Source organism: Chryseobacterium herbae, from assembly GCF_025154075.1.
In the GTDB taxonomy this organism is placed as follows: Bacteria; Bacteroidota; Bacteroidia; order Flavobacteriales; family Weeksellaceae; genus Chryseobacterium; species Chryseobacterium herbae.
On record NZ_JAOAMU010000001.1, the window covers coordinates 964,958 to 1,080,300 of the forward strand.

General features: G+C 38.0%; 99 protein-coding genes (1 of these 99 cut by a window edge). 42 read left to right on the forward strand and 57 right to left on the reverse strand.

Annotated elements, in window-relative coordinates; genetic code table 11:
• Nucleotides 1-93: 93 nt before the first annotated feature.
• The 4 genes from N0B48_RS04140 to N0B48_RS04155 all read right to left on the reverse strand — a co-directional run bounded on the left by N0B48_RS04140 (nt 94) and on the right by N0B48_RS04155 (nt 8,762).
• Nucleotides 94-1,542: a SusD/RagB family nutrient-binding outer membrane lipoprotein gene (locus N0B48_RS04140; RefSeq protein WP_259836952.1), complete on the reverse strand. Its 1,449-nt coding sequence runs from the start codon at nt 1,540-1,542 to the stop codon at nt 94-96.
• Nucleotides 1,543-1,553: 11 nt separating this feature from the next.
• The gene (locus N0B48_RS04145; protein WP_259836954.1) at nt 1,554-4,514 is read right to left on the reverse strand and encodes a SusC/RagA family TonB-linked outer membrane protein; all 2,961 of its coding nucleotides are present in this window, start codon (nt 4,512-4,514) and stop codon (nt 1,554-1,556) included.
• A gap of 340 nt (nt 4,515-4,854) precedes the next feature.
• The gene (locus N0B48_RS04150; protein ID WP_259836956.1) at nt 4,855-5,601 is read right to left on the reverse strand and encodes a glycerophosphodiester phosphodiesterase; all 747 of its coding nucleotides are present in this window, start codon (nt 5,599-5,601) and stop codon (nt 4,855-4,857) included.
• Between the two features lie 62 nt (nt 5,602-5,663).
• The gene (locus tag N0B48_RS04155) at nt 5,664-8,762 is read right to left on the reverse strand and encodes a TonB-dependent receptor (protein ID WP_259836958.1); all 3,099 of its coding nucleotides are present in this window, start codon (nt 8,760-8,762) and stop codon (nt 5,664-5,666) included.
• Between the two features lie 238 nt (nt 8,763-9,000).
• Between N0B48_RS04155 and ligA the strand changes: the two genes are divergently transcribed.
• The 3 genes from ligA (at nt 9,001) to N0B48_RS04170 (ending at nt 16,124) form a co-directional block, all read left to right on the forward strand.
• Nucleotides 9,001-11,007: an NAD-dependent DNA ligase LigA gene (ligA, locus tag N0B48_RS04160; protein WP_259836959.1), complete on the forward strand. Its 2,007-nt coding sequence runs from the start codon at nt 9,001-9,003 to the stop codon at nt 11,005-11,007.
• Nucleotides 11,008-11,111: 104 nt separating this feature from the next.
• The gene (locus N0B48_RS04165; protein ID WP_259836961.1) at nt 11,112-13,412 is read left to right on the forward strand and encodes a DUF7619 domain-containing protein; all 2,301 of its coding nucleotides are present in this window, start codon (nt 11,112-11,114) and stop codon (nt 13,410-13,412) included.
• 240 nt (nt 13,413-13,652) lie between these two features.
• Nucleotides 13,653-16,124, forward strand: coding sequence for a DUF7619 domain-containing protein (locus N0B48_RS04170; protein WP_259836962.1), 2,472 nt, complete (start codon nt 13,653-13,655; stop codon nt 16,122-16,124).
• 80 nt (nt 16,125-16,204) lie between these two features.
• Here N0B48_RS04170 and N0B48_RS04175 read toward each other — a convergent pair whose 3' ends face one another.
• The 11 genes from N0B48_RS04175 to N0B48_RS04225 all read right to left on the reverse strand — a co-directional run bounded on the left by N0B48_RS04175 (nt 16,205) and on the right by N0B48_RS04225 (nt 31,281).
• A complete protein-coding gene (locus N0B48_RS04175) occupies nt 16,205-16,666 on the reverse strand; it encodes a hypothetical protein (RefSeq protein WP_259836963.1) in 462 nt (153 codons plus the stop codon).
• 7 nt (nt 16,667-16,673) lie between these two features.
• Nucleotides 16,674-18,113, reverse strand: a complete 1,440-nt coding sequence (locus N0B48_RS04180; protein ID WP_259836964.1) for a hypothetical protein — start codon at nt 18,111-18,113, stop codon at nt 16,674-16,676.
• 545 nt (nt 18,114-18,658) lie between these two features.
• Nucleotides 18,659-19,306: a hypothetical protein gene (locus N0B48_RS04185; RefSeq protein ID WP_259836965.1), complete on the reverse strand. Its 648-nt coding sequence runs from the start codon at nt 19,304-19,306 to the stop codon at nt 18,659-18,661.
• 37 nt (nt 19,307-19,343) lie between these two features.
• Nucleotides 19,344-19,577 carry a hypothetical protein gene (locus N0B48_RS04190; protein WP_259836966.1) on the reverse strand — a complete coding sequence of 78 codons (234 nt, stop codon included), beginning with the start codon at nt 19,575-19,577 and terminating at the stop codon, nt 19,344-19,346.
• A gap of 46 nt (nt 19,578-19,623) precedes the next feature.
• On the reverse strand, nt 19,624-21,339 hold the full coding sequence (locus N0B48_RS04195) for an ATP-binding protein (protein WP_259836967.1): 1,716 nt from the start codon (nt 21,337-21,339) through the stop codon (nt 19,624-19,626).
• A 5-nt stretch (nt 21,340-21,344) separates the two neighbouring features.
• The gene (locus N0B48_RS04200; protein WP_072923139.1) at nt 21,345-22,454 is read right to left on the reverse strand and encodes a histidine kinase; all 1,110 of its coding nucleotides are present in this window, start codon (nt 22,452-22,454) and stop codon (nt 21,345-21,347) included.
• A 790-nt stretch (nt 22,455-23,244) separates the two neighbouring features.
• Nucleotides 23,245-24,330: a porin gene (locus tag N0B48_RS04205; RefSeq protein ID WP_259836968.1), complete on the reverse strand. Its 1,086-nt coding sequence runs from the start codon at nt 24,328-24,330 to the stop codon at nt 23,245-23,247.
• 237 nt (nt 24,331-24,567) lie between these two features.
• Nucleotides 24,568-25,125, reverse strand: a complete 558-nt coding sequence (locus N0B48_RS04210) for a K(+)-transporting ATPase subunit C (RefSeq protein ID WP_259836969.1) — start codon at nt 25,123-25,125, stop codon at nt 24,568-24,570.
• Nucleotides 25,126-25,135: 10 nt separating this feature from the next.
• Entirely contained in the window at nt 25,136-27,175 is a 2,040-nt protein-coding gene (kdpB, locus tag N0B48_RS04215; RefSeq protein ID WP_259836971.1) for a potassium-transporting ATPase subunit KdpB, read from the reverse strand.
• Nucleotides 27,176-27,496: 321 nt separating this feature from the next.
• Entirely contained in the window at nt 27,497-29,191 is a 1,695-nt protein-coding gene (gene kdpA / locus N0B48_RS04220; protein WP_259836972.1) for a potassium-transporting ATPase subunit KdpA, read from the reverse strand.
• A 764-nt stretch (nt 29,192-29,955) separates the two neighbouring features.
• On the reverse strand, nt 29,956-31,281 hold the full coding sequence (locus N0B48_RS04225) for a sigma-54-dependent transcriptional regulator (protein WP_259836973.1): 1,326 nt from the start codon (nt 31,279-31,281) through the stop codon (nt 29,956-29,958).
• A 294-nt stretch (nt 31,282-31,575) separates the two neighbouring features.
• Between N0B48_RS04225 and N0B48_RS04230 the strand changes: the two genes are divergently transcribed.
• The gene (locus N0B48_RS04230) at nt 31,576-34,443 is read left to right on the forward strand and encodes a M16 family metallopeptidase (protein ID WP_259836974.1); all 2,868 of its coding nucleotides are present in this window, start codon (nt 31,576-31,578) and stop codon (nt 34,441-34,443) included.
• Between the two features lie 276 nt (nt 34,444-34,719).
• Here N0B48_RS04230 and N0B48_RS04235 read toward each other — a convergent pair whose 3' ends face one another.
• The 3 genes from N0B48_RS04235 to N0B48_RS04245 form a co-directional block, all read right to left on the reverse strand.
• Nucleotides 34,720-35,796 (reverse strand): GNAT family N-acetyltransferase, encoded by a 1,077-nt coding sequence (locus tag N0B48_RS04235; protein ID WP_259836976.1) that lies wholly within the window; start codon nt 35,794-35,796, stop codon nt 34,720-34,722.
• Nucleotides 35,793-36,794 (reverse strand): polysaccharide deacetylase family protein, encoded by a 1,002-nt coding sequence (locus N0B48_RS04240; RefSeq protein ID WP_259836979.1) that lies wholly within the window; start codon nt 36,792-36,794, stop codon nt 35,793-35,795. Before N0B48_RS04240 ends, N0B48_RS04235 begins: the two co-directional genes overlap by 4 nt.
• Before the next feature lie 69 nt (nt 36,795-36,863).
• Complete coding sequence (locus N0B48_RS04245) at nt 36,864-39,002, reverse strand: S46 family peptidase (RefSeq protein WP_259836980.1); 2,139 nt, start codon at nt 39,000-39,002, stop codon at nt 36,864-36,866.
• 291 nt (nt 39,003-39,293) lie between these two features.
• On the opposite strand from N0B48_RS04245, the gene N0B48_RS04250 reads away from it, so the two are divergent.
• Complete coding sequence (locus N0B48_RS04250) at nt 39,294-39,782, forward strand: copper resistance protein NlpE (RefSeq protein ID WP_259836982.1); 489 nt, start codon at nt 39,294-39,296, stop codon at nt 39,780-39,782.
• Between the two features lie 30 nt (nt 39,783-39,812).
• Here the strand turns inward: N0B48_RS04250 and N0B48_RS04255 are convergent, their stop codons facing one another.
• Nucleotides 39,813-40,460: an MgtC/SapB family protein gene (locus N0B48_RS04255; protein ID WP_259836984.1), complete on the reverse strand. Its 648-nt coding sequence runs from the start codon at nt 40,458-40,460 to the stop codon at nt 39,813-39,815.
• A 144-nt stretch (nt 40,461-40,604) separates the two neighbouring features.
• Between N0B48_RS04255 and N0B48_RS04260 the strand changes: the two genes are divergently transcribed.
• The 8 genes from N0B48_RS04260 to N0B48_RS04295 all read left to right on the forward strand — a co-directional run bounded on the left by N0B48_RS04260 (nt 40,605) and on the right by N0B48_RS04295 (nt 45,954).
• On the forward strand, nt 40,605-41,159 hold the full coding sequence (locus tag N0B48_RS04260) for a YdeI/OmpD-associated family protein (RefSeq protein WP_259836985.1): 555 nt from the start codon (nt 40,605-40,607) through the stop codon (nt 41,157-41,159).
• A gap of 27 nt (nt 41,160-41,186) precedes the next feature.
• Nucleotides 41,187-41,585 (forward strand): immunity 22 family protein, encoded by a 399-nt coding sequence (locus N0B48_RS04265; RefSeq protein WP_259836986.1) that lies wholly within the window; start codon nt 41,187-41,189, stop codon nt 41,583-41,585.
• A 334-nt stretch (nt 41,586-41,919) separates the two neighbouring features.
• Nucleotides 41,920-42,483 carry a hypothetical protein gene (locus tag N0B48_RS04270; protein WP_259836987.1) on the forward strand — a complete coding sequence of 188 codons (564 nt, stop codon included), beginning with the start codon at nt 41,920-41,922 and terminating at the stop codon, nt 42,481-42,483.
• 44 nt (nt 42,484-42,527) lie between these two features.
• Nucleotides 42,528-43,163 (forward strand): FEKKY domain-containing protein, encoded by a 636-nt coding sequence (locus N0B48_RS04275; protein WP_259836988.1) that lies wholly within the window; start codon nt 42,528-42,530, stop codon nt 43,161-43,163.
• A gap of 50 nt (nt 43,164-43,213) precedes the next feature.
• The gene (locus tag N0B48_RS04280; protein WP_259836989.1) at nt 43,214-43,528 is read left to right on the forward strand and encodes a hypothetical protein; all 315 of its coding nucleotides are present in this window, start codon (nt 43,214-43,216) and stop codon (nt 43,526-43,528) included.
• Nucleotides 43,529-43,618: 90 nt separating this feature from the next.
• Entirely contained in the window at nt 43,619-44,479 is an 861-nt protein-coding gene (locus N0B48_RS04285) for a hypothetical protein (RefSeq protein WP_259836991.1), read from the forward strand.
• Nucleotides 44,480-44,505: 26 nt separating this feature from the next.
• A complete protein-coding gene (locus N0B48_RS04290) occupies nt 44,506-45,240 on the forward strand; it encodes a hypothetical protein (protein WP_259836993.1) in 735 nt (244 codons plus the stop codon).
• 135 nt (nt 45,241-45,375) lie between these two features.
• On the forward strand, nt 45,376-45,954 hold the full coding sequence (locus N0B48_RS04295; protein WP_259836995.1) for a hypothetical protein: 579 nt from the start codon (nt 45,376-45,378) through the stop codon (nt 45,952-45,954).
• A gap of 323 nt (nt 45,955-46,277) precedes the next feature.
• On the opposite strand, the gene polA is transcribed toward N0B48_RS04295, so the two are convergent.
• From polA to tssO, 18 genes are all read right to left on the reverse strand, one after another.
• The gene (gene polA, locus N0B48_RS04300) at nt 46,278-49,112 is read right to left on the reverse strand and encodes a DNA polymerase I (protein ID WP_259836997.1); all 2,835 of its coding nucleotides are present in this window, start codon (nt 49,110-49,112) and stop codon (nt 46,278-46,280) included.
• Between the two features lie 405 nt (nt 49,113-49,517).
• The gene (gene tssD / locus N0B48_RS04305; protein ID WP_223607076.1) at nt 49,518-49,925 is read right to left on the reverse strand and encodes a type VI secretion system tube protein TssD; all 408 of its coding nucleotides are present in this window, start codon (nt 49,923-49,925) and stop codon (nt 49,518-49,520) included.
• A gap of 312 nt (nt 49,926-50,237) precedes the next feature.
• Nucleotides 50,238-50,783, reverse strand: coding sequence for a hypothetical protein (locus tag N0B48_RS04310; protein WP_259836999.1), 546 nt, complete (start codon nt 50,781-50,783; stop codon nt 50,238-50,240).
• A 137-nt stretch (nt 50,784-50,920) separates the two neighbouring features.
• Nucleotides 50,921-52,240: a hypothetical protein gene (locus N0B48_RS04315; protein ID WP_259837000.1), complete on the reverse strand. Its 1,320-nt coding sequence runs from the start codon at nt 52,238-52,240 to the stop codon at nt 50,921-50,923.
• Between the two features lie 12 nt (nt 52,241-52,252).
• Entirely contained in the window at nt 52,253-52,753 is a 501-nt protein-coding gene (locus tag N0B48_RS04320) for a hypothetical protein (RefSeq protein WP_259837001.1), read from the reverse strand.
• A gap of 132 nt (nt 52,754-52,885) precedes the next feature.
• Nucleotides 52,886-53,947, reverse strand: a complete 1,062-nt coding sequence (locus N0B48_RS04325) for a LysM peptidoglycan-binding domain-containing protein (protein ID WP_259837003.1) — start codon at nt 53,945-53,947, stop codon at nt 52,886-52,888.
• 2 nt (nt 53,948-53,949) lie between these two features.
• Nucleotides 53,950-56,124, reverse strand: a complete 2,175-nt coding sequence (locus tag N0B48_RS04330) for a type VI secretion system Vgr family protein (protein WP_259837005.1) — start codon at nt 56,122-56,124, stop codon at nt 53,950-53,952.
• Nucleotides 56,125-56,343: 219 nt separating this feature from the next.
• Nucleotides 56,344-56,754 carry a type VI secretion system tube protein TssD gene (tssD, locus tag N0B48_RS04335; RefSeq protein ID WP_259837007.1) on the reverse strand — a complete coding sequence of 137 codons (411 nt, stop codon included), beginning with the start codon at nt 56,752-56,754 and terminating at the stop codon, nt 56,344-56,346.
• A 383-nt stretch (nt 56,755-57,137) separates the two neighbouring features.
• A complete protein-coding gene (locus tag N0B48_RS04340) occupies nt 57,138-58,007 on the reverse strand; it encodes a lytic transglycosylase domain-containing protein (RefSeq protein WP_259837009.1) in 870 nt (289 codons plus the stop codon).
• Between the two features lie 72 nt (nt 58,008-58,079).
• The gene (locus N0B48_RS04345) at nt 58,080-60,578 is read right to left on the reverse strand and encodes an ATP-dependent Clp protease ATP-binding subunit (protein WP_259837010.1); all 2,499 of its coding nucleotides are present in this window, start codon (nt 60,576-60,578) and stop codon (nt 58,080-58,082) included.
• 214 nt (nt 60,579-60,792) lie between these two features.
• Nucleotides 60,793-61,425 (reverse strand): toxin-antitoxin system YwqK family antitoxin, encoded by a 633-nt coding sequence (locus tag N0B48_RS04350; protein ID WP_259837012.1) that lies wholly within the window; start codon nt 61,423-61,425, stop codon nt 60,793-60,795.
• On the reverse strand, nt 61,406-63,475 hold the full coding sequence (locus N0B48_RS04355) for a zinc metalloprotease (protein ID WP_259837015.1): 2,070 nt from the start codon (nt 63,473-63,475) through the stop codon (nt 61,406-61,408). The genes N0B48_RS04350 and N0B48_RS04355 overlap by 20 nt, the downstream gene beginning before the upstream one ends.
• Nucleotides 63,476-63,487: 12 nt before the next feature.
• A complete protein-coding gene (locus N0B48_RS04360; protein ID WP_259837016.1) occupies nt 63,488-65,428 on the reverse strand; it encodes a type VI secretion system Vgr family protein in 1,941 nt (646 codons plus the stop codon).
• Nucleotides 65,429-65,596: 168 nt separating this feature from the next.
• Nucleotides 65,597-66,001, reverse strand: coding sequence for a type VI secretion system tube protein TssD (tssD, locus tag N0B48_RS04365; protein WP_259837018.1), 405 nt, complete (start codon nt 65,999-66,001; stop codon nt 65,597-65,599).
• 803 nt (nt 66,002-66,804) lie between these two features.
• The gene (gene tssR / locus N0B48_RS04370; RefSeq protein ID WP_259837019.1) at nt 66,805-69,204 is read right to left on the reverse strand and encodes a type VI secretion system protein TssR domain-containing protein; all 2,400 of its coding nucleotides are present in this window, start codon (nt 69,202-69,204) and stop codon (nt 66,805-66,807) included.
• A 45-nt stretch (nt 69,205-69,249) separates the two neighbouring features.
• Nucleotides 69,250-70,158, reverse strand: coding sequence for a PKD domain-containing protein (locus N0B48_RS04375; RefSeq protein ID WP_259837021.1), 909 nt, complete (start codon nt 70,156-70,158; stop codon nt 69,250-69,252).
• Between the two features lie 49 nt (nt 70,159-70,207).
• Nucleotides 70,208-70,732, reverse strand: a complete 525-nt coding sequence (locus N0B48_RS04380; protein WP_259837023.1) for a type VI secretion system transmembrane protein TssO — start codon at nt 70,730-70,732, stop codon at nt 70,208-70,210.
• Between the two features lie 20 nt (nt 70,733-70,752).
• Entirely contained in the window at nt 70,753-71,286 is a 534-nt protein-coding gene (gene tssO / locus N0B48_RS04385; RefSeq protein ID WP_259837025.1) for a type VI secretion system TssO, read from the reverse strand.
• A 180-nt stretch (nt 71,287-71,466) separates the two neighbouring features.
• Here tssO and N0B48_RS04390 point away from each other — a divergent pair, with 180 nt between their 5' ends.
• The 6 genes from N0B48_RS04390 (at nt 71,467) to N0B48_RS04415 (ending at nt 76,380) form a co-directional block, all read left to right on the forward strand.
• Entirely contained in the window at nt 71,467-72,138 is a 672-nt protein-coding gene (locus tag N0B48_RS04390) for a LuxR C-terminal-related transcriptional regulator (RefSeq protein WP_259837026.1), read from the forward strand.
• Between the two features lie 138 nt (nt 72,139-72,276).
• A complete protein-coding gene (locus N0B48_RS04395) occupies nt 72,277-72,567 on the forward strand; it encodes an HU family DNA-binding protein (protein WP_002984212.1) in 291 nt (96 codons plus the stop codon).
• 366 nt (nt 72,568-72,933) lie between these two features.
• Nucleotides 72,934-74,493 carry an Rne/Rng family ribonuclease gene (locus tag N0B48_RS04400; RefSeq protein WP_259837027.1) on the forward strand — a complete coding sequence of 520 codons (1,560 nt, stop codon included), beginning with the start codon at nt 72,934-72,936 and terminating at the stop codon, nt 74,491-74,493.
• Nucleotides 74,494-74,559: 66 nt separating this feature from the next.
• Nucleotides 74,560-74,991 (forward strand): hypothetical protein, encoded by a 432-nt coding sequence (locus N0B48_RS04405; RefSeq protein WP_259837028.1) that lies wholly within the window; start codon nt 74,560-74,562, stop codon nt 74,989-74,991.
• Nucleotides 74,992-75,033: 42 nt separating this feature from the next.
• Complete coding sequence (locus N0B48_RS04410; protein ID WP_259837029.1) at nt 75,034-75,504, forward strand: OsmC family protein; 471 nt, start codon at nt 75,034-75,036, stop codon at nt 75,502-75,504.
• A gap of 225 nt (nt 75,505-75,729) precedes the next feature.
• Nucleotides 75,730-76,380, forward strand: coding sequence for a response regulator transcription factor (locus N0B48_RS04415; RefSeq protein WP_223607056.1), 651 nt, complete (start codon nt 75,730-75,732; stop codon nt 76,378-76,380).
• Between the two features lie 333 nt (nt 76,381-76,713).
• Here the strand turns inward: N0B48_RS04415 and N0B48_RS04420 are convergent, their stop codons facing one another.
• From N0B48_RS04420 to N0B48_RS04445, 6 genes are all read right to left on the reverse strand, one after another.
• Nucleotides 76,714-78,225 carry a carboxypeptidase-like regulatory domain-containing protein gene (locus tag N0B48_RS04420; protein ID WP_259837030.1) on the reverse strand — a complete coding sequence of 504 codons (1,512 nt, stop codon included), beginning with the start codon at nt 78,223-78,225 and terminating at the stop codon, nt 76,714-76,716.
• A gap of 11 nt (nt 78,226-78,236) precedes the next feature.
• Nucleotides 78,237-79,601, reverse strand: a complete 1,365-nt coding sequence (locus N0B48_RS04425; protein ID WP_259837031.1) for a CsgG/HfaB family protein — start codon at nt 79,599-79,601, stop codon at nt 78,237-78,239.
• A gap of 25 nt (nt 79,602-79,626) precedes the next feature.
• Nucleotides 79,627-80,037 carry a curli production assembly/transport component CsgF gene (locus N0B48_RS04430; protein ID WP_259837032.1) on the reverse strand — a complete coding sequence of 137 codons (411 nt, stop codon included), beginning with the start codon at nt 80,035-80,037 and terminating at the stop codon, nt 79,627-79,629.
• An 11-nt stretch (nt 80,038-80,048) separates the two neighbouring features.
• Nucleotides 80,049-80,780 carry a CsgE family curli-type amyloid fiber assembly protein gene (locus tag N0B48_RS04435; protein WP_259837033.1) on the reverse strand — a complete coding sequence of 244 codons (732 nt, stop codon included), beginning with the start codon at nt 80,778-80,780 and terminating at the stop codon, nt 80,049-80,051.
• Nucleotides 80,781-80,790: 10 nt separating this feature from the next.
• The gene (locus tag N0B48_RS04440; protein WP_259837034.1) at nt 80,791-81,189 is read right to left on the reverse strand and encodes a hypothetical protein; all 399 of its coding nucleotides are present in this window, start codon (nt 81,187-81,189) and stop codon (nt 80,791-80,793) included.
• 159 nt (nt 81,190-81,348) lie between these two features.
• Entirely contained in the window at nt 81,349-82,167 is an 819-nt protein-coding gene (locus N0B48_RS04445; RefSeq protein WP_259837035.1) for a hypothetical protein, read from the reverse strand.
• Between the two features lie 351 nt (nt 82,168-82,518).
• Between N0B48_RS04445 and N0B48_RS04450 the strand changes: the two genes are divergently transcribed.
• The 4 genes from N0B48_RS04450 to N0B48_RS04465 are packed head-to-tail and all read left to right on the forward strand — an operon-like array spanning nt 82,519 to nt 85,779.
• A complete protein-coding gene (locus tag N0B48_RS04450) occupies nt 82,519-83,148 on the forward strand; it encodes an NUDIX hydrolase (protein WP_259837036.1) in 630 nt (209 codons plus the stop codon).
• A 27-nt stretch (nt 83,149-83,175) separates the two neighbouring features.
• Entirely contained in the window at nt 83,176-83,982 is an 807-nt protein-coding gene (locus tag N0B48_RS04455) for a lysophospholipid acyltransferase family protein (protein WP_259837038.1), read from the forward strand.
• Nucleotides 83,983-83,997: 15 nt separating this feature from the next.
• Nucleotides 83,998-84,435, forward strand: coding sequence for a hypothetical protein (locus N0B48_RS04460; RefSeq protein WP_259837040.1), 438 nt, complete (start codon nt 83,998-84,000; stop codon nt 84,433-84,435).
• A 6-nt stretch (nt 84,436-84,441) separates the two neighbouring features.
• Nucleotides 84,442-85,779 (forward strand): UDP-N-acetylmuramate--L-alanine ligase, encoded by a 1,338-nt coding sequence (locus N0B48_RS04465; protein ID WP_259837041.1) that lies wholly within the window; start codon nt 84,442-84,444, stop codon nt 85,777-85,779.
• Between the two features lie 380 nt (nt 85,780-86,159).
• Here N0B48_RS04465 and N0B48_RS04470 read toward each other — a convergent pair whose 3' ends face one another.
• The 3 genes from N0B48_RS04470 to N0B48_RS04480 form a co-directional block, all read right to left on the reverse strand.
• A complete protein-coding gene (locus tag N0B48_RS04470; protein ID WP_259837042.1) occupies nt 86,160-87,218 on the reverse strand; it encodes an NAD(P)H-dependent flavin oxidoreductase in 1,059 nt (352 codons plus the stop codon).
• A gap of 115 nt (nt 87,219-87,333) precedes the next feature.
• The gene (locus N0B48_RS04475) at nt 87,334-88,041 is read right to left on the reverse strand and encodes a DNA alkylation repair protein (protein ID WP_259837043.1); all 708 of its coding nucleotides are present in this window, start codon (nt 88,039-88,041) and stop codon (nt 87,334-87,336) included.
• Between the two features lie 113 nt (nt 88,042-88,154).
• Nucleotides 88,155-89,030 carry an aldo/keto reductase gene (locus tag N0B48_RS04480; protein WP_259837044.1) on the reverse strand — a complete coding sequence of 292 codons (876 nt, stop codon included), beginning with the start codon at nt 89,028-89,030 and terminating at the stop codon, nt 88,155-88,157.
• Between the two features lie 252 nt (nt 89,031-89,282).
• Between N0B48_RS04480 and N0B48_RS04485 the strand changes: the two genes are divergently transcribed.
• Both N0B48_RS04485 and N0B48_RS04490 read left to right on the forward strand, forming a co-directional pair.
• Entirely contained in the window at nt 89,283-89,717 is a 435-nt protein-coding gene (locus N0B48_RS04485) for a GNAT family N-acetyltransferase (RefSeq protein ID WP_259837045.1), read from the forward strand.
• 1 nt (nt 89,718) lies between these two features.
• Nucleotides 89,719-90,186 (forward strand): GNAT family N-acetyltransferase, encoded by a 468-nt coding sequence (locus N0B48_RS04490; protein WP_259837046.1) that lies wholly within the window; start codon nt 89,719-89,721, stop codon nt 90,184-90,186.
• On the opposite strand, the gene N0B48_RS04495 is transcribed toward N0B48_RS04490, so the two are convergent.
• The 3 genes from N0B48_RS04495 to N0B48_RS04505 form a co-directional block, all read right to left on the reverse strand.
• Nucleotides 90,139-91,059 carry a LysR family transcriptional regulator gene (locus tag N0B48_RS04495; RefSeq protein WP_259837047.1) on the reverse strand — a complete coding sequence of 307 codons (921 nt, stop codon included), beginning with the start codon at nt 91,057-91,059 and terminating at the stop codon, nt 90,139-90,141. The genes N0B48_RS04490 and N0B48_RS04495 overlap by 48 nt on opposite strands.
• A 226-nt stretch (nt 91,060-91,285) precedes the next feature.
• Nucleotides 91,286-92,215, reverse strand: a complete 930-nt coding sequence (locus tag N0B48_RS04500; RefSeq protein WP_259837048.1) for an alpha/beta fold hydrolase — start codon at nt 92,213-92,215, stop codon at nt 91,286-91,288.
• 178 nt (nt 92,216-92,393) lie between these two features.
• Nucleotides 92,394-93,140, reverse strand: a complete 747-nt coding sequence (locus N0B48_RS04505; RefSeq protein WP_259837049.1) for a metallophosphoesterase family protein — start codon at nt 93,138-93,140, stop codon at nt 92,394-92,396.
• 191 nt (nt 93,141-93,331) lie between these two features.
• Between N0B48_RS04505 and N0B48_RS04510 the strand changes: the two genes are divergently transcribed.
• From N0B48_RS04510 to N0B48_RS04530, 5 genes are all read left to right on the forward strand, one after another.
• The gene (locus N0B48_RS04510) at nt 93,332-93,946 is read left to right on the forward strand and encodes an NAD(P)H-dependent oxidoreductase (protein WP_259837051.1); all 615 of its coding nucleotides are present in this window, start codon (nt 93,332-93,334) and stop codon (nt 93,944-93,946) included.
• Nucleotides 93,946-94,233 (forward strand): putative quinol monooxygenase, encoded by a 288-nt coding sequence (locus N0B48_RS04515; protein ID WP_259837053.1) that lies wholly within the window; start codon nt 93,946-93,948, stop codon nt 94,231-94,233. The genes N0B48_RS04510 and N0B48_RS04515 overlap by 1 nt, the downstream gene beginning before the upstream one ends.
• Nucleotides 94,234-94,312: 79 nt before the next feature.
• A complete protein-coding gene (locus N0B48_RS04520; protein WP_259837054.1) occupies nt 94,313-94,987 on the forward strand; it encodes a type 1 glutamine amidotransferase domain-containing protein in 675 nt (224 codons plus the stop codon).
• 691 nt (nt 94,988-95,678) lie between these two features.
• Nucleotides 95,679-96,662: an aldo/keto reductase gene (locus N0B48_RS04525; RefSeq protein ID WP_259837056.1), complete on the forward strand. Its 984-nt coding sequence runs from the start codon at nt 95,679-95,681 to the stop codon at nt 96,660-96,662.
• A 79-nt stretch (nt 96,663-96,741) separates the two neighbouring features.
• Nucleotides 96,742-97,713 (forward strand): cyclase family protein, encoded by a 972-nt coding sequence (locus N0B48_RS04530; protein ID WP_259837058.1) that lies wholly within the window; start codon nt 96,742-96,744, stop codon nt 97,711-97,713.
• An 84-nt stretch (nt 97,714-97,797) separates the two neighbouring features.
• Here N0B48_RS04530 and N0B48_RS04535 read toward each other — a convergent pair whose 3' ends face one another.
• The 3 genes from N0B48_RS04535 to N0B48_RS04545 form a co-directional block, all read right to left on the reverse strand.
• On the reverse strand, nt 97,798-98,241 hold the full coding sequence (locus N0B48_RS04535) for a carboxymuconolactone decarboxylase family protein (RefSeq protein ID WP_259837060.1): 444 nt from the start codon (nt 98,239-98,241) through the stop codon (nt 97,798-97,800).
• A 4-nt stretch (nt 98,242-98,245) separates the two neighbouring features.
• The gene (locus tag N0B48_RS04540) at nt 98,246-98,680 is read right to left on the reverse strand and encodes a DoxX family membrane protein (RefSeq protein ID WP_259837062.1); all 435 of its coding nucleotides are present in this window, start codon (nt 98,678-98,680) and stop codon (nt 98,246-98,248) included.
• A gap of 63 nt (nt 98,681-98,743) precedes the next feature.
• Complete coding sequence (locus N0B48_RS04545) at nt 98,744-99,316, reverse strand: Crp/Fnr family transcriptional regulator (RefSeq protein WP_259837064.1); 573 nt, start codon at nt 99,314-99,316, stop codon at nt 98,744-98,746.
• A gap of 65 nt (nt 99,317-99,381) precedes the next feature.
• Between N0B48_RS04545 and N0B48_RS04550 the strand changes: the two genes are divergently transcribed.
• The gene (locus N0B48_RS04550) at nt 99,382-99,771 is read left to right on the forward strand and encodes a DUF1304 domain-containing protein (protein WP_259837065.1); all 390 of its coding nucleotides are present in this window, start codon (nt 99,382-99,384) and stop codon (nt 99,769-99,771) included.
• Between the two features lie 216 nt (nt 99,772-99,987).
• On the opposite strand, the gene N0B48_RS04555 is transcribed toward N0B48_RS04550, so the two are convergent.
• Nucleotides 99,988-100,365 (reverse strand): winged helix-turn-helix transcriptional regulator, encoded by a 378-nt coding sequence (locus tag N0B48_RS04555; protein WP_259837067.1) that lies wholly within the window; start codon nt 100,363-100,365, stop codon nt 99,988-99,990.
• Between the two features lie 91 nt (nt 100,366-100,456).
• On the opposite strand from N0B48_RS04555, the gene N0B48_RS04560 reads away from it, so the two are divergent.
• The gene (locus tag N0B48_RS04560) at nt 100,457-101,446 is read left to right on the forward strand and encodes an NADP-dependent oxidoreductase (protein WP_259837069.1); all 990 of its coding nucleotides are present in this window, start codon (nt 100,457-100,459) and stop codon (nt 101,444-101,446) included.
• Nucleotides 101,447-101,449: 3 nt separating this feature from the next.
• On the forward strand, nt 101,450-101,920 hold the full coding sequence (locus tag N0B48_RS04565) for a cupin domain-containing protein (RefSeq protein ID WP_259837072.1): 471 nt from the start codon (nt 101,450-101,452) through the stop codon (nt 101,918-101,920).
• Between the two features lie 201 nt (nt 101,921-102,121).
• Here N0B48_RS04565 and N0B48_RS04570 read toward each other — a convergent pair whose 3' ends face one another.
• Nucleotides 102,122-102,583 carry a thioredoxin family protein gene (locus N0B48_RS04570; RefSeq protein ID WP_259837074.1) on the reverse strand — a complete coding sequence of 154 codons (462 nt, stop codon included), beginning with the start codon at nt 102,581-102,583 and terminating at the stop codon, nt 102,122-102,124.
• Nucleotides 102,580-104,649: a TonB-dependent receptor plug domain-containing protein gene (locus N0B48_RS04575; protein WP_259837076.1), complete on the reverse strand. Its 2,070-nt coding sequence runs from the start codon at nt 104,647-104,649 to the stop codon at nt 102,580-102,582. The genes N0B48_RS04570 and N0B48_RS04575 overlap by 4 nt, the downstream gene beginning before the upstream one ends.
• A gap of 121 nt (nt 104,650-104,770) precedes the next feature.
• On the opposite strand from N0B48_RS04575, the gene N0B48_RS04580 reads away from it, so the two are divergent.
• The 7 genes from N0B48_RS04580 to N0B48_RS04610 all read left to right on the forward strand — a co-directional run bounded on the left by N0B48_RS04580 (nt 104,771) and on the right by N0B48_RS04610 (nt 112,377).
• Nucleotides 104,771-105,958: a homogentisate 1,2-dioxygenase gene (locus tag N0B48_RS04580; RefSeq protein WP_034728577.1), complete on the forward strand. Its 1,188-nt coding sequence runs from the start codon at nt 104,771-104,773 to the stop codon at nt 105,956-105,958.
• Between the two features lie 26 nt (nt 105,959-105,984).
• Nucleotides 105,985-107,259 (forward strand): acetyl-CoA hydrolase/transferase family protein, encoded by a 1,275-nt coding sequence (locus N0B48_RS04585; RefSeq protein WP_259837079.1) that lies wholly within the window; start codon nt 105,985-105,987, stop codon nt 107,257-107,259.
• Nucleotides 107,260-107,397: 138 nt separating this feature from the next.
• Nucleotides 107,398-108,192, forward strand: coding sequence for a hypothetical protein (locus N0B48_RS04590; protein WP_259837081.1), 795 nt, complete (start codon nt 107,398-107,400; stop codon nt 108,190-108,192).
• Between the two features lie 236 nt (nt 108,193-108,428).
• Complete coding sequence (gene hppD / locus N0B48_RS04595) at nt 108,429-109,559, forward strand: 4-hydroxyphenylpyruvate dioxygenase (RefSeq protein ID WP_259837082.1); 1,131 nt, start codon at nt 108,429-108,431, stop codon at nt 109,557-109,559.
• A 71-nt stretch (nt 109,560-109,630) separates the two neighbouring features.
• A complete protein-coding gene (locus N0B48_RS04600; protein WP_223607016.1) occupies nt 109,631-110,089 on the forward strand; it encodes a hypothetical protein in 459 nt (152 codons plus the stop codon).
• A 67-nt stretch (nt 110,090-110,156) separates the two neighbouring features.
• A complete protein-coding gene (fahA, locus tag N0B48_RS04605) occupies nt 110,157-111,404 on the forward strand; it encodes a fumarylacetoacetase (RefSeq protein WP_259837083.1) in 1,248 nt (415 codons plus the stop codon).
• A 148-nt stretch (nt 111,405-111,552) separates the two neighbouring features.
• A complete protein-coding gene (locus N0B48_RS04610) occupies nt 111,553-112,377 on the forward strand; it encodes a flavin reductase family protein (protein ID WP_259837084.1) in 825 nt (274 codons plus the stop codon).
• Between the two features lie 376 nt (nt 112,378-112,753).
• Here the strand turns inward: N0B48_RS04610 and N0B48_RS04615 are convergent, their stop codons facing one another.
• Both N0B48_RS04615 and N0B48_RS04620 read right to left on the reverse strand, forming a co-directional pair.
• Nucleotides 112,754-113,266 (reverse strand): Ivy family c-type lysozyme inhibitor, encoded by a 513-nt coding sequence (locus N0B48_RS04615; RefSeq protein WP_259837085.1) that lies wholly within the window; start codon nt 113,264-113,266, stop codon nt 112,754-112,756.
• Between the two features lie 64 nt (nt 113,267-113,330).
• Nucleotides 113,331-114,173 (reverse strand): alpha/beta hydrolase family protein, encoded by an 843-nt coding sequence (locus tag N0B48_RS04620; RefSeq protein WP_259837086.1) that lies wholly within the window; start codon nt 114,171-114,173, stop codon nt 113,331-113,333.
• Between the two features lie 144 nt (nt 114,174-114,317).
• Here N0B48_RS04620 and N0B48_RS04625 point away from each other — a divergent pair, with 144 nt between their 5' ends.
• Both N0B48_RS04625 and N0B48_RS04630 read left to right on the forward strand, forming a co-directional pair.
• Entirely contained in the window at nt 114,318-115,091 is a 774-nt protein-coding gene (locus tag N0B48_RS04625) for a HipA family kinase (RefSeq protein WP_259837088.1), read from the forward strand.
• A protein-coding gene (locus N0B48_RS04630; protein ID WP_259837089.1) for a DUF3037 domain-containing protein crosses the window boundary here: on the forward strand, nt 115,078-115,343 show its 5' portion. 118 nt of this gene lie beyond the right edge of the window; the window shows 266 of its 384 coding nt (coding positions 1-266); it begins with the start codon at nt 115,078-115,080; the stop codon falls past the right edge of the window. The genes N0B48_RS04625 and N0B48_RS04630 overlap by 14 nt, the downstream gene beginning before the upstream one ends.

The window sequence follows — 115,343 nt, forward strand, 5'->3', positions numbered from 1 at the left end:
CTTTATTCTTTATTCTTTATTCTTTATTCTTTATTCTTTATTCTTTATTCTTTATTCTTTATTCTTTATTCTTTATTCTTTATTAAATCTTATTTACTTATTCCACCACATCTTGACATTGATATGGTCTCCGCCCATCACCTGTACGGCCGCATTGTAATTTTCAGCATTCATGACCTTTGTCGTGGTTGGATACATAAATCTTACCGGCATTATCCCGCCGTTTTGAAGTCCTCCGTTATTAGGAAGTACAGGAAGTTTAGTCCGTCGGAATTCATACCACTGTTGATGGTCTACAAAAAACAGGGAAATATATTTCTGCAGCATGATCTTCTGCAATGAACCGTCATAGGCCAGCTGAGCATTATTGAAATAATTGGCCGGAACGACAGCGCCCCACTGTTCTATGATGGATTTAACTCCGGTTTCATAAAAAGTCTGTTGACTTCCGGCGATAATTCCTCTATTAACAAGCTCTGCCATAATAAACTGTACTTCAGAATAGGTCATTATCAGGACCTTTAACGGTGCTTTTGCCAGATTCTGGTTCAGGTTGGAAGGCTGATAATCGAATACGGTTCCTAACGCATATCCGGAAGGAGCTCCTTTATATCCTATATCAACACCTGCGGTATTTTTTGCTTTGGTAAAGAACATGCTCAACCTTGGGTCATTGTTGTTTTTCAATGCTTCTACGAAAAATTCACCTGCTGCTCTGGAGGTTGTAAAATCCTGCGGACGGGCGATTGGTGGCAGGTAAGGTGATATCCCCGAAAGAGAAAGAACAGCACTGTCATTGTTATTTTGAAAAACTGGATATTGTGTTGGATTATTGACAATTTCCTGGATTCTTTCATACACATTCACTTCTCCGTTTCTGCTTAGAATTCTTGTCAGAAGTCTTAATGAAAGTGAATTACAGAACTTTTTCCAACCTAAGATTCCGGTTTGACTGTTGGTATTGGCATTGTAAAACAAATCTGTTTCTGAAAGTGCTTTTGTAGCATCAAATAGAGAATTGGCTGTTTTCAGATCATTTAAAAGCTGTACGTAGATGTCTTTCTGTTGATCATACTTAGGTTTTAAAATTCCTTCTTCACCTCTTCCGGCTTCAGAAAACGGAATATCTCCGAAAGCATCCGTAAGATTGGCTGTGATCCATGCGTTCAGAACCATTGATACGGCGAGATAATTGTTGTTTTCTTCTTTAGCCGCGTATTTTTTGAGTTCATTGACCTGCTTCAGCCATCTGTAGGAATTATCCCAATATCCGGCTCCACTTTTCTCATTAAAATAATATCTGCTGAATGTATTGCCTTCATTAGGAAAATCAAGGGCATTCTGCATAATATCAAACGTAAAATCATCTGCCCTGTTGTAGCCGTAACTTCCCATTTCGTACTGGATAGGAGCCAGAAGACTTCCTACGGACGGATCTTTGATTCTGCTGGTATCGGTATTGATTTCTTCAAAAGTTCTGTCGCATGAATGAAGTACGAAAACAGAAACAGCCAGTGCCAGATGTATGATTATTTTTTTCATTTTTTTAAGATTTAGAATTTAAGATTTAACTGAAAACCAACTGTTCTTGCAGTAGGAAGCTGCCCCATTTCAACACCGGGAGTAATCGTGGCATTATCTAAAGTGGCCACTTCAGGATCGAACATGGGGAACTTGGTCCACATCCACAGATTCTTCCCGAAAACAGCCAGCGTCAGATCTTCAAGTCCCAGAGATTGTATCGTTTCTTTTGAAAAGGAATAGGATATCCTGGCATCTCTGAGTTTAATAAAATCGGTGCTGAAGCTGTTGGTTTCCACGTTGGCTCTTCGGTAATAATCTGCGTAATAGGATGAAACGGTCACCGCTTTTGTATTTGTACTGTAGCTTCCGTCAGGATTCTGAACAACACCGTCTCCGATGATCATCCCACCCGGATTATCTCTTCCCGGAAGCGTAGATTTAAGTTTTCCCTGCTCAGACATTTTGTGGTGCGACTGAGAATAAGCAATACCGCCGTACTGCCCATCAAATGAAAAACTGATGGTGAAATTTTTAATTTTAAAATCATTCTGAAGACCTGCTCTCCATTTCGGGAATGCATTTCCTACTTTCTCTATTCCTGCAGGAATTTCCGTTAATCCGTCTCTGTAAACAACCTTTCCATCCGGCGAACGCAGCAGTTTGTATCCGTACATATCTCCAAGGGAACCTCCGACTTCCATTTTATAGAAAACAACTCCTCCTACATTGGAAACTATTCCGTCAAATCCATCAGGCACGCTCATGACCCGGTTTTCGTTGGTAGACCAGTTTCCTCCGATCTTCCATGAGAAATTTTTAGATTTTACAGGATAAGCATCTACTGAAAGTTCAAGACCTCTGTTCCGGATTTTTCCGGCATTGATCACTCTTTTAGAGAATCCACTCTCAAAAGGCAACGATACGGGAATGATCTGATTTTCGCTGACGTTCTGATAAGCGGTGAAATTAAAGTTTAACCTACTTTTGAAAAGACTGAAATCCATACCGGCTTCGATGTTTGTATTTTTTTCAGGTTTAAGAGTAGGATTGTTAAAAGTAGTTGGTGATATTACACTTCCGGTAATATTGCTTGCCGTATAATAGTTGTCCAGCAGATAAGGATCACTGTCTATACCTACTTTTGCCCACGAACCTCTCAGTTTCCAGAAATTCAGCTGATCGCTTTTCAGATTAAAAATATCAGACAGAATAAAACTTGTACTTACCGACGGATAAAAGAAAGAACGGTTCGCTTTCGGAAGGGTGGAACTCCAGTCATTTCTTCCTGTTATGTCTACAAAAACCTTATTGTCATAGCCTGCTGTAAATAACCCGTAAACACTTTCAACCTGCTTATCACGGGGAACCGGATATTTCACAGGAATGGAAAGCGCGTTGGTAAGGCTGTACTCTCCGGCCGTTTTTAATCCGATCGCCTGATAGTCGTTCATTACGTACTCATTATACCGCATACTTCCTCCGGCAGAGGCAGAAAAGCTGAATTTGTTCAGATCTATTTTATAGGAGAATAAAAGGTCATTGTTGTATTCATGATTTTTAATAAACTGCTCTCTGTAATATCCTTTTAAGTAATTGGCAGAGCTCCACGGCCTTCTTGTAGTTCTTGTTTCATTTAAAATTTCAACACCGGACCTCAGCATTAAACTGAAATTATTGTTAAACTGATAATCCGCTGTAATATTTCCTGTAATCGTCTTTTTCTTAACCCCATTCAGCATTTCATACGCGATCAAATAAGGATTGTCTATATACGAACTGAACGGGTGAATCTGATCTACCTGCTCCTGTCCGTATTTCCAGACGGGTTTATACCACTCCAGGTCTACATTGGGATTCTGGAAAATCATGAAATAAGAAATCGACTGGTTGTTGTATCCCGTAGCAGGAAGGTTGTCACTGGTCGTTGTATTGTATGAAAACTTCGTTGAGATTTTTAATTTTTTCGTTAGCTGATGCGCGAAAGACAGGGCAAAATTGAATCTGTCAAAACCTGTATTAGGCATCATCCACTCATTGTTAAGGTATGTAAGAGACGTTCTGAAACTGGTCTTTTCATTGGAACTTTCCACAGAAATACTGTTGGAATAGGTAGAACCGGTTCTCCAAAACCCTTTGATATTGTCTTCGTAAGGTCTCCACAGTTGCCTTGCTAAGCTTTGTCCCTGTTGGGTAGGATCATATTGAAAATAATACTGTCCGGCGAATTTAGGCCCGAATGCACTGCTCGTTCCGCCTGTACTCACCCCATCCGCAGACAGTCCGTAAGAATAGTAAAATTCACCGGCTTTATTTTTAGCCAATGTTCCCTGACCGTATTCATACTGCCAGTCCGGCCATTTCAATACCGTATCAAAACTTGAGTAGGAATTAAAAATTACATTCAGCTTTCCGTTCTTACTTTTTCCGGATTTTGTAGTGATCATCAAAGCTCCGTTGGCGGCACGGGAACCATATAAAGCTGCCGCAGAAGCTCCTTTCAAAACGGTTACCGATTCGATATCATCCGGGTTAATGCTGTTTAGGCCATTTCCCATATCGATAGGAACATCACCTCCGGAACCTGCACCATAAGCCGGTGTATCGGTACCCGTTGTGGAATTTCCCATCGGAACACCGTCTACAACGATTAGAGCGTAATTATGATCCATCATAATGGATTTTTCTCCTCTGAGGGTAATTCTTGCTGTTCCCAGTGGTCCGGCTCCTGCTGTCTGAACTTTCAGCCCGGCTACTTTTCCTTCCATCGATTGAGCCCAGTTGTTGTTCTGGGTTTCCTCAAATGTTGCGGAACCTACCTTTTCAGCCACATACCCCAAAGCTTTGTCATGCCTCTTGATTCCCAAAGCAGTTACCACTACCTCATCAATGCCTTTTACAGTATCTTTTTTTACTTTCTGCTGAGCTGCCAGATTGACGCTGACCAATCCTAACAGCGACAAAACCAGTAGTTTTTGTTTCTCTTTACGCATATCCTTTTTGTTTGCGCAAAATTAGAACGACATTACGGGCATGGCTTTAACATCGTTTTAACATTTATTAAAATAATATTAAACAAAATATGAACGTATCCTTAACAACATTGAATAGACACCTGATAAACAGCTGTTTAAAAAATTAATGATGTTTAATGCTATTTTACATTTTCATTGGTGTACCTTTATTGTCTTGCTCTGAGAAAATAAAACAAAATACAATTAAAACACTGATATACAATCAATTAAAATTAAACACAAAAAAGCCTGTCCCTAAAATGAGACAGGCTGTGATTTTCAATATCAGACTTTTGAAATCTTTACAGAATCAAAGCGATTATTTATTTTTGAGCTGATCAGGAATATTGGTGGTCACAAAACCTATTCCCTGATTTTTCAACTGTTCGTATACTGCCGGATCATTGACCGTCCAGGAATTCGTGATAAGACTTAAAGCTTTTGCTTCAGAGATCCATGTTGGGTTCTTCTGGAAAACGCTGTAATGATAGTCTATTCCGTCAAGACCTTCTTTTTTGATCTGCTCTGGAGACAGTTCTCCATTCAGATACTGTACTTTGAATTTCGGTTCGAGTTTTTTGATCTCTTTACAGATGTTTAAGCTGAAAGAAATATATTCACTCTGACTTTCCAGCTTCATCTCCTTAATCATTTTAAGAGTCTTCTGAGTGATCTCGTTTTCTAATTCCTGAGTTTTGGCTGGCTTGATCTCAACAATCAGTTTTAAAGAGCCATCTTTTTTACCTTGTTTCAGATAATCTTTCAGTGTAGGAAACTTTTCACCATTGAAAAGTTTCAATGCTTCCAGTTCTTTGAAAGATGTTTCGGAGATCTCCATTTCTCCATGGTGTTCGTCGTGGTTGATCACAAGAATGCCGTCTTTGGTCATTCTCACATCAAATTCCGATCCGTATATTTTTAATTTCTGGGCATTCTCTAAAGATTGAATAGAATTTTCCGTGGTTGGCGGCTGTGCCTGGAAATAGCCTCTGTGTGCGATAATCTGGGTTTGTGCCTTCATTAGGACTGTACTTAAAACTGCTAACCCTAAGATAAAATTTTTCATAATACAATTTAGATAATTAAATAAAAATCTTAAAAACGTTTGATAAAGGTAGTGTTTACCTATTAAAAGCTGTATTTGGCACCGATCTGAATCTGGTAAGGATTCCCGGAAAGAGGCGCTAAACCACTGGTATTTTTAGTGTATTCAAACTGTTTGGTAGCCTGGTTGAATTTTGGAGCTCTGTAAAGTGCCATATTTCCATAGGATTTATTGACACCCCATTCTTTGTTAAGAAGGTTCGCCAGGTTGAAAATATCAACAGAAAGTTCAAAGGCTCCGATTTTGTCAAACTTAATTTTTTTAGCAACACGAACATCCCATACACCGAAGAATCCGTTTTTACCGCCGTTACGTTCTGCTATGGCATTGTTGTATTTCTCTACATAATCTTTCAGGGCCTGTCCTACTTCAGGATCATTGAGAAGCGGCTGGGTAATGATTTCCGGGAAGATGTAAGCAAGATCATTCGTATCTACGAAATCTCCGTTAACATTTCCTCCTGCTGTTACCGAGAAACGTGTTCCTCCGATTCCGGAATACCTTACTCCCAGCGTAAACCCTGCAATAGTAGGTGAGTTTCCGTACAACACTACTTTATTTCGGAACTGGTTATCGGAATAGCTCATTCTTAAATCTCTCGGATCGCTCTGAATCGGAGTGGACAATGTCGCGGAATTTGCTACGTTTCCGTTGTATGAGGTATTGTCTTTGATATCAGACCAGGTATAACTTGCCGTGATCTCCCCATCTTTCCAGTAACGGTAGCTGGTATCCACCACGAATGAATACTGGTTCACTTTTCCATCGCTTACAAGCTCAAGTACTCTTCCAAAATTATTATTGATTCTTCCTTTTTTCCAGTCTATTTTAGTCCCATTGATCGATGCAGCCGGAACATACACTCCTCTTCCACCTTCATTAGCCAGCGTGAAATAAGGATCAGGCATCATATTTCGGTCATAATAGAAATAATTGTTTCTTCCCAAAGCCATATATCCTGCAATTCCAGCTCTGAATCTTTCGTTAAAGAAATGGGTATAGGAAATATTTGCTTTATACACAATAGGAATTTTTGCATCTTCCCCGGTGTAGTTGATTGTAGGAATCTGATCCTGCGCCAGTGAAGGAACAGAACTGTAATCTGTTCTGTATCTGTAGAAATCCGGTGTAAGACCTACTGTAGCAGGATCTACGTCTACTGTTGCAAGATGTTTTCCGTCAAACACCAGATTGTTGATTATCATATAATTATTGATATCGGAAGAGAAGATTCCCGCTCCGAATTTCAGGAAGTCTTTATTCTGCTCATTGAAGTTCCATTCAAACTGGAATCTTGGCTGAATCACAAAAGATTTGATTTTATTATCTGTTCTGATACCCATCTGATCGTACAGCTTTTGGTTAAACTCAGCTTTCGGATATCCTCCGTAGTCAAACCTTAAGCCTCCCATTAAATCAAGACCTTCCCCTATCTTCGTCTGAAACTGCCCGTAAAGACCTATGTTCCAGATATTGGATCTTACGGACGGATCTTCCATTAAAGGTACTTCTCTGTAAAATCTGTATGCGATAAGGTTATCAAAATTATACAGATTACCCAATCCCGATGTTGGATCTTCCCTGAACTGGAATCTTCCGTTCACCTCACTTCCATATATTGATTTTGCACTGGTATACATCAGATCTGCACCGAAAGTATATTTTACCTTATCCGTATTGTAGTATAAGTTATCTACAATCTGGATCACATTATTCCTAAAACTTTCCTGCCCGAAGCGGTGTCCCCCGATCTGAATATTGGTAGCTCCCACTCCAGGGGTTACAATATTTTCTACAATCGCTCTTGGAACAGGCATTCCTAATTCATCATTCTGATAACTATTCTGGAAAGTATAGAGATACTGTGCCTTTAACTCGTTTGTCAGGTTAGGTTTTAAGTTTGACCTTAGGGTTAAGAGTAAGCTGTTGTCAATATTTTTATCATTTCCATAAGATTCAAAGAAATTGATCGCGGTATTATCTGTCAATCCATTTTTATTCAGATCGTAAGTAAAGTTGTTTCTTAATGTCAATAAATGCTTAGGACTGATCTGCCAGTCCAAACGTAAAAATCCGGCATCTGAATTTCTTACTTTATCAAAACTTCCAAACTGTGGTGTATTCCCTACCCCGTATTTTTTTCTGGCAATATCAAGAAACTGATTCAGTGTCTGTGTGTTTGTATTAAGCCTTTTCTCATCATCCGCAGATTTGATATCAGCTATCTGCAACGGCCTTGAATCTAATTGGTGATCCCATGCCACGAAGAAGTGTAATTTATTTTTAATGATCGGTCCTCCCAATGAAAACCCGAACTGGGATGTAGAGAAATCGTTTTCTCTTTTGTTTCCTCTGATATCATATGGGCTGGAAAGCCAGTTTGTCCTTAAATATTCCCATGCACTTCCTGAGAATTTATTCGTCCCGGATTTGGTAACGGCACTTACCGTTCCACCACCGCTTCTTCCCAGAGTTACATCATATTGGTTGGTGGTGATTTTAAATTCACGTACAGCTTCTATCGAGATAGAAAACGGTGCACCACTACGGCTGGTTGTAGATCCTGCAGAAGTCGGGTTTTTGGCCGTCATCCCGTCAATCGTAAAGTTGGTAGAAGATCCCAGCTGTCCGGATAGATTTCCGCCTTTTCCGCTTAATGGAGACAATTCAGTAAGATTGGTGAAATTCCTTCCGTTTACCGGGAGCATGCTAATGTTCTTCGCTGAAATAGCGGTAGCGGCTCCAAGGTTTCCGATCTTGTTTTTAAGGTTTCCGGTGACTACGACTTCTTCAATCTGCTTTTCATCGCCACCTAAGCTCATGTTAACCGTCACCTGGTCTCCAAAGTTGACATTATATCCTTCTTTCTTTTCCTCGTTCACGATCACCGTATAAGGCCCGCCCAGAGGAATTTCTTTAAAAATATATTCACCTTTCGAATTGGTTTCCGTCTCCGTCCTGAACCCTGTAGACTCGTTCACGATGGTTACTTTCACTTTTTCCTGAGCCGTACTGCCCAGTCCGGTAATTCTTCCCACGATAGAAGCCTGCGTAGTCTGCGCATAAGCCAGTGTTCCAAATCCCAAAAACAATAATCCTAGTACAATCTTTACTTTTCTCATCTTTACAAATTAGATGTGCAAAGGTATTTTGACTTTATGTACCATGTGTTTAAGAGAGCTTTAACAAATCCTCAACTAAATCATAACATTGTGTTAAATTAATTTAAACAGATGTTTTAAAACACAATCAATCAACACGTTAATCCACATTACGGTTTTTTAATGTTTCTATAATATTTTATTGCGGTATTTTTTAATGAGATTAGTTTAGCTATTTTTGCTCAAAAGATAGAACGGAATGTCTGAAAATATACAGCAAAAAATAGAGCAGCTCCGAAAAGAGCTTCATCAGCATAATGAAAATTACTACCATCTGGATGCCGCTACAGTCTCTGATTATGAGTTTGATATGCTCCTGGAAGAGCTTCAGGATCTGGAAGCAAAACATCCTGAATTTTACGACGAGAATTCACCTACGGTACGTGTAGGCGGAGGAATTACCAAAGTATTTCCTACCATTCAGCATAAGTTCAGAATGTATTCTCTGGATAATTCCTATGATTTCGATGATCTGGAAGACTGGGAGAAAAGAATTATCAAAACCATCAATGATCCGGTGGAATTTGTTGCTGAGCTGAAATATGACGGGGCTTCTATTTCTATTCTTTATGAAAACGGAAAGCTGTCTCAGGCCGTAACGCGTGGTGATGGTTTTCAGGGAGATGAGATTACTTCCAACGTCCGAACCATTTCTGATATTCCTCTGACGCTGAAAGGTGATTTCCCGGCTCATTTTTTTATGAGAGGTGAAATTTATCTGACGAGAAAAAATTTCGATAAGCTAAATAAACTGCGTGAAGAGGAAGGTTTGGATCCTTTTATGAATCCAAGGAATACGGCCAGCGGAAGTTTAAAAATGCAGGACAGTGGAGAGGTAAGAAAGCGAAGTCTGTCTTCTGTACTTTACCAGTTTATTTCTGAAGATGTTCCTGCAGAAACGCATTGGGAACTGCTTCAGAAAGCACAGGGCTGGGGCTTTAAAACCTCACAGCAGGCGAAACTCTGCAAAACAATGGATGAAGTGAAGGAATTTATCAGTTTCTGGGATACGGAACGTCACAATCTTCCTTTTGAAATTGATGGAATTGTTTTAAAAGTGAATTCTTTACAGCAGCAAAGACAGCTGGGCTACACGGCAAAATCACCGAGATGGGCAATGGCTTATAAATTCAAAGCTGAAAAGGTGGAGACTGAACTTCAGAGTGTTTCTTATCAGGTGGGAAGAACGGGAGCGATCACTCCAGTGGCTAATTTAAAACCTGTTTTACTGGCGGGAACGATCGTTAAAAGAGCATCACTTCACAATGAGGATATCATTAAAAAACTGGATCTTCACGAGCATGACTTTGTGTATGTGGAAAAAGGTGGTGAGATCATTCCTAAAATTGTAGGTGTACACACTGAAAAAAGAACTTCTGAAAGCAGAGAAATCGAATATATTACAAACTGTCCTGAATGTGGAACAGAGCTTGTGAAAATTGTTGATCAGGCCATCCATTTCTGTCCGAATGAACTTCACTGCCCGCCTCAGGTGGTGGGAAGAATGATTCATTATGTTTCCAGAAAGGCTTTGAATATTGATAATCTTGGAAGTGAGACGATAGAGCAGCTTTACAGAGAAAAATTAATTGAAAATCCTGCTGACTTTTATGCTTTAACAAAGGAACAGATTCTTCCTCTGGAAAGAATGGCTGAAAAATCTGCACAGAATATTATTTCGGGTATTGAGAAATCCAAGGAAATTCCTTTTGAAAAGGTTCTTTACGGAATCGGGATCAAGCATGTGGGTGAAACGGTGGCCAAGAAACTAGTGAAAAACTTTGCTACCATCGATGAACTGAAAGAAGCCACAGCAGAAGAACTTTGTCAGGTAGAAGATATTGGAGCCAAAATCGCAGTAAGTATTGTGGAGTTTTTCAAAAATCCAGAAAATATTCTGATGATCGAACGTCTGAAGTCTTACGGAGTACAGCTTGAAAAGGGCGAAAGTACGAATGAGGTTTTATCTAATATTCTGGAAGGAAAAACATTCCTTTTCACAGGAAAATTATCATTATTCACGAGAGAATCTGCAGAAGAAATGGTAGAAAAACATGGTGGGAAAAATATATCTGCCGTTTCAAAGAACCTCAACTTTCTTGTGGTTGGGGAAAAGGCCGGAAGCAAGCTGAAAAAGGCTCAGGACATCGGAACCATTACGATTCTGGATGAACAGGAGTTCCTGAATCTGATAGAGAAACAGTAATATCTTTAACAAATTATAATTAAACCATTGAGATTAGATTTCAATGGTTTAATTTTGTTATTTTTTCACCAAGAAAAGAATAATAAACTAAATAAGATTAATCCATGAAAAAAATTTACTTCGTCATTTGTATGATGATCCTTTCATTATTTCAGGCACAGATTGTGAATATTCCTGATGCCAATTTTAAAAGCTTACTGGTCGCTAATATGCCTTATCTGGCCAAAGACCTTACTGGCAACAATACCATTATTGACACCAACCATGACGGCGAAGTTCAGGTATCTGAAGCTGCCAATATCAGTGCACTAAGATTTGATTTAAGTTTAATGCCCAATTATTCCTCCAATTTTAATAATGTTGTGTCAATAACTGGTATAAAAAGCTTCACCAATCTTAGGGATCTCGACATTGATAATTTCCCTTTATTGCAAACCGTTGACCTTAGTAATAGTGCAGCCCTCTATAAACTTGATCTCAGCAGATGCTATGTTTTATCCTCCGTAAATCTTCAGGGTTGCAGCCAGTTATACGATTTGGATATTTTTTTCAGCAGTATACCGTCTATTGATCTATCGGGACTGACCAATTTATATGATGTGGATATGACGCAGTGCCAACTTGCTAATCTATCCTTAAATAATAATACGAATCTCATCAACCTGACTTTAACGTCCAATAGGCTGCAAACCCTGCCTGTAGGCCAGACACCCAATCTAAAATTTCTGAACATTGCGGGTAATCAATTTACAGCACTCAATTTCGGTGCTTTTCCAAAACTTGAAACACTGAACTGTACCTACAACAAGTTTATAAGTATCGATTTATCTCAGAATACAGATTTGACAATTTTTGCCTGTGACGTGAATCCTAATCTTAAGTCGTTATTTATTAAAAACGGCATCAATAACTTTACACAAAGTGTTAATTCCACTTTTTCAAGCACACCCAATCTTGCTTACATCTGCGCGGACGATTTTGAAATTACCGACGTCAATGCTTTACTGCCTTCTACCACCTCATGTGTTGTGAATTCGTACTGTTCATTTACTCCGGGTGGAGTTTTTTACACGATCTCAGGAAACACAAAATTTGACGGCAACAGCAATGGTTGTGATGTGAATGATCCCAACAAGGCATTCCAAAAATTCAATATTACCAGCGGAAGTATTTCAGGAAGTATAACGGCTAACAGTTCAGGAAATTATTCAATTCCTGTACAAGCCGGAGCCCATACCATCACTCCAATTCTTGAAAACCCTACTTATTTTAATATATCGCCAACAAGCTTAACTGCTAATTTCCCTGCACAACCAAGTCCATTGACACAGAATTTCTGCATGACAGCCAACGGCAATCATCCGGATCTTGAAATTGTAATCATCCCGACAGATATTGCTGTTCCGGGCTTTGATGCAGATTATAAAATTGTTTTCAAAAATAAAGGAACTGCAGCGCAGTCAGGAAATGTAGTATTCAGTTTCAATGATGACCTGATGAATTTTGTAAGTGCAACTACAGTTCCCAATTCTCAATCTACGGGAGTCTTAAGCTGGAATTTCACCAATCTTCTTCCTTTTGAATCGAGGGAAATCAAAGCTAAGTTTACTTTGAATACATCAACGCAGACACCTTCTTTAAATATGGGTGATGTGCTGCACTACACGGCCCAGATCAACGGGGCTTCTGATGAAACTCCTGCAGATAACACGTTTACATTGAATCAGACGGTGGTAAATTCGTTTGATCCTAATGATAAAACCTGCCTGGAAGGTGCTTCCATTGCTCAGACTCAGGTTGGAGATTACGTTCATTATCTGATCAGGTTTGAAAACAACGGTACTGCCAATGCGAGAAATATTGTTGTAAAAGATGATATTGATACATCCAAATTTGACCTTTCAACACTGATTCCCTTAAGTGGAAGTCATAGCTTTGTTACCAAAATTTCCGGAACCAATACAGTGGAATTTATTTTTGAAAACATTCAGCTTCCTTTTGATGATGCCAACAACGATGGTTACATTTCATTCAAAATAAAGACAAAATCTACTTTAGCAGCTGGAAACAGCTTCAGTAATACAGCCAGAATTTATTTTGACTACAATGCTCCTATCGTCACCAATACATATACCACTTCAGTACAAGGTGTATTAGGGACTTCTGAGTTGAATGCCAGCAAAAATGATTTCAGTATTTATCCGAATCCGGCAAAAGATATTCTTTATATCCAATCAAAAGATGAAGTCATTAAAGCTGAAATCTATGATACAGCTGGAAGAATCCTGCATACGACAGGAGTAAAAAACAATTCTGTGAATGTTGATGATCTGGCGAAAGGAAATTATATCATTAAAGTTTCCACTAAAAATAAAACCTTGACGCTTAAATTTATTAAGGCATAGAAAATAATTAACCTTATTATCCTTTAAAAGCTGTGAGAATCTCACAGCTTTTTTTATGCTTTAATGGGCACTTTACTGACAGTAACAAAATAAATGAAATTAACGCCAAACTAACATTTAAATAAAATAATTAAACAATAACCAATAAAATCAATGTTCTATAAATAAATAAAAACTAAAAAGTAATTATTTTTCGTAATGTAATTTTTTATATATTTATACACTAAATATCACCAAACCATGAAAAAACTCTATCTTTTTGTGCTATTCCTTGCACATTTATCTGTCGTTGCGCAGATTGTAAACTTTTCCGATCCTGTTTTTAAAGCTAAACTGCTTTCGGGAAATGCTACCAATGAAATCACCCAAAATCTTGCTGGCCAATGGATCAATATCGACACCAATAATGACGGTGAGATACAGGTTTCCGAAGCTGCCAACATCCGGAATATTAATATATACCACTCAAGCAACAACGCTACATTTCCGATTTCGTCGATAGAAGGTGTAAAATCATTCACCAATCTGGAATATCTGGAAGTATCTGACTGTTCAAATCTTCTTTCTGTAGATGTGAGCGGTATGCCAAAGCTTGCCCTGGTAAGCTTTACTGATAACGTCAATATGTCTGCGGCTAATTTTACAGGTTGTCCCCTACTTCAAAACATTAATGTATCCAATGCTAAAATTGTTAATCTCGATATTTCCAACCTTCCGAAAATGAATATCCTGACGTGCACGGGAGGAAAGGTACAAACCATTAATTATTCAGGAAGTACAACAATGAAGTTTTTGCTCTGTAGTGACAATGACATCTCCAGCATCAATCTAAGCTCGCTGGTTGATCTGTATCGCTTTAATATTTCAGGAAATTCATTGACAAGTCTTGATTTGAGTAACTTAACAAAACTTGAAGATGTCGTATGTTCAGCTAACCAGCTTACCTCCATCAATCTTCAGAATACCCCTAAATTAAAAACACTGGAAGCCAGTTATAATAATCTTTCTACGATTAATTTAAGTCAGAGTCCGATCTTAAATTATCTCAGAATGTTCAACAACCAGCTCACAAGTATTGATCTCTCAGCAGTTCCTTTACTGCAGACACTTTTCCTGAATAACAATCAGCTTACTTCTCTTGACATCAGTCATAATACGATCCTGAACTCATTCAGTGCTCCCAACAACAATTTACAGAGCCTCTTTACAAAAAACGGAAGGTTGACAAGCGTAACTTATCAAAATAATCCCAATTTAAGCTATATCTGTTGTGATGATTCGGAAATGAACAATATCATCAGTCAAAATGCAACGTACGGATACAATAATGTGACGGTAAATTCTTACTGCTCCTTCACGCCGGGTGGCACATTTTATACCGTTAAAGGAAATACAAAATACGATCTTAACGGAAACGGCTGCGATCCGGCAGATTTAAATAAAGCGTTCCAGAAAATCAATATTTCAGGAGGCGGAACTACGGGAAGTATCATTGCAGACTATTCCGGAAACTACTCTATTCCGGTACCGGCTGGATTATATACTCTGACACCGGTTCTTGAAAACCCTACTTATTTCAACATTTCTCCATTGTCTTCTACTGCCAGTTTTCCTTCGCAGACAAGTCCACTGACCAAAGATTTCTGCATGACTGCAAACGGGTCTCATCCTGATCTTGAAATTGTCATTATCCCTCTGGATTCTGCAGTACCGGGATTTGAATCGGATTACAAAATCGTTTTCAAAAATAAAGGAACGACCATGCAGTCCGGAACGATTGGATTCAGTTTTAATGACAACATTATGGATTTTGTCAATTCTACAGTAACCCCTAATTCACAGTCAACCGGAAGCCTGAGCTGGAATTTCACTGGTCTTCTTCCTTTTGAAACAAGAGAAATCAAGACTAAATTTGAAATGAATACACCTACCGATACTCCACCTTTAAATGACGGTGATATTCTGCATTATACCGCGCAAATAAACGGAGCTCCTGATGATACACCGGCTGACAATACCTTTACCCTGAACCAAACGGTGGTAAATTCTCTGGATCCGAATGATAAGACCTGTCTTGAAGGAACTATGATCGCACAAACTCAAGTGGGAGATTTCGTTCATTATCTGATCCGGTTTGAAAATAACGGTACAGCCACTGCAAGAAATATTGTGGTAAAAGATATCATTGATACTTCGAAATTTGATTTATCCACGTTAATGCCATTAAGCGCAAGCCACAGTTTTGTGACAAGAATGTCCGGAGCCAGTACCGCAGAATTTATTTTCCAGAATATCCAGCTTCCGTTTGATGATGCCAATAACGACGGATATATTTCTTTCAAGATCAAAACTAAATCTACTTTGACGTCGGGTGATGTATTCAGCAATACAGCCGATATCTATTTTGATTATAATGCCCCGATTATAACAAATACTTATACAACAGCTATCAGAGGTATATTGGCTACGGCAGAAACTAAAAATGACAAAGGGAATCTAAGTATTTATCCTAATCCGGTACAGGATATCCTTTACATCAAATCCGGTGAAGAGATCATCAAAGCTGAAATTTATGATGCAGCCGGAAGAATTATGAATACGAAAAGCGTAAAAAGTAATGCTGTGAATGTTTCTGAGCTCGCTAAAGGAAATTACATCATTAAACTATTTACCAAAGACAAAACAATGGTTCAGAAATTCATTAAAAATTAAACTAATAATCTTTTTTATATCCGCAAGAGCTGTGAAATTTTTCGCAGCTCTTTTTTGTTCCTGTGATGTGAACAATTATTTTATTTAAAAACAAGAATGGTATAGTTGTCCCGTGAAGTTTTAGGATAAACCATTCTGATCTGTGCTTTATTTTTAAAGTAATCTACATAGATTTCTCCGGTCATAATCTTTCCTTTTTCGGTTTCTTTATAGCCGCTTGCCAGCATTTTTTTTATATAAGCATCATGTTCTTTTTTGTCCTTGAATTGAAACTCTATATTGTCCTGAGTTTTATCCTCTGTGTATTCAAATTTTCCAATTTTGTAGATATAACCCGGACTGTCATACTCAAACAGAATGAATATAGGACTTTCTGTTTTGTCGTAGAACGTATATTGGTGCGTTTTAATTTCTGTTTTAAAAGCAGCCATATTGAGTTGGTTAAATCGCGCCAACTCTTCCAGCTTAAAAGCCTGTCCAGACATCTGTGCATGCAAAAGGGTACAAAACAGACTGATTAAAACTATTTTTATCGTATTCATAGTTTAATTATTCTTTGATGTTATTTTCTTTGATAAAACTTCTGTATTCTTTTTCCCAGACCGGAAACTTTTTAAATTCAGCTTTTCTGCTGACAATAATAGCTGCCCCTTCATTGAAAAGGTTTTCATCTTTGAGCACTTTTATACCATCCATGATAGCGAGAGCACCGTAAGCGTTTTCATTATTTCTAAGTTTGTCCAAAAGGATATCCTTATTTTGCAGTATTGAATCATTATCTTTCAGCTTTGATATGAAACGTTTAAAATCCAGATCACCCAGATGCAGAAGAGAATTTCTTACTGCTTTTTCATAAACTTCCTTAGAGATCTTTTTTGTTTTTTCCAACAGTGTAACCAGTCTGAGATTGTCGTCAAAGGTCATTTCACTCAAGACATGATCCATGACATTGTCCATATCAAACTGATTAACAGCAATAACTTCCGCTTCCCCGGGCAACAAAAACCCATCCAGCAGAAATTTTGCGGTTTCTTTTTGGGTATGTGTTTTTTCATAATCATCCAGAATATCAAAAGATATAATTTTATCTGTTAGCCACAGATCTGCCAGTACAGGATAGTAAAGCTTGCATTTTTCCATATAAATATGTTGATAAATCGTGGAAAGACATCCGTTACCGCAATCATTTTCTTTATTCTGTTTCTTATCCAGTTCAATCGCTTCGATCACAATTTCTTTGGCCTCTTCACTGCAAAATTTGGATAGCGCAAACATCACATGAAAATCCAAAGAATCTGAAATATGTTCTTTTATAAACGGAAGAAACTGTGGATCAGGGAATTGTTCAATGGCAGAATACGCATCCACTCCGAAACTTTTGATCAGTTCAATATCATTTGGATTTTTATATTTTGCAAGGGTAGCAAGCAGTTCTGGTGATTTTGTATCCACCACTATCTTTCTGATTTTGGTGTATACATCATTATTCATCGGTAGGCCATAGGTCAGGGCTTCCAGAAGCTCCATGTTAATAGGGTCTGCATTCAGCGCGAGATATTCCATTTTCCTTTCAAGATTCTCCTTTTCTTTTTCTGAAAAATTATACCCCACAGAAACTGATTCAAAGATATGGACAGACAAAAGATAATCATCTACAAGACAACCCGTTCTATAAGTCAATTTCTCTTTTGAATGAAGATTTTTCTTAAAAATTTCGAGTATTTTATCACCTTCTTTTTTCTTAGCCAGAACATCAATGGCTGCTGCCTTAATATAAACATTTTTGCCTTTCTCTGCCAAGAACACAAGTTCTTCCGTACTCGCTTTTTTCACCAATAATTCTTCAACCTTTTTCATTTCTCCATCACTCCCTGTATAGAATAATTTATTTTTTTCAAGAGGTTTTATAATAGCTGCTGTTTTATCAGAAACCTGAGAATAGGCAGAGAAAAAGAACAGCAATAATAGCAGACTTATGAGTCTTTTCATAGAATGATTTTGATATTCTGTAAATTTAAAAGAATTTTGCTAATGTCGAACAGAAGGTGTTCTATTCTTTAAGGCTTCCTGAAAAAGTTTGATCTGATCAGGTGTAAGATTTTGCAGATAAATTGTACGTTTCCTGTTAACCAAAAAATCGGGATAGGAGACTAAGGTAACAGAATGATTACTGAAACTAAATTCTCTGAGCCCTGTAGGATTTTTCGTGTTTCTCTTATCAGAATTAAAAGCCAGATTGATAAAACGGCTGGGAATAAAATAAAAGTCTGTAGGAAATAAAAAAACCGAGTTTTGATTCAGCAGAATCTGAAAAGTACAAAAGCTAATTTTTTTACGTAGAAAACCACTTTCTACAACAATCTTTCCACTGATATTTTTCAATTCACTGGAGTCCAACTGCCTGTATTTCGTGATTATTTTTTTATTTTGAAGATAACAAAATATCCTAAATATCAACAGCGCCGCTATAAAGACGGGTAATACGTAATCGAAGATATGATCAGGCATTGATAGAAATCAAAATGACTATTGAATTAATATTTTTTGGGTTGCTTTATAAATTCTCCTCCTTTATGGGGAAACTGAACGTATAATTCCGAAGGCTGCTGGATTTTTGCTTTACAAGTTTCTGAGCATACATTCACTAGTAAAGGAAGAACATCTGTGGCGATCGGTAATGAAACCCAATACTGATCCGGTTCATTTTCCGGTATTTCATTTTTACAGATACTGCATTTTACAATTTCGGAATCATAATACCTTAAAGGGCGCTGATATAGATTAGGAAAATGCGTCCGGAATTTATAATTTCCATAGAGCGCTCTTGTACTCACTGTGCTGCTTTTAAGATTTTTACAGTATATGATTTCATAAGGAAACCACATAAGATTATAGGAAGTATACGGAATAAATTCTTCCAGCGATTCCATTTCCCCTATTTCCGGTGGTATCTGCTTTAAATGACTCCCATAAAGCATCATTCTTCTCACTTTTTTCAGTTTGGCAATAGATTTTGGAAGCGTTTCGATCAATTGAAATAATTCTGAACCAATTCCTTTTCTCGGTTCAAATTCCTCATGTCCTTCTTCCGCTACTTTATCAATATAAAGACACAGTTGCTTCCAGGCTTCAGAATTTTGATCCTGCAGCACTTTTTTCACCTTTGGAACTCTGTTCATCATATCAAATTTTATTTTCTTTCCTTCTTATTTACCAAAGTTACTTTTCTCCCAGCCATTCTTCAATATCCTGATTGGCTTTATCCTCTGTAAGATATGCTGAGTTTTGTATTCTGCCTGCTTCAGCAATTCTTTCTTTTTGGGATTCAGTAAGAATATATTCGTTTTCGTTCAATTCAAAATCCAGCAGTTTTTGAATCTCCTCCATAATTGTTTTTTCTTTTAACTGACTGATTCTGTTGATCAAGTCAGCTTTTAAATCTGATGTATTCACCTTGTGCGATTTTCATTTGAATTTAAAAATTTTATTTAAAATCTGTTTAAACCACCGGCAGTCTGAAATAAAAAGTACTTCCCTGATTGGGAGAACTCATCACGCCTATTTCACCATTTTGCTTTTCTATAAAATTTTTGGAGATAGCCAGTCCTAGCCCTGTTCCGTTCTGATGTTCTCCCGGAACCTGAAAATAGCGGTCGAAGATCTGGCGGTGATACTTTTCATCAATTCCGCTTCCGGTATCGGTAATACTGAACTGGATCATTAAATCCTGTTTTTCTACCGTAATACTGATATTCTCGTCCTGGAAAGAATGTTTAACGGCATTGGTAAGGAAATTATTCATCACCCAGACTGTCTTGTCGAAATCAGCAGTAACGAAATCATTATCGTCAATCAGATATTCGGTATTGATCAGAATATTCTTCTGTTCTGCCAGCTTTTCAACATTTTTCACGGCAGCCTGTACCACTTCTTTCGGGGAACATTTTTCAACGGTCACTCGAATGTTTCCTGTTTCTACCTGCGAAAGATTCAGCAGTTCTCCGGTGATATTTAATAGCCTTTGACCATCGTCATTGATGCTTTTCAACAGTTCTTTCTGCTGGTCATTCAGCTCTCCGAATTTTTGGTTTCCCAGTAGCTGTACTCCCATTTTTATGGCAGATATCGGGGTTTTAAGTTCGTGTGAAATAGTGGCTATGAAATTGGTTTTAGCAAAATCAAGTTCTTTGAAAGGAGTAATATTGCGGAGAAGAATTACTTTACCAATATATTTAGTCTCCTTTTCACCCGTTTTTACAATATTGATAGGAATAATATCCTGTTCAAAATAATTTTCTTTATTATCCCGAACAATCTTGATCGGTTCTTTTACCGGATGATCAATATTTTTAAGCAATTCGCGTATCAGATCATTATTAACAGCGACTTCATGAACTGTTTTTCCGATGATTTCTTCTTTATGGAGATTGGTGATCTTCAGCGCTTCATCATTGATCATGTAGATAAAATGGTTTTCATCCAGTCCGATCACTGCATCATGCATATTGTTCACCAGCGTTTCAATTCGTTTTTTATCCATCAGTTGTTTGGAAAGACTGCTGCTTTCATACTCCTGAAGTTTTTCCGCCATGGTATTGAATGAATCCGCAAGGCTGTTAAACTCCTCACTGCCTTTGAAATGAACCCTTTCACTGTAATTTTTAGCCGCAATCTGCCGGATACCGAAAGTAAGCTGATTGATAGGTTCCGCAATGGTTTGTGGCAAATTAAAAAGCAGAGTAAAAGCGATCAGAAAACAAACCGTTCCCAGACTTACAATCCAGAAAGTAGCATTTTCGGCCGTGATGATAGCAATATCACTTTTCCTTTCAATGCCTTTCATATTCAGAGACATGATTTTGGCCAGATCTTCACGGATCAGTTTTTCCTTTTCTGGAGAAGATTGTTTCAGGTAACTGTTGAAATGAAGATTCAGACTTTGAGTCGCTTCCTTTTCACCAAATTCAGTAAGATTTTTCTCCTGCAGCTTATTGTTTTTCTGAAAATCATTAACGGCAATAGCGCTGTCTGTACTTATTTTATCCAGTGCCAGCAACATATTTTTGGAAAACTCCAGACTGTTGTAATTGGCCGTAAGGATCTTTTCCGTATCCGATTTCAGTTTATTGATATAGACGGATCCGATCACTGACATGAGAACGATCAGTAAAAATAAAAGACCTACGCCTAGGGTGAGTTTTGTTTTAAGTTTCATTACTTCTAAGATAAAATAATAATATCTATCTGCCTTTCATTCAGTCTGTTCATCAGCGTATAAATCCAGCTGTAGCCGGAAAGACGCTGCCAGAGCTCTGCGTGGGGTTTTCCGATGCAGACCGTGGTGATATTATGGGCAATCACATAATCCAGAATTCCTTTGTGAACGCTGCTTTCTTTTACCCGGACCACCTTCGCCCCTAATTCCTGTGCTAAATTAAAATTATTAATCAAATACCGCTGTTTATCGAGGGCAATTTTTTCAGGATTCTCTGATGGCTTCTGAACATAGAGAACCGTCCACTGGCTATTATAATAACTCGCCAGACGAGCTGTTTTCCTGATGATATTTTTAGCAATCTTTTCATTACTGCTGATGCACGCCAGAAATTTTATGGGTTTAAAATTCTCCGTTTTAATCTCTGTTTCTACCTTTCTTTCTACATGGGCAGCCACTTCTTTTAAGGCAAGCTCCCGGAGCTGCAGAATATGCCCGCTCTGAAAGAAATTGGTAAGCGCCGTCTGGATTTTCTCTTTTTTGTAGATTTTTCCTTCTTTCAGACGCGTTAGCAGTTCATCGGCGGTAAGGTCTATATTGACTACCTCATCGGCAAGTCCAAGAATTTTGTCAGGAACACGTTCTGCAACTTCTATTCCTGTAATATTTTTCACCTCTTCATTCAGGCTTTCAATATGCTGGATATTCATGGCACTGATAACATTGATTCCGTTATCAAGGATTTCCAGCACATCCTGCCATCTTTTTTTGTTTTTGGAACCTTCTACATTGGTATGGGCCAATTCATCCACGAGAACCACCTCCGGATGTTCATTGATAATGGTCTGAAGATCCATCTCTTCCAGATTTTTACCTTTATAAAAAACCGATCTTCTTGGTATTTCGGGAATTCCGTCGGTAAGGGCTACGGTTTCTTCACGGTCATGGGTTTCTACATAACCGATTTTCACATCAATGCCGTTACGCAGCAGAGACTGTGCCTCCTGAAGCATGCGGAATGTTTTCCCCACGCCTGCGCTCATCCCGATATAGATCTTGAATTTTCCTTTCCGGGATTTCTGGATCAATTCTAAAAAATGTTTTGCTGATGACATTGATTTTTTTTGCTTTATTTTTTTTAATACAAAAGGCACAAAAGGTTTATTTTCCAAAACTTTAGAATGTATAAGTAAGTTACGATTATTCTGTATAAAATGTTTCGCTGACTATCTTGTTGATGTTTTTTATCTCCCACAGATCACACGGATTACACAGATTTTTATAATCATCAGAATAAATCTCTGATTTTTTCTTAAAACTTATGTGATCTTCTTATTCACAAAACATTTAAACTTCAAATAACTTAAGTGTCAAAACTTTTATGTTTTTTTAACCACAGATTTCACAGATTTTCACAGATGTTTGGGCTTTTTTGGTCATCGCAAAGACGCAAGTTTTCTAATTCGAATGTTTTAAGGCGCCAGGATTTTATCTGCGATAAAATTAAATACCGCTGTCATTGCGAGGAGCATAGCGACGAAGCAATCTCATCATCACCCTAGCTGAAAATTTTTAATTTTCTTGCGCCTTTGCGTTTATCCAATTTTACTTCAACATTGTTTACACAAAAAATCTTTGATTTTTGAGAACTTATGTGATCTTATTCGCAAAGCATTTAAACTTCAAATAACTTAAGTGTTAAAAACTTTTGTGTCCTTTGTTGTTGATTTTTCAACCACAGATTACACGGATTTTCACAGATGTTTATGGATATTATTCCGTATAAAAATCTTTGATTTTTTCTTAAAACTTATGTGATCTTCTTATTCACAAAGTATTTAACTTTAAAATAACTTAAGTGTTAAAAAGCTTTTGTGTCTTTTGTGGTTAATTATTTTTCACATTCTAAAACCAGGCCGCCAGACTTGTTGAGATAAAGAAATTCCCCTGCTTCATCTCCCCGTTTTTCACGAAAATAGCATCTTTAGAAGTAAATCCTCTCGCTTCTGTACGGAAAACTACGTTCTTCAGAATGGCATAATCTACATTCAGAGAATATCCGAAGGTTTGGAAACCATTGGGCGTTTTGGTGCTGATGATGACGCCGTTTTTATCGTTGTAATATTCAACTCTTCCTGCCAGAGCCCATTTGTTGTCAAGCTGGTATTTCATTAACACATTTGGAGTGTACCAGATATTATAATTGCTGCTGCCTTTCTCTTTCTGTTCTGCTCCGATATCGAATCCAAGCAACGCTGAAAATTTATCTGTCAGCTGAAAACTTCCGTAAAGATCATGGAAATAGCGCATCCTTTTTTCAGCTTTCGATTTGTCGTTTCCGATGAATGAGCTGCTGTTCAGCGTAATTTTTTCTGTCGGTTTGTAGGTCACCTGATGCCCGAAAGAAATCGTCTGGTTTCCTTCCGGTTTTGCGATACGCTGCCAGCCATTAAGCACCAATCCGCTTAAAAACCATTTCCCATTGTCTGAAGTGTAAGAAACCTTTGCTCCCGTTTCGAAATACGGTGAATTTTCAGCGGCAAAACTTCTGGTCAGATTGACGTTATCTTTTCCTATGGCACTTTCCCAACCGATATGGGAAGGCATAATCCCTGCATCTATCCACAGGTTTTTGGTTTTTGAAATTCTGATTCCGATATTCGCTTCATTGACGTAGCGCAGTGCATTCTGCTCGGCAGCCATATTATCCTGCGCATAGGTTCCGGCCATTAAAGCTACATTGGCGCGGAGATTTTCACTCTGATAATTCGCTTTTACCAATCCTAAATTCAGATTGAGCTCATTATGTCTGTTGTAGGAGTATAAAAAATTCTGACGGAGATGATTGGCAGGTTCATTAAAATCATAGGTGTAGAAAAGTTCTGCATAAGCAGAAAAAGTCACTTTTCCATCTGTTTTTAATGAATCTGATGATTGTGCTTTCGGGAAAAAGATTCCCAATATAATTCCTAGAATAATATATTTTTTCATAAAAGTTCTAAAATTGTATTTTGTTCTGACCTAGGAAATGAAGGCGTTAAAAAAATAATTTATGTGAACGTTAAAAAAATTCTTGTGTTTGAGTGCGGGACAAAATATGAACCAAGTGAGAAATAATCTTTCCGCACGAGTTTAGAATTTTTAGAGAACATAATTTATTTTTAGCCGGAATTTCCAAGTCTTGAATTTTTGTTTCTTTTGTTTCAAGACAAAAGAAAATAGAGTTTATTATTTTAATTGATCCAAAGCGATATTAAGCTTCAGTACATTTACTTTTGATGGACCTAAAAGTCCTAAAAATGGTTTCTCTGTTTGATTTTTCACTAGATCTCTTACTTTTTCTTCGGAAAGATTTCTGACTTCTGCAATTTTCTTTACCTGATACAAAGCTCCTTCTTCAGAAATATCCGGATCCAGGCCGCTTCCACTGGCAGTGACTAATTCTACAGGAACTTTTGTATTTTCCATTCCCGGATGGGTCATCTTTAAGGTATCTATCCTTTTCTGTACGGTTTGAAGGTATTCTTCATTACTCGGTCCTTTATTACTTCCGGCACTTCCCGCTGCGTTATAATCAACAGCTGAAGGACGTCCGTGGAAATATTTTTCCGATTTAAATTCCTGCCCGATATTCGCGTAGAACTTTTGTCCGTTTTGAGTAATGATCTCCGCATTTCCTTTTGTAGGTAATACTTTTGAGCCTCCATAAACGATAAGCAGATAAATTCCTACGACAGCCAGCATTACAATAGTCAGTCTGAATGCTGCAACAATATGATTTTTCATTTTTTAAATTTTAATAGAATAAACTGATGACTAAATCGATGAGTTTGATCCCGATAAACGGAACAATAACGCCACCTAAACCGTAGATTAAAAGGTTTCTTCTCAGGAGCGCACTGGCACCAATCGGTTTGTAAGCAACTCCTTTTAACGCTAATGGAATAAGGAAAGGAATGATCACGGCATTGAAAATAACGGCTGATAATATCGCGGTTTCCGGGCTATGAAGATTCATAATATTCAACTTTTGAAGTGAAGGAATGAAGGTGATAAACAATGCCGGGATAATGGCAAAATATTTAGCAACGTCATTCGCAATACTAAAAGTCGTCAGTGTTCCACGGGTCATCAGCAGCTGTTTTCCAATTTCCACGATTTCGATTAGCTTCGTAGGGTCATTATCAAGGTCTACCATATTACCAGCTTCTTTTGCAGCCTGTGTTCCGCTGTTCATCGCTACACCCACATCGGCCTGAGCCAGTGCCGGCGCGTCATTCGTTCCGTCTCCCATCATGGCGACCAGCTTTCCTTCCTGCTGCTCTTTTTTAATGTAGTTCATTTTGTCTTCAGGCTTGGCTTCAGCAATGAAATCATCTACACCTGCTTTTTCAGCAATGAATTTTGCAGTCAGCGGATTATCTCCGGTTACCATCACCGTTTTTACCCCCATTTTTCTCAGTCTCTGGAAGCGTTCCTGAATTCCTGTTTTAATGATATCCTGAAGTTCGATGACGCCCCAGACTTTTTCATTAACGCTTACGACAAGAGGAGTTCCTCCGTTTTCAGAAATTTTGGTAACGGCGTCCTGGGTTTCTTTCGGGAAGATATTCCCAGCTTTTTCAGTCAGTTTTTTTATGGTGTCGTAAGCTCCTTTTCTGATCCTTGTGTCTTCAAAATCAATTCCTGAGGTTCTTGTTTCCGCTGAGAAATCAATATAGACAGGGTTGGGAACAAGAAGGTCTTCTGATTTCAGCTGGCTTAATTCTATAATGGATTTTCCTTCCGGCGTTTCATCCGCTACTGAACTTAACGCAGAAGCTTTAATAAAGTCCGGCAGTCTGATTCCGTCTGCAGGGTGAAATTCTGTCGCTTTACGGTTTCCAATGGTGATGGTTCCTGTTTTATCAAGAAGCAATACATCGATGTCTCCGGCAGTTTCCACTGCTTTACCACTCTTGGTGATTACGTTAGCTCTCAAAGCTCTGTCCATTCCGGCGATCCCGATTGCAGAAAGCAGACCTCCAATGGTTGTGGGAATCAAACAAACGAAAAGTGATATAAATGCCGCAATGGTAATGGGAGTCTGCGCGTAGTCTGCAAAAGGTTTTAAAGTGAGTGTTACGATAATAAAGGTCAGGGTAAATCCTGCCAAAAGTATAGTTAATGCGATTTCATTAGGTGTTTTCTGTCTTGATGCTCCTTCTACAAGTGCAATCATCTTATCTAAAAAGGACTCTCCCGGTTTGGTGGTCACTTTTACTTTTATTCTGTCTGAAAGAACCTTTGTACCTCCGGTTACAGAACTTTTGTCCCCTCCGGATTCACGGATAACGGGTGCACTTTCTCCGGTGATGGCAGATTCATCAATGGTAGCAAGTCCTTCGATGATTTCTCCGTCCATCGGGATCTGATCCCCGGTTTCGCAAAGGAAAATATCTCCTAATTTCATTTCGGCAGACATTCTCAGAACGGTTTCTATCTGAAATCCCGGTTTGTTCTCCAAAACTACTTTAGCAGGAGTTTCTTCACGTGTTTTTCTAAGCGTATCCGCCTGAGCTTTTCCTCTGGCTTCTGCGATGGCTTCTGCAAAATTGGCGAAGAGAACAGTAAAAAATAAGATAATGAATACGGTAAAGTTATACGCAAAGCTTCCCTGTGATTTGTCCCCTGTAAGGCTGAAAAGACTTACGATGAACATTACAACAGTTCCAACCTCTACCAGGAACATCACGGGATTTTTAAACATAATTTTCGGATTCAGCTTGACGAAGGACTGTTTGATCGCTTCGTTCACCAAATCTTTTTGAAACAATGTCTGTGATTGATTTTTCATTTTTTTGAAAGAGTTATATAATTGTAAATCAACGGTAACCATTAAGACAGATTAAAACAACAAGGAGTGAAAATGGATAATATATTCAGGTGAATGTTTCGATGAGTTTTAGACTGGCTTCCTGATATTTCAATCTTCCTAATGGTTGACTATTGATTTTATTTTTAATTATTGAAACTTAAACCATTAAGAGCTATTTAGAAGTGAAGAAGAATTAAGGTGATATTCAAAAGAATATTTTTAAGCTTGATACATATAGGTGTACGACTTAATATTCTTAACTACTTTTGTCTTCTTAATGGTTCAAAAATTAATTTTCTTTTATTTAGAGAAATACTGGATCTGTTCTGCGATAGGTCCCAATGTAAGGGCCGGGAAGAAAGACAGGGCTGCAATAAGAAGGATCACCGCCAGCGTCATAAAGCCGAAAGTGGCCGTATCCGTTTTCAGAGTTCCTGAACTTTCCGGGATGAATTTTTTCTGTGCCAATAATCCTGCAATCGCTATCGGTCCGATGATCGGAATAAATCTGGATAACAGCAATACAATTCCTGTTGAGATATTCCACCATGGCGTATTGTCACCAAGACCTTCAAATCCGGAACCGTTGTTCGCAGAAGAAGAAGTAAACTCGTACAACATTTCACTGAACCCGTGGAACCCTGGATTATTCAATGTTTTCGCACCAAATTCAGGCAGATAGGCAGTTAATGCTGTTCCTACCAATATTAAGAACGGATGGAACAGAGCCACGATCATAGCGATCTTCATCTCTTTGGCTTCGATCTTCTTACCCATGAATTCCGGCGTCCTTCCTACCATCAGACCACTGATGAATACAGCGAGAATGATAAAGATGAAATAATTCAGAATTCCAACCCCACAACCGCCATAGAAACAGTTGATCATCATCGCCAGCAGTTCATTCATACCCGAAAGTGGCATTGTGCTGTCGTGCATGGCATTAACAGAACCTGTTGAGATTACTGTCGTTGCAATACTCCAATATCCTGAAGAAGCACTTCCGAAACGGATTTCCTTACCTTCCATAGCTCCGAGACTGCTGTCAGTCCCCATTTCTGTGATTAGAGGATTACCGTTGGTTTCATTGACAATATTCGGAACAGCAAGCGCCAGAAAACCGACCGTCATTACGGTAAAGATTACCCATGACAGTTTTCTCTTTTTCAGATAAAATCCTAACGCAAAAACCAATGCAAACGGAATGATCATCTGAGTGACCATTTCGGTCATATTCGTTACATAATTTGGATTTTCAAGCGGGTGTGCTGAGTTCGCTCCGAAGAAGCCTCCCCCATTGGTTCCCAAATGCTTGATCGCTACAAAAGCAGCTACAGGTCCTCTTGAAACATCCACTTTTTGTCCTTCCAGCGTTGTTATATGATCTTTACCTTCAAAAGTCATCGGACTTCCGTTGATAGAAAGGATTAGCGCAACAAGGATACTGATCGGAACGAGTATTCTGACCACAGATTTAGTAAAGAAATCATAGAAATTCCCTAATTCTGTAGTTGTTCTATCTTTAAAAGCTTTAAAAAGAACAGCCATAGCCGCCATTCCGGTAGCTGCGGTTACAAACTGCAGGAACATCAGATAAAGCTGACTTAAATAACTTACCCCCGTTTCTCCTGAATAATGCTGAAGATTACAGTTCACCAGGAAGGAAATCGCTGTATTAAAAGCAAGATCAGGGGACATATTCGGGTTTCCGTCGGGATTCAGAGGAAGCCACGCCTGGGTCAGCAGGATCAGGAATCCTATAATGAACCAGACCAGATTAATCGTCAGCATGGCATACATATTCTGTTTCCAGGTCATCTGACGGGCCGGGTTGATTCCCGATATTTTATAAATTAATTTTTCAACAGGTTCAAAAACAGGATCTAAAAAGGTCTTTTTGTACCCGTACACATTAGCAATGTATTTTCCAAGAAATATTCCAATGACTAATGTGATCACAAACATGGCAATAACGCCTAAAATTTCTGTATTCATGACCGGTTAAAATTTTTCAGGTTTCAGCAAAACGTAGCATATGTACACAAAGGCCAGAATTGAAAGGAAAAATAAACTCCACATAGTTTTATATTTTATCAAAAAATTCAACGGATTTATAGAGAAGCCAGAACATCACTGCAAAAAGCAGGATCAAACTTATCAGCATCATATCGTTATTATTAAGGTTAATAGAGTCATCAGTACGTATGATACCATCAGCAGACTGAAGCCTGCATGCTCACGTTTTTTGAACGTTTTTCTTGAAATTGTCATTTTTAAAATATTTTATTCTTCTCCTATAGGCCAAAAGAAGGCCCACTTTGGAAATAAAACATATAAATAACTAAAAATCAATTAATTAAACTAAATAACTCAACCATACCAAAACACGAAAGCCTATCATTTTGATAGGCTCGTTTATTGAAATGATAGGGGTTAGAAACCAGATGTTAGATTTCAGACGCGAGACGTGAGACTTTTAGATTAAGGCGAAGGTGAATTTTGTTTTGCTAGTGGGGGTGAATGGGAGATTTAAGAAACAAGACTTTAGATGTCAGACATTACTACTGGTGGCTTCGGGAGCCTCAGCCACCAGATATTGGTCTTTTATTCAATATTTCTGGATTCATGCTTTTGTTGGGCACGTATTTCATAGTTTATAGTTCTAGAACACTCAAACTCTCAAACACGCATCCCGAAACACTCAAACCCTAAAACCCTAAAACTCTCCGACGCTCAAACTCTCAAACTCCGCTACTCACTTATCTCCATCCATACTCCTCCAGCTTACGGTACAGTGTCGCAATACCGATTTCCAGCAGTCTGGCGGCTTCAGCTTTATTACCTTTTGTGTATTGAAGAACTTTTTGGATGTGTATTTTTTCAAGAGATCTCATGCTTAATGAGTCGCTTTCAGGAACGATTTTATCTGAATAATGGGGTAAACTTTCTACATCGAGGATGTTGTTTTCCATCAGAATAAGGCTTCTTTCTACGGCGTTTCTAAGCTCGCGGATATTTCCTTTCCAGTCGTTCTTTTCAAGGGTTTTATAGTAATCAGGGTTCACCTGAAGGTTTGAAAGGTGAAGTTTACGGGAGAAAATATCGATGAAGTTTTTGGCCAGTAGTTTCAGATCTTCTTTTCTTTCACGTAATGGTGGAAGATGGATCTCGAAAACATTCAGTCGGAAATAGAGATCTTCGCGGAAATGGCCCTGTCTGATTTCGTCTTCCAGGTCTCTGTTAGTAGCAGCAATCAGTCTGAAATCTGATCTGGACACTTTGGTCTCGCCCATTTTGATGAATTCTCCGGTCTCGAGAACACGCAACAACTTAGCTTGAAGCTCAATGGCCATCTCTCCTATTTCGTCTAAAAATAATGTTCCACCGTTGGCTTCTTCTATCAGACCTTTCTTGTCTTTTACGGCACCGGTAAATGCACCTTGTTTGTGTCCGAAAAGTTCGCTTTCCAATATTTCTTTGCTGAAGGCTGAACAGTTGATGGCTACAAAATTATTTTTCTTTCTTTCACTGCCGTCATGGATCGCATTGGCGAAAACTTCTTTTCCGGTTCCTGTTTCTCCGGTCAGCAGAACGGCAGCATCCGTTAAAGCTACTTTTTCAGCCAGTTTTTTAGACTGAAGGATCAGCGGAGAAGTTCCTATGATTTGTCCGAATCCTTTTGATACAGTCGTTTTCTGACCGATTTTAGAACGGTTGTCTTTCACTTTTTCCAAAGCTTTGTACACCAGAGGGATGATTTTCTCGTTATCATCTCCTTTTACCAGATAGTCGTAAGCCCCGTTTTTCATAGCCTGAACGGCATCGGTAATATTTCCGAAGGCGGTCATCAGAATAATTTCGAGGTGTGGATATTTAGTTTTGATGGATCGTACCAATTCTACCCCGAAAGCATCAGGAAGACGGACATCACATAAAACGACATCAAATTCATGCTGCTCGAGCATGGTCATCGCAGAACGTGCTGTAGAAGCTTCTTTGACGTTAAAATTTTCTTGGGAAAGAATCATCCCCAGTAACTTCAGGAGCTTGATCTCATCATCGATGATCAGAATGTTTCCGGACATAGTGGTTGTTTTTGGAAAACCTGATGCAAACTTATTGAATTTTTTGAGCAAATGAACAGTAGTGGGATGAAATTTAACGTGAAACTGTCAATGGTGAATTTTGCTTCGCAAGTGAATGGTCAATTGTTGGGGGTTAAAAAATTCACTGAATGATGGTGGCAAGAAAAAAGATTTCCTTTTCATCCTTACAAATCGAAGTTATAGATGCAATAGTCACAAAAACACACCGAAATTTTCTTTGATTGCTTACATTTGTAGTGCATTCGGATCTAAAAGAATGAAATGAGTTAGCTTATGATTGACAAAAGATACAAAGAAACGGTTCATACAGATAAAAACAACTACGAATATACTACAATAACGCATGACGAAAATAAGGTAAGAATCTATACGCTGAAGAATGGCTTAAAGGTTTTTCTTGCTCAAAATTTTGATGCCCCAAGGATACAGACTTATATTCCTGTGAGAACGGGAAGTAATAATGATCCTTCTGACAATACAGGTTTGGCGCATTATCTTGAACACATGATGTTTAAAGGAACTTCGAAGATCGGGACGCAAAACTGGGAGAAGGAAAAGGAACTTCTTGACCAAATCTCAGCGTTGTATGAAGAGCACAAAGCGGAACAGGATCCTGAAAAGAAAAAGGAGATTTACAAAAAAATAGATGAAGTGTCTCAGGATGCCAGCCAGTATGCTATCGCCAATGAATATGATAAAGCGATTTCTTCACTGGGCGCGAGCGGAACGAATGCTCATACGTGGTTTGATGAAACGGTTTACAAAAATAATGTTCCGAATAATGAGCTTGAAAAATGGCTTAAAATAGAAAAAGAAAGATTTTCAGAGGTTGTCCTGCGACTTTTCCATACGGAACTGGAATCGGTATATGAGGAATTCAACAGAGCTCAGGATAATGATTCGAGAGTGGTTAATTATGAACTGATGGATGCGCTGTTTCCTACACACCCAAACGGTCAGCAAACAACCATAGGAAGACCGGAACACCTGAAAAATCCTTCTATGAAGGCGATTCATAAATATTTTGACGAATATTACGTGCCGAATAATTATGCTATGGTTTTGGTGGGAGATCTTGATTTTGAGGAAACGATTCAGCTTGTAAATCAATATTTTGGAACAATTCCTTACCGGGAACTTCCGAAAAAAACGCCTGTCGTTGAACAACCATTAACGGAAATTGTAAAAAGAACGGTAAAGAGCCCGACAACTCCAAGAGTTCAGCTGGCCTGGAGAACAGAAAGCTATGGAACCAGAGAAGCGATGTTGGCAGATATTGTGGCCAATATTCTAAGTAACAGAGGAGAAGCGGGATTGCTTGACCTTAATATTAATCAGACGCAAAGAATGCTTTGGGCACAGGCTTTTTCTGTAGGTTTGAAGCAGTACGGATATTTTTCTATCGTAGCGGTTCCTAAAGAAGCACAGACGATGGATGAAGCCAAAGATATGGTTCTGGAGCAGATCGAGCTAATCAAAAAAGGAGATTTCCCGGACTGGATTCTTCCGGCGATCATCAATGATTTTAAACTTCAACGTTTGAAGGGCCTTGAAACAGCGGATGGACTGGCTACAAATCTTTATGACACTTACATCAAAGGAAGATCATGGGAGCAGGAACTGAATGAACTGGACGAATATCAGGATTTCACCAAAGAGGATGTGGTGGATTTTGTCAATGCTTTTTTCAAGGATAATTATGTTATTGTTTATAAGGAAAAAGGGGTTAATGATCAGTTGGTAAGAGTTGAAAACCCTGGAATTACGCCTATTAAAATAAACCGTGAAGCACAGTCAGATTTTTTAAAGGAAATCGTTGCAGAAAAAACGGAAGACATACAGCCGGAATTCATTGATTATGAAAAAGAAATCCTTACAGATACCATCAAGGATAAAAAGCTGAGCTTCGTTCTTAACAAATACAATGATATTGCCCAGGTTCACTTTATTTTCCCTTTCGGAAGTGATCATGACAGAGACCTTGGGATTTCTACACAGCTATTGCAGTATCTTGGGACTGAAGATCTTTCACCCGAAGACTTAAAGAAGGAATTCTTCAAAATCGGTGTGAGTAATGATTTTAAAACAACCAACAACCAGCTTCTGATTTCACTAAGCGGACTGGAGGAAAATATTGAAAAAGGGATTGCCCTTCTGCAACACTGGATGTATGATGTAAAACCTGATCAGGAAATTTACAAACAGTTTGTAGAAACCGTTCTGGAAAATCGTCAGGCTACCAGAAAAGATAAAAACCGCATCATGACTGCGTTGACCAATTACACCAAACTGGGCAGCTTCTCACGATACACGGATATTATTTCGAAGGAGGAACTTGAAAGCAGCAATGCGGAAGTATTTACGGATAGAATGAAAAAACTGTTGAAATATCCTTATCAGGTATTTTATTATGGTAAAAAGCTTGAAAATTTCAAACAGTATATCGGACAATATGTAGAAAACGAAAGTTTCCAGATCCCTGAACCTAAACAATATCCTGAACCTGAAACAAACGGTAACGTCTATTTCACAGATTATGATATGGTGCAGATGGAAATGAGCAAAGTAGGAAGAGGACATGAAGTGAATACGTCAAACTTCGGAAAGATCAATGTTTTCAATGAATATTTCGGAAGAGGACTTTCATCTATCGTTTTCCAGGAAATTCGTGAAAGTAAAAGTTTAGCCTATTCGGCTTATGTTTCTTATGCCGCCAATTCTGAACTGGGACATCCTGACTATATCACGACTTATATCGGAACCCAGCCGGACAAACTTCAAACCGCAGTAAGCACGATGGGTGAACTGATGAATGAACTTCCTGAAGTAACGATCCAGTTTGAAAACGCCAGAAATGCAGCGATGAAACAGATCGCTTCCACAAGAATTACCCGAAACAATATATTTTTCAATACATTACGACTGAAAAAACTTGGTATCTATCACGATTTCAGAAAGGATATCTACGGACAGATCAAAACCCTGAATTTTGAGGACGTAAAAACGTTCTATCAGACAGAAATCAAACCGATTCATTTCAACACCGCCATTATCGGTAAGAAGGAAAACCTTGATATGGACGCCGTCAATGAGATGGGAACATTTCAAGAATTGACGCTGAAAGATATTTTCGGACATTAAATACAGAGACCGCTTCAGTGATTGAGGCGGTTTTTTTTGAGATAGATGGCAGATGGCAGACGTGAGATTTCAGATTTCAGACATTAGTACTGGTGACTTCGAGTGCCTCAGCCACCAGATATTTGTCGTTTATTCAACGGCATTTACACCCGAAACTCGCAACCATAATCATTCTCAAACTCTCAAACCCGCATCTCGTATCTCGTATCTCGAAACTCGAATCCCGTACCAACTCTCAACCCCTAAAACACTCCGACTCTCCCACTCAAAACTCGTCTACGTCATCATACAATCCCCGTCTCCATCCTGATATTTTGGATCAAATGCTTTGGGAAGATCATTCAACAGCTGTTTGTGGAAGAGGTATTCGCGTTTAAAATCACGTTGATAAATCTTTGGAAACGTTTTAGATTCTTCAAGCTTTTTATTCAGTTCATTCTGATAGCTGGTGAGTGCTTTCACTTTATTTTTGATGATAAAATAGTTTAAGAAATCTATAAAACGGTCTAGGCTGAATTCTGAAAACAGGTAGGGAATTTTAAGATATCCGTCTCTTAAAAGCAATAATGAACAGGTTGTTAAAGCATTATTATTGTCGTAGACTTTTATCCAGAAGTATTTAAAAGTATCGGCATAACTTGAAAATAGGTATTTCTCCTCTTTTTTTCCTTCCAAAACCCAAGGATTTTTAATGAACACATTGATTTCATCAGCTTTCCGTCTGCTTCCGAATTTTGATATAAATTCAGAACTTTCGGTGTCAATATGATCCAGAATTTCAAATTTAAAATCAGGCTTCTTTAATGGTCCATTTTTTAAAGCAATTAAGGAATTGGCTGCAATATCTGTTATTTGAAAAAGAGGCGTCAAAACCTTCGTCCCAGGCTTTTTCTCGGGAATCATTTTAGCCGCATCGGTCCGGAAGTAGTAACGTTTACCGTCTTTTAGGAAAACATCTTCAAAAACACCCATAATCGTATAGAGTGCTTCCGCTTCTTTCGTGAATTCTGTTATGGCAATACGCTCATTATATTCTTCAAAAACCTTTTTCAGTAATTTTTTCGGAATCCTTTTCTTTCGAAATTCACTGCTTACAAACAAGGTGCTCAACCATGCGTAGCTGAATTCTTTTCCGTCGATGATAAAATTGTCAGGGAAGCAGCCTACATAACCGGCCAGTTTTCCTTCACAGAAAGCCAGAATGAGAAGCGTTTGTTCATCTGAAGCCTTTGGATTTTTAATATGAGATTCTGCACGGTGTCTGGTAATGGGCATAAAATCATATTTTAGGAAATCTCCCGAAGAAATAAGCTCCTGCAGTTGTTTTCTGTTATATGTTTTCAGCTCTATCATTTCCGTACAATTGTATTTTTATTGATGATCTTTTTCAACTTAAAATAAGCGGTTTCTTTTTTCAGGATCCTTTCTCCGCTCTCGCCCATTTCCATTGGAATTCGCTGAAAGTTTCTTTCCACACTGTCCAGTTTTACACCTGCACATCCAAAACTCAAACTGATGTCTTTATTTTTAAACAGTTCGTCAAAGAACTCTTTTTTCACCCCAAAATCCGTGAAAGGAAATGCAAACGTTTCATGTAAAAAATCATTTTCTTTCAGATAATCGAAAGTCCGGTTTGTGGTTTCCATCTGCTGTTCCAGGGAAAGATCTCCATATTTGGGATGATCCCAGCTGTGAGCGGAAATTCCAAATCCTTTTTCAGTCAGTATTTTTAACTCGTCTGTGCTGAGATAAGGTTTCTGCTCTTTTGAATAGATTTTATAGTCTGTTTCAAGCTTTTCTGCCAGGATATCAAGAATCTCTTTTTCCTGATAACTGATGTTTAAAATCCTGTTAATCAAAGCTTGTTTTTCCACTTTATTTTCCAAATTCAGAATATGGTATACTTCAGGATCTATTGTTTTTCCTTTTCCAATCTCATCGATCAGCAGACTGGCTTTACATCTGAACATCATATCTTTATTATCCACAAAAGCGGGATTGATAAAATTACAGGCATAAATTCCCTTACGTTCCAGAATGGGAGCTGCCACCTCATAAAATTCCCTGAAACCGTCATCAAATGTGAGTAAAGCAATCTTTTTCTTTGGCTTAAAACAGCCATTCACAAAATCTTTGAATTCTGGCCAATTTACAAACTGGAAATGCTTTGAAAAATAGTCCAGATCCTCTTCAAACTGTTTTGTATTTTTATAATTGATGACATGTCTGATATGAGGCAAATTATCATCAGAAACACTGTGATAAAGGGGCAGACAGTAATCCAGCGGAAAAGACTTCCCGATATCGTCTGTTTCGAAGGCAGTAAGGATATTGATGATTTTATCTTTCATCTCTGTTAAATAAAAAGAATCTATTCAAATGGAATTTAAATAGATTCTTAAAGGTATGATTTTTATGTATTATTTGATCACCTTCATTTCGTCGATAAGCCATTTGGAATCGGCAAATTTATCGATAATGAACAGGATGTATTTTGTATCTACCATAATGTTTCGGCTGAAACGTGGGTCATAATTGATATCACTCATCGTTCCTTCCCACTGTCTGTCGAAGTTTAGACCTACAAGATTTCCATTGGCATCGAGCGCCGGGCTTCCTGAGTTTCCTCCAGTGGTATGGTTCGTAGCAGTGAATCCAACAGGAACATCTCCTGTTTTGTCCTTATAGGATCCGTAATCTTTCTTGTTGTAAAGATCGATCAGTTTTTTAGGTACATCAAATTCATAATCTCCCGGAACATATTTTTCAATAACTCCGGCAAGGTGCGTCTGGTAACCATAAGAAACAGCATCTCTAGGGGTAGAACCTTTTACTTTTCCATAAGTTACACGAAGCGTAGAGTTTGCATCCGGGAAGAATTTTCTGTCTTTATCCGTTGCCATCTGTTGCGCCATAAATTTCTTCTGAAGATCATCAATTTTCCCCTGAAGAGCAGTAAACTGAGGATCTGCATTTTTCATGTAGGTTTCCTTCATAGAAACATACAGCTGGTAGATAGGATCTTTTTTCAAAGTCTTAACTAACTTGTCCTGATTTGAAAATGACTTTTCTACATCCGTTGTCAAAGCAGCTCCGTTCACCTGAGCTCTTCCTGTAACGATTGAGTTTTTAGACATCTCCTCGATCATCGGGATATTCTGGTTTTCGTCTTTATATTTATTGAATCCAACCGGTAAGAACTGAGGAGCCGTTTTATTAACATATAAAGCCAATAATTTTGCCGTTACTTTAGCATCAAGCTCTGCACTGTAATCCTTGTAGAATGAAGTAACCTTTGCTTTTAATTTGGCAAGCTCTTTTTCATCCATTCTTCCTGCTTCCACAGAAGCTACATAATCGTAGTAATCTCCTGCAAGCTTCAACGTTTCCGCATTTCTTACCACTTCTGTGTAATAAGCATTGTTCAGTGCGTAAGGAGCCTGGTCGTTGTACAGTTTATTCAGCTGGTCTAAAGTAGTTTTGATCTCAGGATTTTTAGCGACCAAAGATCCTTCATACATTACTTTTTTCTCTACGGCATTAGACTTTTTCAGGCCTTCTACCTCTCCGATCCACTTTTTCCAGTAATTGGCTACGGATGCATATTTCGAAGCATATTTGATACGTGTTTCACTGTCTACACGCATTTTTTCGTCCAATGTCTTTAAAGCAACATCACGTACAGCAATTCTCGCCGGATCAATATCTTTCATGATCTTCTCCACAGCTACTGCAGGAAGATATTCTGTAGTTTTTCCAGGGAATCCGAATACGAATGTAAAGTCGTTTTCAGTCTTATCTTTTATAGAAACCGGCAGATAATGTTTCGGAACGTAAGGAACGTTGTCTTTTGAATATTCAGCAGGTTTGTTATCTTTTCCCGCATAAATTCTGAACATGGAGAAATCTCCGGTATGTCTGGGCCAAACCCAGTTATCTGTATCGCTACCGAATTTCCCAATGCTTTGAGGCGGTGCCCCAACCAAACGGATATCTTTGTAAGTTTCAGTAGTAAAAGCGTAATATTTATTACCGTAATACATTGGTTTTACAATGATCGACTGGTAAGATTCTATTTTCTGAGCGTTTTTATAAACCTCAATATTTTTACTGATCTTTTTAGCCAGTTCAGGCTCCACAAGGTTGTCCGTCCCTTCTAAAATCTGATCGGTAGCTTCTTTGATATCAACAATGAAGTCAACTTTTACACCAGGATTTGGAAGTTCTCCCTCCGGATTCTTAGCCCAGAACCCGTTTGAAAGAAGATCATTCTGAACCGTAGAATGTGCCTGGATCTGCCCGTATCCACAGTGGTGGTTGGTCAGTAACAATCCTTTAGGTGAAATGATTTCCGCAGTACATCCGCCGTTAAACTGTACTACCGCATCCTTGATGCTCGGCTTTTGGGTATTGAAAATGTCTTTGGCAGAGATCTTCATTCCCATATCCTTCATTTCCTTTTCATTCAGTTCTGTCGGAATCCACATTCCTCCATATTGCTGAGCGAATGCCATTGCAGCCGGCAAAAGAAATACGGATAAAAGTATCTTTTTTGTCATAATCAAAATTTTGCCCCAATTTACAAAGAATATTGTACATATGCCTCACGTGGGCGATGATTTTAGATTTTAGACTTCAGACATGTTTCGGGATGCGGGTTCCGGGTTCCGGGTTCCGAGATTCGAACCAGCAACTCTCCTACTCTAAAACCCTAAAACTCTCAAACTCGCATCCCGAAACTAATAACTCTTAATTCATAACCCGTAACCCTCGAACCCCGCACCCCGAAACGGCTCAGTTTTTGTTTCAAACACCGCACTTAATTATTAATATATTTAAATTACTTTATCATGATGAATAGCAAAATGTTCATTCTCGGAATTGCATCGGCAGTTTTTTTAGCATCGTGTAATCAGAAAGAAAAAACTACTGAAACAACTAATGCAGCAACGGACTCTGCTGCCGTACAGACCAATCCAGCGGACAGCATTACGAAAGCAACACCTACTGCGGCTGGCGATACTTCGGAAAACGCTCTTGACTGGCCGGGAACTTATGAAGCAGTGGTTCCATGTGCTGACTGTCCGGGAATCAAGACTTCATTGACCTTAAATAATGATAAAACATTTAGCATTACTGAAGAATATATCGACAGAAATTCTAAAAACCAGGATAAAGGAACTTTTGAATGGGATGCTGCGGGAAGTGTAATTACTTTAAAAGGAAAAACAGCCAGTTACAAATATAAAGTGGGTGAAAATATCCTGATACAGCTTGATATGGACGGACAGGAAATTACCGGACCGAATAAGGATCTGTATGTTTTCAAGAAAAAATAAAGGCTCAGTCCTTTATTTTTTTGCTTTAACTTAAAACTGATAGGCTGTAATTTTAGGATCATTGATGAGACTTCTTACCACTTCATCATGTTTGGTGTGTTTCCCGGTAAGTCTCCATGTTATAGAAAGATTTCCCTGTGAATACTGCATTTTCAGTATAAAATATTTCAGATGGTGATCCTCAAATATTTTTTCACAATGTTTTATATCATCTGATCCCTCTACCGTAATTCTGTATTCCCTGATTTTGTGGCTGCTGTCTATGAAATTCTGCAGATAGATGAGCGCGCTTAGAATTAAAATAACCAGCGCTGTTCCTAAAAGCGAAAGATAGACATACCCTGAACCTACTGCCATTCCTATTGAAGCAGTGGCCCAAATGGTAGTGGCTGTTGTGATTCCATCAATTTTATTATCTCCTTTAAAGATAACGCCCGCTCCCAGAAAACCTATTCCGGTAATGATATTGGCTGCCAGACGGTCCGGATTCTGTACTCCGATTTTAATGGAAAGAATGGTAAACAGGCAGGATCCGAAACATACCAGGATAAAGGTTCTTAAACCTGCAGATTTGTTCCGATATTCACGTTCTGCACCGATCAGCAGTCCCAGAAGGACTGAGATGAGTATGAGGAGCAGCTCGTTTTGGACGACATAATGATCCTGAAGAAATTCCATTGTTTAGCGTTTTACCTGAATAAAATTACAATAAAAAAGCATACTGCCGCATTTTTTGATCGGACGATTTTGTCCCTGTCAAATTCTCATTTAAAAGAAAAGTTTTGTAATATTACATTTTAATACGCACAAAAAACATTCACCATGGCTCCTATATTTTTTGCAACAACGGAAGAATTCAGAAAGTGGCTGGACGAAAATCACACGAAAGAAAAAGAAGTTCTGGTTGGTTTTTATAAAAAAGGCACGGGAAAAGCTTCTATGCACTGGTCTGAATCTGTAGATCAGGCCTTATGTTTTGGCTGGATAGACGGAGTGCGAAGGTCTGTAGACGCGGAAAGCTATTACAACCGGTTTACGCCGAGAAAATCCAGCAGCAACTGGAGTCTCATCAACATTAAAAAAGTGGAAGAACTTACGAAAGCAGGATTGATGAGGCCTGCAGGACAGAAAGCATTTGAAGCAAGAAAAGAGGACAAAACGGGAATTTATTCACACGAAACGGAAAATATTCTTGATCCTGCGTATGAGAAGGAGTTTAAAGCACATAAAAATGCCTGGGAATTTTTCGAAAAGCAGGCTCCGTCTTATAAAAAGTTGACCATCCATTGGCTGATGAGTGCAAAACAGGAAAAAACAAGACTTTCAAGATTGGAAAAAGTAATCAGTGAAAGCGAACAATTAAGAAGATTAAAATAAATATACGGTATACTTAAAAAATAATTTATGGAGAAAGAGATTTCACACTTTTGGTTGGGATATTTTAAAAATGAAGATGAATTCGATGCTTTTGCTGAAGAGAATGAAAGTTATTATATAGAGGAAGAAAACGAAGACCTTTATGTATCTAAATTTGCTGAATCGCAAAATATACAATGGTTTGATTATGATTTTCTGGAATATGGTTTTGAAGATGAGAACTTAGGCATCTACGAAAAATTCACAGATTATTCTTACGCCGATCAATGGCTTCCGGTTATTGAACAAAAAATCAATCAGCTTGGTCTGGAAACTCCGGTGAATGCTATTATTTTCGCGAACAAACATGCGATTCCCAATCCGGTTTCTGTAAACGACGAGGAGTATGCACTGTACTATATCGGTGAAATTGAATATAACATCTAGTCTTTTGTGAAAGGGACCTGAATAAAGGATCACAGGAATCTGTTGAAGGTTTTTGTGATCCTTTTCTATTTTAAGACATTAAAACTTTTTTTTAATTATCTTAGGCTTAATAAATTGCCGATGAAACATATCTTATTTATTTTATTCATATTATACTCGTCCTTTTTCTTTGGATAGTAAAAATGTAGTTTAAAAATTAATCCTCTCTGCTAATCTGCAAAGCAAGGGGAAGATTGCAATATATACGGTCTGAAAGATGATGAAATTACCTACACGAAAGTAAACCATGACTAGATTTTCACTGCCTCTCAACAACTAAAAACAGACGCCGATTTTGAAAAAAATAATACTGATCTTCTTTTTGCTCGTGCTGACTTTAGGATATGCTCAAAAAATCCCCACATTCGCGCTGCGTTCAGAAGTGGGTTCTTATACTCAATTTGGGCTACGGGCTTTAGATAAAAATGATTTATATGTCATTTTAGGCACATCCGATCCTATGACCGGATCACCACCTCAATATCTGGTGTATATTTTTAAGGCTAAAGGAGATGTGTATTTCTATTATAAAAACTCACCTCTTTCTTCTAATAAAGTGGAGCTTTCAGAGGAGGATAAGAAGCGTCTTTTTGAGACTATTCATTCAAAAAAGTTTAAAAAATTTCTGAATTATAATCAGGAGGATTTTGAGTTGAAAAACAAAAAGAAAGACTATCCGCTTTTACTTGATACCACTTACAGTCTGACTGTAATTCAAAACGGCAAACAAAATACCTATTCCTATTTCTCAAAAAAACATCTGGAATCTGATAATCCGCGTATTAATAAGCGTATGTTGAAAAAATATACAGATATTCTGGATAAGTTTGGGGAAGTGAAAACCGATAAAGGGCATTGAGTTTCGCCAGAAAATCTTATTTTAGATAAGTAAAGATTTCTGATATGTACAAAAAACTCTTCATGATCAATATAGCGGTCATCCTGCTGGTGACTGTTGTGTATATTTTCGGATATTATTTCATCAATTATCCTATGAAGTTTGATGTATGGGAGATGCTTAAAGAATGCAAGCTCCAATACCTTCCGGCTGTTTTTATCGTGACGGCATTGGCTTCTTACCTGGTCAGCAGCCTGGATTTTAAGAAATTAAACTTTAAAAGTAAATTTTTAAGCGTATTTCCTTTCTTAAATATGCTGGCTCTGGCATTTTTTATTTACATCGCAGCTGAAGGATTTATAAAAAACAAAAGAGAGCTTACGAAGCAGGAGAATTATTACATCATAGAAGCTCAAAAAGATATTAAAAAAGACCAGATTGTCATGAGGTATGCAGGAGGCTTCTTTCTTCCGATTGCTGACCAGACTACGATCAAAAAGATAGACAGTATCCGTAAGAAATATGGGATTATTTCACAGAATACCGGATGCACCATTGATCCGATAGATCGTAAAGCTCAGGAAAAATACAGCGAACTCACCGATCCTTATCTGGAAAACAGGAATGGAAAAGACTGGAATGAAAGAATGAAAAAAGAGATTGATGGTCTGAAGAAAATTAAGAATCCGGGAATTAAATAGTGATCAGCTTTACGAAAAGAATACAAAGCATCCAATCAATAAAAAACACCATGGCTTTAGCAAAAAAAGGACTCCGGAAAATAGTGGTCGATGATCAAATCTTTTACTGGAAAATAAGAAAGATCGTTTCACACAATGAAAAGCATGACGATGAATATGGAATTCCTGTACAGCATGAAAGTGAAGGACAGCTTCTGTTGATATATACCGGTTTCTGCAGATCTATTGATTATGGCAGAGAATTGATGAATATTACGCCAAAGCTCATCCAATCCAAAATCACAGAAGCTATTGAGCTGGGATGGAACTATAGCCAGCCGGGAAAAGCACTTGATCTTGTCAATGGGGAACTGATCAAAAGATAAATAACTATTCTCTTACAACTCCATATGTATTCAAATAAAATATTTCTAGAACGAATCCGTTAAAAAACAAAAAACTAAATTCCATTGACCATGAAGAAACTCCTTTTAACCTTTTTTATTTTTTCCTATTTTCTTTCTAATGCTCAAAAGGTTCTTGTATCCTGGGGGCAGCAGACTATCGAAGGACTTACCGAAGAAAAATTCAATGATGCTCAAAAATTTACTGCAGAACAGCTTCTGGAAAAAAACAGAAATGATAAAACATGGTGTGATGTATTTTTAACCCTCAATTCATCTGTCAATAATCAATCTAAAAATTCTGATTATTTAAAAGCGCTTACAGAAGAACTTACGAATAAGAAAGTAACACCTCTTGAAGGAACTTCTAAACTGATTATTTGGGACCGGATCATAAATGGTGATATTCTTTTTGAAGGAAAAGGTCTTGTTGTAGAAAATGATTTGTTTACCGTAGCCGGAAGAGCAAACCAATTACTTCAAAATCTCACAAAGAAAAACTTTGGATATGTTACCATTAACTCAACAGATGAAGATCTTAAAACGATTAAAAGCAACTGGATAAAATTTCTTTCAAATCAACCTGTTGAGGAATATCATTCCACAGAATTTAAGAACTCCAAAATCCCTGAAACGAGCAGTTTAAAAGCAATAGAAGCCCTTATTGTATCCATCCAGAATAATCCTAAGAAAGATCAACTCACAAAAAAATGTCTTCAAAAAGTATACAAACTGGATGAAATGCCAAAAGAAAAAGGTCCGGCTTTGTACTGCAGCCCGGATACCCATAGCTATGCTTACCTTTCTATGCTTTTTGGAGATCAAAAGTTGGATGAAACAAAAAATGCCGCCTGGTGGAAAAAATTCTGGAATGAAAATCACGCTAAACTCACCTGGAATTCAGACAAAGGAATTTATGACGTTAAAAAATAGATTAAAATAACACGCAAAATCAAAATTTGAAAAAATTTATCCCCATACTCGCTATACTTCTGCTGCTCTCTTCCTGCAAAAAAGATAAAACATCTGATGCTGATCAGAAAAAAGATATTGCTACAGGAAGCACTGTACAAAAAGATTCGTTAAATAATAAAAGTGTTGAGATACAAGAGAGCCCGATTAAAAGTGGAAAAACACCATCTGATCTGGTTCCTGATGGCTATGAAATTCAGTATGACGCGGAAGGAGATCTTAATCAAGACGGACTGGCTGACATTGCCCTCGTCATCAGGAAAAAAGATGATACGCTGGCGGGCAGAAAAATGATGATCCTTCTGAAAAATTCCGATAAAACTTACCGGGTAGATAAAATCTCCGATACTGTTCTTCCTGATGAATACAACGAAGCCGGTTATAAAATGCATGACCCCGAAGACATTACCATTGAAAATGGAGAACTGAGCATTAATTTATATGACATCGGGCCAAATGGAAATCAATTCAGCAGATTTAAATATCTGAACGGAGATCTTGTTCTAACTTATATCGAAACGTATAATATGGGAGCGGGTTCTCATTCGGCATTATTCTACCAACCGATGAAGGGAAAACTAACCCTTGAAACCGTGAATACGATGGAGGAAGAAATGCCCACAGAATCTAAAAAATTTCAGCTCAAAAGGGAAAGATTTGTATTTGAAAAAACGTCTCCGGATGATGTGGTAAGGAAGGCTTATGATGCTGTAAATGAATAATACCAGATGCACTGGGAATTTGTCTAAAAAATAGCGAAAAAGGGTAATTGATATTAATGTGTAATTATTCGAATTTTGTTGTAAAGGTTAGAGACCTTACACAGAAAACAAATAAAACTAAAAACCACTAATATCATGAAAACTCTACATTTCGGACTTTTAGGAAAGGAAAATACAGGTCCTTTTATTGTTACGGCTATTCTGTACAGTATCATTTTATGTCTTCCCTTTATTTATTTCCTGTATCTGAAGGGGCTGCCTCATTATTCCAATCATGAAAACATAGACGTAGATGGAAAAACCATTGTTGTCAAAGACTGGCGGGATGATGCAGAATCCAGACAGTTTAAATTGCTGACAAGAGCCTCCATTTTTAGTGCTGCTTTATCTTTCGGAGCACTTGGCGCAGCAGTAAGTCTTATCACTCGGGCTAGAAGATTAAGCGTTTTTGATCATAAAATAACGATTAGGGAATTGATCTCTATACAGACCATAGGTGCCGTTTTTGCTTTTATCCTTTCTCTCATTTTTATGGGTGAAATGATCGGGGGTACACTATTTCCCAATGCTGATGAATTTTATTATATTGTTTATATTCCCGCGGCATTGGCAAAACTTCTGGTCTGGTCTTTTCTGGCAGGTTTTGCTGAAAGATTCGTTCCCAATATCCTTGAAAACCTTACGAAACTTAAAGATGAAAATGGGGAATCCTGATACCATAAATATAATACGCTTCATTAAAAACTACCCCTAAAGTAGTATTTCACAGAAAGTTCAGACTTAATATCTTTACCCTGTATTCTTTAGGATAAATAATTACTCTTTTGAAATACAATCCGAAAAACAACAAAGGAAGGTAAGATCAATGCGGTGAAAGATGATTATTAGGGTTTCCTGCAGAAACAGGGAAAACTTCAGAAGACTAAATTTTTAGTCTTCTTTTTTTATGTTCATTCGTTGTAAAATCCAGGGTATCTGAAAAGAATAAGGTGAGTTTAAAAACCCACCTTATTGTATTGACAATATCTTATCTTCTATTAATGCGCTTCCAGCCAGTTATTCCCGACTCCCACTTCTACCAATAACGGCACCTGGGTTTCCAGAGCGCTTTCCATTTCGGTTTTGATGAGTTTTGAAGCTCTTTCAATCTCGTCTATCGGAGCTTCAAACACCAATTCGTCATGCACCTGAAGAAGCATTTTAGTCTGCAGTTCCTGTGCTTTCAATTCTTTATCAATTTTAATCATCGCAAGCTTTACAACATCTGCTGCGCTTCCCTGAACCGGCGCATTTACGGCATTTCTTTCCGCATGACCTCTTACCACAAAATTATTGGAATTGATGTCTTTTAAATGACGTTTTCTTCCCAGAATAGTTTCCACATAGCCTATCTGGCGGGCTTTGCTTACCTGTTCTGCCATGTATTCCTTTAATTTCGGATAGGTTTCAAAATAGGCTTCGATCATTTGTTTGGCCTCACTTCTTGAAAGACCAGTCTGTTCTGCCAAAGCAAATGCTCCCTGACCGTAGATAATTCCGAAGTTAACGGTTTTAGCCTGACTTCTCTGCGTTTTGGAAACTTCTTCCAAAGGTATTTTGAACAGTTTGGCGGCTGTTGATGCGTGAATATCCTCACCATCCTGGAAAGCCTTGATCATATTGTCTTCTCCTGAAATCTCAGCGATCAGACGAAGTTCAATCTGCGAGTAATCGGCAGAGATGATCTTTTTTCCTTCTCCTGAAACGAAAGCTCCTCTGATCTGCTGTCCACGAAGTGTTCTGATCGGAATATTCTGAAGATTCGGGTTTACACTCGCCAGACGGCCTGTAGCAGCTGTTGTCTGGGAGAAATTGGTATGTACCCTGCTGTCCAGCTTATCAATCTGTGAAGGCAGTGCATCTACGTAGGTTGATTTTAATTTCTGATAGGTTCTGTATTCCAGAATATGTTTGATGATTTCATGTTTTGAGGAAAGCTTTTGAAGGACATCTTCGGAAGTTGCGTACTGGCCGGTTTTTGTTTTCTTGGCCTTAGGATCCAGCTGCATTTTTTCAAAGAGAATTTCTCCAAGCTGTTTCGGTGAATTCATGTTAAATTCTTCTCCTGAAAACTCAAAAATGGTCTTTTCCAATTGTCTTAAGTCATTTTCAAGGTCAATACTTTCCTGCGCCAGCCATTTTTCATCCAGTGAAATTCCGGAAAGCTCCATTTTAGCAAGCACCTCCATCAAAGGCATTTCTATGTTAAAGAAAAGATCTTCCAGGTTTTCTTTTTTCAGTTGTGGAGCAAAGAGTTCATACAGCTGGAACGTTACATCAGCATCTTCCGCTGCATAATCGGTCTGTGTTCTCAGGTCTGCATCTCTGAAAGTTCCCTGGTTTTTCCCTTTTTTCCCGATAATGGTCTCAATGGAAACGGGTTTATAGTTCAGATACACTTCGGAAAGATAATCCATTCCGTGTCTTCCGTCCGGATTCAGCAGATAATGGGCGATCATGGTGTCGAACATGGCCCCTTTCACCGTCATATCGTACTGCTTTAATATTTTATAATCGAATTTTAAATTGTGAGCGATTTTCAGCAGATCCTCTTTCTCAAAGAAAGGTCTGAAGATTTCCAGCGTTTGAAGCACTTCTCCTTTGTCCTCAGATAAAGGAATATAATAAGCCAGTCCTTTTTTGTACGAGAAACTCATGCCTACAAGCTCAGCTTCCAGCTCATTCAGTGAAGTGGTTTCCGTATCAAAACAGACTGCTTTCTGCTTTAATAAATTACTGACCAATACTTTCTGTGCTTTTGGGTTATCTACGAATTGATACAGATGGTCATTGTGATCTATGCTGGATTTGGTAGACGTTGCCTGATCAAGTTCTTCAAAATTTGCAAACAGATCAAGCTGCATGGCCTGCCCTTTTACCTGTGTAGCTTCAGCTATTTGCTTAACCTCAATTTCACGTACTACTGCCGTTTCTGCAGGGGCAGACGCAAAAGCGCGGTACAGGTTTTCGTATAATCTACGGAATTCAATTTCCTCAAAAACTTCTTTTACTTTTTCAAAATCCGGAGTTTCAAGATCGTACTGCTCCTGGTGGAATTCTACCGGTGCATCACAGATAATGGTCGCTAATTTTTTAGATAAAATTCCACGTTCTGCGGACGCTTCCACTTTTTCTTTCAACTTTCCTTTCAGCGTATGTGTATTTTGCAACAGAGTTTCTATATTTCCGAATTCTTTAAGGAATTTCATCGCTGTTTTCTCTCCTACTCCATCCAATCCCGGAATATTATCCACAGCATCTCCCATCATTGCAAGGAAATCAATGACCTGCTTAGGATCTTCAATTTCATATTTTGCTTTTACCTCATCTACTCCAAGGATTTCTATATCACCACCTTTTAAGCCCGGCTTATAAATCTTGATCTTATCGGTAACCAGCTGGGCAAAATCTTTATCCGGCGTTACCATGAACGTGGTATACCCTTCTTTTTCTGCTTTACAGGCAATGGTTCCTATCACGTCATCCGCTTCATAACCTTCTACTCCAAGAATGGGAATATGCATGGCCTGCAGGATTCTGTGGATATATGGAATTGCAATTTTAATAGCTTCAGGCGTTTCACTTCTGTTGGCTTTGTAGTCTGAATAATCATTCGTTCTAACGCTCGCCTGTCCTACATCAAAAACAACCGCCAGGTGAGAAGGCTTCTCCCTTCTGATCAATTCAATCAAAGAATTGGTAAAGCCGAAAATAGCAGAAGTATCCAGTCCTGTGCTGGTAAGTCTCGGATTCCTGATCAATGCGTAATATCCTCTAAAAATCATTGCATAAGCATCGATGAGAAAGAGTCTTTTATCTTGTGTTGCGTCCATAATATCTATAATGAACAAATATAAGAAAATAGGAATATTTTTAGGAGTGATGAGTTATAAATTATGAGTGATGAGTTTCGGGGTACGCCGTGCGGGTTTGAGAGTCGGAGAGTTTGAGTGTTTTAGAGTGTATGGGTATGAGAGGAAGTTGCTGGTGGGAATTAATTAAGACAACTACCTGGTGGCTTCGAGTGCCTCAGCCACCAGGACAGATTAAGAATAAAATGGAGACCAAGCTAACATTTACGGCTGGGATCTAAATTAAGATATACTAGAAGTTCTACATATGACAAACTGGTGGCTGAGGCACTCGAAGCCACCAGTAACAATAGCACAAAAAAACAGAACAGCATTTCTGCCGTTCTGTTCTGATGTTATTTTTTTTAAAAGACTTGGGTCTATTAATTATTGACCTCCTGGCCACATTCCGCGGTACTCAGAGTTCCCTAAAGTAATAACCTCTGCACTGATTACAAAGCTGATTAACATACTGTTGCTGTCAATTGCATCGAAGTCTACTTCGTGTTGGATTACATATCCGTTTTCCCAGTTCAGGGTAGTTAATGTACCTTCTTCGTGAGATTTATTGAAAGTCACTTCACCTTTTGTAGGCTTGTATTTTCCGTTCAATAAACTTTCTAAGATATCAGATTTTTCAGTAGCTTCTACTGTTACTTTGATAAGAGCATTAGAAGGGTCTGATGCTACACGTCCTGAAACGTCTGTAGATCTTGATACGCTATAATTAAGCTTTAATAATTTTTGACCTTCTCCTCCGTTGAATTTTAAGATTCCTCTTGAATTTGCTGCCATGATTGGTGAATTTAATTGTTATATATTGTGTGAATAGTGATTGATTACAGAGCAAAGATAGACCCGATAGAGGTAAGTAAAAAGTTTTTGGATACAAATCTCAGATATTGTAGTAATACTACGATTTGATGTAGTAATTCTACTACTTTTGATTTAACATAATGCTTAAAATGCTTATTGCTAATGGATTTAATTATTTTTCCAAGCTTGATAAAAGCTGCAATTTTACACCATTAAGGGAAATATAATTAATAAAATATAGGAGATATCAACAGAAGTTATTTAGTATTTATATTCTAAATCCAGACCTCATCATGTATCCTTCTCCTGATTTGAATACCAGTAACTGCTTTGAAAATTTCTCCTTCTTATTCTTACAAAATTTAATTCTTTTTGGGCTTCCTTTAGAAACCTTTTAAGATTCTCACCTTTCTCCACTTCATATGGGCTTCTGTATTCAACGTCATTAATAAAAATATCCTGATTGTTTTTCAAACAAAATTTAAAATACACCTTTGAATTTTGCAATATGGGTGATTTTGTTTCATAATCATAAGAGAAAAATCCTTTAATATCAGTCTTAGGATATTTTTTCTGCTTCCTGTTTCCTTTTTGTATGAAGAGATATTGATCATTAAACCAAATTTTCACCTGAACAGAAATAGCTTTTAAAATCAGATAACAGGTCCCGAAATAAAACAATGTAAAAATACTCACCAAAGAAAGCCTAAAACCACCTTTGAATAAAAAATAATACAAAGATCCATATAAAAACATACATGGGATGATGACAAAACCGGTCCAGATGGTATGGTAGGGCAGAACATTTTTAAATGTAAAGATTTTATTTTTTTTCATAGAGAAATTTTGAAGGACTACCCTTCAGGCAATATTCTTCAGATCATTTTAATGTTATTATGGAAAATACAAAAAGACCTTTTCAGGTCTATTTTATTGGTGTATCTTCTCCAAATCTACAATTTAGAAACTCTACCTTATCCATAATTAGCTAAAACATTAATACCTTTCCCTGTATCTTCAGCCATTGCATTAGCTAATGCTTTTCTGGAATCTTCCGAAAAACCAGTTGCAATAAAAGGGAAAAAGAACCCAATAAATCCACCTCCTTTTACGCCAAGTTTTCCAATGTTTTTAATGTTTTGCAGTTTTAACGCCGGGAGGTTTCTTGATAAATTAGGGAGGTTTCTAGGACGAACTCTTCCTAATCCATCTTTTGCAGTTTGCACCAGTGATTCGGAATATTTCCCATTTCGGATATTCTCTACGATCGCTTTTCCTTCCGGTGTTTTCCAGACCTCCCGTGAATTAACTCCTTCCAGTGCTGACAAATCCTTAGCTAATGCTGTTCCTTGTTTTATTTCTATAAGATTTTTCTGCCAATCCTGAACATACCATTTTCCATTAAAAAAAATAGGTGTCTTTCCATCCCTACTGGCTAATCCTCCTTTTTCATTAAGCTCTAAAATATCAGGACTGGCAAGATCACCAGGAGTTGCATTTGAAGGATCTTTAATATAGCCTGGTATTCTGCTGTTTTCATCAACTTTTTCATTCATATCCTGATAATGGGTATTGTCTTCCAGAGAATTATTTCTGATCGCTTCTCTTTCCTGATAAGTTAATTCATTCATTGCCAACATAGTTCCTCCCATCCATAATGCAACTTTTCCTAACCCCCCAATTCCAGCTGCCATAAAAGCTTCACCTGCGAAAATTGCAAGGCCTGCACCACCAAAAAAAGAAGCAAAAGCATTAAAACCTATTTCATTACTATTATTACTATCAATTTGTTGTGCATATTTCTTAGCTACAGCATAGCTAAAAATAGGAGTAAGTATTCCTCCTGCATCACATGAAAGCATAGAGTTTTGGGTAATCGCATTCTTTTGGTCAAATCTCACAGTCATATGTTCTATTTTCCAGCTGCCATTTTCCAATGAACCAGTACACATATGATTTATTTTTGTAGATTGATAAACGCCCGCAGCGACGCTTACTGCCGCTACCCCTATTCCTATGGCAATAACCCATCCCACTGGATTTGATAACAAGGCTAGTCCCACCAATATTCCTGCTCCAAAACATAAAAAACTCCACATTGCATTTTTAGGATTTTTACAAGGAAATTCCTTATCTCTTATATTTCTGTCTGCAACAGTAAGCAATGGCCTTTTCTTATCTTGCCCGTAAAATACAGTTGGGCTACTTCTTGTATCAATGAATTGTCTGGGCTCTGCATCTGTTTGAAATGTACAGATAGCATATACGTCTTTAGGTATGTATGAAGCACTCATAATATTGCATTTTTATTTTGTGGAATACCAAAATCTATTATTAAATTTATTCTTCTCAATTATTTCAAAATTAAGTTCACTCTGTAATGTTTTGATTATATTTATCAAAATACTAACATCAATTCCCTCAATACTATCAATAAATATTTTTCTATCATCAGTAAGTTGTAATTCTAATTTTAACGCTGATTTTTTTTGAGAGGTATTATAATTATATGAATAAAAACCCTTAATATCAGATTTGAAATATTTCTCCTCCTTATTTTTGTTTTTTATGATATATAAATAATCTTTATCAAATTTCAATGTTATATCTGCAGATATCAGTTTCATAGCGAAATACATTGTTATAAAACATAATAGGGCAAAAATCATCATGAATGAAAGTTTAAAATTTACACCTAAAAAGAAATAATATACTGCACTCCAAAATAAAACACAAGGAATAGCTAAGAGATAAGCATACAGTGGATTAAAAGGTATTACATTTTTTAAATAAAATTCTTTTTTCATATATGATCATTTAAAACAATTTTAAAATTTTTGAATTCTCCGTTTTTTCAATTGAGTTGATAGACGTTTAGTGATGGCTGAACACCAATAACTGCTATGAAAATTTTCCTTTCCGATGATCAAAATTTGTTTTTAATATTCAATTTGTTTTAAGTCAAACTGAGTAATAAACTGATAATTATTTTTCACTTCCTCTTTCATCAAGGCAGATGCATTGACAATAACTCCTGTTTTTTTATCGACCATTCTTCTGATCCGATAATCATAATTATATTCAGTAAAACCATATTCTATAATAGGTTTATAAAATTTATTGTACTGATCTTCCAACACAGAATGATCAATTTTATCCTTTAATAGAGTTCCCACTGTTCTGTATTCTACAAAATAATCATCTTCCTTTATAATGGAATGCTGTAGTTCGAGTTCAACCGGAATATTAACGAATATCTGGGAGATAAATTTTAAAACATCATTTTTCTTTCTCTTTTTATGGGCATCGTAGTCATTGAATAATACATGGTATAGAAGTGATTTATCATAGGTCTTCCTTAAATTCGCTTCACTCTCAAACTCTAATCCGCCTCCTTTAATGATGTCCTCCGCTGCCTTGGAATTGATTTTTTCCACCTGTCTGTAAAATTCTGAAGATGCTAGTTTTGGTTTAAACTGCTCCCATTTTTCTTTAATCTCAGAAAAGTTGGCAACCTCTTTTATGGTATTGTCTTTATTTAAATCGAGAATAACGTTTTCCTTATCAAACTCAAGCTCCTTTACAGCTTCTATTGCCAGAGACAGGTTTTCAGGATTTATTTTATACAGATATTCCTTAAGCTTTATCTTAGCTCTCCCCTCCAACAGGTTTCTTTCGACAGTATATTCTTTCTTTGTATTACAATGGAACGATATTCTGTCTTCTAATTTGGTTGTATTAAACTGTTCACACCTGTATCTCACCTTTTGCTCATACTCTCTTGCTTCCGCATCTGCCAAAGCCTTCTCTTTTTCCTCGTCACTTTTTTCTTCTAAAAACAGGTATTGTAAATGAATGGGAAGTTTATTTCCAATAATAAAATTGGTTGTTCCACAATGAAGATTATGAAAATCTATTACTTCTCCAACAGTCAATTTATTGCTTTCTGCAATAGATTCCAGTGTATCTCCTCTTCGTATTTCGTATTTTGTAAATCCCATTCTTAATTTATATCTACTGAATCTCCGGTAACCGTTGTAATGCCTTTGAATATTGCTTTCGCCGAACCTGATCCTTTGATCTCCACTTCTGTACTTGTTATCGTAATTTTCGTTTCCGTAATGATAATTTCACTACTTCCTACTTTAAGTTTTACCTGCTTTACCCCAGTCAGATCAATAGTTCCGGTGTTATCCATCGTGAATACACTGTTTTCTCCGCCAACAGCTACTTTATGCTTATTTCCGACATCGGTAATATGCTCACAGCCTACTTCCAGTTTTTTATTGTTTCCAACTTTATCTGTTTTATCGTTCCCGACTGTTTTGGTGCTGTTATTATTTGCATTATGAACCACATTTCCGGCTCCATCAAAAAGCATATTCGCTCCTCCCTGATCCTTAAGGTTCATAGATCCGGCTCCGTTATCATATTTAAGTTCTGCGCCACTTCTTCCGCTAAAACTCATCACATTATTCCCGGTACCTCCGCCTGCACCAATATTTCCATGGAACATTCCTCCCATCACGAAAGGACGGTCAGGATGCTGGTGAACAAAATTGATGATCACCTGATCTTCCACTTCGGGAACAGACATAAAACCACGGTTTTTATTGACTTTGTCACTGCTTCCTGCATCCGGAGACATCACACGGATAAATTCTGTGGAATCCTGTCCGCTCTGCCAGTCAAACTGCACTTTCACTCTTCCCTGATTCAACGGGTCTGTGTTGGAAATGACTTTGGCAAATTGAGCTTCTGCTCTCGGGTTTTCAAATTCCGGGCGCGGAATAAATCCCGTATCAGCCGCAATGGCTTCAAAAGTCCCGTCGTAATAACCTCTTCCATCTACCTCATGGGTAACACCAATGATCATTAATTTTGTAAAATAAGAGGTATCGTTGGTATCTGCTTTACGCATTTCGATATCTGCAGTACATCCCGGATACAGGAATGGAACCGATGTAGATCCTGAGGTGATGAAAACCTCCGAAGCCTTACTTCCCGCTGTTCCTTTCTGTGAAGCATCGATATCCATAAAAGACGTTGCCTTAATGGGAGCCACTCTTAAAGAAGGGGTTTTAAAAGTTTTTTCTGATATTTCATAAGCTCTTTTGGCAATATCAGAAGTATGGCTGATTTTTGAATTTCCAGTGGTCAGCTTTTCATTTTTACTGCTGTTGTAGCCATAAAAACTTGGACTCACATGCTGCGCTTTCATTTTAATGGCAATATCGCTTACACTGCTGCCATAGGTAAGTTTAACAGGTTTTTCCTGTGGTGGAAGTTTTCCGAAATGCAACACTTCACCGTCATAATAAAATTGCTCACCGTAGGCTTCTGCAATTCTTGCCAGATAATTATAATGCGTTTCTTCGTATTGAGAGCTGTAAGGGACGTTTCCATGTTGGGCATCTACCCTGAAATCGAATTTATTCTGCCCAAGACCTTCTCTTATAACATGATCGGCAATGCTGTTTAAGCTTACCTCTTGTCCACCTCCGAAACTCTGAATATGAGGGGCTGCATCCAACAAAACTGTCGGACTGAAGCCTGTAAGAACGATATTTCCCAGGTTTCCTTTTTCCTGGCTGAATCCTACTTCTGTAATGACTCCAACGAAATTTCGCTCAGGTCCCTGTTCAATATCTTTATATTTAAATACAACTGTAATTCTCTTTCCTAAAAAGTTCTGTGCTTCCTGAAGATTATGATTTTCTGCATTTCCTAAAGCATCATGGGCAAGCATCAGGCTGAATTCATGATGTCTGGAAGCACTCTGTACGAGTTTAAAATGTTTGAAATGTTTGATCACCTGCCCTTCTATCACAATATCGAGCTGAACAACCCGGTTGATCCCTGCGATAAAGCTTTCAGGAATAGCCTGAGCATTGTGAATCTTTGAAGTAGGTTGTTTTGACCAGACCTTACTTTCTGTAATGGAAGGATTATTCGGAACCAAAGTCTGGTTCATGAACATTCCGGAGTTCTGTGCTGCCCCGGAGTAGATTTCCTGCGCTTTTTTTGCTGATTTTTTAACGGCCTCATCAGCTTTCTGAAGTTTATCCTCCGCTTTTTGTACGGCAATATTTTCAGCATTTTTCACCTTTCCTGTTACTGTATCTTTTATACTGCTTTTCGGGCCTTGTACTTTAATTGATTGATCATCCTTAAACATAGTGTGTGTGTTTTTGTTTAAATTATGTAATAAATTGAAATAGCTTCCGGAGGCATACAGCGATGGGAGGCAGTTTCTCCATTCTTATCTGGATTGTAAGAACTTCGTTAGAATCAGTGTTTTGGCTATAATTGTCCAAAAACGGCAAAAACAGAATAGTATATTCTTACGAATACACTATCCTGCACCAATTTATTTTTACTAAGATGATTGTTCAAATTAATGACCAGATGAAGGCCACATTCCGCGGAACTCAGAGTTACCAAGCGTAATAACTTCAGCACTGATTACGAAACTGATCAGCATACTGTTTTCGTCTACGGCATCAAAGTCTACTTCGTGCTGGATCACGTATCCATTTTCCCACTTAAGCGTAGTCAGTGTACCTTCTTCATGAGACTTGTTGAAAGTCACTTCACCTGTAGTAGGCTTATACTTTCCGTTTAGTAAGCTTTCTAAGATGTCAGATTTTTCAGTAGCTTCTACTGTTACTTTGATCAGTGCGTTGGAAGGATCTGATGCTACACGTCCTGATACATCTGTAGATCTGGATACGCTGTAGTTAAGCTTTAATAATTTTTGCTCTTCTCCTCCGTTGAATTTTAAGATTCCTCTTGAATTTGCTGCCATGATTTGTAAATTTTAACTGTTAATATTTTGTGATTTAGTGATTGATTACATAGCAAATATATAACGACGTATTTTGAAAAAAAAGCTTTTGGATATAAATTTAAAAATTTGTAGTAATTCTACGATTTGATGTAGTAATTCTACGACAATAGATTTAAGCATATCATTTAAATAATTGAATTTAAAATAGTTAAATCCTCCAAAAGAAACGTATTTTAATTATTTTTTTACACTTAAAGGAGAAATATTAAGGATTTTTAAGATAATTTATGACCTGGTTAACATAGATTAAAAACATTTTTCATACTCTTAAAAACTAGTATTGGGGCATAAAAAAACCGTCATTAAAAGGACGGTTATTATATTTTCAATAGTAATGGAACTTACTGCTGAACCTTTCCCCCTTCTTTTATAGAACGGAAAAGGATTTTATTTTTTTTCAAAAGAAAATCCGGCATAAGATCAGTAGGAAGATAAAGCGGACTTTCGCCTTTTTTCTGCAATTCTTCCACGATTCCCGGGTTCCAGGCAAGGATTTCATTCAATTGTACATTCAGTTCACGGGCAATCACATCCAGACTAAATCCTGCATTGATTTCAGTTTCCTGCAGAGGTGCCTCACTATTTCTATTACCTCCATCTTCTGTAAAGAAAACTTTATTCAATCGTGAAGAGTTGTAGTTGTTTAAAACACTTTCCAGCTCACCGGTTGCATAGCAGGCATTCAGGTATTTTTTAACATGATTGATGGTTTCTCCCGGAAGGTACTGGGAAAAAACATGATACTGTGTAGAACCTGCGGCCTGCATGGCTTTGGCAATATTTCCTTCACCGCAGTTATAAGCGGCTACAACAGTAATCCAGTCTCCGTATTTTTTATAAAGATTCGCCAAAGAAATCGCAGCGGTCTTCGTACTTTTATAAACATCCGTACGTTCCTGTTCTGTAAGACCGTATTGGTTGGCATGCGCGGTCATAAACTGCCACATTCCCACTGCTCCCGCTCCTGAGGTGATATTTCTGTTAAAATTAGACTCTATTAAAGCCAGATTCCTCAAGTGTTTCGGCACACCCTTCTCTACTAATGAATGCTCGATGAATTCAACGATTTCTTTATTGCCATTGATGATGTTATTGTACTTTCTCACGCTGGCTTCCGAAGTATCGGAGGCGGCGAGAAACTGTCCGTTCACCATGACAAAAGTCCCCGCGAGCATCAGTCCTGTAAAGATATTTTTAAATACAGTTTTCATTTTAATTTCTTAATGGTTATCATAAAGAAAGCTGATTTGTTTATTCACTTACCAGCTTTCCTTGTTTTATTCTTAATCTTCTACTTTCCAGCTCAGCTTATCTTCTTCATTATTCCAATCTACATGGATGGTCTGGCCGGATTTCACTTCTTCTCTTACGATCATTTTAGAAATCGGTCTTGCCAGCTGGGCGCGAATCACTCCTGAGATCTGTCTCGCTCCGTATTTGCTGCTGAATCCTCCTAAAGCAAGGTTTTTCACTGCTTCGTCTGAGATTTTCAAAGCCATTCCTAGCCTCGTTAGTGAAGTATGAAGTGATTTAAGCTGAATATTGAAAATTCGCTCTGCAATAGATTCCGTGATCGGTGCAAAAGGAATAATCTCGGTGATCCTCGCTAAAAATTCCGGTCTGAATCTTCCCGAATTGGACATAATCTGCATCAATGAGGATGATTCCGGAACTTTTCCTTCTTCAAACTGTTTTACGATTTCTTCACTTCCGATATTTGAAGTAAATAATATAATGGCATTACTGAAATCTCCCTCTTTTCCAAGTTTATCATGCACTTTTCCTTCATCCATGATCTGTAAGAATACATCAAAAACGGAATGGTGGGCTTTTTCAATTTCATCAAATAAAACAACGGTATACGGCTGCTGTCTGATTTTATTAACCAACATTCCTCCTTCTTCATATCCTACATAGCCCGGAGGCGCACCATACAGTAATGCTGCGGAATGCTCCTCTTTAAATTCGGACATATCAAAACGAACCATCGCTTTCTCATCATTGAAAAGAAGCTCTGCCATGGATTTTGCCAGCTCGGTTTTCCCGGTTCCGGTAGGTCCCAGAAGGAAAAATGACCCGATAGGTTGTCCCGGTTTGTTCAATCCGCTTCGGTTTTCAACAATGGCATCTGAAAGAATTTTTAAGGCATGATCCTGCCCTACCACTCTGTTCAGTAACATGGATTCCATATTCAGAAGCTTTTCTTTTTCCTGAGCCTGGATCTTCCCGATTGGTATATTTGTTTTTGCCGCCATTACTGCTGCCAGTTCCAGACGGTCTACTTTTTCTCTTTTTTTAGCGGCATGCTGTAAAAGCTCTGCGTAAGTATCATCAATGATTTTGTGGATCTGATCCACCGGCATGGAATTGTCGATAACCGGCTGCTCACTTAATGATCCCCACAGAATCGGACTTATTTTATCTCTCAGAAGATTATAGTTCCAGATCAGTTCATTAGCCTGATCTTTGCTGTCGGTAAATTCTTCTTTTAAAATCGTTTCATAGGTTTCCTTCCAGCTTGCGAGTTCTTTTTCTGAAAGTTCATCCAGCATCTTAATCGCGGCCATCGTTCTGTCTAACAGGTCAATGGCAGCATCAGGCAGTTTTTTACCTTTTGCGTACCTTTTTGCTAAACGTACACACTCTCGAATAGAAGTTTTTTCCACTTCGATGCCGTGGTGCTTTTTGTAGCCATCAAGAAGAACGTCAATCATTTTAACACAAGTTTGCTCGTCCGGTTCATTCACGGTCAACACTTCGAAACGACGGTTGAATGCCTGTTCCGGTTCAATGATTTTTCTGTATTCTTCCTGCGTGGTAGCTCCAATTACGGTAATCTCACCTCTTGCCAGTTCAGGTTTAAGAAGATTAGCTACGTTTCCGATGCTTCCTTTCGAATCTAAAAGGGTATGAATTTCGTCAATGAAAAGAACTGCTTTTTCAATTTTCTTGCATTCATTGATGACTTTTTTCAGACGGTCTTCAATTTCTCCTTTGTAAGACGTTCCGGCTAGCAATGCTCCCGTGTCCAGTTCCAGAAGGGTTGCGTTTTTAAGCATTTCAGGAACATTTCCTTTGGTAATTTCGGTAGCAAAACCTTCTACCAAGGCTGTTTTCCCCACACCCGGTTCACCGATAATGATGACATTCGGCTTGCTTCTTCTGCAAAGAATCTCAACAAGCATCCTCAGTTCTTTGTCTCTTCCTATAATATTTTCCAGATCTCCTTTTCTGGCCTGCGCTGTTCTGTCTACACAGTAGCTTTTAATAGAGGGAAATGATGAATCTGTAAAATCTGACCCGTTGGAAAAAAGTGAAGCAAAATCACCGTCTTCGGATACTGCGAAAGGGGTATCTTTTCTATATAAATTGAAAATTTCATGTTCTCTCAGCGGAAGTGATTTCAGCTGCTGCAGCGAAAAAATAACCTGAGGTTTTACGATAGCGGTCAAGATGCAGATCGGGGTAATCTCATCCAGTCCCAGTTTCAGACGGATATCATCTGCTTCTTCAGTAAGTGTATCTACCGCCTCATCCGCACGTACCTCATCCGGAAGATGGGCCGTTTTTGGATAATCCTCAATGCGGACATCTGCCCACTCGTAGAAATAGCCGGGATCTTTATCTATGCTTTTCAGGAATTCATTAAGGCCGATATCTTTATGCATTAAGGCCTGTAAAATATGTGGCCCGCCGTAGGTTGCATTATAATTTTCCTTTGCTATCGACTGGGCAATATGAAATAGCTGTTTTACTGTTTCGTTGGTTACTAGTACTCCCATTTATAATTTTTCTAATATTAATATGTCTGTGTTCTTTATCGTTTTATCAGATGATTTGGTGCAATCTGTCAAAAGATACATTTTTACAAATATATCTTTTTTATACACAATGTATGTAGGGTTAAAGATAGTTAATTCTTTGATTAGAGAAGTAATAAGTTTTTCGGTGGTGATTTTGTTTTGGGATGATTAATAATTCAATTTTAAATTCAAATTAATCACTTGGAACACTATTCGGGCGATATGGAAAACCAGGTAGACCTTCACTGTAAATCAAAGAATCTTTTTTATAGAGTCTTTTTCCTATAATCTTTCCATTGTAGTCATGTAATTTTAAAGTATCCGTAAAATATCCATTTTTAGTGTAAATTTCAAAATATAATTGTCCATTAGGATGAAATTCCTTCCAAAGCCCGGTTCCTTTATCGAAAGTGGTTTCATAAATAACCGTTCCCTTATCGTTAAAATACTTGTAAGGTCCTTCTCTCAAACCATTCTTAAAATATTCCTCCCGCCATATTTTCCCTTGGGCAAAAACATTTCCATCTTTATCGAAATCCGCATGACCACTTAACCATTTTCCTTCTTTAGAATTATCAATTCCTGTTTTTCCAAACCTAACACTTCCTTCAACAAATCGCTCTTCTACTAAACCTGTTCCGAAGCCATTGTTTTCTATTTTAATTTTCGGTGGAAAATCGGAGTCATATCTATAGTTTCGATCAATTAAAACCTGAACGGAACCTTTTAGCAAAGGGAGAGTTTTGTTTTGCTTATTGGTTTTACACGAAATTAAAAACAATATCGTAAAAAGTATAATTATAGTCTTAATAGTTTTGTAAATCATCTCGCATTGTTTTTATTTGATTATGAAGATAAACAATTCTAGTATTATCATAGTCCAGGATATTTTTGGTTGTTCCTTTTATAAACATCAAATAGTTGGAATGTATTTGGTGAATAACTGAGTAATAATAGCTTTTGGTTTCTTGTAAAATTACAGTATAATCGGTTCCTTTTAAATTCATCTTGTACTTATGCACTTGAATTTTATCTGATAAAATTGTATTTAACTCCTGTACTACCTTCCTGTTTTCATTTATGTATGCCGTATTTTTACTAATCTCATTTCTACAAATAGACAAATATTGATCTTTTGTCTGCGCGTTTGCACCTTTTCCTGCCACTATAACCGATCCAGGCTGCTCTCTATATTTTGTTTCAATGTTTGTCTTCAAAGTTGTAATTTCAGTAACTTTAGACTGAAAATAAGTATTTGAATTTCTGATCCTACTGATTATGGTACTTTTCTTAGCCGTAGCCTGCGATGGACTATAAGTTGTATTTGAATCTGTTCTTGATTTTCTTATCCATGTTTCAATGGGAAGAATGCAGTTTTCATTTTTCGAACCATCAGGATTTTTTTCGGCTTGCCCATTTCCTAAAATATTCTCTCTGGCAATTTTATAGGATGCTTTCTCTTTTGTATCAAAGAATAAATGCGGAAGTCCCAACATATGTCCAATTTCATGGGCATAAGTATCCTTCGATCCTGTATTAGTAGAATATACTATTAAGGAATAATGGTTGAGCGGATTGGTTCTGCTATATGCTCCGGTATTATTATCAGAAGATTCAAAATCACTTAAAATAATCAGCCCCCCTGCATAAGTTTTACTCTTTCCTTTTAATTTATTTTTGTATTCTGTAATGGTAACTTCATCCATCTCATTGGCTTTGTCTACCAATCCTAAATCTTTTTGATTGTCAACGATAACATCAGTAGAAACAGGTACTTTCTTGCAGTTTCCTGATGCATCTATGCTTCCTGGTTTGCACGTATTTGTTCCTGGAATTACATCATATTTTTGCTTAACCACATTTCCAAAATATTTCTTATTCGTCCAATCTACCTTATCAAAAGCATAAAAGTAATCATCCAAATCTACTGTTCCAAGACCATCAAACATTGCCTGATTTTCTAGTTCAACTTCAAACCCAGCCTGATTTAAAGAATTTTCATTCAAATATTCTTTTACATTACTATCCTTAAATTTTTGAAACAGTGCCTGTGCCTTTGCTGACGGAGCTCCATCAGCTGAAACCAGTGCTATGACCCTAAACTTTAACTTCAAAACTTTGTTCTCCATCATGATAAAACCTCCTACAGTAATTAATTTTTTTGTTGGATTTTCTTGCTGAATTTTATATTTCTTTTCAGGAGATTCTTTTAAACATTTTATCTTAAGTTCTACAACTTCTTTATTAGAGGAGATTTGCTTTTCAGTTCTGTTACCTGTCTTTACTCCACCAACCAATTCGAAACTGTAAAATTCATCACCTTCTAAATAGATTTTTTCATCCACAAGGCTGCCACTGCCAATGTTTACTTCAAGTGATAAAGAAATTTCTTTAGTAGGGTCCGGCTTTATCAGTACAAAAGGTGTATCGATTCTTCCGTTGGTACATGGCAGAGGGAATTCATTAAATCGGTAACTTTCTTTTATTATTTTCTTAGCTCCCGGCTCATCAGTAATTTTTGCGATAACATCTCCCAAGTCACTTGTGACAAGTGCTTTTCTATAAAAGTACTCTACATTTGAAAAGTCAACATCTTGTATTTTGTTTATTTCTTCCGAAGCCGGATCTACATCTATCCAATCGAAACCGAATTCTCCCTTATAATTTGCAGGATCTTTAATTCGTACTTTAATATAATAATTAACAATATCTGCTGAGGGTGCATTATCCGGATTTCCTGCATAAATAATTTTTGTATCACTATTCTCAATATAACTCGCTGAAGCGCTTTCTACAATACCCGCTTCCGAATAATAACTGAGATGCTCCTCAACGATCTCGTATATCTTTCCTTGTACTATTCTGGTTCTGCTCATAATATTCTATTTTTAATGAACTTTTCCTTTTTCTCCGCTTCTATTATCTATATCATTTTTCGCATGTTTATTGATAGAAGCATTTGTACTGGTCTCAATTCCTTTTTCACTATTTACAATGGTTTTCCCCTTCTTCGTCTCACTGTGTACATCTCCATCAATAATCTCTGTCAGCTTACCCGTAATAAACATACTGGCATCTCCAACGACCGAAGTAAGCTTCATAGCTCCAACGTTTTGTGTATTGTTCAGACCGATACTGCTGGATTTATTCATCCCCACGATCGTATTCATATTCTCTCCCACATTAATATTCATATTCTTACAGTTCAGGGTCATCGTTTCAGGAGCGGTGATCGTAATATTACTTCCTGTGGTATCCAGATGGATCTCGTTGCCGGATTTGTCGGTAATGATGATACTTTCATCTTCTGTAAAAACCACACGGTGACCGCTTCTGGTCTGGATAGATTTCACCCGGTTGTCTACACCGCCGCCCAATCCTATCCCGCCATGGAACATTCCTCCCATCACGAAAGGCCTGTCCGGATGGCTGTGAACAAAATTGACCATTACCTGATCTCCTACTTCAGGAATAGCAACATAACCCCGGTTTTGCGTAATCTGGTCTGTACCGCCTGCATCTGGGCTCATCATTCTTATGAAATGGGTTGTATCATTGGTCTGCCAGTCAAATCTTACCTGCACCCTTCCCTGTCCTTCCGGATCTGTGTTGGAAATTACCGTTGCGATCTGAGGCTCGGCTTTTGGTGAAGTAAAATCAGGTTTCGGCAGATAGCCTGTATCGGAGGCAATGGCTTCAAAGCTTCCGGTATAATGTCCTATCGTATCGATCTCATGTTCTGCTTCCGTGATCATAATTCTGGTAAAATAGGAAGTCTCACTGCTATCAGGTTTTCTCATCTGAATATCAGCAACACATCCCGGATGTAAAAATGGAACACTTGTAGAACCGGATAACGAGAAGACATTTACAGCTTCACTTCCCGAGGTGCTCCTTTGGGAATGCTCGACATCCAGATGGGTTGAGGCTTTTATGGGAGCTGCCTGAAGTGCAGATGTCCTGTATATATTGTCGTTGTGCCCATATGCAGTTTTCGCCAGATCACTGATATGATTCACAGGTGTTGTTCCTGATGTTAGTTTTTCGTTCCGGCTGCTGTTGTAACCATAGAACTCGGGTTTTGTATGAACTGCTTTTAATTCAACTTTAATATCATCGGCATTGCTTCCGTAAAACAGTTTTATAGGCTTATTCTGCGGCGGAAGCTTTCCAAAATGAAGAACTTCACCGTCATAGTAAAACTGTTCGCCATAGGCTTCAGCCATCCTGGCGAGATAATTATAATGCGTCTCATCATACTGGCTGCTGTAGATGATCTGAGAATAATCGTTGGTATCGATCCTGATATCAAAACGACTTTTATCAATGCCCTGTTTGATCACTTCTTGGGCAATGATTCCCATATTGACGGGCTGTCCGCCTCCGAAGCTCTGAACATGCGGAGCACCATCCAGCAAAACAGTAGGACTGTAACCCGACAATACTATATTTCCAAGGCTCATTTTCTCCTGACTGAAAGCTACTTTTGTAATGATTCCCACAAAATTTCTTTCGGGGCTGTTTTCAATATCTTTATATGAAATTACGGCGGTCAGACGTTTTCCCAAAAATTTATTCGCTTCTTCCAGCGTATGTGTCTGGCGGTCACCTAATGCATCATGGGCCAGTATAAGGCTAAACTCATGATGACGCTGAGCGCTTTGTTTTAGTCTGAAATGTTTATAGAATTTAATAATCTTCCCTTCCACCACCAGGGATAGCTTCACCAGCCTGTTGATTCCTGTATGATGATTTTCTGAGATTCCGTCAGCATTTTGAGACGGCCGAAATGAAGAATTTTTCGCAGCATTTTGTGTTTCTGTTTTCATATATCTTTGTGTTTGGATTTATTAAAGATAAAAAAAATATCAATCCGATGTCTACCGGAACAGGATATATTTTTATTGTAAAGATTTCAGATAAAGCACCTTAGGCAAAAAAGACTGCCTTTTAAGGGACAGTCTTTTTCTATGAATGTTGATGTGTAATAGTGTGGCTTAATTAGATGGCCATAATCCGTTAAATTCGGAGTTGCCGTAGTCGATGGTTTCTGCGCTTACTACGAAACTGATCAGCATACTGTTTTCGTCTATTGCATCGAAACTTACCTGGTGACGGATCACATATCCATTTTTCCACTTCAGAGTGATCAGTGTTCCTTCTTCATGAGATTTGTTAAAAGTCACTTCTCCAATGGTAGGTTTGTACTTTCCGTTCAATAAGCTCTCCAGAATGTCAGATTTTTCAGTAGCTTCCACTGTAATTTTAATCAGCGCATTGGAAGGATCTGATGCTACACGTCCTGAAACGTCTGTAGATCTGGATACACTGTAATTCAGTTTCAGTAATTTCTGTCCTTCTCCGCCATTGAATTTTAAGATTCCTCTTGAATTTCCTGCCATGGTAGGTAAATTTTAAACTTAATTAATATTTTGTGATGTGGTGTGATTGTTTAACAAATATAGAACCCTTATTTCTATTCCAAAAGGATTTAAATAGAAATCTCATATTTTGTAGTAATTCTACGATTTCTTGTAGTAATTCTACGACTATAGATTTAAAAACCCTCTCTATAGATTACTGGAAGGGAGTTCACAAGTATCTGTATTTCAGTGAAAACAATGGTATTTTACACTTAATTGAGATATAGGTAGGGTTTGGGAAGCCATAATGTGAAATTTGATGATGTTGAGTTGGACGGGTTAAAAACTTTAGTGTTTAAGAATTTTTGGGTGGTTTGAGTGATGAGTTTTTGGGGCTGGAGGTGCGAGTTTCAGGATCTGGGTTTGGGAGTCGGAGAGTTTGAGGGTTTGAGAGTTTTTGGGTGCGAGATTCCAGGATGCGGGATTCGGGTTGGAGAGTTTTAGAGTTATAGGTTTCCCCATAGATCCAGAAATGTACAATGAATGATAGATATCTGGTGACTTTGGGAGCCTCAGCCACCAGGAGTACTTCATTATTCCAAGCTCTTACAATTCACATTTCACTTGCGAAGCAAAATTCACAATTGGCGTTTTCCAATCCCAACATTAGGACAAAAGTCTCATGTCTCATGTCTGATGTCTGATGTCTGATGTCTGATGTCTGATGTCTGATGTCTGAAATCTAGTGTCTGAATCTTGATTCTTGTCTCCCGGCTCTCACCAAATTCCACAAAAAAAGCAGAAGTAAAAACTTCTGCTTTTGGTATCATCAGATTTAATGATTAATGTTTTGTGTATTCTGGCTCTTCAACAATCTGAGTGGTTGGCATAAAGTATTCATTAAGCCAATAGAATGTCTGTCCGTTCTGCTGGATTTTCACTGCAGGATTGTTTCTGTGGGAAAGCATTCTCTCTGCCAGTAATTTATAATCCTTGAAATACTTTCTTACTGTTTCTTTTAAAACGATTTTAGGTTTTTTCCAACCCTTCAATTTGTATTTCGACATCAATTCTTCTTCAGAATTATCAAACCCCGTACTTAATCCTACTGCATAAGACATTGGTTTTTCATACAGTTCAGATTTATCAAGGAATGTTAAAGTAGGATTATACTTTTTAAGGATCCTGATATACTCTTTAATTGCTTTAGACTGGCTAAAATCAGCTCTTTCAGGTTGCGTTTTAAGATGAACTTCCGTATAGAAATTCTTCAGGTTATCATATTCTGTTTCAGAAATAAGAATCCCTTTTTCGATACTTGGCTTAACATCTTTCAGGTCTTTAGGGATGTATCCTTTTACCAGAAACGGGTTTCCATAGTTGATCAATTGTGCTGCAATTCCTGCAGAAACCGGATTCGTAAGTCCAGGGAACAGATATTTGTATTTCAGATCTACATCTGTTCTTCCAGCTCCTACTGAAGAATGGAAATATTCATTAAGGGACTTATCAATTGTCTGATTATCTAAAGTAACCTGTGCAATAAGACTGTCTACAGATTTTTTAAGGTAGCCCGGCGTTGCAATATCACCTTTCTTAGGGAAAATTACAAATCCCTGAGACATACTTTGTTTTGGATAATCCAGTGAAAAGAATCCTTCATCACCTTCTACAAGGCTGAAATTATTTTTAGTTAGAACATCACTCTGGTTGATGATCTTCTGTTTTTTAAGTTCAGCAATATTTTTCGCGGTGTTGGTCACTACATTTTCAGCCATCAATACAAAATCATTGTAGGTATCAGCTGATCTTGCACTGGTCTGGAACATGATCAGTCTGGCCTGCGCCTGAGTAAGAGAGCTGATCACGCTGTACATATTGCCACTCTGGTTGGCAGAAGTACCTACAGTCACTACAATATTGGTTTCATCCGGAACATTTGAAAGAAGGTTTCCTGCTGAAGAAAGCGCCTCTCCTACCGGCTGGTATCCGCTGTTGCTTGCACAGTTCATTTCATTGGTTCTTTCGGAAATGAATGCTGTAATTTTACTGTAATCTCTGCTTAAATTGGAAACCAGAACGTTTTCTCCGCATGGATTATTCTTATACAAAACAACACCATATTTTACATCATTGAAGTAAGAAGGTTTCTCAAATCTAAGCTGCAGATCCTGAAGCAGGGATTTCACGATAGGTGCATAAGGTGCATTGGGAGCACTTACATCCAGCGCAAAAACGATGTTGATATTTTTATTCCTTTCTGTGATTTCTCTGTAACGGTCGAAATAAATTTCTTCACCCAGAACATTGAAAATGTAATTTTTGCTGTAGTCCAGGATATTGGTAAAATATTTTGTTTTGGAATCCGGTGTCGGAGCTTCATTCAAAGCAAGGCTAACCGGATAAATATTTTCCAAAGGTGTTCTCTTGTGGGTATCCGTAAGAAGGATCGCTGTTCTGCTTTCAGAATCTGCCGCCCCGGGATATCCTTCATGTATTCCTAAAGAAGACTCGGTGACTTTTGTGTCATTTTTCACTTTTATCGCAGAACGCTCACCCCATGCAGAGATCACATTGGAATCTACCCATCCGTAAAGATTCGTACTGATGCTGTCTATATCGATAGAAGGTTTTTTACCTACCAGAAAACGCTTATTGTTTTCCGCCTGTTTGTAAACGTAAACCATCTGTCCGTTCGGAATTTTGGCTTTAGCTGCTTCTATCAGACTTGGTGAGTTGAACACCATGATAGAGTCGTTTTTGTAATATCTTTCTGCGCTTCGTACTACTTCGCTGTTATTCGGAACTACGGCTACCCTTACCGGATATCCTGTCTTTTCGCTTTTTAAAGAATTGTTCCACAGAAGAAGTTCGGATTCCGGAATCCACCCATAGGTTTTAATAGATTTGGACGAAACTTTTTTCATCAAAGCATCCGGAATATATTCCGCTACTTTTACCATTCCGTCTCTATTTTTAAGAACCATTAAAGGCTCCAGGAATTTAACTTCTTTGTAAGACTTTTCGTCACTTTTATCAAGATAGGCCGTATTTCTGGATCTGTCTGAAATGACGATCCATGGAGCTGCTTTTTTCGGGTATCCGTTCACGACCGGAGAATTATCTACCTGTCCGTATTTTGAAGGCTCAGGCGTTCTCTTAGACGGTAGCCTCACTTGACAACTCGTTATTAATACCGATAATCCTATGTAATATGCTGCTAGAGGAAATTTATTTTTCATCCTATTTTATTTTAATGATTGGTGTGTCCGGAAGTCCGGATCCTATTATTTGCTTTGGTTTATGTCAACTTTTGTTACACAGGTCTGCTTGTCGTCCAAGTTAACTTTTACGGTCTGGATCACAACGTTTTTATCAAACTGAAGTCCGGCACAGTACATGTAGAAATTATTGGCTTTGCTGTCGCTTACTTTTACCACTGTATTTTCATTGTTGCACAGATACTTATTCAACAGGTAGTTGTAATGCATATTAAAACTGTTCCCGTTGGCAATCTGCTGAAGGTGGTATTTGAAATCGTCGTCAATCTTTTTGTAAGAATCTTCTACAGGTACCGCCTCCTCTTCTAAAGAATTATAGGCTGGAAGAATTTTGATGTTGTGATAAATAGGCTCTTCGTTTTCCTCTGTATACAATGCCACACGGTAATCGCCCGGTTTTTTGAAGGAATAGAAAGCTACTTTTTCTTTGGAATCTGTATTTCCTGTTTCTCCAAATTTCCATGCAAAACGCGTTGCATCAGAAACAGCACGGAACTGTACATTTTCAAGTTGTCTGGCTTCTGACTGAGCTTCGATCAGCGTAATGCTCTTTATGGTATCTTTTTCTTTCTGAGGTCTTGACGATACCATTACCGGGAAGGTTTTGGTATACTTGCTATCGATAATCAAACTTATCAGATAATACCCCGGTTTGTTGTAAAAGTGGATCCCTGTGCTTTTGTCAGAGGTTGTCCCGTCTCCAAAATTCCATCTTTTGGTTTTGGCGAACTGGGTTTTGTCCTCAAATAACAGCGTATCTCCTACTGATAATGAGGTTGGGTTCACGATTCCTACAATATCATCGGCAGAATGGATAACTTTTTTCTGCAGCCATAGCGCAATGAGGGCTGCAATGAGCAGCGTCGCGATAACACCGATAATAATGTTCTTTTTGTTTTTTTGAAAATAATTCATAGTTAAGTGATTGTGATGTGTTTTATTTCTTTAATGTTTATTCTTCTGGTTATTGAGTTCTTTCCCTCCTGGCATTTTCTCTTTCATTGATATAGGTCTGCTTATTTTTAAAGCCAATTCTACAGTCTTCAACCTCCTTTTCAAATCTGTTTACATCTTCTGTCGTTATAGAAATAATTTTTTTGTCGTCAAAATACATTTTGTAGAATTTCGCGATCTGCGGATATGCATCTTTACGAATATCCACGACATCGTTACCATGAAAATAGCTCGCAATACCATTGATGTCATGAGAGATATTATCCTCCACAAAAGGTTCCGGAGCTTTATCTTTGATTCTGCTGATCCTGATGTAGGCACTGTCCATCACAGGCTGTATGAGCTTCTGCTTGCTTTCGAACGCTTTTTTCTGTTCGATACTCTCTATTCCTCTGACATCTTCGTCTGAAAATGGAGATTCAAATCCTTTTAGAAAGATGACACCCAGAAATATCATAGCGGCTAAAAGCATTAGTATTAAATAAAGAAACTGATAATGCCTTTCTTTTTTGGATAATGTAATATGTCCCTGCATAAGTTTTCTTTTTTTCTAAATTATCTTCCTTTTGGTCCTTCAAAATGCCTCGTAGGATCTTTTTTAAGCTCATTATTAGCTCTTTTCGTTTTCAGTAAACATTCATCAAGATCTCTGAGAACCATCTTTTTATCGTACTCTACCTCCAGAATATTGTTCTTTAAGGTCAGCATTGGCCCTATCTGTTTCATCAGAACTGCATAATGTTTAAAATTATCAGCACTGTCCTTACCTATGACATCTCTTGCATCGGCTACATCATCCATAATGCTGGTTTTAAGAAAGCTTTCACTCTTTACTTTACCTTCATTAAGCTGGCTCATTTTGTTGTAGATATTTTCTACATGTTCCCTAAGTTTATCGCCGCGGCGCATCAGGTCTTTATAAGCTTCTGCTTCTATGGCGATTCTTTCCCGTTGTATACTGTAGCTTTTGAAAAAGAGAAATAAACACAGAAAAGATACTACAGACAGAACGGCAAAGGATAGAATAAACTTCCAAATACCTGCTCTGACGTCAGATTTGTTTAATTTTTTTTCCCTGTTAGAAGACATATATTTGCAATTTGTTTGGCCTGTGAAAGTATAAAAAAAAAATTTTATGTACAATACGTATTTTCCCTAAGGTAATTTCGGGAAAACCCTAATTAACCTAAGTTTAATTTCAACTTTCATAAGTTTTTCCTAAATTAGGCCTCTGAATTTTAAATATCTTATACCAAATCGATATTAAAAGTGAGTAAATTATTATCAAACACAGTAAGGTTTTCTATAGCGGACAGTGACTTCTATTTCAAGAAGATCATGATCAAAACGCTTATGGAAAACCCATTCTATATGCTTCTGAATGACTGTAACAACGGCCATGAGCTTGTGAACAGGATTTACAGGAGACAGGAAGACGTGTTTATCATAGAGCTTTTTATGCCGGTATTAAGCGGAATAGAAGCTATCAAATACATCCGCAAAAACAATGCGGAAACGCCTATCGTTACTTATTCCAGTACCTATCAGGAAGATATGGCTGAGATCCTTTCAAAAATACCCAATGTCTATTACTGCGAGAAAAAGAGTACGCTCATAAAAGATCTCATCAAAGGCAGAATTGCTTCTGATGGCTTCGATTATGAAAAATATTCCAAAGAATGGGAGCAACAGCCACTCGCTGTGCAGAATTATATGGAAAGGCAGAAAAAAGGTCAGGAAGAGCTTAGTCCTACCGAAATCCAGCTGATGAAATTCTGCTACGAAGGCTACAGCAACAAAGAAATTGCAGAAAAACTAAACCTCAGCACACGTACCATTGATACCTATATCAACAGGTTGACAGAAAAACTGGGACTAAAGACAAAGCTGCATCTTATCCGGTTCTGCGTAGAAAACGGCTACTACAATTCCAGCATGTAGAGAGATTTAATGTAATATTAATATTGGGTAAACAAGAAAACTCCAACTCTTTAAACAAAAATATTTTGCCACTAATTTGCTAGTATTCAATTTTTTTAACTAAATTTGCACACCTAAAATTTAAAATTAAAAAAGGAAATGACAAAGGCAGAATTGGTAAACACCATCTCAAATAAGTTGGGAACAGAAAAGAATGAAACACAGAAAGTTGTAGAAGCTTTTATGCAGGAGATCAGGACTTCTATGTATAATGGGGATAACGTTTATCTGAGAGGTTTTGGATCTTTTATCATTAAAACAAGAGCTGCTAAAACAGGAAGAAATATTTCTAAGAACACTGCAATTGAGATTCCTGCTCACAACATTCCTGCTTTCAAACCTTCAAAATCTTTTGTAGAGAAAGTAAAAACTAAAGTCGCAGTAAAATAAAACATTAACTGAATATTAACTAGTTACTAAAAAATTAAAATTATGCCAAGCGGAAAGAAAAGAAAAAGACACAAGGTTGCAACTCACAAGAGAAAGAAAAGAAGAAGAGCAAACAGACATAAGAAAAAATAATCTCTTTTTCTCGAGATTTACAATATAATAATATAGTTGGTGTTTTTAATTATTTAAACTTCACCGACTATATTTTTGTTTGCAACTATAAGATTCCGGGGCAAACATGGGCTTTTGCAGATATTTTTAAAAAGATGGAGCATTTTCATTCAAAATTCTTATATTTAATATTATTTATTTGCTAAAAAATACGCCCGTTCCCTATAATCTTAATAATTTTTATCTTATAACAAAATGAAGAAAGAACTAATAGTTTCGCATGAAGATGATCTTACAAAGATTGCACTGCTGGAAGACGGAAGACTATGTGAACTTCATGAGCAAGAGGACAAAAGCGAATTTATAGTTGGAGATCTGTTTGTAGGAAGAGTAAAAAAACTGGCACCTAACCTGAATGCAGCATTCGTAAATATCGGGTACGATAAGGATGCATTCCTGCATTATCAGGATCTGGGACCACAGTATCTTACATACAGAAAGTTTTTAAAAGATACTATTTCTAAAAAACAGAGCACTTCAAGCTTAAAAAATTTCGAGATACAACCCGAAATAGACAAAAACGGAACCGTAGATAAAGTCATCGCAAAAGACGATCTCGTTCTGCTTCAGATCACCAAAGAACCTATTTCTACAAAAGGTCCCAGGATCTCTACCCAGGTTTCTTTGACAGGCCGTTTTCTGGTCCTGATCCCTTTCGACAACAAAGTTTCCATTTCCAAAAAAATCAGAACCACTGAGGAAAAAGAAAGACTGAAAACCCTTATTGACAGCATCAAGCCGGAAGGTTTTGGAGTCATTATAAGAACGGTAGCGGAAGGAAAAAAAGTAGCAGACCTTCACAATGACATGAATCAGCTGATCCAGAAATGGGAAACTACATTCAAAAACATTCAGAAAAGTAAGGTTCCAGCCAGGGTTTTAAGCGAAGAAGATAAAGCTTCAGCTATTTTAAGGGACAATTTCAACCAGGATTTCGTGAATATCTTCTGTGACGATGAACAGATGGTAGACGAAATGACCAACTACGTAGAGGTCATAGCCCCGGAAAAAAAGAATATTGTTCAGTTTTATAATTCCCACATTCCTCTTCTCGAATATTACAACGTTGAAAAACAACTCAAACAGAGTTTTGGAAAACACGTTAATATTCCAAGTTCAAAAGGTGCGTACCTCGTTATTGAACACACAGAAGCCCTTCACGTCATCGACGTCAACTCCGGAAACAATATCACAACCGGAACCGCCGTAAACAAAGAACACGCTCTGAAAGTGAACAAGATGGCAGCCACCGAAATTGCCAGACAGCTTCGTCTCCGCGATATGGGAGGCATCATTGTAATCGACTTCATCGATATGCAGAATCCCGACCACAGAAGGGATCTCTACGAACACCTGAAAGAAGAAATGAAGCGCGACAAAGCTCGCCACAAAATTCTTCCTCCGAGCAAGTTTGGACTGATTCAGATCACCAGACAAAGAAACCGCCCGGAAAAACAGATTGAAACCAAAGAAGAAAACCCGAACAAAGACGGAGAAATTGTAGCTCCGATCGTGATCGTGGAAAGAATGGGTGAAACTCTCAGAAGCATCCTGCAGAAAGAGAAAGGAAAGATTTTCCTGCATGTACACCCGTTCGTGGAAGCCTACCTTACCAAAGGCATCAAAAGTATCCAGATGAAATGGTTCATTAAATACAAAAAATGGGTAACCATCATCCCAAGGGATTCTTTTAAATATTTAGAATATAAAATTTACAATTCGAAGAAAGAAGAATTGATAGAATTTTCTAATTAAAACAAAATTTAAACCTTCAGCTCTGTGCTGGAGGTTTTTTCGTTAAATTGCTTTTAAAATGAGCCAATGAAACGTTTACTTATACAATCAGTTCCATTAACCGTCATTGCCATGGCACTTTTTACAAAATGGTGGATGGTGATTCCGGTGGATGGTAGCAACACATCCATGTCGGGATTTCCTTTTCCCTTCATTGCTGATGGATGGCACACTTCACTATCTTACCAGATTTTCATCACAGAATTCTTAGCTGACTTTTTCACACAGCTTTTACTGTGGACGCTGATTTTATTTCTAACCCATAAATACCTTTTTGACGTAAAAATTCCAAAAGTTTTAAATAGTATCATCTGGGGACTAGCCATCATTATTTCCGGATTAGCGATTTTTATAGGTTCAATGCCGAACCAGATTATTCAGTTGAAAAGAGACTGGGAAATACAAACTGTCCTGAATTCAGGATATCAGTTCATTTGGGAAGATCAGCCTCGACAATAGAAATCATTTTGCAACAATAAATAACTACAATAATATACAACAATGAGCAAGGAACATCATTACAAGACCATCATTCATTGGACAGGAAACCAGGGAACCGGTACCAGCAGCTATAGAAACTACGAAAGGAGCCATACCATCAATATTGAAAATAAAGCCATTATTGAAGGCTCTTCTGACCCGGCTTTCCGTGGAAACAAAACGAAACACAATCCGGAAGATCTGTTTCTGTCTTCACTTTCGTCCTGTCACATGCTCTGGTATCTTCATTTTTGTTCTGAAGAAGGAATCATTGTGACCGACTACACAGATGAAGCTACAGGAATTATGACAGAAACAGCTGACGGGAGTGGACAATTCACTGTCGTTACCTTACATCCTACAGTTACTGTTACGGAAGAATCAATGATTCAAAAAGCGAAAGAACTGCATCATAAGGCAGGCCAGTTTTGTTTTATTGCCCGGTCGGTGAATTTTCCGGTGAAACATATCCCTACCGTGTTAGTTAAATAATTATTATTTCAGATTCAACACCACCAAAACAACCACCAATACAACATCTTAACTATAATAACTCTAAAATTCAATTTCAAAACTCCACAACAAGAGAATTATTTATCAAATAATCAATAAAATTTCAATTTTACAATCATTTATTATGTAAAAAATTACAATTAATTGTTATTTTTACGTAAAATGTAAAGTTTTTTTTATATTTTTATATAAACAAAACTAACCATGATGAAACCGAGATTAACCATTTTTGATGAGCCGCTACTGTATACAGAAGGTTTATCAAAACTGCTCTCACAGAGCAAAATTTTTAACACGATTGACATTTGTAATTCTTATGAACCCTTATTTAAACAATTAAAAGATGATCCCCCTGAAATTCTGGTTATAAGCTCCAATATGCTGATGCTGACAGATATTTTCAGACTCGTAGAAGACATTACCTCAAAAGACAAAAACATCAAGATTATTGTCATAGGCAATAGTTATGATATGATTGACATCCGGAAGCTTTTTAACAAAGGTATAAAGAGCTATCTTGACAAAAACAGCAGATATGACGAATTCCTGAAATCCATAAACGCCCTGCTTTTGAATGAGATCTACATCTGTGACAACGCCAAAGAAAGAATGATCAACTTTATTAGCAGCGAGGAAGGAAAACCAAATCCTCATATCAAAGAACCTTTAACGCGCAGAGAAATGGAGATCCTTAAACTGATATGCGACGGCTTTAGCAGCAAAGATATTTCTGAAAAACTCTTTATAAGCATCAATACCGTCGAAACCCACCGCAAAAGGATTCTCCTTAAATTAAACGCAAAAAATTCCGTAGGAATCGTAAAATATGCCTTAGAAAACCACATTATTGATTGATGAAACCAATTTCGTTTAACCTCCAAAAAAAATCCAAACCTTCGGTTTGGATTTTTTTTGGAGGTTAAACGGAGCCAGTGGTGAATTTTGCTTCGCAAATCAATTGTCAATATAGAGAAAAAGTTTAAGTTCTACATTTCAGATATTAGTGCTGGTGGCTTCGGGAACCTCAGCCACCAGATACTTGCCCTTCATTCAATATTTCTGATCATATCAAGCTTAACACTATTAAAGTATGATTTTTAATTACTCTCAACAGGTAACCGTCAACCAGCAACTCTATTACTCTAAAACCCTAAAACTCTCCGACTCTCAAACTCACCCCCCGCATTCCTACTCATAATCCGGCATTTCCCCGTTGCTGAAAAGAGAGGCTCTCGAAAGATCGGTCATTGTACTGTTGAGATCAATAACCATTACATTTTTCTGAGAGATATTATCATTGGAAGTATTCATATAGATAATCTGGGCATTATTTGGGGAAAATCTTGGGTCAAGATCGTTTGTTCCCAGTGGTTTTTCGCTTTCCTCAGAAATATCGTAGATTGTATCCGTAGTTATATTATAGATGAAAATATGGGAGTCAAGCTGGCGGTAGTTGCCGCTTCCGTCCAGGTATCCTGACAGATCTCTTGTGTATACGAGCATTTGTCCATCTACAGAGAAATTAAGGCCGCCTGAAGCTCCTGCCGATCCCGTTAGAATAGTTTTTAAAACACTTCCCATCATATCAATAATGCAGATCTTCGTATTGTAGCCGTTAAAATCATTCGTTTTTAAGGCAATTCTGCTGCCGTCATAGCTCCAGTCACATTCGGAGATCATGCTGCCATCCGGAGTTGTGTATACCAGTGTCAGGCCGCTTCCGTCTTTATTGATTCTGTATAATTTATTGAAATTAGAATAGAGGATTTCCTGGCCGTTGGTACTCCATGCAAAATCCATTTCATAATTATTAAAACCGGCTGCCGGTACGGTGGTTACTTTAAAAGGATTGGATCCGTCAGGGTTCACCGTGTAGATGTGGGTACTTCCACCTTCGGTCCGCAGAAATGCAATCAGTCCTGCATTGTTATTTTTTCGCGGTCTCCAGCTGTTGTAGGACGAGCTGGTCAACTGAAAGCTGTTTCCTTGTCCGTCCGTAGACATGATCACAAAATTACCGTTCTGTTTCTGTACATAATGGTAACGGTTGGCCGGAACTGTATTGGTGGTAAATTTACTGATGGAACTTAAAACTGGCGGGTGAATGCCGTCCGAAACAGACACCTGCCAGAAGTAACTAACACCAAACTTCAAATTGGAAAGCGAATAATGTTTCGCCGCCAAATCATTAACCTGAATCACATGAGTATCGAGGTTATTTTTAATTGTTAAACTATATTTTAAAACATCAGCCGTATCAGGATCTGTAGCAGTCCACGTCAGTTCGACATTTAAAGGCTGGTTCACCGCATTGTCTACCGGACTTAGCAGCTGCGGTGCTGATGGAGGAGAATTAAGTGATTCATCATCGTCCATTTCAAAAACCACGGTGACTACCTGGTTTTGGTTTTGTATATTAACACCCTGAAAAGTGGTGATATAGCCGGATAATTCTGCTTTCACAGAATAATTTCCAAGCGGCATGGCAGCAATTTCGAATGTACCGTCTGTCCCGCTGAAAACCGTTTGCGTAGTGGGCGCTGTAAAAACTTTCACATTAGGAATAGGCACATTGGTACCTCTTTTTACAACTTTTCCTTTCAATGCTCCTGTCTGAGCCTGTTCCACAAGGTCTTCACCGCATGAAAACAGACAAAAAGTAAGGATGAATATGCTGAGTATTTTGATTAAAGTTTTCATAGTTCATGTTTTTATTTGTTTCCAAGGTAAAAATTGATTCCAAGTGCAAAACGAAGTGCCTGGTCTTTTCTTTTTCCGTTGACCAAACCTTCCCAGTTATCTTTAAAACCGATATCATACTGTGACGAAACCCGGATTGCGGTATTATTCCCGATCATGTATTCCAGTCCGCCGCCGACCTGGCCTTTGTACTGAGGTTTGTATTTTGAAAACATCGCTCCCGCTCCGCCGTAAACGTACGGACTGAATCTGTATTTAGGGAACAGAAGGAATTCCAGATTGAGCTCGGGAACGAAATAGCTTCTTTTAATAATAGTTTCATTTTCCAAAGTGAAGTACCCTGCGCTGGTTTCAATATTGAAATTGGGGCTTATAAAGTATTTTACCCCTAGCTTTCCGCCAACATTCATTTTAGGATTTACGTAGTCATCTTTGATTTTCTGAGCTTCTACATTCGCAAAAACGGACATTTTCTGTCTGTAATTCTCCGGAAACTTATTCCCGACCGTTCTTCCTACATTGTCTTCCTGTTCTTTATTGTAATCATTGATCAGAGCCTGATACCCCGTTAAATTCTCAGATGCTTTTCCCCATATCTTATCCCTGATCCCTTCAACGATTAAAGATCTTACTGCCTTTTCGATGGCTTCGGTTACAGCAAGCTGTACGGGCTCATTTTGAGTAAGACCAACCTCAGCTTCCAAAAGTCTTTCGGTATCGATATATCTGAAAAAACTTCCGTTGACGCTGGTGGATAAGATGGTTTTGGAAATATAAACGGTTTTAAGAATTTCACCGTTCAGAGTAGATACGGCACGCAGATAAATAGTAATTCTATCCTGGCGATATTGTGTAGAAGCGCCTATTCCGAAGTATCTCGCTCCGAGGCCTCCGGTCATGACATTGCTATCGTAAGAGATCACGCCACCTTCGAGAAGAATTCCCGCATAAAGAAGAGGAGGAAGCGATTGGCTATTTTTATCAGCATCTTTATTGTATTCCTGTCTGGTGGACCGGATGATCTGTCTTTCGTTTAAAAGATTGGCGATATTTTCTCTTTCAATCGGGATAAACCACCGGCTGTCTTCCAATGCTTTGATCAGAATAGTGGTGGTTCCTTGCGGAACAGCCGTACTCCAGTTGTTGCCGTTTTCTGACGGTTTATACTGGCCGGTCTGGTCTCTGAATTTGTATACGCCAATGACGATTTTTTCTTTGGGAAGCGGAAGATTTTTCAATTCCGCAGTAGAAGGAGTAAGCTCTCCCATGGTGGATCTTTCAGGATCGGAAGGAAGACCAAGTATCGAACTGCAGGCCTGCATTAAGCACAGCAGGAACGTACAGAAAAAAATTCTGGTGTAAGTGTAAGTTCTCATGGTAAGTCTGGTTTTTAGTTATTTTTTATTTTGGAATGACGATCTCGGACTGATCGCCTGAACTGGTATCCAAAATATTGATCAAAAGTCCCTGGGCTGTAGTTGTAATCTGCAGATAAAGCGAGCCGAAAAGATAATTTCCGGGCTTCAGGCTGCCCTCCCCGAACTGATCTTCAAACAATTTCCTGGACAGCTCACTCAGGATCTGCCTGTTGAGGCTCTGGCTGAAACTGTCTAAAGAATTGACGTTATCGAGCAAACTGCTGTAATCATCTTTTTCGTCAAATTGATTTTGGGCATTTGCTGAACTTAAAAGCCACTGATAGTTAAACGTATCTCCTCCGAATGCCGGATTGATGGGCTTATAAACGAGCTGCTGAGATTTTCCGGAGAAAATACCCGCAATAAAGGTCAAAATAATGATAAAAGTTTTCATGGCGGACGTTTTTAGTAGATAAATTCATTTTTAATGAGGTTTTTCTTGGCATTAAATTCTTTGATATATTTTAAGCTGGCTGCCAGCTGTTCTTTCAGATAGTCTTCGCTTGGATTGGTCATAAAGCTGTAAATCACTTTGTCATCGATCTGGATGTTGATCTGACCGCTGGTCCCGCGGAGAGGAAGTTCGGAAATAGTCACTGCACCGTTGCTTTTATCAGGAATCTGACTGTACTGGATGTAGAAAAGATCATAAAAGTCTTTCCCGACCTTTGTTTTGGTTTCGTCAATAGTGAGTCCTTTCAGTTCAAAGACGGCATCTTCTTCTACTTTGGCTGTTTTCTTTTTAAACAGATCAGTATTAATTTCAAGACTGTCTTTCGCGATCAGTTTCTGGGTTTCTTCATCTTTTACGTAGAGGAAAGCTTTCAGAGCATCTTTCGGTTCAAGATTAACATTGATCTCAGATAAAACTTTTACTTCATTGGGATTGATTGAAAATTTACCACTTTGCTGGTTATTGGAGAGATTGCCGGCATTTCCTTTTTTTATAGAAACCAACAGATAGTTCAGTTCTTTATACACTGAGGTATTATTGGCCACAACAGCTTTGAGATTAATCTGATTTTCCAGGATGCTTTTTTCAATCCTTGCGTTCACTTTTTTATCTTCCTGCCCATCAACCGTTGCAGACAGGAAGATAAATAAAGTGCACAGATTTAAGGAATATAAAAATTTCATCACGTGTGTTTTAATAATTTCTCATGAAAATGGTTTTGTTGTCACCTTTTACACTGATCTGCATTCCGTCTGAGATGCTGTTGCTTCCGGTAATATCAATAATATTGTTATTTCCCTGAGCGGTAACGGCAGTTTTGGTTTCCTGATCCGTAAATGAATTAATGAAAAAAAGTGTATTGAAGTCTCCCAGTTGCTGAATGGCAATATTGGTTTTCGCATTAAGAGAAAGTTCAGCGCTATTGTTATCTCCTATCTGGATAACGCTGGAGCCATAAAGCCCCTGTTCTGTCTGCTGTCTTGCCATAAGATCAAGAACCGTACTGCTGTTGAGCTTGTCCCAGTCTACCTGCTGAGCTTGCACACAAAGCACTGTGAAAAGTGTAAAGGCACCCCACCCGAGTTTCAACATGGTCTTAATTTTTAATAAAGGTACATGAATAGAGGATTTGGAAAAACACACCCAGCAGGTACAAATATAAAATCACGGTTTCCGGGTATGTCTATCGTTTTAAGCTTAAAAAGGAGAAAACCGCAGCCTCTCCTTTTATGCTTGATTACAGTACATGAACTAGTTGGATTGGTTAACGATCATTGAGTTTCCGTTACCCATCTGAGTTCCTACGTGAATGTGAGAATCTCCACTTTGAGCTACCCAGGTAAAGTTATTGTTACCCATCTGAACATCAATCGCTGTGTTGGAATCTCCTAATTGAAGTTGGTATAATTGGTTACTGTTTCCAATCTGAACACCCATAGCGGTATTGTCATCACCTACCTGAACTGAAGCAGCAATATTGTTGTTACCGCCTTGATCGTGTGTGGCACTGTTATCATTACCATCCTGATATTGCACTAAAAGGTTATTGTTACCTACCTGAAGGCCGTTAGCGTCGTTTCTTCTTCCAAGCTGAATCTGATAAGCATCGTTTCCGTTTCCTAACTGAATAGCAGAAGCATCATTTCTTCTTCCATCCTGATATTGTACGACTGCATTTCCTATTCCCAGCTGTAAAGAAGAGGTTGCATTTCTTCTTCCGATCTGAGTCTGTTCTGTGGAGTTTAATGCTCCCAACTGCCAGGTTGTTGCAGAGTTTCTGTTTCCTGTTTGGCTTACATCATTGGTATTACCGATACCAGCTTGGTCTACGTCAATGGAGTTTCTGTTTCCAATACTTTCAGCAGTATTAATATTCAGAATACCTACCTGATCGATATCTGCCGTATTACGGTTTCCATTCTGTGTTAAAGAGTTGATGTTTAAAAGCCCTGTCTGGTCTACAGTAGCAACGTTCAAGTTTCCAATCTGAGCAGTAAGATCAATGTTTGATTGTGCGAAGCTGAAACTCATGGCCATTAGTGTAAATACACCTGTAATAAAGTTTTTCATTTTTGGTAAAATTAATTGGTTAATAGTATGACAAAGGTATAGGCTAAAGCTAAGCGAGAAACCACTGCTAAAGTGTAAATTTTAAAAATCACTGTTTACCGTTCCCTATGTAACTGTTTACCTTTTTCTCTGTGTAACGTGTTTCAGTTACGTGAAAATACGGTAATCTATCACCGTGTTTTCCACATGAATATATAAAATAACTCTAATTTTATAGATTAAAAAAAACACTCATTTTATCAACCTTTTACATTTTAAATTTTTGAATTTTTAAATCTTTTAATCTCTCCCAATGGTTAATTAATGTTAACGCCTATTCTTTTCTTCAGTATATATTGCTAAATTTGAGCTATGGAAAGTTTTGGAAAAGATTTATTGAGGAAAATTACAAATGTAGAACTGCCGGGAGTGCACGCTCACGGGGTATTTTCACCACCTTCCCGCCCTGTATTTACGTATGATGAAATACTGGCGAAAAATCCAAAATTTGCAGCAGTAAATATTGTTCTGTATCTGAAAGACAATGAATGGTATTTCCCTCTGATCCAGAGAACCATCAACGAACATGACAGACACAGCGGGCAGATCTCCCTTCCCGGCGGCAAGCGTGAGGAAATGGACAGAGACTTTGCTGAAACCGCAGTCCGTGAAACTTCCGAAGAAATAGGCATAGAAAAACATTATATCAGAGTGATCCGGGAAATGTCTCCGATCTATGTTCCACCGAGTAATTTTTACGTTTATCCCTATATTTCGTATACTAAAAAGAATCCGCTTTTCGTTCTTCAGCAGAGCGAGGCGGTAGAAACTATAGAATTCCCTATCACTTCTTTTCTAAGCCTCCCGGATAATCCGGAAATGATGGCGCTTCCCGGTGCTGCCGGACATGAAGTTCCGGTCATCAATTTCAACGGATATATTATCTGGGGCGCTACAGCAATGATATTGAGCGAGTTTAGCCAGTTGCTGAAAAAAATGTAACTTTGCACGATAGTGTTTAATTGAGAGATGGCGAAGAAAAATATTTTCACCGATGCATTCGGAACACCTTATTTTTTAAAAAGGTTAATCATTTTTATTTTAGGAATTGTATCCTACAGAAGGTTCAACGGCTTTAATAAACTGAAGATAACCGGTACGGAACACCTTGTAGATCTTCCGGATTCCAACGTGCTTTTTGTATGTAACCATCAAACCTACTTTGCAGACGTAGCAGCAATGTATCACGCATTCTGTGCTGTAAACAACGGTTATCTGGATACGATTAAAAACCCGATCTACCTGCTCAACCCCAAGATTGATTTTTACTATGTAGCAGCAGAAGAAACCATGAACAAAGGGATTCTTCCGAAGATCTTTAAGATCGCCGGTGCTGTAACGGTAAAAAGAACCTGGAGAGCAGAGGGTAAAAACGTCAACAGAATGGTAGATCTTACCGAAGTTGATAATATTATGAAAGCTCTGGACAACGGCTGGGTAGCTACTTTCCCTCAGGGTACTACATCTGCTTTTGCACAGGGACGAAGAGGAACGGCCAAACTGGTTAAAAGTCAGCGTCCGATCGTGATCCCTATCAAGATCAACGGTTTCAGAAGAGCATTTGACAAGAAAGGCCTCCGGGTAAAGGTAACAGGCGTAAAACCTACCATGGAATTCAAAGCACCTCTGGACATCGATTACGACAATGAAAAAGCGCCTGAAATTTTATTGAAGATCATGACTGCCATTGAACAGACAGAGGACTTCAATGTACTGCACAATTATGATGAAGAACTTAAGGCTAAAAAATTAGAACAAAAAGATTCAAATCATTAAAGTAAGTAAAAAATTATGAACAAAATATTAGGGATCTTATTCGCGGTCATAGTATTAGTTTCGTGTAACAGTCAGAAAGTATATTCGGATTTTGACATCAGCTATTCCAAAAGCGGAGGCTTTGCTCCTGCGTATGAAAATCTGCTGATCAAAGGCAACAATGCCCATTATTCTTTTGAAGGTCAGGGAAAAAAGTACAAACAGGATTTCAAAATTTCAGATGAAGATCTGAAGAAACTGGATCAGGTGCTTTCCCAGAATAATTTCAGAAGAATACAGGAAGACAGAAAAAAACTGTATGATAATGTAAGCATTTCCATCAACATCAAGAAGGGCCTGAATGAAGGCAGCAAGACGGATGCAAGTATGATCATGCCGAACTTTACGACGAACTGGAACAATATCCTGAACGCTTTCCAGGAGATCATTAATAACAACGTAAAAAAACAGTAAATACAATTGAAAACCCATTTCATTGCCATCGGCGGAAGCGCCATGCATAATCTTGCCATTGCGTTAAAAGACAAAGGATATCAGGTGACAGGTTCGGATGATGCTATTTTTGAACCTTCAAGATCCAGACTTGATCATAAAGGAATTTTGCCTCAGGAAATGGGCTGGTTCCCGGAAAAGATCACGGCGGATATTGATGCGGTTATTCTTGGAATGCATGCCCATCAGGACAATCCTGAGCTGGCAAGAGCGAAAGAGCTGGGTTTAAAAATTTATTCATATCCTGAATTTCTTTACGAACAGTCTAAAAACAAAACAAGAGTCGTAATCGCCGGATCACACGGGAAAACAACGATTACTTCAATGATCCTTCACGTCCTGAATTTCCACCAGAAAGACGTAGATTTTATGGTGGGTGCACAGCTGGAAGGTTTTGACTGTATGGTAAAACTGACCCCGGACAACGACTTTATGGTGCTAGAAGGTGATGAATACCTTTCCTCTCCTATCGATCTGCGTTCAAAGTTTCTTCTGTACCAGCCCAATATTGCTTTAATGAGCGGTATTGCATGGGATCATATCAATGTATTTAAAACGTTTGACGATTATATTGAACAGTTCAGAAAATTCGTGGCGAGTATTACTGCCGGCGGTGTTCTGGTTTATAATGAAGAAGATGCAGAAGTCGTAAAAGTAGTGGAAGCCGCTGAAAACTATTTCAGAAAAATTCCTTACAAAACGCCTGAATATGAGATCAGCAACGGAAAAGTCTATTTAAAAACTGAAATGGGTGATGTTCCTCTTTCTGTTTTCGGAGCCCATAACCTTCTGAATATGGAAGGGGCAAGACATATCTGCCGCCAGCTGGGAATCATGGATGAAGATTTCTACGAGGCTATTATGAGCTTTAAAGGAGCTTCAAAACGTCTTGAAAAAGTAGAAAGAGAAGATAAGGGAACTTTATATAAAGATTTTGCCCACGCACCGAGCAAAGTAAAGGCAACGGTAAAGGCATTTCAGGAGCAGTTTAAAAAGGAAAAGAAATATGGTTTCCTTGAACTGCATACCTATTCCAGCTTAAATCCGGTTTTCCTTGAACAGTACGACCACGCAATGGATGGTCTGGAGGAAGCGGTAGTTTTCTATTCCGAAGATGCTTTAAAGATCAAAAGAATGGAACCTATTTCTCCGGAATTCATTAAAGAAAAATTCAAAAATGACAGACTGAGAGTATTCACCAATGCTGAAGATCTTCATGCTTACTGGGAAACTCTGGACAAAACAGACGGTGTTTTCCTGATGATGAGCTCGGGTAACTTCGGAGGTTTGGATCTGAGTAAGTAATGTGACGATGAGTTGATTTGATCATTTGATGGTGAATGAACGTTATTGAATTTCTATATAAATAAAAATCCTTTCATGCAGATGAAGGGATTTCATTTTTTACAACGCGTATGTCTACAAATTTCACGCAAATTAATTGATGATGCAGATTTTTACTTTTCTTAATCTTTTCTATCCGTATCTATCTGCGAGAGAAAAAATAAAACCATTAAGATTCCTGCTAAGTTTTTAAGAATATTAAGTTTTAGCTTCGCTATAAGACGTACAACTTAAAGAAATCATTTGATTTTTTCTAAACTAACCTTACATCCTTCACTCATCTTAATGTTTAAATAAAGCATGAATACAGTAGTCATTTTCTTTCAGTAAAATCATTACTTTTATTTTTCAGCACTTTGAATCAACACTTTCAAAATTTCTTCAGTAGAAAGATCACTAAAATCATGAATAGACTGCCCTGCCCAGATACCTACAAAATCCGAATTATGTAAAGTTTTTGAAACCCTGCGCAATTCATTCGTCAGTTTATTCTGATAGGGATATGGCATAATGTAGTCAGAATTTTCGAGGTTTTCGATGAACTTATTTTTGATACCTCTCGCGTACCGGCCTGAAAAACTTCTGGTTAAAATAATATCTTTTTCTGTGGCATTTTTAAGCCTTTCTTTTTCAAACGGCTGCAATCCGCTTTCTTCTGATGCCAGCAGGACACTTCCTACCTGGAAACCCTGTGCTCCGAGCTCTTTAGCGGCTCTTAAAGTCTTTCCGTTATAAATTCCTCCTGCATAGATCAAAGGGACTTTTACATGATCATAAACCTCAGAAAACAGGGACATTCCTCCAATCATCGGGATATGCTCAGCATCGAAAGTTCCTCTGTGCCCTCCAGCTTCAATTCCTTGCACGCAGATCATATCAATTCCCGATTTCTCAAGAATTAAAGCTTCTTCCACCGAAGTACAGGTGCCGATGAGAACCACTCCGTTTTCTTTCAGCTTCTGTATGCTTTGATCATCCAAATTTCCAAAAGTAAAACTTACTATTTTACAGCCTTCCCCAATAATGGCATCAATCTGTTCATGATATCCGTTTACTTTAATATCTTCAAGATCCGGAAGTGTAACCTCAATGTTATTTTCCTTCGCCAGCTGTGTAATGAACTGTTTTGCTTTACTAAATTTCTCCTTCAGACTGTCCGTAATTTCTGGGATATTGTGTACAAAAATATTGGCAGCAAAAGATTGATCGGTCAGTTTTTTTGTTTGCCTGATGAGTTCAACCGATTTTTCGGGTGAAAGATCAGCCAAGGCTAACGACCCAAGAACTCCGGCTTTTGCAGCTGCAGCAGTCATCTGTGGCGTACTGACTCCAAACATCGGAGCCTGAATGACAGGATATTTTATATTGAATCTGTTGCTGATGGTATCTGGCCAAAACATAAGAATTATTTTATTTAAAATTTACGAAAAACTCATGAAACCCTTCTTTAAATGAGTATGATATCGGTCAAGTATTTTTACCTTTTTTACAAAAATCAATACAAAAACGGAAAGCTTATCTTATCATTTTTCGGAGTTCTCTATAATGCTTTTTTGTTTCCGGATCAAGCTTTTCTATAGCATAAGAAAATGTAGCAGCGGGCATTGTTTCCGCATATTGATCGAGGAAACTTAACAATCTTTTCGGATTTTTCTTTCCGGCCTCCCTGATCCAGCTGCCGACTGCTTTGCTGACCAATTCATGCGGATCGTGAACAAGAATTTCAGCGATCTTAAAGGTATCTTCGAAATCATTTTTTCTGATAAAGGCATGCGTACTTACAATCGCTGTTCTTCGCTCCCACGGATTTTCAGATTCAGCCAGTTGGTACAGAATATCTCTTGGCTTGTCCATCAGGTATTCACCAATAATATTCTTTGCTGCACGGTCTACGAAATCCCAGTTGTTCAAACGGTCGTGGCGATTTAAATACAAGTCAAAAAGATCTTTTTTACTTTCTTCAGACGTTTTTTTATTCCCAGCCTGAAAATCCATGATGCTTACTCCCCCCATTCTGACTTCATAAAAATCACTGTCCAGAAGTGTATTGATTTCTTCCAGTGGCATTGAAGAAAACTCTTTTGCCGTCGTGAAAACATCACCGAATTTAACTCCGAAATGTTTTGTAACACCGTCATCTCCTTTGAAAAACTTTTCAACCTTATCAATTTCTTTTTCATTTCTGAATGTCGATAGTTTTTCTATGAATTGAGCTGCCGTCATGGTTTTTATTTAAAATTAAAAAATATCCCGCAGATTAAACTGATTTAACAGGATTCTATTAAAATCTGTATAATCCATTTGATCTGCGGGACAATAAATATTGAGCAATACTCTTAAATATCAGCTACAACGTTTAGCATTTTTTCCTCCCATTCAGGATCTTTCGGATCAAAGAACAGTCTTTTTCCGGTATCTAAAGAACGGACCATATTCATTTCGTCTGCACTCAGTTCGAAATCAAAAACATTAAAATTTTCTTCAATTCTGGAAGGCGTCACCGATTTTGGAATCACCACAAACCCTTCCTGAAGGTGCCATCTTAAAATCACCTGAGCCACCGTTTTATTGTATTTCTCAGCGATTGCTTTTAATTCAGCATTGTTCAGAAGATCTGCATTTCCGTTTCCAAGCGGACTCCACGGCTGTGTGATGATATTATTTTCTCTGTTATACACCTGAAGTTCTTTCTGCTGAAAAACCGGGTGAAGCTCAATTTGATTAATCACTGGAGAAACCGTTGAATTTGCTTTTAACTCTTCTAATTTTTCAACCGTAAAATTACACACCCCGATAGCTTTGATTTTTCCTTCACTGTATAATTCCTCTAAAGCTTTCCAAGTTCCGATGAAATCTCCGTAAGGCCAGTGGATCAGATACAGGTCCAGATAATCCATCTGAAGTCTGTCCAGTGTTCTCTGAAATGCTTTTTTTGCCTGCTCGTAGCCATGATCCTGCACCCAGACTTTTGAAGTGATAAACAGCTCATCTCTGCTGACACCGCTATCTTTCACCGCCTTTCCTACTGCCGTTTCATTCTGGTAAATGGCTGCCGTATCGATCATTCTGTATCCTGTCTGGATGGCTTTATCCACCGCTCTTTCACATTCTTCCAGATTCTCCATCTGCCAAACTCCAAAGCCTAAGGCCGGAATATCCACCCCGTTATTTAAGGTCACTACAGGCTGCCCTGTATATGTTTTGTTTTGCATAATTTTTAAATTTCAATTTTAATATTAATGTATAGCCTAACAAATTTGCGATAAAAAATCGGGAATACGACTTACCATTTTTACTGTTTTCAAAGTATTGGGAGACTGTTAACAGATATTTTTTGTTTTTAACTGTTCAGTCTTTTTGTTTCCCAAAAAATCAACCCTCCTCAAAGAAGTTCCCAATTTCTAACCTCCAAAATCTAACCTCTAACTTCTATTTTTTCTTATTTTTGCACGAAATTCAAAGCAATGTCACATTCAATCAGATTAGCACACACAGAAGATTACCCAAGAATTATGGAGATCTGGGAATCTGCTGTACTGGCGACCCACGATTTCCTTGCTGAAGAGGATTTTAATTATTTTAAAGAAGTTATTCCGAGAGATTATCTTCCCAATCTGGAAGTTTATTTAGTGACGGAAAATGACAAGGCAGAAGGTTTCGCTTCCGTAGCAGAAGGCAATCTGGAAATGCTTTTCATTCATAATGAAGTACGGGGAAAAGGATACGGCAAAAAGCTGTACGAGTTTATGAAAGAGACAACAGGTTTGACTAAAGTTGACGTCAACGAACAAAATCCTAAGGCCATCGGGTTTTACGAGAAAATGGGCTTCAAACAGATCGGAAGATCAGAAAAAGACGGTTCAGGAAAAGACTATCCTATTATTCATATGAGCCTTTAAAATGGAAAAATTGACAATTAGAAAGATAGATCCGGCTTCAGCTATTCCGTATGAGCTTTTACTGCTTGCAGATGAAACTGTGGATGCTATTAATCGATATATTTTTGATTCTGATATTTATCTTTTAAATGATGGTGTTCAGGATATTGCTGTGATCGCTTTGTATCAAAATAGCAGCACAGAACTGGAGATTAAAAATATGGCGGTTATTGAAAGCCACAGAAGTCAGGGAATCGGCGGCATTCTTATGGATAAAGCTAAAGTAATTGCTAAAGAAAGCGGCTACACAACTTTAGCCGTAGGTACCTCAGATACGGGATTTCAGCAAATTAAATTCTATGAAAAGAATGATTTTATAAAAAAGGGAGTACGTAAAAATTTTTTTATAGAAAATTACCCACTCCCTATTTATGAAAACGGATTACAGCTGTGCGACATGATCCTTCTTGCTCATGACCTTTCTGAATAATCCTTTGATATGATCGATTTCAGACTGATAATTTGTTTTCTTTCTGCAACCGAAATACAACGTATTTTCAAGTTTTTTCTCGCCTTCCCAGATCAGCTTAAGATCTCCGTTTTCTATTTCATTTTTGCATAGGAAATCGGGAACTACAGCCAGTCCGGTTCCGCCTTTCAGACAACGGATAATTGAGTTTAAATTCGGAACAATATAATTCGGACGGAAGTTTGGTTTATGACCAAAATTCATGATCCAGAACTGAAAAAGATGTTCCATATCTCCCGTTGTTCCGTACCATTTTTCCTGCTTCAGCCATTCCTCGATATGTTCAGTTCCTTTAGTATGCACTACTTCCTGAAAACTTTCCTTATCTACATTTTTTCCGCCTACCAGAATAATCTGTTCAGAAGAAAATGCTTCGTGTTCGATATTGGGAGAAACTCCTTTTTTAGGAGTAATAATAAGATCCAAAATCCCTTTATCCAGCTGGTCCAGCATTTCCGGATACTGCCCAAAACTGATAATCAGGTTAAAAGGCAGAGTGGAAACATATTGTTCCAAAGTCGTCTGAAATGTTTCAAAACACATCCCAACACTAATCGTAGGCGTCAGTTTTTCTGTAGACTTCTGAAAATTCTTTTCTACATCTTCCAGCCTGCCAATCGGATCAGAAACTGCATTGAATAAAACCTTTCCTCTTTCGGTAGGAATCATTTTCCTTCCGGTTCTGTCAAATAATTTATAGCCTACGTAAGCTTCCAGTGAGCTTAAGTGGAGACTTACTCCGGGCTGCGAAATAAACAGGGAATCTGCAGCACCCGTCAGTGTTCCGGTTTTGTATATCGCTTTAAAAGTGCGGTACCATTCTAGATTGACCATAACTTTAATTATTAATATTCTGATACAAAGTTACGGAATAATTATTACAGTGATAGAGGAGATGGATGGGAGTTGGAAGAAGGAGGATGGAAGTTTATGGTCTCCCAAAGTACAACTGAAAGCCTTTTTATTTTTTTTAGCATATCCTTCATCGATCTTTAGGATAGCCGTCAGAAATTATATATCCTGCCACAACTTCCATCCTCCCTCTCCCCTCTTCCAGCCGCTATTTCAACAACGTCATAATCGTATTCTGAAACTTTTCCGGCTCATCTTTATGGATCTGATGCCCTGATTTTTCAAATAAAAACAGGTCTTTCTTAGGTGCTTTTACCTGCTCAAAATATTGTTTTGTAATAGCAGTAGAGGTTTGAATATCATTTTTCCCTACGAAAAAATAGATCGGACAATTCACTTTCTTTAAAGTCTTCGGTAAATCTATTTTCATGACTTCATTCCAGGCTGGCGACCATGTTTTAGACCATTGAAGGAAACCTTTTTTGAAATCATCACTGGTGACATTTTTTTTACCGTCTTTATAAAAAAGCCATTTTCTAAGGTAAAACAAATCTTCATCTATCGTAAACGGAATATGCACGCTTGCCAATTCTTTGCTGGCAACAGGATCTTCTTTAAAATGATTTTTTAAAACAGTAAGCAGTTCCTTTTCACTGGCCAGCTGACTGATCACAGGATTGACTGCAAAATAAGCATGCAAAAGTTCAGGATGATTTCTGACAATGTAAAATCCTAAAGCATTCCCCCAAGAACTTCCCAGCAAGTATACTTTTTCCTGCTTGAGCTGCTTTCTAAGAAAATTGATCACTTCAAAGGTATCTTTCCCCATCAACTCAACGGATGGCTGAACCGGAGAAGGGTTTAATGCCAATGTTTTTCCTGCATCTCTCTGATCCCACTGAACAATGGTGAATTTATTTTTTAAAATATGGGTAAAAGAATCCGCATTTTTCATCATTGAGCTTCCGGGGCCTCCTGATAAAAAGAGAAGTATCGGCTTAGTGGAATCATCGGTTTTAATTTCGATGGCTTGTTTTATTCCGCCAATTTCGGGAGTGAGAATAGTGTCAACTTTTACGGCTTGTGCTAAACAAAATACTGATAATAGTAAAAGAATAAACAGGGCTGTTTTTTTCATGATTTCTAAATTTTAATAATCTGATGCAAAGATGAATCAGAAAATTTCCAGAAAAGTCCGGATAAAAAAAGTCGAACTGATTTTAACGGATAAAATGAGTTCGATCTTCTGCAAACCAACGTTCGACTATTTACAAATTACTAAAAATCAATAACTTGAATTTAATTTGGAGAATATTTCAGAGCATCAAAGCTTTTTCATTTCTTAAAAAATCAGCATAATAATTGGGAATTCCGCTTTCTTCTATGGCGTGAACGGTTTCTTCAAGCGGATAAGCGATCTGTACGATTTCCGGAATAATCTGTTCTTCATTCATTGTTAAAACCAGATAAGAAGCCAGGCGGTTTTCTTCTTTGGAACGGCCTACAGAACCACAGTTTATGGCCCATTTATTATTTTCAAAAGATTTTTTAAATGACAAATGAGTATGTCCCATGACAACGATATCGGATTGAGACTCCTTGAGCATAGTTGCAAAAACCTCATCATTCTCCGATTCATACAAATAAGTATCATTACTGGAGAGGCTTGAATGCACAAGCTGAATACTCCAATGCTTTTTCCCTACTTTATAGTTTAATTTTAAATGAAAAGGAAGTGCGGATAAAAACTTTTTGTTCTCTTTCGTAATATGCTGTTTGGAATGATCAATCGCAATGAATCTGGCCTCTGTTTCTTCCTGAGAATGTTTTGATAAAGGAACTACGGGAATATCAAAAGCAATTCTTTCATCATGATTCCCCATCAGGCAGGGAATGTTGAGATGCTTTATCTTTTCAGTGACTTCATTTCCCCATGGAGCAAAATCTACCAGATCCCCCAGACAGAATTTCTGCTGAATTCCCCTCTTCTTTATATCCTCAAGTACCGCATTCAGCGCAGGAAAATTTCCGTGCACATCACTAAAAACCGCAATCTGTATCATATCCATTCTATTAATCATAACAAATTTACTGGAGACGTGGGACAATAGAATCAATAAACTGTATGATATTTCACATGAATGACAAAATTTAAACTATCAGTATTATAATACTTAGATATAATTCATGCTATTTTTATTATACAACACCGCGAACTAACTTTGCATCATAAAATTTAAACAATCATAAAAAAATGAAAAAAGTATTGATCATTAACGGAGGACAGAATTTCGGACATTCCGGAGGAAAATATAATGATACCATCGCTCAGAATACTTTGGAAGTACTGGAGAAATTCGGAAATATAGAAGTTAAGACCACTCAGGTCTCAGAAGGCTTCGACAAAGATGAGGAGGTAAAGAAATTTGTATGGGCAGATTTTATCATCTACCACACTCCGATCTGGTGGTTCCAACTTCCGAACGGTCTTAAAAAATATATCGATGATGTTTTCACAGCCGGACATGCCAAAGGAATCTATATGAGTGACGGAAGAAATGCAGAAAATCCGGAAATCAATTACGGAACCGGAGGAATGCTTGGCGGAAGAAAATATATGGTGACTAGCAGCTGGAATGCTCCAAAAACCGCTTTTACCCTTCCCGGAGAATTTTTCAATGAAACAAGTGTAGATAATGGACCTTTATTTGGTTTTCATAGAATGAATGCCTTCGTTTCCTTAGAAAAAATGGAAAGTTTTCACTTCCATGATGTAGAGAAAAACGCCAATATAGAACGTGACATGAAGCTTTACAGAGAGCATCTTGAACAAGTTTTTGCACAGGAATTAAAACCACAACTAGCCTAATGAAAATATATCTTACAGCAGTAATCAAAGCAAAAGAAGAGCACCGTAATGAAGTTCTGGAAGTTCTTCAGAATATGGTCAAAGAAACCCGAAAAGAAGATGCGTGCGAACTGTACAGCCTTCATCAGGGAATCGAAGACAAAAACCAGTTTATATTCTACGAAATCTGGAAAAGTGATGAAGGATTGGCGTTACATAACCAACAGCCATACATTCAGGCTTTCGGAGCAATAATAGACGAAAAATTACAGGAAAAACCACAGATTTACACTACCCATATTCTTTAATATGAAAAAATTAGCATTTTTATTGGTAACCCTATTGACGATAGTATTTGTTCAGGCACAACACCAAAAATCTAAACGTATGAAAAAGAAAATTTTATTCGTCGTGACCAGTCATGATAAAAAAGGGGATACGGGAGAAGATACCGGATATTATCTGGGTGAAGTTTCTCATCCATGGGAAGTTCTTCACAAAGCAGGATATGAAATTGATTTTGTAAGCCCAAAAGGAGGAACTCCACCGGTAGACGGATTTGATTTAAAAGATCCTGTCAACAAAGAATTCTGGGAAAACAAAGAATACAAAAATAAAATCGATCATTCTTTACAGCCTTCTCAGGTGAATCCGGGCAATTACAGTGCAATCTTCTACGCAGGAGGTCACGGTGCGATGTGGGATTTCGCTGACAATACGGAATTAGCTGTTATTGCATCAAAAATTTATGAGAATGGCGGAATTGTAGCAGCCGTATGTCACGGCCCTTCCGGTTTGGTCAATATTAAACTGAACAACGGAAAGTATCTGGTAGACGGCAAAAAGATCAATGCTTTTACCAATGAAGAAGAAGCTGAAGTCAAATTAACCAACGTCGTTCCTTTCCTTCTGGAAGATAAACTGAAAGAGAGAGGCGCAAAATTTGAAAAATCAGGGCTTTGGCAGAACCATGTGGTGACAGACCAGAGAGTGATCACAGGACAGAATCCTCAGTCTGCAAAAAGTGTAGGTGAGGCGATTTTAAAGGAACTTAATCAATAATCTTTTTTTAAACTACAAAAGTCGCAAAAGTTTTTTCAACACTTAAGTTATTTGAAGTTTAAACGCTTTGTGAATAGAAAGATCACATAAGTTCTTTAAAAATCAAAGATTTTTATAATGAATAATAGATGTAAAAAAATCAAATATTTTCAGCTAAGTGTTCTATGCGAAATATGCAGTATTAAATTTTATCGCAGATAAAATCCTAGCGTCTTAAAGCAGTCGAATTGGAAAAAACTTGCGTCTTTACGATGACCAACAACATGCGTAAACATCTGTGAAAATCTTTGAAATCCATGGTAAAAAAACAACCACAAAAGTCGCAAAAATTTTTACACTTAAGTTATTTGAAGTTTAAACGCTCTGTGAAAAGAAGTTCACATAAGTTTTAAGAAAAAATCAAAGATTTTTATTCTGAATAATAGGTATAAACAATGTTGAAATAAAGTTGGATAAACGCAAAGGCTGAACAGGAATGGGGACATTTTAAGGCGCAAGAAAATCGAAGATTTTCAGCTAGGGTGATGATGAGATTGCCTCGTCGCTGTGCTCCTCGCAATGACAGCGGTATTCAATTTTATCGCAGATAAAATCCTGGCGTCTTAAAGCAGTCGAATTGGAAAAAACTTGCGTCTTTGCGATGGCCAACAAAATACTTTGCAGTTTAAAAATTAAATAAATAATCAAAAAAATGGAATACAGAAAATTAGGAAATACGGAACTGGAACTGTCTGCAATTACTCACGGAGCCTTTGCTATCGGAGGAAATATGTGGGGCGGCAATGAAAAACAGGATTCCATCAATTCAATTCATGCTTCATTAGACCATGGCGTAACCTCTATTGATACGGCCCCTTTTTACGGTTTCGGACTCAGTGAGGAAATGATCGGAGAAGCCATTAAAGGAAAAGACCGTTCGAAAATTCAGTTATTAACCAAATTCGGTTTGGTATGGGACGGCAGCAATAACGAGAAGGGAGAATTTTTCTTCGATGCTGAAGATGAAGGCAAAACACTTCCGGTTTACAAATACGCTTCAAAGGCTAATGTCATCAAAGAAGTGGAGGAAAGCTTAAAGAGACTGGGAACAGATTATATCGATCTTTTACAGCTTCATTGGCCGGAAAGTACCACCCCAATCTGTGAAACAATGGAAGCCATGGAACTTTTGATCCAGCAGGGAAAAGTTCTTGCAGCAGGAGTAAGTAATTATACCGTTCCCCAAATGCAGGAAGCCAACAGAACACTGCATTTGGTGAGCAATCAGGTTTCATACAGCATGCTGAACCGTGCTATTGAAAGCGATCTTGTCCCGTATGCTTTGGAGCACAATTCAGGAATCATCGTCTACAGTCCAATGGAAAGGGGTCTTTTGACCGGTAAATATTTCAAAGAGGATAAATTAAAGGACAATGACCACAGAAACGGTTATTTTTCACAGTTTGATTTAAGTAAAGTAAAAAATTTCTTAGACAAAATAGAGCCTATTGCTCAGGAAAAAGGGGCTTCCCTTTCACAACTTGTGCTAAGATGGACTACATTGCAGCCGGCTATTACCGTAGTTTTGGCAGGAGCCAGAAATGCACAACAAGCCATTGATAATGCGAAAGCAATGCAAGTAAACCTTTCTCAGGATGAATTGAATTTCATCAATACAGCGCTAAGCGAAATTTAATCTTGCATCATCAGTAAGCTTTCTCCTGTGAGACGGTTTACTGATTTTCTCTCTTTTACACCCATACAATATAAAAAAAATGAAAAAGAATCTGATCATAATGTTCGGGTTGGTCATTCTATTGGCCATCAGCAACATCGACATAAAAGCTCAAAACCTCAGCATTAACCCCAATGATAAATCCTGGTATCCTTCTGTTTACGGAGCTACAGATGAAATAGGAGCCGCGAATCTATTAACTGCGGAAGTAGTAAAACAGGCCGTAGGATTAGTAAAGCAAGGTAAAACACTTCCGTTGGCTGTTCCTATCGATAAAAATCTGCCGGCTTTCAGACACAGAAGTTTTAATCTGTATAATATCCAGCCCGGTGAACAGGGCGGAAAAAGCATCGGGCCCAATAAATTCACCTTCAATGACGAACTTGTGAATGGATGGACAGGCGTTGGAACCCAACTGAACGGCATCGGACATATCGGAATTGATAACATCTACTACAACGGAAATAAAGCCGTTGATTTTGTAACGGTAGAAGGCGTAAAGAAATTAGGCATTGAAAAAGTTCCTCCTTTTGTGACCCGTGGTGTGGTTTTAGATATGACCGCTCATTACGGAAAAGACATCGTTCCGGGTGGTACGGAATTTACAACAGCAGATATTAAAGCCGTTTTAAAGAAACAAAACATTACCCTTAGAAAAGGAGACATTGTACTGTTCAATACCGGATGGCTGGAACTGATCGGTAAAGACAACCAGAAGTTTTTAGAAACAGAACCGGGGATTGGTATGGAAGCAGCACAGTGGCTTGCTGAGCAGGGAATCGTCGCTTTCGGTGGTGATACTTGGGCTTCAGAATTGTATCCCAACCCAAAATCTAAAGAGGAATTCCCGATCAACCAGTTTATGTTGACCAAAAAAGGAATTTATAATCTGGAACTGATCGACAGCCGTCCATTGGTGAAAGATAAAGTCTGGGAGTTCTTATTCGTTCTGGGACAACCTTTATATGTAGGATCTACTCAGGTCAATATCAATCCGGTCGCTATTTATTAAACTTATTTCTTCTAATTTTTATAACTAAAAAGAGCTCTTCAGTTGGTGAAGAGCTCTTTTTAGTCAATAACTTTAAACGGAAAACTATTTGGCAACAGGTAAGTGAGTACTTACAGCAATTCTGTTCCATGCATTGATGGTGACAATCGCCATAATGATCTGTGCAATCTGTGCATCATCAAAATACTGTTTTGCCTTTTGGAAAGTTTCTTCTGAAAGTCCGTTCTGGCTGATCAGGGTAATTTCTTCCGTCATCGCTAAAAGCACCTGCTCTTCTTCCGTGAAAAAGTCTTTGGCCTCTCTCCATCCTTCAAGAATAAAAATTCTCTGCGTGGTTTCTCCGTATTTAAGAGCATCTTTAGTGTGCATATCAAGGCAGAAAGCACATTTGTTGATCTGTGAAGCTCTGATTTTAATTAATTCCTTTTGAATGTGGTTTAATGAAATCGTCTGAAGATATCCTTCCAATCCCATCATTGCTTTGTAAGCAGCTGAATCTACTGTGGCAATATTTAATCTTGCGCTCATAATACTATTTATTTTTGTTGGTTAAATGATCTATACTAAAAGAATACTTTGGCTGAATGGCCAGTAAAAATGCTCCGGCACTTCCTACCCAGACCGAGTAATCCAAAGGAGCTTTAACGCCTAATGCCATGGTCATGGACAAAGCAAAGACCAGCAGAAGCAATCCCGCTCCGTAAGCTCCAATCCTAGTTTTCCAGCCTATAAGAAGCATCAGTGGAAAAAGTATTTCAAAAAAAGTCGCGGTATAAGCTGAAAACCTACTTAAACCTTCGGGAAGAAAAAAAGTAAGTTTTCGGGTGTATGTTTCAAAATTCTCCCAGTTTCCCCAGGCTGAATTTTTGCCCCAGAAACCGAACCGATCTGCCACAGCGGAAAGCATGGTTACAGAAATGGCAAGTCTTAAAAATAATTGCGGAAACTGAATATTTTTGTCTGTCATGATATTGGCTTTTAATAACATGACAAATCTCCGACTTATAATCGGTAAAAATCTTAAACTGGTTTAAGAACGTAATTTTGCCCTGATTTCACTGAGATATTCCGGCGTAAGATTTAAAAACGAAGCAATCAGATATTGAGGAATTCTCTGAATAAACCATGGATATAAAGTACTGAAATGGACATACAATTCTTCTCTTGACATTTCATACAGATAACGGATCCTTCTCTCCGAAGCAGCATAAGCCCTTTGATAAATCATTCTGAAATACCTTTCCATGATCGGATGCTTTTGCAGTAAAAGTTCCTGTTGCTGAAGATCAATAACCAAAACCGTAGAGCGCTCCACCGCCTGAATACAGAAATCTGATTTGATCTGTCTTTCATACGCGAAAGTATCCGTGATCCACCAGTTTTCTATAGCAAATTCAGTGGTCTGTTCTGCCCCTTTCTCATTCACAAAAAACTTTCTCAGACAGCCCACAGACACAAAATACATCGATCTGCAGATCTCACCACTAAGCATCAGACTCTGCTTTTTTTTCACTTCTATTTCCTGGAAAAAAGAAAATATAGAAGCGTATTCTTCATCGGTGATTGTAATAAATTTATTTAAATGCGCTTTGAAAGTATCCATCTTTGCAATTGAATACCCAAACTTAACTTTATTTTTTTAGTTTTACAATTACAAAATAGTAAATCATGGAACTCATTGCTAAAATTCTCATCGCCATCGTTGCGCTGGAACATATTTATATCCTGTGGATGGAAATGTTCGCGTGGGAAACCAAAGGAAAGGAAGTATTTAAAGCGGCACTGCCGGCGGAAATGTTTAAACCTACCAAAGGCCTGGCTGCCAATCAAGGGTTGTATAACGGTTTTCTTGCCGCAGGATTGATCTGGTCATTGTTGATTGAAGATTCGAAATGGCAAACCAATGTCTCGCTATTCTTTCTAAGCTGTGTGGCGATTGCCGGAATTTATGGAGCTATTACAGCGACCAGAAGAATATTTTTCGTACAGGCATTGCCGGCAATACTGGCGATCATTGCAGTAGTTTTGAATCATTGTTTTCAGCTTATACAGAGATAAATTTTTAACGATAAAATTGAATATTTACAGTCATTGCGAGGACCGAAGGGACGAAGCAATCTCAGAAAAAAGACAGATTTGAGATTGCTTCACCTAAAGGTTCGCAATGACAAATAATTCCGCGCAGATCGCGCTGATGACACAGATCTTTTCTTTGAAGAATAGTCGTAGACCCCAAATCTTTAAATCCTTAAATTCTTCAATCTTTAAATAAAACTAACTCATCGACTCTTTGATCTTCTCCCGATGAATAATTCCCCAATTCACCAAAGTTTCCGTTACCGGCAAAACTGATTTCCCATATTCTGTCACAGCATAAGCTACCGTGATGGGTTTTGTGTCCTGAATAGTTCTTGTGATGAGAAGATTTACTTCCAATTCTTTCAATTCTTTGCTGAGCATTTTAGCAGAGATTCCGGTAATGCCCCGCTGCAGCTTTTTGAAATGAATCTGCTGATCGGTTCTGTTGGTCAGATATCGGATAATCATCAGTTTCCATTTTCCACCTAAAACATCCAGACTGTCGCGCATTGCAAATAATTCTTCGGTGCAGTTGGCTTCTCTTTCTATTCCGTTTTCTATGATTTTTGCCATAATAGTTTCATTAAGGTAACTAGTTACCAATAGTTAACTGGTAGCAAATATAAACTATTCTCTTTTTACATTTGTCTATCAAATTACTCATATGAAAGCTATTATATTAGATGAAAATTTCCAGCTCGGAGAAGCTGAGATAGAAAAACCCAAGCCGAAAAGTCATGAAGTTTTAATCCGGATCAAAGCCAGCGGTTTTAATCCTATCGATTATCAGATGATTGAAAACGAACTGGAAAGGAAACTCCTTAAATCACCCATTTTAGGCCGTGAAATGTCAGGAATTGTTGTTGAAAAAGGTGCAGATGCCCATGAGTTCAACATTGGAGACGAAGTATTCTGCGGAAGCGGCTCGATGGGAAGTAACGGTTCCTATGCTGAATTCATTGCTGTTCGTGAGGCTATTGTTGCCTTGAAACCTAAAAGTATTTCTTTCGAACAGGCCGCGGCTATTCCTTCGGCAGGACTTACAGGACTACAGACCGTCAATCGTTTAAAACTAAACGAAAATGATACCATCTTAGTAACCGGAGCAACAGGTGGAGTCGGTTCTTTTGTTATTAAATTTTTAGTAGCCAATCAATTCCAAAACATTACAGCGACCGTTGGCAGTGAAGAAAACAGACAAATACTCCTCGGATTGGGCCTTAAAAATCATCAGATCATTAATTATAAAGATGAAAACCTTACCACTAATCTTTTAAAAGCCAACAATGATCAGCTTTTCGATTTCGGAATTGATCTTGTGGGAAATTATATGTCTGAAATCACGGCAGATGTTTTGAAAATTAATGGTACTTACGTGGATGTAACCGCATTAATCTCGAAAGATGCTCATGAAACCCTCTTCAACAAAGGAACCGTGATCATGAATATCTCCAATTACTCCTACAGCATGAACAAAGACTATCAATATTACAAAGGAAATTTAGAGAAGATTTCAACACTTATTGAAAACGGAAAAATCAGTGCCCCAAATTATAAAACAGTAGGAGATCTTTCTCTGGACACGGTTTTAAAAGCCCACTCCCTTCTTAAAAACAATCAGACTCAAGGTCATAAACTTATCATGAAACATTAATATATGAACAAAATACCCAGACGTGTCATAACAGGAATTAAGGATGGAAAATCTGTCATTATAGAAGATCAGCAGACAGAAAATGCCGTGGAGCATCTTCCCGGCCTTATTATTTCAGATATTTGGAATACACAAAAAATACCTGCAGGACTGGATTTTGAAACCCGAATCCCCAATACCGGATTTCCACAGACTCCCAAAAACGGAACCTATTTCCGCTATGTGGTCATTCCACCGGATAAAGACCTCGGCGTTGAATTTAAAGCAGGAGAACCACATCCAATGATGCATAAAACTCCAACGCTGGACTATATTATTATTCTTTCAGGGGAACTTTATTTAATTATGGATGAAGGCGAAACGCTTCTGAAACCGGGAGATATTGTTATCCAAAGAGGAACTAATCATGCGTGGAGTAACAGGTCGGATGAGCCTTGTATTCAGCTCGCTGTACTTATTGATGCGGAACATTAGATTTAAAATTGAAGAATTTAAAGATTTAAAGATTTCTCCGCAGTTTAAATACTTCACAAGAGAGAAAAATCTGTGTAAAACCGTCTGTCATTGCGAACCTTTAGGTGAAGCAATCTCAAATCTGTCTTTTTTCTGAGATTGCTTCGTCCCTTTGGTCCTCGCAATGACTATAAGGCCATTACAAAATAGAATTAAAAAAAACTACAAAGCAGAAATCTCCAAAAGTTTCTGCTTCATGGTTTCAGGTGTCAATAGCCCTTCATGATAATACACCAGTTTTTGATTCTTATCAAGAACAATCCACAAAGGATAAACAGGCTGGTTTTTATTTTTAGACAAAGCCAGCGCCAACTCATGAATTCCGGCACTTCCATTAGAGAGATATCCAAATTCACGTCCCTGGAATTTTATTTTTTCTTTTGTTTTTTCAGCTTCAAAATTGACCATATAAAAATGTTCATTGATCAGATCTACCGTGGCCTGATCTTTATTTAAGGTATGCTTTTCCATTTTACAGACCGAGCACCAGTCTGTATAGAGATGGATAATCGTTGGTTTCGGATCTTTTTTCATCGATGTTTCAAGATCAGAAAAAGTGCCTGTCTTCATCTGAGACAGATAAAAACAGGGCACTAACATTAAAAATAAAATAAAAGTTTTCATTTCAAAGTATATTTTACCCCCAGAAAACCTCTGATTCTCTGCATCGGCGCATAGCCATAAGCAGTGTCAAAAGTATAATGGTTCGGGTTGCTTATAGGATCGTCTGCATATTTATCAAACGGGTCAAACGGTCTCATCAAAGGGTCTTTCGGGGTAAAATTGAAGAGGTTTTTAATCCCGCAATACACCTCAAAACCGGATTTGAAACTTTTTGAAACCTGAATATTCGCTAAAGAATAGAATGGTGAATATTCCGGGCGGTAGTCATTGGGCAGTATTGGAAGTCTCATAGGTCCGTAGAATTGTCCTGTGAAGTCTACTGTCAGATCATTTGCAAACTTATATGAAAGATTGTAGGTTCCACTCCATTTCGGGGCGTGTAATTGCTGTGATTTTTTATTATCGTTATCAAATTTCTGATAAACGTCAAGGTAGGTCACTCCTAAATTAACACTCAAAGGAAAGCTGAAACTGAAATCCACATTCATGGAAGCACCTCTTGAAATCCCGTATCCGTGAAGGTTATCGTAAATAATTTTATTCGGATCGGTATCAAAATCGCCTACAATTTTATTACTGAAATATGTGTAAAATGCAGAAGCATCCAGCTGAATCATTCGGCTTCCCACCGGAATTTTCCAAATGTAGTTTAAATTTCCGTTGACGGATTTTTCAGGTTTTAAATCAGATTTAATGAGAACTTCTCTGGAACCGGTCAATGCTGCATGATCTTCTGTAAACAGATTCACGACTCTGAATCCCGTTCCGAAATTGAACCTTAATGTATGATAAGGATTCGGAGAAAATTTCCATGCAAACCTCGGTGAGTGCACTTCATGATGGATTTTATCATAATCAAAACGGTAACCTACCAATAAAGTATGCTGATCACTAATTTCCCACTGATCCTGAACAAAAGCTCCCCAGATCGGCGATTTCATCGGTGCATTGGTGATTCCGTCGCCAGATAAAGTTCCCGGTGTATTGTCGTCATAGAATGTTCTTTTGAAAGTCACACCTCCCGTCAGGTCATGCTTTCCAAGCTTTTTACTCCAATAGGTTTGTGCAAAAGCTACTTTCTGAAGGGCATCGTACGGATTGCTCCCATAAAAAGAATTCTGATCATGATAATTATAAGAAAACTGGGTGACAATATATTCTTTCAAAGGCCATTGATAAAGCCCGAAAACCTCTGCCCTGTTGGTATAAATACTTTCACCATACACATCACTGCTTCCGCGGTGAGATCTGTCCCACTGCATTTCTCCTCCAAATCGGTCTTCATATAGATATCTCAAAGCAAAGCTCGCCTGACGGTTTTCCTTTCTCTGAAAATTCCATTTATTGAAAACAGAAACTCTGCTCTGCAAAGCTGAATCCGTGAAATTGTCTTTATTCTGGTCTATCTTTTCCTTAAAACTGAAATAATTTAAGCTTAACAAAGAGGCTGCATTCTTCCCAATATTAAATTTCGTTGAAACATCAAAATTATTTTCACTCCAGGTGCTGGTCATCATGTCTACACTCAGCTTCGGTGCAGTCAGTGCATTTTTAGTGATAATGTTGATCACTCCACCCATCGCTTCAGAACCGTAAATAGAAGAAGCCGGACCTTTTACCACTTCAATTCTGTCGACAAGACTGTTGGGAATTCCACTCAGTCCGTATACGGTAGAAAGTGAACTTACAATGGGCATTCCATCAATCAGGATCATCGTATAAGGACCTTCCAGTCCGTTGATATGGATATCTCCCGTGTTACATACCGAACAGTTCAGCTGAGGTTTTACCCCATTCACCATGGCAATGGCTTCAAAAATGCTCGGTGTAGGATTTTTTTGGAAAAATTTCTGGCTGTAAACTTCTACGGCTACAGGACTTTTTGATCTGCTGAAAGGTTTTATAGTTCCGGTAAGAACCACATCATCAATGGTACTCATCTTGATTTTCGGTTTTGAAACAACAGATGAGTCTTGCTTTATTTTGGATTGTAAACTCAGGCTGTCGGTCTCCTGAGAAAAACAATAAGAGGATAAAAGGATAATAGAAAATAGTATTCGCTTCATGAAATTAAAATTGTTAGACAAATCTAACAATTATTTTTGAATTACAAAACACCATGACAAATGTTGTTAGAATCAATTCACGAAAAATGATTAAATTTGAGAAACTAGATATAAAAGTACTATGAGATATCATCAGGCGGGAAACATCCCACAAAAAAGACATACGATTTTCAAATCACCGGAAGATAAATTTTACTATGAACAGCTTTTCGGAACGGAAGGTTTTCACGGAATTTCATCGCTGCTTTATCATACCCACCGTCCTACGCAGATTAAATCTATCGGCGAACCGAAAGATGTGACACCAAAAATTGCGGTAGAAAAGAATATTGCTCCGAGAATGTTTAAGGGAATGAACGTAACGCCGGAAGATGATTTCATGGACAGCAGAAAGATCCTTCTGATGAACAATGACCTGAAAATGGGATTGGCGAAACCCAGAAAGTCTATGGATTATTTCTACAAAAATGCTGAATGTGACGAGCTTTTATACGTTCACAACGGAACCGGGATTCTGAAAACTTTTGTAGGAGACCTGGAATTTGTCACAGGTGATTATCTTATTATTCCGAGAGGAACCATCTATCAGGTGGAAGTGAACTCAGAAGACACGGTATTTTTCGTGCTTGAAAGCCACTCTCCTATTTACACTCCGAAACGCTACAGAAATGAATTCGGACAGCTTCTTGAACATTCTCCGTTCTGCGAAAGAGACATGATCGCACCGGTTTTTAAAGAGCCTAAGGATGAAAAAGGAGAATTTTTAATTAAAGTAAAAAAAGAAAATCAGATTACAGATTTCATCTACGCTACGCATCCGTTTGATGTTGTAGGATGGGATGGATATTTTTATCCTTATAAATTCAATATCAAAAACTTTGAGCCAATCACCGGAAGAATTCACCAACCACCACCGGTACACCAGAATTTTGAAGGTCATAATTTCGTAGTCTGCTCGTTCTGTGCAAGAATGTACGACTACCATCCAATGGCTATTCCGGCTCCTTACAACCACTCCAACATTGATTCTGATGAGGTTCTGTTCTACACGGAAGGAGATTTCATGAGCCGTAACCATATCGACCTTATGGACTTTACTTTACATCCAGGAGGAATCGTACACGGACCTCACCCGGGCGCTATGGAAAGAAGTATCGGTAAAAAATTCACTGAAGAATATGCGGTAATGGTAGACCCTTTCCGTCCGTTGAAAATCACGGAAGAAGCTTTGAAAGTGGAAGATCCTTCCTACAAAACTTCATGGCTGGAAGAGTCAGACAAAACCATGGAAGACCGTTCTCAGGAATAAAAAAATCATTCATAAAAAATTTCATTATGTACAATTATATTAGTGCAGAAGAAGCTATATACACTGTAAAAAGTGGAAATCGTGTATTTTTCCACGGGAGTGCGTGTACTCCGAATTATCTTATTGACGAGCTGGCAAGACAGTCTCACCGTCTGGAAAATGTAGAAATGGTTTCCATTACCCAGCAGGGAAATGTAGAAATCGCAAAACCTGAATACAAGAATAGTTTTTTTGTCAATTCTCTATTCGTATCAACCCCTGTGAGGGATGCGGTGAATTCTGAGCGGGGAGATTTCGTTCCAGTTTTCTTAAGCGAGATCCCTATTTTATTCAGAAAAAACATACTGCCGCTGGATGTGGCTTTAGTTACCGTTTCTCCACCGGACAAACATGGTTTCTGTACTTTGGGAACCTCTGTAGACATCGCAAGAGCAGCTGTAGATACCGCAAAACTTATTGTGGCTATTGTCAATCCTCTGATGCCGAGAACCCACGGCGACGGAATGATCCACATCAGCAGAATCCATAAGCTGGTCTGGCATGAAGAGGAACTTCCAACCGTAGACTACGGTTCAAAAGTTGGTGAAGTAGAAATGCTTGTTGGTAAAAATGTAGCGGAACTGATCGATGACAGATCTACACTTCAAATGGGCATCGGAACGATTCCTGATGCTGTTTTGAAATGTTTAACGAATCACAAGGACCTTGGTGTACACACCGAAATGTTGAGTGATGGAGTGATTGATCTGATTCAAAGTGATGTCATTAACAATAAGTATAAAGGCTACCATGATAATAAAACGATCACAAGTTTCTGTTTCGGAACCAGAAAACTCTATGACTACGTAGATGATAATACTGTCTTTGATTTTAAAGATGTAAGCGATGTAAACTTCCCTATTAATATCATGCGAAACAAAAAGATGGTTGCGATCAATTCGGCCATTGAAATTGACCTTACCGGACAGGTTTGTGCAGATTCTATCGGAACCTTACAATACAGTGGAATCGGTGGTCAGATGGACTTTATGAGAGGGGCTGCATTGAGTGAAGACGGAAAACCGATCATCGCGATCACTTCAAGAACCAAAAAAGGGATCTCAAGAATTGTTCCTTTTCTTAAACAGGGCGCTGGAGTCGTGACTACAAGAGGTCACATTCACTATGTTGTGACAGAATATGGGACTGCTTATTTATATGGTAAAAATCTCCGTCAGAGAGCTCAGGAGCTGATCAGCATCGCACACCCGGATGACAGGGAGATGCTGGAAAGAGCTGCTTATGAACGGTTTAAACAATAAAAATATTAATATCAGGTTTTTCTCATGAATAAGCTTTGCGAGAAGAACCTGGTATTATTAACAAAAACAAGATGAATCTTAAAAAAGCTTTAACATTTTGGCAGTGTTTTTGATAAACTCATCTAAAACCAAGGGAAATTGAAAACGATATATAATTCGATACGGGAAGAAGTTGAAAAACATTCGAAAGTAAGGAATTCTGTTTTGGGGAATGTGAGTGAATGGAAAAGAAGCCATTATATTATTCTTTCCGAAATTATAAAAGATGAATTATCTGACTCTGAAGAACTGCAAGGCGGAAAAAAATTTGAAATAGGAAATACGATATCGCATGTTACATTGCAGCGTTTTTTCGAAAATGATTATCAGGATAAAACCCATAATGACCTCCGTTTCCTGAAAACACTGGATAAGATCTGTATTTTCCTCGGTTACAAAGACTTAAATGACTACATACAGTCTGTAAAGCTGAAAAACAACGAGAAAGAATTAGGAGACGGTCTTGAATTTCTTACGAAAATGGTCTACGATTATTGCGCTACTGCATTTGAATTTTACAAGCATTTTCCGGAACACAAAACCGATATTTTTAAAGAACTGGTATTTAACGGTTCGCCATTTCTGGAAAGAACTTCCCAATTCAGCAGAGAATTGTGTGAAAGAGACTTTCAGCTGGTGACGAAAAACAACCGTTCCAACTATGAAGTTTTTGATATTCATATTGTTACTGATGAACCTGATAAAAAAATATTGGAAACCCAGGAATTCTGGAATCTGTTATTCAAAGTAGGAGAAACCGGTGAGGAACACTTTGTCAATCAGCTCAATACACAGATCTATTTTATCCGTAAAATAGATAATGTATGGAAGATCTGGGACAATTATAATCCTGATGCAGGAAGACTGAACAGAATCGTCGATGTAGAAAAATAAAGAAAGCCGTAGAATGTCTACGGCTTTCCTGTTTCGAAAATATTTTTCTTTTTCACTTGTTCTTTGTAATAACAAATGTAGACATCCGATTTCATTATAAATAAACTTAAATATACTTAAATGAACACTTCTTTAATTTTATGTTAAGTATGTTTAAGGAATCTACTTGAATGTTTTCGCTATTTATAAGATTTTTGTAATTTGCATACCATTAAAATAAAAGTAAAAATAGAAATATGTCAACACTTACATTTGCCGAAAAAATTGCTCAAGCTGAGAATTTTTTACCGATCAACGGTACAGATTACATTGAGTTTTATGTAGGAAATGCTAAACAGGCTGCCCATTATTACAAAACCGCATTTGGTTTTCAGTCTGTAGCATACGCGGGTCCTGAAACAGGAGTAAGAGACCGTGCTTCTTATGTTCTTCAACAGGGGAAGATAAGATTGGTATTAACAACAGGGCTTAAATCCGATTCACCAATCAGCGAACACGTAAAAAAACACGGTGACGGAGTGAAAATTTTGGCACTTTGGGTAGATGACGCTTACGAAGCTTTTGAAGAAACTACTAAAAGAGGCGGAAAACCATACCTGGAGCCGGTAACTTTAACAGATGATCAGGGTGAGGTAAGAATGTCCGGAATTTATACTTACGGAGAAACGATCCACATGTTCATCGAAAGAAAAAATTACAAAGGAGCATTCATGCCTGGCTACGAAAAATGGGAAAGTGCTTACAACCCTGAAGATGCAGGTTTATTATATGTAGACCACTGTGTAGGAAACGTAGACTGGAACAGAATGATCCCTACTGTAGAATGGTACGAAAAAGTAATGGGCTTTGTGAACATCCTTTCTTTTGACGACAAACAGATCAATACGGAATATTCTGCATTAATGTCTAAAGTAATGTCCAACGGAAACGGATTTGCAAAATTCCCGATCAACGAGCCTGCAGAAGGTAAAAAGAAATCTCAGGTAGAAGAATATCTTGATTTCTACGAAGGAGAAGGTGTACAGCATATCGCTGTCGCTACAAAGGATATTATTCACACGGTCACTGAACTGAAGAAGCGTGGTGTAGAATTCTTATCTGCTCCGCCGGAGGCTTATTATGACATGGTTCCAGAAAGAGTGGGTCATATTGACGAAGATCTTAAAAAATTACAGGACTTAGGCATCCTTATTGATCATGATGAGGAAGGATATCTGCTTCAGATCTTTACGAAGCCTGTAGAAGACCGTCCTACCCTGTTCTTCGAAATCATTGAAAGACACGGTGCACAGAGTTTTGGTGCCGGAAACTTCAAAGCATTGTTCGAAGCACTTGAAAGAGAGCAGGACAGAAGAGGAAATCTTTAATTTTACAATAGAATATTAAGTTTTGTCAGGATGAAAAATCTTGACAAAACTTTTTTATAAAAACACATCGTATGAGAAAATTTTTTATTGGGATTTTATTTTTCGGAACATTAGGGCTTCAAGCTCAATATGGAACCCTGAATGAAATCCTTAACCGACTGGAAGAAAGAAAGGGCATTAACCAAAATCTTGAAAGTGTCAATATCGACAACAAGAAGTTTGTCTTCATTAAAGATGCGGAAGACCACACGGAAAGAGATTTTATCATTATCAAAGGAAATGACGCTACCTACGTAGAAGTTTTCGATGACAAAGCTACCGGCGAAAGCAGTTCAAACGTTTTTACCGGCGATATCGTCAGAAGAAAAAACATCATTTCCCTGCGCGCAGATAAGCTTGAAAATAAAAAAGTTCCGCTTCCTGTGACCAAAACTTTACTGCTCACCAGGCAGAAAGACATTCTGTATCTTATCGATGTCAACACAAAAGACAGATGGATCGATGAAGCCTCTTATTCCAAAAAGAAATAAATTCTTTTCAGACAGCAAATCCTGAGAGATTTGTTATCTTACACCTTAATTTAATTCCAAAAAAATTATGAAATCATTTGTAGAGTATTCTTCGGATTCAGACTTTTCTATACATAATATTCCTTTCGGAGTAGCCGTTTTTAACAAAGAATATATCGGGTGCTGTACAAGGATCGGAGATCAGGTAGTAGATCTTGCCACACTATACGACCTGGGATATTTTGAAAACATTGAAGGATTAGCCGACAATGTTTTTGAAGCCTATACCATCAACGAGTTGATCGAACTGGGAAAACCGGTTACCAACGTAGTACGTACGAGAATCCAGGAGCTTCTGCAGGAAGGTTCTATCTTATCAAAAGACGAAAAAACCATTGCAGACGCATTCTATGATCTGGACAAAGTAAGAATGATCATGCCAGTACACATCCCGAATTACACGGATTTTTACAGCAGCATCGAGCACGCAACCAACGTAGGAAAAATGTTCCGCGATCCGGAAAATGCATTGCTTCCTAACTGGAAACACCTTCCGGTAGGGTATCATGGAAGAGCTTCTTCTATCGTAGTTTCAGGAACAGAAATCAACCGTCCAAAAGGTCAGACGAAACCTGCAGATGCAGAAAAACCACTTTTCGGACCAAGCAAGCAACTGGATTTTGAATTGGAAATGGCCTTTATCCTGAACAGAAACTCAGAAATGGGTGAAAGTATTTCCACAAAAGACGCTGAAGACGCCATCTTCGGAATGGTAGTATTTAACGACTGGTCAGCGAGAGATATCCAAGCTTGGGAATACGTTCCACTGGGACCATTCCTTGGTAAAAACTTCGGTTCATCTATTTCTCCATGGGTGGTTACCCTTGAAGCACTGGAACCTTTCAGAACAGCTTCTCCAAAACAGGAGCCTGAAGTTTTAGACTATTTAAAATTTGAAGGCGATAAAAACTTCGATATCAATCTTGAAGTCTATTTACAACCTGAAAATGGTGAAGAAAATCTGATTTCAGAAAGTAATTATAAATTCATGTACTGGAATATGACTCAGCAGCTGGCTCATCATACAGTAAACGGATGTAACGTAGAAGTTGGGGATCTATATGCCAGCGGAACCATCTCAGGAAGCGACCCAAAATCTTTCGGATCTATGCTGGAATTAACGTGGAAAGGACAAAATCCTTTACAGTTAAAAGATGGTCAGGAAAGAAAATTCATCGAAGATAATGATACGGTTATGATGAAAGCCTGGGCTGAAAAAGACGGTGTGAGAGTAGGCTTCGGTGAAGTTTCTGGTAAAATTATTCCAACGGTTTAATCTTTTAATCTTTAATTGAAACACTTAAGTTTATTAAGTTAGATGAAAAATAAAACTTGATAAAAACGAATAGATCATTAAACCTCATAGGTTTCGAAAACCTATGAGGTTTTACAACTTTTGCGACTTTTGTGGTTAAAAATAAACAATGAAAACAGTTATCCCATCCGAATTATACCCCGTACAGCTTCAGACCATCATGCAGACCGCCGTGTCTCCGCGTCCGATTGCTTTGGCTTCTACGGTAGATAAAAACGGAACTATCAATTTATCACCATTCAGTTTTTTTAATATGTTCAGTACGGTTCCTCCGATATTGATTTTTTCACCATCGAGGAGAGTACGTGACAATACCACTAAACATACGCTGGAAAATGTTCTTGAAGTTCCTGAAGTAGTGATTGGAACCGTAAATTTTCCAATCGTACAGCAGATTTCTTTAGCTTCTACAGAATATGAAACCGGAATCAATGAATTCATCAAATCCGGACTGACCATGAAAGATGCAGATCTGGTACAGCCTAAACTGATTGAAGAATGTCCGGTTAACTTTGAATGTAAAGTTTTAGAAGTGAAATCTCTGGGAGATCAGGGCGGCGCTGGAAATCTGGTCATCTGTGAGGTACAGAAAATTCATATCAGAGAAGAGTATCTGAATGAAGCCGGGAATTTAGATCAGCAAAAACTGGATATGGTGGCTCGTTTAGGAGGGAACTTTTACTCCAGAAGCAATCAGAACAGTATTTTTGAAGTACCAAAACCTTTAGTAACAAAAGGAATTGGGTTTGATCTTCTGCCGGACTCTATCAAATACAGTAAAATATTTACAGGAAACGATCTGGGAATGCTCGCCAACGTAGAAATACTTCCTGCAGGAGAATTCCATACGGATGAGAACGTTCATACAGACGCTCAGAAATTACTGTTGGAAAGTAAAATTGAAGAAGCCTGGACGCTTTTAACAATAGCATAACATAAGCTTATACAAAACAAAACCAGCCTGCAATTAGGCTGGTTTTTATTTATTTTCTTAGCTGTAAAATTTAAACGCTCTCACATTCTCCTTCATCGAATCAACTTGTTGACTCCCTCTTTGCTCCCCTCAATAAGAGGTTCTAATTTTAAAACTTTGCGTCAAAAAATGTTCACCATGTCTATGTTGAAATTCGCAAAGACGCAAGTTTTTTAAACAAATTCTAATGCTTTAAGGCGCAATGATTTTATCTCCGATAAAATTGAATACCGCTGTCATTGCGAGGAGCACAGCGACGAAGCAATCTCAAAAACAAATACCTTAGATTGCTTCACCTAAAGGTTCGCAATGACAGATAGGTTTTACAGTTCAAATTTTATTTAGATTTCAATGTATCAGTAACCGTAATTTTCCCTTTCTCAGCAAAATCCGTTACTTTTCCGTTTTTATCAATAGAAACATTCAGATTATCATTCTTGGCATCATAGAAGATCGATGTTGAATATCCCGGGCAATCATGCTGCTTACAGCCTGTTATTTTATAGATTCCGTTCTCAGATACAATCGGAGATTCTACGTTGAAATTTTTAAGCATTTCATCATATTGCGCTCCGGTAAGTTTTTTAACACGGTCTGCAAAACTTTTATCTTCGAACAGCTTAACATCATGGGGATATTTACCTGTATTTTTAGTAATGATATTATCAGCAGAAGCCGTTACTGAAGGTATAGAAGTTGCTGAGTCTGTTTTAGGTGCAGCTACAGAATCTTTCGGCATCGTGGTCGTTACAGAGTCGGCGGTTGCCGGTACATCCGTTTTGGCTTCTTTTTTACATGAGATCACGGCGAATAATGAAAACGCACAGGCGCTTACGATCAATTTTTTCATAATAATTTAATAGAGTGATTAATAATTAGAACGTCAATATTCAAATTTTATTCCACTATTCACCTTATTTCATATTCTTATTAATAAAATCAATGCACTTTTCAGTCACGATTTTTAAGTTTTCCGGAAGTTCTTTTTCAGTCCAAGGTTCCTTTGAACCAAAGGTGTGATCTGCATTTTCAACTAAGAACAATTCTGAATTGGGGTTCAGGATATGAAGGTGTTCCGCATTCTTTACGCTCACACTTTCATCATCGGTTCCATGAATAATCAGCACATAAGCTTTGGCCATTTCTGTCGCTCTTTCCACATCGAAACGGTGTACGTTATTTTCAAAATCTTCGTAAAACTGATAGTAATGGGGCATTTCCTGTTTTGTACGGCCGTTCAGAACATAGTATACACCGTCTTTTTTCCAGTTTTCAAGCGCTTCATTTCTAGGAAAACGTTCCAGAGTATCTACACTGGCCAGTGTGATCAGCCCATTGATTCTTTCATCTTCAAAAGTTTTGATGATGGAAATCCCTCCTCCTCTGCTGTGCCCGATAAGGACAATCCTCTGATCATCCACATTAGGATGTTTCACAAAGTGATCAATCACTACACCTAAATCTGAAAGCTCTTTTGAATAATTATTATTCCCAAACGCCTCCAGATCAGCAAAATTATGAGGATCTTCAACTGTGGTTCCGTTATGAGAAGCATTGAATTTCACAAAGAAAAGGCCGGCTTCAGCAAACTTCTCTGCCATCAGATTCCAGGCACCCCAGTCTTTATAGCCTTTGTAACCATGAACAAAGATCACCAACGGTAATTTTTCATCTGTTTCGGGATACAATGCATCTGCCAGAAAATCTCTGGTTTCGGGGTTTCCAAGCTTTATATTAATATATTTTATCAATTTCATACAATTAAACTTTTATTTACTGTTTGTGGTATTTCACACCACTCTAAATTAATGAAAAAATCCTTAGCGCTTTTGTTTTCATCTTATTTTCGTTCTCATTCGTACAGATCACAACTTATCAAAAAATAACCTTAATTTTGCGGTATGCTGGATTTAAGAACGGTAACCGTCATGCGTTACATCCTGCCTCTGAGGGAAGGCGGATCTCTTCCTGCTTTGGCAGAAGCTGATGATGATTTTAAATATGTACTAAAATTTCGGGGCGCAGGCCACGGAGTAAAAATGCTGATCTCCGAACTTTTAGGCGGTAAGATCACTGAAGCTTTGGAACTACAGATTCCTGAGCTGGTATTCGTCAACCTTGATGTTGACTTCGGAAGAACGGAAGCCGATGAGGAAATCCAGGAATTGCTGAAATTTTCCGAAGGGCTGAATCTGGGACTCCATTATCTTTCAGGTTCTATCACCTATGATCCGGGCGTAAAGGTGGATCCGCTTCTGGCTTCAAAAATCGTTTGGCTGGATGCTTTCATCACCAATATCGACCGTACTTTCAGGAATACGAATCTTCTGATGTGGCATAAAGAGCTTTGGGTCATCGACAACGGAGCATCGTTTTATTTCCATCATTCGTGGCAGAATTTTGATGCAGCGGCCAAAACTCCTTTCAAATATGTGAAAGATCACGTCCTGCTTCCGAAAGCCAACAGGCTGGATGAAGCCGACAAATTCGCCCACGAGGTGTTGAATGACACGTTATTCAGGGATATCGTCAATTTAATTCCTGAAGACTGGCTCCAATGGAATGACGCCGATGAAACACCGGAGGAGATCCGTGAGATCTATTTCCAGTTCATGAAAACCAGGTTAGAAAATTCTCAAATCTTTTTAAACGAAGCGAAAAATGCAAGAGGATAAAATATACGAATACGCCGTCATCCGCCTGGTACCCAAAGTTGAAAGAGAAGAATTTTTCAACATCGGACTCGTGATGTTCTCCAAAAAAGAGAAGTTTATCCGCGTGGAATTTCATCTGTGTCTGGATAAATTTAAGCTGATGCACAATAAAATTGATTACGACGACATTATCCAGAATCTGGAAAGCTTTCAGAAAATTGCAAACGGCGACAAAGAAGGAGGCCCGATTGCCCTGATGGATATTCCTGAACG

What these genes read in the sequence shown, in the direction of transcription:
- N0B48_RS04455 (WP_259837038.1), top strand. Translation starts at nt 83,176, where the DNA reads ATGGCGAAGAAAAATATTTTCACCGATGCATTCGGAACACCTTATTTT.
- N0B48_RS04625 (WP_259837088.1), top strand. Translation starts at nt 114,318, where the DNA reads ATGCTGGATTTAAGAACGGTAACCGTCATGCGTTACATCCTGCCTCTG.
- N0B48_RS04525 (WP_259837056.1), top strand. Translation starts at nt 95,679, where the DNA reads ATGGAATACAGAAAATTAGGAAATACGGAACTGGAACTGTCTGCAATT.
- N0B48_RS04410 (WP_259837029.1), top strand. Translation starts at nt 75,034, where the DNA reads ATGAGCAAGGAACATCATTACAAGACCATCATTCATTGGACAGGAAAC.
- kdpB (WP_259836971.1), bottom strand. Translation starts at nt 27,175, where the DNA reads ATGAAAAATCAATCACAGACATTGTTTCAAAAAGATTTGGTGAACGAA.
- N0B48_RS04230 (WP_259836974.1), top strand. Translation starts at nt 31,576, where the DNA reads ATGATTGACAAAAGATACAAAGAAACGGTTCATACAGATAAAAACAAC.
- N0B48_RS04425 (WP_259837031.1), bottom strand. Translation starts at nt 79,601, where the DNA reads ATGAGAACTTACACTTACACCAGAATTTTTTTCTGTACGTTCCTGCTG.
- N0B48_RS04380 (WP_259837023.1), bottom strand. Translation starts at nt 70,732, where the DNA reads ATGCAGGGACATATTACATTATCCAAAAAAGAAAGGCATTATCAGTTT.
- N0B48_RS04165 (WP_259836961.1), top strand. Translation starts at nt 11,112, where the DNA reads ATGAAAAAAATTTACTTCGTCATTTGTATGATGATCCTTTCATTATTT.
- N0B48_RS04275 (WP_259836988.1), top strand. Translation starts at nt 42,528, where the DNA reads ATGTACAAAAAACTCTTCATGATCAATATAGCGGTCATCCTGCTGGTG.
- N0B48_RS04395 (WP_002984212.1), top strand. Translation starts at nt 72,277, where the DNA reads ATGACAAAGGCAGAATTGGTAAACACCATCTCAAATAAGTTGGGAACA.
- hppD (WP_259837082.1), top strand. Translation starts at nt 108,429, where the DNA reads ATGTCAACACTTACATTTGCCGAAAAAATTGCTCAAGCTGAGAATTTT.
- N0B48_RS04520 (WP_259837054.1), top strand. Translation starts at nt 94,313, where the DNA reads ATGAAAAAGAAAATTTTATTCGTCGTGACCAGTCATGATAAAAAAGGG.
- N0B48_RS04210 (WP_259836969.1), bottom strand. Translation starts at nt 25,125, where the DNA reads ATGAAAAATCATATTGTTGCAGCATTCAGACTGACTATTGTAATGCTG.
- tssD (WP_259837007.1), bottom strand. Translation starts at nt 56,754, where the DNA reads ATGGCAGCAAATTCAAGAGGAATCTTAAAATTCAACGGAGGAGAAGAG.
- N0B48_RS04350 (WP_259837012.1), bottom strand. Translation starts at nt 61,425, where the DNA reads ATGATTTACAAAACTATTAAGACTATAATTATACTTTTTACGATATTG.
- N0B48_RS04480 (WP_259837044.1), bottom strand. Translation starts at nt 89,030, where the DNA reads ATGCAAAACAAAACATATACAGGGCAGCCTGTAGTGACCTTAAATAAC.
- N0B48_RS04475 (WP_259837043.1), bottom strand. Translation starts at nt 88,041, where the DNA reads ATGACGGCAGCTCAATTCATAGAAAAACTATCGACATTCAGAAATGAA.
- N0B48_RS04545 (WP_259837064.1), bottom strand. Translation starts at nt 99,316, where the DNA reads ATGGATACTTTCAAAGCGCATTTAAATAAATTTATTACAATCACCGAT.
- N0B48_RS04225 (WP_259836973.1), bottom strand. Translation starts at nt 31,281, where the DNA reads ATGTCCGGAAACATTCTGATCATCGATGATGAGATCAAGCTCCTGAAG.
- N0B48_RS04450 (WP_259837036.1), top strand. Translation starts at nt 82,519, where the DNA reads ATGGAAAGTTTTGGAAAAGATTTATTGAGGAAAATTACAAATGTAGAA.
- N0B48_RS04360 (WP_259837016.1), bottom strand. Translation starts at nt 65,428, where the DNA reads ATGAAAACAGAAACACAAAATGCTGCGAAAAATTCTTCATTTCGGCCG.
- N0B48_RS04260 (WP_259836985.1), top strand. Translation starts at nt 40,605, where the DNA reads ATGGCTCCTATATTTTTTGCAACAACGGAAGAATTCAGAAAGTGGCTG.
- N0B48_RS04555 (WP_259837067.1), bottom strand. Translation starts at nt 100,365, where the DNA reads ATGGCAAAAATCATAGAAAACGGAATAGAAAGAGAAGCCAACTGCACC.
- ligA (WP_259836959.1), top strand. Translation starts at nt 9,001, where the DNA reads ATGTCTGAAAATATACAGCAAAAAATAGAGCAGCTCCGAAAAGAGCTT.
- N0B48_RS04170 (WP_259836962.1), top strand. Translation starts at nt 13,653, where the DNA reads ATGAAAAAACTCTATCTTTTTGTGCTATTCCTTGCACATTTATCTGTC.
- N0B48_RS04470 (WP_259837042.1), bottom strand. Translation starts at nt 87,218, where the DNA reads ATGTTTTGGCCAGATACCATCAGCAACAGATTCAATATAAAATATCCT.
- N0B48_RS04535 (WP_259837060.1), bottom strand. Translation starts at nt 98,241, where the DNA reads ATGAGCGCAAGATTAAATATTGCCACAGTAGATTCAGCTGCTTACAAA.
- N0B48_RS04195 (WP_259836967.1), bottom strand. Translation starts at nt 21,339, where the DNA reads ATGAAACTTAAAACAAAACTCACCCTAGGCGTAGGTCTTTTATTTTTA.
- N0B48_RS04285 (WP_259836991.1), top strand. Translation starts at nt 43,619, where the DNA reads ATGAAGAAACTCCTTTTAACCTTTTTTATTTTTTCCTATTTTCTTTCT.
- N0B48_RS04340 (WP_259837009.1), bottom strand. Translation starts at nt 58,007, where the DNA reads ATGAAAACTGTATTTAAAAATATCTTTACAGGACTGATGCTCGCGGGG.
- kdpA (WP_259836972.1), bottom strand. Translation starts at nt 29,191, where the DNA reads ATGAATACAGAAATTTTAGGCGTTATTGCCATGTTTGTGATCACATTA.
- N0B48_RS04420 (WP_259837030.1), bottom strand. Translation starts at nt 78,225, where the DNA reads ATGAAAACTTTAATCAAAATACTCAGCATATTCATCCTTACTTTTTGT.
- N0B48_RS04435 (WP_259837033.1), bottom strand. Translation starts at nt 80,780, where the DNA reads ATGAAATTTTTATATTCCTTAAATCTGTGCACTTTATTTATCTTCCTG.
- N0B48_RS04185 (WP_259836965.1), bottom strand. Translation starts at nt 19,306, where the DNA reads ATGATGAACAGAGTTCCAAAGGTGAAAAAAGTGCTGCAGGATCAAAAT.
- N0B48_RS04280 (WP_259836989.1), top strand. Translation starts at nt 43,214, where the DNA reads ATGGCTTTAGCAAAAAAAGGACTCCGGAAAATAGTGGTCGATGATCAA.
- N0B48_RS04140 (WP_259836952.1), bottom strand. Translation starts at nt 1,542, where the DNA reads ATGAAAAAAATAATCATACATCTGGCACTGGCTGTTTCTGTTTTCGTA.
- N0B48_RS04400 (WP_259837027.1), top strand. Translation starts at nt 72,934, where the DNA reads ATGAAGAAAGAACTAATAGTTTCGCATGAAGATGATCTTACAAAGATT.
- N0B48_RS04615 (WP_259837085.1), bottom strand. Translation starts at nt 113,266, where the DNA reads ATGAAAAAATTGATCGTAAGCGCCTGTGCGTTTTCATTATTCGCCGTG.
- N0B48_RS04355 (WP_259837015.1), bottom strand. Translation starts at nt 63,475, where the DNA reads ATGAGCAGAACCAGAATAGTACAAGGAAAGATATACGAGATCGTTGAG.
- tssO (WP_259837025.1), bottom strand. Translation starts at nt 71,286, where the DNA reads ATGTCTTCTAACAGGGAAAAAAAATTAAACAAATCTGACGTCAGAGCA.
- N0B48_RS04445 (WP_259837035.1), bottom strand. Translation starts at nt 82,167, where the DNA reads ATGAAAAACTTTATTACAGGTGTATTTACACTAATGGCCATGAGTTTC.
- N0B48_RS04175 (WP_259836963.1), bottom strand. Translation starts at nt 16,666, where the DNA reads ATGAATACGATAAAAATAGTTTTAATCAGTCTGTTTTGTACCCTTTTG.
- N0B48_RS04485 (WP_259837045.1), top strand. Translation starts at nt 89,283, where the DNA reads ATGTCACATTCAATCAGATTAGCACACACAGAAGATTACCCAAGAATT.
- N0B48_RS04145 (WP_259836954.1), bottom strand. Translation starts at nt 4,514, where the DNA reads ATGCGTAAAGAGAAACAAAAACTACTGGTTTTGTCGCTGTTAGGATTG.
- N0B48_RS04530 (WP_259837058.1), top strand. Translation starts at nt 96,742, where the DNA reads ATGAAAAAGAATCTGATCATAATGTTCGGGTTGGTCATTCTATTGGCC.
- N0B48_RS04575 (WP_259837076.1), bottom strand. Translation starts at nt 104,649, where the DNA reads ATGAAGCGAATACTATTTTCTATTATCCTTTTATCCTCTTATTGTTTT.
- N0B48_RS04405 (WP_259837028.1), top strand. Translation starts at nt 74,560, where the DNA reads ATGAAACGTTTACTTATACAATCAGTTCCATTAACCGTCATTGCCATG.
- N0B48_RS04585 (WP_259837079.1), top strand. Translation starts at nt 105,985, where the DNA reads ATGTACAATTATATTAGTGCAGAAGAAGCTATATACACTGTAAAAAGT.
- N0B48_RS04315 (WP_259837000.1), bottom strand. Translation starts at nt 52,240, where the DNA reads ATGAGTGCTTCATACATACCTAAAGACGTATATGCTATCTGTACATTT.
- N0B48_RS04560 (WP_259837069.1), top strand. Translation starts at nt 100,457, where the DNA reads ATGAAAGCTATTATATTAGATGAAAATTTCCAGCTCGGAGAAGCTGAG.
- N0B48_RS04345 (WP_259837010.1), bottom strand. Translation starts at nt 60,578, where the DNA reads ATGGGAGTACTAGTAACCAACGAAACAGTAAAACAGCTATTTCATATT.
- N0B48_RS04150 (WP_259836956.1), bottom strand. Translation starts at nt 5,601, where the DNA reads ATGAAAAATTTTATCTTAGGGTTAGCAGTTTTAAGTACAGTCCTAATG.
- N0B48_RS04510 (WP_259837051.1), top strand. Translation starts at nt 93,332, where the DNA reads ATGAAAAAAGTATTGATCATTAACGGAGGACAGAATTTCGGACATTCC.
- tssD (WP_223607076.1), bottom strand. Translation starts at nt 49,925, where the DNA reads ATGGCAGCAAATTCAAGAGGAATCTTAAAATTCAACGGAGGAGAAGGT.
- N0B48_RS04430 (WP_259837032.1), bottom strand. Translation starts at nt 80,037, where the DNA reads ATGAAAACTTTTATCATTATTTTGACCTTTATTGCGGGTATTTTCTCC.
- N0B48_RS04415 (WP_223607056.1), top strand. Translation starts at nt 75,730, where the DNA reads ATGATGAAACCGAGATTAACCATTTTTGATGAGCCGCTACTGTATACA.
- N0B48_RS04505 (WP_259837049.1), bottom strand. Translation starts at nt 93,140, where the DNA reads ATGATACAGATTGCGGTTTTTAGTGATGTGCACGGAAATTTTCCTGCG.
- polA (WP_259836997.1), bottom strand. Translation starts at nt 49,112, where the DNA reads ATGGACGCAACACAAGATAAAAGACTCTTTCTCATCGATGCTTATGCA.
- N0B48_RS04515 (WP_259837053.1), top strand. Translation starts at nt 93,946, where the DNA reads ATGAAAATATATCTTACAGCAGTAATCAAAGCAAAAGAAGAGCACCGT.
- N0B48_RS04600 (WP_223607016.1), top strand. Translation starts at nt 109,631, where the DNA reads ATGAGAAAATTTTTTATTGGGATTTTATTTTTCGGAACATTAGGGCTT.
- fahA (WP_259837083.1), top strand. Translation starts at nt 110,157, where the DNA reads ATGAAATCATTTGTAGAGTATTCTTCGGATTCAGACTTTTCTATACAT.
- N0B48_RS04265 (WP_259836986.1), top strand. Translation starts at nt 41,187, where the DNA reads ATGGAGAAAGAGATTTCACACTTTTGGTTGGGATATTTTAAAAATGAA.
- N0B48_RS04245 (WP_259836980.1), bottom strand. Translation starts at nt 39,002, where the DNA reads ATGACAAAAAAGATACTTTTATCCGTATTTCTTTTGCCGGCTGCAATG.
- N0B48_RS04205 (WP_259836968.1), bottom strand. Translation starts at nt 24,330, where the DNA reads ATGAAAAAATATATTATTCTAGGAATTATATTGGGAATCTTTTTCCCG.
- N0B48_RS04460 (WP_259837040.1), top strand. Translation starts at nt 83,998, where the DNA reads ATGAACAAAATATTAGGGATCTTATTCGCGGTCATAGTATTAGTTTCG.
- N0B48_RS04320 (WP_259837001.1), bottom strand. Translation starts at nt 52,753, where the DNA reads ATGAAAAAAGAATTTTATTTAAAAAATGTAATACCTTTTAATCCACTG.
- N0B48_RS04440 (WP_259837034.1), bottom strand. Translation starts at nt 81,189, where the DNA reads ATGTTGAAACTCGGGTGGGGTGCCTTTACACTTTTCACAGTGCTTTGT.
- N0B48_RS04580 (WP_034728577.1), top strand. Translation starts at nt 104,771, where the DNA reads ATGAGATATCATCAGGCGGGAAACATCCCACAAAAAAGACATACGATT.
- N0B48_RS04570 (WP_259837074.1), bottom strand. Translation starts at nt 102,583, where the DNA reads ATGAAAACTTTTATTTTATTTTTAATGTTAGTGCCCTGTTTTTATCTG.
- N0B48_RS04550 (WP_259837065.1), top strand. Translation starts at nt 99,382, where the DNA reads ATGGAACTCATTGCTAAAATTCTCATCGCCATCGTTGCGCTGGAACAT.
- N0B48_RS04620 (WP_259837086.1), bottom strand. Translation starts at nt 114,173, where the DNA reads ATGAAATTGATAAAATATATTAATATAAAGCTTGGAAACCCCGAAACC.
- N0B48_RS04180 (WP_259836964.1), bottom strand. Translation starts at nt 18,113, where the DNA reads ATGAAAAGACTCATAAGTCTGCTATTATTGCTGTTCTTTTTCTCTGCC.
- N0B48_RS04490 (WP_259837046.1), top strand. Translation starts at nt 89,719, where the DNA reads ATGGAAAAATTGACAATTAGAAAGATAGATCCGGCTTCAGCTATTCCG.
- N0B48_RS04540 (WP_259837062.1), bottom strand. Translation starts at nt 98,680, where the DNA reads ATGACAGACAAAAATATTCAGTTTCCGCAATTATTTTTAAGACTTGCC.
- N0B48_RS04565 (WP_259837072.1), top strand. Translation starts at nt 101,450, where the DNA reads ATGAACAAAATACCCAGACGTGTCATAACAGGAATTAAGGATGGAAAA.
- N0B48_RS04495 (WP_259837047.1), bottom strand. Translation starts at nt 91,059, where the DNA reads ATGGTCAATCTAGAATGGTACCGCACTTTTAAAGCGATATACAAAACC.
- N0B48_RS04250 (WP_259836982.1), top strand. Translation starts at nt 39,294, where the DNA reads ATGATGAATAGCAAAATGTTCATTCTCGGAATTGCATCGGCAGTTTTT.
- N0B48_RS04325 (WP_259837003.1), bottom strand. Translation starts at nt 53,947, where the DNA reads ATGGGATTTACAAAATACGAAATACGAAGAGGAGATACACTGGAATCT.
- N0B48_RS04200 (WP_072923139.1), bottom strand. Translation starts at nt 22,454, where the DNA reads ATGTCATCAGCAAAACATTTTTTAGAATTGATCCAGAAATCCCGGAAA.
- N0B48_RS04330 (WP_259837005.1), bottom strand. Translation starts at nt 56,124, where the DNA reads ATGTTTAAGGATGATCAATCAATTAAAGTACAAGGCCCGAAAAGCAGT.
- N0B48_RS04310 (WP_259836999.1), bottom strand. Translation starts at nt 50,783, where the DNA reads ATGAAAAAAAATAAAATCTTTACATTTAAAAATGTTCTGCCCTACCAT.
- tssD (WP_259837018.1), bottom strand. Translation starts at nt 66,001, where the DNA reads ATGGCAGGAAATTCAAGAGGAATCTTAAAATTCAATGGCGGAGAAGGA.
- N0B48_RS04610 (WP_259837084.1), top strand. Translation starts at nt 111,553, where the DNA reads ATGAAAACAGTTATCCCATCCGAATTATACCCCGTACAGCTTCAGACC.
- N0B48_RS04500 (WP_259837048.1), bottom strand. Translation starts at nt 92,215, where the DNA reads ATGAAAAAAACAGCCCTGTTTATTCTTTTACTATTATCAGTATTTTGT.
- N0B48_RS04375 (WP_259837021.1), bottom strand. Translation starts at nt 70,158, where the DNA reads ATGAATTATTTTCAAAAAAACAAAAAGAACATTATTATCGGTGTTATC.
- N0B48_RS04235 (WP_259836976.1), bottom strand. Translation starts at nt 35,796, where the DNA reads ATGATAGAGCTGAAAACATATAACAGAAAACAACTGCAGGAGCTTATT.
- N0B48_RS04240 (WP_259836979.1), bottom strand. Translation starts at nt 36,794, where the DNA reads ATGAAAGATAAAATCATCAATATCCTTACTGCCTTCGAAACAGACGAT.
- tssR (WP_259837019.1), bottom strand. Translation starts at nt 69,204, where the DNA reads ATGAAAAATAAATTTCCTCTAGCAGCATATTACATAGGATTATCGGTA.
- N0B48_RS04295 (WP_259836995.1), top strand. Translation starts at nt 45,376, where the DNA reads ATGAAAACTCTACATTTCGGACTTTTAGGAAAGGAAAATACAGGTCCT.
- N0B48_RS04155 (WP_259836958.1), bottom strand. Translation starts at nt 8,762, where the DNA reads ATGAGAAAAGTAAAGATTGTACTAGGATTATTGTTTTTGGGATTTGGA.
- N0B48_RS04255 (WP_259836984.1), bottom strand. Translation starts at nt 40,460, where the DNA reads ATGGAATTTCTTCAGGATCATTATGTCGTCCAAAACGAGCTGCTCCTC.